This window comes from Cryobacterium breve (assembly GCF_004402375.1).
GTDB classification, from domain to species: Bacteria; Actinomycetota; Actinomycetes; order Actinomycetales; family Microbacteriaceae; genus Cryobacterium; species Cryobacterium breve.
This window is the reverse complement of the sequence record NZ_SOGJ01000023.1, coordinates 510,675-611,439: the sequence shown is the minus strand read 5'-3', so window position 1 is coordinate 611,439 and position 100,765 is coordinate 510,675. Positions and strand designations below refer to the sequence as shown.

97 protein-coding genes, 1 pseudogene and 1 riboswitch (1 of these 99 running past the window's edge) are annotated in these 100,765 nt (G+C 68.2%); of the genes and pseudogenes, 62 read left to right on the top strand and 36 right to left on the bottom strand.

The genetic code is table 11. The features are described 5' to 3' along the window. Positions 1-173 precede the first annotated feature (173 nt). Both E3O65_RS17480 and E3O65_RS16740 read right to left on the bottom strand, forming a co-directional pair. Positions 174-2,429, bottom strand: coding sequence for a 3-hydroxyisobutyryl-CoA hydrolase (locus E3O65_RS17480; protein WP_338419191.1), 2,256 nt, complete (start codon positions 2,427-2,429; stop codon positions 174-176). 55 nt (positions 2,430-2,484) lie between these two features. Continuing rightward, entirely contained in the window at positions 2,485-2,637 is a 153-nt protein-coding gene (locus E3O65_RS16740) for a hypothetical protein (protein ID WP_166785739.1), read from the bottom strand. A 58-nt stretch (positions 2,638-2,695) separates the two neighbouring features. On the opposite strand from E3O65_RS16740, the gene E3O65_RS12890 reads away from it, so the two are divergent. Then, positions 2,696-4,177 carry a sensor histidine kinase gene (locus tag E3O65_RS12890; RefSeq protein ID WP_166785738.1) on the top strand — a complete coding sequence of 494 codons (1,482 nt, stop codon included), beginning with the start codon at positions 2,696-2,698 and terminating at the stop codon, positions 4,175-4,177. Then, positions 4,174-4,830 carry a response regulator transcription factor gene (locus E3O65_RS12885; RefSeq protein ID WP_134364084.1) on the top strand — a complete coding sequence of 219 codons (657 nt, stop codon included), beginning with the start codon at positions 4,174-4,176 and terminating at the stop codon, positions 4,828-4,830. Before E3O65_RS12890 ends, E3O65_RS12885 begins: the two co-directional genes overlap by 4 nt. 39 nt (positions 4,831-4,869) lie before the next feature. On the opposite strand, the gene E3O65_RS12880 is transcribed toward E3O65_RS12885, so the two are convergent. Both E3O65_RS12880 and E3O65_RS12875 read right to left on the bottom strand, forming a co-directional pair. Further along, entirely contained in the window at positions 4,870-5,262 is a 393-nt protein-coding gene (locus tag E3O65_RS12880) for a hypothetical protein (RefSeq protein WP_134364083.1), read from the bottom strand. A gap of 145 nt (positions 5,263-5,407) precedes the next feature. Further along, positions 5,408-5,746: a hypothetical protein gene (locus E3O65_RS12875; RefSeq protein ID WP_134364082.1), complete on the bottom strand. Its 339-nt coding sequence runs from the start codon at positions 5,744-5,746 to the stop codon at positions 5,408-5,410. 94 nt (positions 5,747-5,840) lie between these two features. Between E3O65_RS12875 and E3O65_RS12870 the strand changes: the two genes are divergently transcribed. From E3O65_RS12870 to E3O65_RS12810, 13 genes are all read left to right on the top strand, one after another. Continuing rightward, positions 5,841-7,190 (top strand): serine hydrolase domain-containing protein, encoded by a 1,350-nt coding sequence (locus E3O65_RS12870; RefSeq protein WP_134364081.1) that lies wholly within the window; start codon positions 5,841-5,843, stop codon positions 7,188-7,190. Positions 7,191-7,234: 44 nt separating this feature from the next. After that, positions 7,235-7,672: a molybdenum cofactor biosynthesis protein MoaE gene (locus E3O65_RS12865; protein ID WP_134364080.1), complete on the top strand. Its 438-nt coding sequence runs from the start codon at positions 7,235-7,237 to the stop codon at positions 7,670-7,672. A gap of 88 nt (positions 7,673-7,760) precedes the next feature. Next, complete coding sequence (locus tag E3O65_RS12860; RefSeq protein ID WP_134364079.1) at positions 7,761-8,051, top strand: DUF2249 domain-containing protein; 291 nt, start codon at positions 7,761-7,763, stop codon at positions 8,049-8,051. A 168-nt stretch (positions 8,052-8,219) separates the two neighbouring features. After that, positions 8,220-8,900: a Crp/Fnr family transcriptional regulator gene (locus E3O65_RS12855; RefSeq protein WP_134364078.1), complete on the top strand. Its 681-nt coding sequence runs from the start codon at positions 8,220-8,222 to the stop codon at positions 8,898-8,900. Positions 8,901-8,945: 45 nt separating this feature from the next. Next, positions 8,946-9,197 (top strand): heavy-metal-associated domain-containing protein, encoded by a 252-nt coding sequence (locus tag E3O65_RS12850; RefSeq protein ID WP_134364077.1) that lies wholly within the window; start codon positions 8,946-8,948, stop codon positions 9,195-9,197. 22 nt (positions 9,198-9,219) lie between these two features. Next, a complete protein-coding gene (locus tag E3O65_RS12845) occupies positions 9,220-11,151 on the top strand; it encodes a heavy metal translocating P-type ATPase (RefSeq protein WP_134364076.1) in 1,932 nt (643 codons plus the stop codon). Next, positions 11,151-11,867: a helix-turn-helix transcriptional regulator gene (locus E3O65_RS17240; RefSeq protein ID WP_241985752.1), complete on the top strand. Its 717-nt coding sequence runs from the start codon at positions 11,151-11,153 to the stop codon at positions 11,865-11,867. Before E3O65_RS12845 ends, E3O65_RS17240 begins: the two co-directional genes overlap by 1 nt. Before the next feature lie 145 nt (positions 11,868-12,012). Beyond that, entirely contained in the window at positions 12,013-15,735 is a 3,723-nt protein-coding gene (locus tag E3O65_RS12835; protein WP_422386424.1) for a nitrate reductase subunit alpha, read from the top strand. Next, positions 15,736-17,403: a nitrate reductase subunit beta gene (narH, locus tag E3O65_RS12830; protein ID WP_134364073.1), complete on the top strand. Its 1,668-nt coding sequence runs from the start codon at positions 15,736-15,738 to the stop codon at positions 17,401-17,403. It begins immediately after the preceding gene. Further along, positions 17,400-18,089: a nitrate reductase molybdenum cofactor assembly chaperone gene (narJ, locus tag E3O65_RS12825; RefSeq protein WP_134364072.1), complete on the top strand. Its 690-nt coding sequence runs from the start codon at positions 17,400-17,402 to the stop codon at positions 18,087-18,089. Before narH ends, narJ begins: the two co-directional genes overlap by 4 nt. Continuing rightward, positions 18,086-18,850 (top strand): respiratory nitrate reductase subunit gamma, encoded by a 765-nt coding sequence (gene narI, locus E3O65_RS12820; RefSeq protein ID WP_134364071.1) that lies wholly within the window; start codon positions 18,086-18,088, stop codon positions 18,848-18,850. The genes narJ and narI overlap by 4 nt, the downstream gene beginning before the upstream one ends. A gap of 101 nt (positions 18,851-18,951) precedes the next feature. After that, a complete protein-coding gene (locus E3O65_RS12815) occupies positions 18,952-20,385 on the top strand; it encodes a DUF2252 domain-containing protein (protein WP_134364070.1) in 1,434 nt (477 codons plus the stop codon). A 219-nt stretch (positions 20,386-20,604) separates the two neighbouring features. Next, positions 20,605-21,111 carry a DUF2231 domain-containing protein gene (locus E3O65_RS12810; RefSeq protein WP_134364069.1) on the top strand — a complete coding sequence of 169 codons (507 nt, stop codon included), beginning with the start codon at positions 20,605-20,607 and terminating at the stop codon, positions 21,109-21,111. A 159-nt stretch (positions 21,112-21,270) separates the two neighbouring features. Here the strand turns inward: E3O65_RS12810 and E3O65_RS12805 are convergent, their stop codons facing one another. From E3O65_RS12805 to E3O65_RS12775, 7 genes are all read right to left on the bottom strand, one after another. Then, entirely contained in the window at positions 21,271-22,596 is a 1,326-nt protein-coding gene (locus E3O65_RS12805; protein WP_134364068.1) for an MFS transporter, read from the bottom strand. Between the two features lie 159 nt (positions 22,597-22,755). Then, positions 22,756-22,995, bottom strand: coding sequence for a MoaD/ThiS family protein (locus E3O65_RS12800; protein WP_134364067.1), 240 nt, complete (start codon positions 22,993-22,995; stop codon positions 22,756-22,758). Then, the gene (locus E3O65_RS12795; protein ID WP_174722310.1) at positions 22,995-23,282 is read right to left on the bottom strand and encodes a DUF6457 domain-containing protein; all 288 of its coding nucleotides are present in this window, start codon (positions 23,280-23,282) and stop codon (positions 22,995-22,997) included. Before E3O65_RS12795 ends, E3O65_RS12800 begins: the two co-directional genes overlap by 1 nt. Beyond that, positions 23,279-23,953 carry a molybdenum cofactor guanylyltransferase gene (mobA, locus tag E3O65_RS12790; RefSeq protein WP_134364066.1) on the bottom strand — a complete coding sequence of 225 codons (675 nt, stop codon included), beginning with the start codon at positions 23,951-23,953 and terminating at the stop codon, positions 23,279-23,281. Before mobA ends, E3O65_RS12795 begins: the two co-directional genes overlap by 4 nt. 2 nt (positions 23,954-23,955) lie before the next feature. Then, positions 23,956-24,453, bottom strand: a complete 498-nt coding sequence (gene moaC / locus E3O65_RS12785) for a cyclic pyranopterin monophosphate synthase MoaC (protein WP_241985745.1) — start codon at positions 24,451-24,453, stop codon at positions 23,956-23,958. After that, entirely contained in the window at positions 24,450-25,781 is a 1,332-nt protein-coding gene (locus tag E3O65_RS12780; protein ID WP_134364065.1) for a molybdopterin molybdotransferase MoeA, read from the bottom strand. The genes moaC and E3O65_RS12780 overlap by 4 nt, the downstream gene beginning before the upstream one ends. A gap of 2 nt (positions 25,782-25,783) precedes the next feature. Next, entirely contained in the window at positions 25,784-27,013 is a 1,230-nt protein-coding gene (locus tag E3O65_RS12775; protein WP_134364064.1) for a ThiF family adenylyltransferase, read from the bottom strand. 185 nt (positions 27,014-27,198) lie between these two features. Here E3O65_RS12775 and fdhA point away from each other — a divergent pair, with 185 nt between their 5' ends. The 3 genes from fdhA to fdhD all read left to right on the top strand — a co-directional run bounded on the left by fdhA (position 27,199) and on the right by fdhD (position 30,452). Next, complete coding sequence (fdhA, locus tag E3O65_RS12770) at positions 27,199-28,413, top strand: formaldehyde dehydrogenase, glutathione-independent (protein ID WP_134364063.1); 1,215 nt, start codon at positions 27,199-27,201, stop codon at positions 28,411-28,413. A gap of 143 nt (positions 28,414-28,556) precedes the next feature. Further along, positions 28,557-29,585 (top strand): GTP 3',8-cyclase MoaA, encoded by a 1,029-nt coding sequence (gene moaA, locus E3O65_RS12765; protein ID WP_134364062.1) that lies wholly within the window; start codon positions 28,557-28,559, stop codon positions 29,583-29,585. A 6-nt stretch (positions 29,586-29,591) separates the two neighbouring features. Then, the gene (fdhD, locus tag E3O65_RS12760; protein WP_134364061.1) at positions 29,592-30,452 is read left to right on the top strand and encodes a formate dehydrogenase accessory sulfurtransferase FdhD; all 861 of its coding nucleotides are present in this window, start codon (positions 29,592-29,594) and stop codon (positions 30,450-30,452) included. Here fdhD and E3O65_RS17235 read toward each other — a convergent pair. Further along, positions 30,449-31,819 carry a phosphatase PAP2 family protein gene (locus E3O65_RS17235; RefSeq protein ID WP_241985744.1) on the bottom strand — a complete coding sequence of 457 codons (1,371 nt, stop codon included), beginning with the start codon at positions 31,817-31,819 and terminating at the stop codon, positions 30,449-30,451. The two genes, fdhD and E3O65_RS17235, sit on opposite strands and share 4 nt — an antisense overlap. Before the next feature lie 16 nt (positions 31,820-31,835). Beyond that, positions 31,836-34,151: an FdhF/YdeP family oxidoreductase gene (locus E3O65_RS12750; protein WP_134364060.1), complete on the bottom strand. Its 2,316-nt coding sequence runs from the start codon at positions 34,149-34,151 to the stop codon at positions 31,836-31,838. A gap of 92 nt (positions 34,152-34,243) precedes the next feature. On the opposite strand from E3O65_RS12750, the gene E3O65_RS12745 reads away from it, so the two are divergent. Next, a complete protein-coding gene (locus tag E3O65_RS12745; protein ID WP_134364059.1) occupies positions 34,244-36,514 on the top strand; it encodes a glycosyltransferase in 2,271 nt (756 codons plus the stop codon). Continuing rightward, a complete protein-coding gene (locus tag E3O65_RS12740) occupies positions 36,514-37,830 on the top strand; it encodes a glycosyltransferase (protein WP_134364058.1) in 1,317 nt (438 codons plus the stop codon). Before E3O65_RS12745 ends, E3O65_RS12740 begins: the two co-directional genes overlap by 1 nt. A 9-nt stretch (positions 37,831-37,839) precedes the next feature. On the opposite strand, the gene E3O65_RS12735 is transcribed toward E3O65_RS12740, so the two are convergent. The 4 genes from E3O65_RS12735 to E3O65_RS12720 all read right to left on the bottom strand — a co-directional run bounded on the left by E3O65_RS12735 (position 37,840) and on the right by E3O65_RS12720 (position 40,186). Further along, entirely contained in the window at positions 37,840-38,412 is a 573-nt protein-coding gene (locus E3O65_RS12735) for a DUF2017 family protein (RefSeq protein ID WP_241985750.1), read from the bottom strand. Next, positions 38,412-38,696, bottom strand: a complete 285-nt coding sequence (gene clpS / locus E3O65_RS16975; RefSeq protein ID WP_241985743.1) for an ATP-dependent Clp protease adapter ClpS — start codon at positions 38,694-38,696, stop codon at positions 38,412-38,414. The genes E3O65_RS12735 and clpS overlap by 1 nt, the downstream gene beginning before the upstream one ends. Positions 38,697-38,746: 50 nt before the next feature. Further along, positions 38,747-39,436 carry a YoaK family protein gene (locus tag E3O65_RS12725; protein ID WP_338419190.1) on the bottom strand — a complete coding sequence of 230 codons (690 nt, stop codon included), beginning with the start codon at positions 39,434-39,436 and terminating at the stop codon, positions 38,747-38,749. Positions 39,437-39,562: 126 nt separating this feature from the next. Next, the gene (locus E3O65_RS12720; protein ID WP_134364055.1) at positions 39,563-40,186 is read right to left on the bottom strand and encodes a nucleotidyltransferase family protein; all 624 of its coding nucleotides are present in this window, start codon (positions 40,184-40,186) and stop codon (positions 39,563-39,565) included. An 18-nt stretch (positions 40,187-40,204) separates the two neighbouring features. On the opposite strand from E3O65_RS12720, the gene E3O65_RS17230 reads away from it, so the two are divergent. Then, positions 40,205-40,387 (top strand): hypothetical protein, encoded by a 183-nt coding sequence (locus tag E3O65_RS17230; RefSeq protein ID WP_241988664.1) that lies wholly within the window; start codon positions 40,205-40,207, stop codon positions 40,385-40,387. Between the two features lie 70 nt (positions 40,388-40,457). Here E3O65_RS17230 and E3O65_RS17440 read toward each other — a convergent pair. Together E3O65_RS17440 and E3O65_RS12710 are read right to left on the bottom strand one after the other, a co-directional pair. Next, a pseudogene (locus E3O65_RS17440) lies at positions 40,458-40,523 on the bottom strand (HNH endonuclease); the annotation flags it as partial. A 619-nt stretch (positions 40,524-41,142) separates the two neighbouring features. Then, positions 41,143-42,564 (bottom strand): amidohydrolase family protein, encoded by a 1,422-nt coding sequence (locus E3O65_RS12710; RefSeq protein ID WP_134364053.1) that lies wholly within the window; start codon positions 42,562-42,564, stop codon positions 41,143-41,145. Positions 42,565-42,768: 204 nt separating this feature from the next. On the opposite strand from E3O65_RS12710, the gene pulA reads away from it, so the two are divergent. Further along, positions 42,769-48,540, top strand: coding sequence for a pullulanase-type alpha-1,6-glucosidase (gene pulA / locus E3O65_RS12705; RefSeq protein ID WP_338419189.1), 5,772 nt, complete (start codon positions 42,769-42,771; stop codon positions 48,538-48,540). Between the two features lie 32 nt (positions 48,541-48,572). On the opposite strand, the gene E3O65_RS12700 is transcribed toward pulA, so the two are convergent. From E3O65_RS12700 to E3O65_RS12690, 3 genes are all read right to left on the bottom strand, one after another. Beyond that, positions 48,573-51,407 (bottom strand): molybdopterin-dependent oxidoreductase, encoded by a 2,835-nt coding sequence (locus E3O65_RS12700; RefSeq protein WP_134364052.1) that lies wholly within the window; start codon positions 51,405-51,407, stop codon positions 48,573-48,575. Next, entirely contained in the window at positions 51,404-52,288 is an 885-nt protein-coding gene (locus E3O65_RS12695; RefSeq protein ID WP_134364051.1) for an FAD binding domain-containing protein, read from the bottom strand. Before E3O65_RS12695 ends, E3O65_RS12700 begins: the two co-directional genes overlap by 4 nt. Positions 52,289-52,537: 249 nt before the next feature. After that, complete coding sequence (locus tag E3O65_RS12690; RefSeq protein ID WP_338419188.1) at positions 52,538-53,122, bottom strand: MogA/MoaB family molybdenum cofactor biosynthesis protein; 585 nt, start codon at positions 53,120-53,122, stop codon at positions 52,538-52,540. Positions 53,123-53,224: 102 nt separating this feature from the next. Here E3O65_RS12690 and E3O65_RS12685 point away from each other — a divergent pair, with 102 nt between their 5' ends. The 7 genes from E3O65_RS12685 (at position 53,225) to E3O65_RS12655 (ending at position 58,450) form a co-directional block, all read left to right on the top strand. After that, positions 53,225-53,647, top strand: a complete 423-nt coding sequence (locus E3O65_RS12685) for a TOBE domain-containing protein (RefSeq protein ID WP_134364049.1) — start codon at positions 53,225-53,227, stop codon at positions 53,645-53,647. A gap of 14 nt (positions 53,648-53,661) precedes the next feature. Beyond that, positions 53,662-54,435: a molybdate ABC transporter substrate-binding protein gene (gene modA, locus E3O65_RS12680; RefSeq protein ID WP_134364134.1), complete on the top strand. Its 774-nt coding sequence runs from the start codon at positions 53,662-53,664 to the stop codon at positions 54,433-54,435. An 88-nt stretch (positions 54,436-54,523) separates the two neighbouring features. Continuing rightward, a complete protein-coding gene (locus E3O65_RS12675) occupies positions 54,524-55,321 on the top strand; it encodes an ABC transporter permease (protein WP_241985746.1) in 798 nt (265 codons plus the stop codon). After that, a complete protein-coding gene (locus E3O65_RS12670) occupies positions 55,318-56,085 on the top strand; it encodes a sulfate/molybdate ABC transporter ATP-binding protein (protein WP_134364048.1) in 768 nt (255 codons plus the stop codon). Before E3O65_RS12675 ends, E3O65_RS12670 begins: the two co-directional genes overlap by 4 nt. A gap of 44 nt (positions 56,086-56,129) precedes the next feature. Next, positions 56,130-57,446 carry a cysteine desulfurase gene (locus E3O65_RS12665; RefSeq protein WP_134364047.1) on the top strand — a complete coding sequence of 439 codons (1,317 nt, stop codon included), beginning with the start codon at positions 56,130-56,132 and terminating at the stop codon, positions 57,444-57,446. Next, positions 57,443-58,009, top strand: a complete 567-nt coding sequence (locus E3O65_RS12660) for an iron-sulfur cluster assembly scaffold protein (protein WP_134364046.1) — start codon at positions 57,443-57,445, stop codon at positions 58,007-58,009. Before E3O65_RS12665 ends, E3O65_RS12660 begins: the two co-directional genes overlap by 4 nt. A 41-nt stretch (positions 58,010-58,050) precedes the next feature. Next, positions 58,051-58,114, top strand: a riboswitch (guanidine-III (ykkC-III) riboswitch). A gap of 12 nt (positions 58,115-58,126) precedes the next feature. After that, positions 58,127-58,450, top strand: coding sequence for a DMT family transporter (locus E3O65_RS12655; protein ID WP_134364045.1), 324 nt, complete (start codon positions 58,127-58,129; stop codon positions 58,448-58,450). Between the two features lie 32 nt (positions 58,451-58,482). Here E3O65_RS12655 and E3O65_RS16895 read toward each other — a convergent pair whose 3' ends face one another. Next, complete coding sequence (locus E3O65_RS16895; RefSeq protein WP_174844699.1) at positions 58,483-58,881, bottom strand: HNH endonuclease signature motif containing protein; 399 nt, start codon at positions 58,879-58,881, stop codon at positions 58,483-58,485. A 334-nt stretch (positions 58,882-59,215) separates the two neighbouring features. Between E3O65_RS16895 and E3O65_RS12645 the strand changes: the two genes are divergently transcribed. Continuing rightward, complete coding sequence (locus E3O65_RS12645; protein ID WP_134364044.1) at positions 59,216-59,587, top strand: VOC family protein; 372 nt, start codon at positions 59,216-59,218, stop codon at positions 59,585-59,587. A 530-nt stretch (positions 59,588-60,117) separates the two neighbouring features. Here E3O65_RS12645 and fliW read toward each other — a convergent pair. From fliW to E3O65_RS12625, 4 genes are read right to left on the bottom strand one after another with little or no spacing between them, the layout of a single operon-like run. Continuing rightward, positions 60,118-60,528, bottom strand: coding sequence for a flagellar assembly protein FliW (fliW, locus tag E3O65_RS12640; RefSeq protein WP_134364043.1), 411 nt, complete (start codon positions 60,526-60,528; stop codon positions 60,118-60,120). Next, positions 60,525-61,409 carry a flagellar hook-associated protein FlgL gene (gene flgL, locus E3O65_RS12635; RefSeq protein ID WP_338419187.1) on the bottom strand — a complete coding sequence of 295 codons (885 nt, stop codon included), beginning with the start codon at positions 61,407-61,409 and terminating at the stop codon, positions 60,525-60,527. The genes fliW and flgL overlap by 4 nt, the downstream gene beginning before the upstream one ends. Positions 61,410-61,414: 5 nt before the next feature. Then, positions 61,415-62,884, bottom strand: coding sequence for a flagellar hook-associated protein FlgK (gene flgK / locus E3O65_RS12630; RefSeq protein ID WP_134364041.1), 1,470 nt, complete (start codon positions 62,882-62,884; stop codon positions 61,415-61,417). A gap of 7 nt (positions 62,885-62,891) precedes the next feature. Beyond that, a complete protein-coding gene (locus E3O65_RS12625; RefSeq protein ID WP_134364040.1) occupies positions 62,892-63,377 on the bottom strand; it encodes a flagellar protein FlgN in 486 nt (161 codons plus the stop codon). 445 nt (positions 63,378-63,822) lie between these two features. Here E3O65_RS12625 and E3O65_RS12620 point away from each other — a divergent pair, with 445 nt between their 5' ends. The 14 genes from E3O65_RS12620 to E3O65_RS12555 all read left to right on the top strand — a co-directional run bounded on the left by E3O65_RS12620 (position 63,823) and on the right by E3O65_RS12555 (position 74,814). After that, positions 63,823-64,695 (top strand): sigma-70 family RNA polymerase sigma factor, encoded by an 873-nt coding sequence (locus E3O65_RS12620; RefSeq protein WP_134364039.1) that lies wholly within the window; start codon positions 63,823-63,825, stop codon positions 64,693-64,695. Between the two features lie 84 nt (positions 64,696-64,779). Further along, positions 64,780-65,643 carry a flagellin N-terminal helical domain-containing protein gene (locus E3O65_RS12615; protein WP_181446283.1) on the top strand — a complete coding sequence of 288 codons (864 nt, stop codon included), beginning with the start codon at positions 64,780-64,782 and terminating at the stop codon, positions 65,641-65,643. 154 nt (positions 65,644-65,797) lie between these two features. Continuing rightward, entirely contained in the window at positions 65,798-67,180 is a 1,383-nt protein-coding gene (fliD, locus tag E3O65_RS12610) for a flagellar filament capping protein FliD (RefSeq protein ID WP_134364038.1), read from the top strand. Positions 67,181-67,182: 2 nt separating this feature from the next. Then, a complete protein-coding gene (fliS, locus tag E3O65_RS12605) occupies positions 67,183-67,617 on the top strand; it encodes a flagellar export chaperone FliS (RefSeq protein WP_338419186.1) in 435 nt (144 codons plus the stop codon). Continuing rightward, complete coding sequence (locus tag E3O65_RS12600) at positions 67,610-67,954, top strand: hypothetical protein (protein ID WP_134364037.1); 345 nt, start codon at positions 67,610-67,612, stop codon at positions 67,952-67,954. Before fliS ends, E3O65_RS12600 begins: the two co-directional genes overlap by 8 nt. A gap of 143 nt (positions 67,955-68,097) precedes the next feature. Further along, positions 68,098-68,439, top strand: a complete 342-nt coding sequence (locus E3O65_RS12595; RefSeq protein ID WP_134364036.1) for a flagellar basal body rod protein FlgB — start codon at positions 68,098-68,100, stop codon at positions 68,437-68,439. Further along, positions 68,439-68,831, top strand: coding sequence for a flagellar basal body rod protein FlgC (locus E3O65_RS12590; RefSeq protein WP_134364035.1), 393 nt, complete (start codon positions 68,439-68,441; stop codon positions 68,829-68,831). The genes E3O65_RS12595 and E3O65_RS12590 overlap by 1 nt, the downstream gene beginning before the upstream one ends. After that, on the top strand, positions 68,831-69,154 hold the full coding sequence (gene fliE, locus E3O65_RS12585; RefSeq protein ID WP_134364034.1) for a flagellar hook-basal body complex protein FliE: 324 nt from the start codon (positions 68,831-68,833) through the stop codon (positions 69,152-69,154). The genes E3O65_RS12590 and fliE overlap by 1 nt, the downstream gene beginning before the upstream one ends. Further along, complete coding sequence (fliF, locus tag E3O65_RS12580; RefSeq protein WP_134364033.1) at positions 69,154-70,749, top strand: flagellar basal-body MS-ring/collar protein FliF; 1,596 nt, start codon at positions 69,154-69,156, stop codon at positions 70,747-70,749. Before fliE ends, fliF begins: the two co-directional genes overlap by 1 nt. Next, complete coding sequence (fliG, locus tag E3O65_RS12575) at positions 70,746-71,765, top strand: flagellar motor switch protein FliG (protein WP_134364032.1); 1,020 nt, start codon at positions 70,746-70,748, stop codon at positions 71,763-71,765. The genes fliF and fliG overlap by 4 nt, the downstream gene beginning before the upstream one ends. Beyond that, the gene (locus E3O65_RS12570) at positions 71,755-72,384 is read left to right on the top strand and encodes a FliH/SctL family protein (RefSeq protein ID WP_134364031.1); all 630 of its coding nucleotides are present in this window, start codon (positions 71,755-71,757) and stop codon (positions 72,382-72,384) included. Before fliG ends, E3O65_RS12570 begins: the two co-directional genes overlap by 11 nt. Beyond that, positions 72,381-73,742 carry a FliI/YscN family ATPase gene (locus E3O65_RS12565; RefSeq protein ID WP_134364030.1) on the top strand — a complete coding sequence of 454 codons (1,362 nt, stop codon included), beginning with the start codon at positions 72,381-72,383 and terminating at the stop codon, positions 73,740-73,742. Before E3O65_RS12570 ends, E3O65_RS12565 begins: the two co-directional genes overlap by 4 nt. Further along, positions 73,742-74,182: a hypothetical protein gene (locus E3O65_RS12560; protein ID WP_134364029.1), complete on the top strand. Its 441-nt coding sequence runs from the start codon at positions 73,742-73,744 to the stop codon at positions 74,180-74,182. The genes E3O65_RS12565 and E3O65_RS12560 overlap by 1 nt, the downstream gene beginning before the upstream one ends. A gap of 2 nt (positions 74,183-74,184) precedes the next feature. After that, a complete protein-coding gene (locus E3O65_RS12555) occupies positions 74,185-74,814 on the top strand; it encodes a C40 family peptidase (RefSeq protein ID WP_166785743.1) in 630 nt (209 codons plus the stop codon). Here the strand turns inward: E3O65_RS12555 and E3O65_RS17005 are convergent. Next, a complete protein-coding gene (locus E3O65_RS17005; protein WP_134364027.1) occupies positions 74,792-75,196 on the bottom strand; it encodes a hypothetical protein in 405 nt (134 codons plus the stop codon). The genes E3O65_RS12555 and E3O65_RS17005 overlap by 23 nt on opposite strands. A 10-nt stretch (positions 75,197-75,206) precedes the next feature. Here E3O65_RS17005 and E3O65_RS12545 point away from each other — a divergent pair, with 10 nt between their 5' ends. The 17 genes from E3O65_RS12545 to csrA all read left to right on the top strand — a co-directional run bounded on the left by E3O65_RS12545 (position 75,207) and on the right by csrA (position 90,580). Then, the gene (locus tag E3O65_RS12545; protein ID WP_134364026.1) at positions 75,207-76,154 is read left to right on the top strand and encodes a flagellar hook-length control protein FliK; all 948 of its coding nucleotides are present in this window, start codon (positions 75,207-75,209) and stop codon (positions 76,152-76,154) included. A gap of 41 nt (positions 76,155-76,195) precedes the next feature. Continuing rightward, positions 76,196-76,645 (top strand): flagellar hook assembly protein FlgD, encoded by a 450-nt coding sequence (locus E3O65_RS12540; RefSeq protein ID WP_422386423.1) that lies wholly within the window; start codon positions 76,196-76,198, stop codon positions 76,643-76,645. Between the two features lie 43 nt (positions 76,646-76,688). Further along, complete coding sequence (locus E3O65_RS12535) at positions 76,689-77,861, top strand: flagellar hook protein FlgE (protein WP_134364025.1); 1,173 nt, start codon at positions 76,689-76,691, stop codon at positions 77,859-77,861. An 86-nt stretch (positions 77,862-77,947) separates the two neighbouring features. Beyond that, a complete protein-coding gene (locus tag E3O65_RS12530) occupies positions 77,948-79,543 on the top strand; it encodes an ABC-F family ATP-binding cassette domain-containing protein (RefSeq protein ID WP_134364024.1) in 1,596 nt (531 codons plus the stop codon). Positions 79,544-79,752: 209 nt separating this feature from the next. After that, the gene (locus E3O65_RS12525) at positions 79,753-80,064 is read left to right on the top strand and encodes a flagellar FlbD family protein (RefSeq protein ID WP_134364129.1); all 312 of its coding nucleotides are present in this window, start codon (positions 79,753-79,755) and stop codon (positions 80,062-80,064) included. Beyond that, positions 80,064-80,885, top strand: a complete 822-nt coding sequence (locus tag E3O65_RS12520) for a motility protein A (RefSeq protein ID WP_134364023.1) — start codon at positions 80,064-80,066, stop codon at positions 80,883-80,885. Before E3O65_RS12525 ends, E3O65_RS12520 begins: the two co-directional genes overlap by 1 nt. Continuing rightward, the gene (locus tag E3O65_RS12515; RefSeq protein WP_134364022.1) at positions 80,882-81,781 is read left to right on the top strand and encodes an OmpA/MotB family protein; all 900 of its coding nucleotides are present in this window, start codon (positions 80,882-80,884) and stop codon (positions 81,779-81,781) included. The genes E3O65_RS12520 and E3O65_RS12515 overlap by 4 nt, the downstream gene beginning before the upstream one ends. A gap of 61 nt (positions 81,782-81,842) precedes the next feature. Continuing rightward, positions 81,843-82,730: a flagellar motor switch protein FliM gene (locus E3O65_RS12510; RefSeq protein ID WP_134364021.1), complete on the top strand. Its 888-nt coding sequence runs from the start codon at positions 81,843-81,845 to the stop codon at positions 82,728-82,730. Next, positions 82,727-83,431, top strand: a complete 705-nt coding sequence (gene fliN, locus E3O65_RS12505) for a flagellar motor switch protein FliN (RefSeq protein ID WP_134364020.1) — start codon at positions 82,727-82,729, stop codon at positions 83,429-83,431. Before E3O65_RS12510 ends, fliN begins: the two co-directional genes overlap by 4 nt. Next, positions 83,432-83,926, top strand: a complete 495-nt coding sequence (locus E3O65_RS12500) for a FliO/MopB family protein (RefSeq protein ID WP_134364019.1) — start codon at positions 83,432-83,434, stop codon at positions 83,924-83,926. It abuts the gene before it with no gap. Between the two features lie 53 nt (positions 83,927-83,979). Next, a complete protein-coding gene (gene fliP, locus E3O65_RS12495) occupies positions 83,980-84,771 on the top strand; it encodes a flagellar type III secretion system pore protein FliP (RefSeq protein ID WP_134364128.1) in 792 nt (263 codons plus the stop codon). Beyond that, positions 84,771-85,046, top strand: a complete 276-nt coding sequence (fliQ, locus tag E3O65_RS12490) for a flagellar biosynthesis protein FliQ (protein WP_134364018.1) — start codon at positions 84,771-84,773, stop codon at positions 85,044-85,046. The genes fliP and fliQ overlap by 1 nt, the downstream gene beginning before the upstream one ends. A 1-nt stretch (position 85,047) precedes the next feature. Next, positions 85,048-85,806 carry a flagellar biosynthetic protein FliR gene (locus E3O65_RS12485; RefSeq protein ID WP_134364017.1) on the top strand — a complete coding sequence of 253 codons (759 nt, stop codon included), beginning with the start codon at positions 85,048-85,050 and terminating at the stop codon, positions 85,804-85,806. Continuing rightward, positions 85,807-86,913, top strand: a complete 1,107-nt coding sequence (locus E3O65_RS12480) for an EscU/YscU/HrcU family type III secretion system export apparatus switch protein (RefSeq protein WP_134364016.1) — start codon at positions 85,807-85,809, stop codon at positions 86,911-86,913. Then, a complete protein-coding gene (locus E3O65_RS12475; RefSeq protein ID WP_134364015.1) occupies positions 86,910-88,961 on the top strand; it encodes a flagellar biosynthesis protein FlhA in 2,052 nt (683 codons plus the stop codon). The genes E3O65_RS12480 and E3O65_RS12475 overlap by 4 nt, the downstream gene beginning before the upstream one ends. Then, a complete protein-coding gene (locus E3O65_RS12470; RefSeq protein WP_134364014.1) occupies positions 88,936-90,303 on the top strand; it encodes a hypothetical protein in 1,368 nt (455 codons plus the stop codon). The genes E3O65_RS12475 and E3O65_RS12470 overlap by 26 nt, the downstream gene beginning before the upstream one ends. Before the next feature lie 4 nt (positions 90,304-90,307). Further along, the gene (gene csrA / locus E3O65_RS12465) at positions 90,308-90,580 is read left to right on the top strand and encodes a carbon storage regulator CsrA (protein ID WP_134364013.1); all 273 of its coding nucleotides are present in this window, start codon (positions 90,308-90,310) and stop codon (positions 90,578-90,580) included. Positions 90,581-90,677: 97 nt separating this feature from the next. Here the strand turns inward: csrA and E3O65_RS12460 are convergent, their stop codons facing one another. The 6 genes from E3O65_RS12460 to E3O65_RS12435 form a co-directional block, all read right to left on the bottom strand. Continuing rightward, complete coding sequence (locus tag E3O65_RS12460; RefSeq protein ID WP_134364012.1) at positions 90,678-91,994, bottom strand: DUF222 domain-containing protein; 1,317 nt, start codon at positions 91,992-91,994, stop codon at positions 90,678-90,680. A 189-nt stretch (positions 91,995-92,183) separates the two neighbouring features. Next, positions 92,184-93,254: a glycoside hydrolase family 130 protein gene (locus E3O65_RS12455; protein WP_198411636.1), complete on the bottom strand. Its 1,071-nt coding sequence runs from the start codon at positions 93,252-93,254 to the stop codon at positions 92,184-92,186. A gap of 2 nt (positions 93,255-93,256) precedes the next feature. Next, positions 93,257-94,090: a carbohydrate ABC transporter permease gene (locus E3O65_RS12450; RefSeq protein WP_134364011.1), complete on the bottom strand. Its 834-nt coding sequence runs from the start codon at positions 94,088-94,090 to the stop codon at positions 93,257-93,259. Then, a complete protein-coding gene (locus E3O65_RS12445; protein ID WP_134364010.1) occupies positions 94,087-95,043 on the bottom strand; it encodes a carbohydrate ABC transporter permease in 957 nt (318 codons plus the stop codon). The genes E3O65_RS12450 and E3O65_RS12445 overlap by 4 nt, the downstream gene beginning before the upstream one ends. A 3-nt stretch (positions 95,044-95,046) precedes the next feature. Further along, entirely contained in the window at positions 95,047-96,348 is a 1,302-nt protein-coding gene (locus E3O65_RS12440; protein ID WP_422386422.1) for an ABC transporter substrate-binding protein, read from the bottom strand. Positions 96,349-96,399: 51 nt separating this feature from the next. Continuing rightward, positions 96,400-97,467 (bottom strand): LacI family DNA-binding transcriptional regulator, encoded by a 1,068-nt coding sequence (locus E3O65_RS12435; RefSeq protein ID WP_241985571.1) that lies wholly within the window; start codon positions 97,465-97,467, stop codon positions 96,400-96,402. Between the two features lie 152 nt (positions 97,468-97,619). On the opposite strand from E3O65_RS12435, the gene E3O65_RS12430 reads away from it, so the two are divergent. Beyond that, entirely contained in the window at positions 97,620-99,059 is a 1,440-nt protein-coding gene (locus E3O65_RS12430) for a lipase maturation factor family protein (RefSeq protein WP_134364009.1), read from the top strand. Between the two features lie 485 nt (positions 99,060-99,544). Here the strand turns inward: E3O65_RS12430 and E3O65_RS12425 are convergent, their stop codons facing one another. After that, the gene (locus E3O65_RS12425; protein ID WP_134364008.1) at positions 99,545-99,946 is read right to left on the bottom strand and encodes an RNA-binding S4 domain-containing protein; all 402 of its coding nucleotides are present in this window, start codon (positions 99,944-99,946) and stop codon (positions 99,545-99,547) included. 74 nt (positions 99,947-100,020) lie between these two features. Then, on the bottom strand, positions 100,021-100,765 hold the 3' portion of the coding sequence (locus E3O65_RS12420) for a prenyltransferase (protein ID WP_134364007.1). Its footprint extends 158 nt past the window's final position; 745 of the gene's 903 nt are visible here — the last part of the coding sequence; its start codon lies off the right edge, out of view; the stop codon is at positions 100,021-100,023.

Here is a 100,765-nt window from a genome sequence, read left to right as displayed (position 1 = left end):
AACGATTCCGTGAACGACCAACAACACCCGCACCAGCCAGCCTCGTCGGGATCAATCACCTCGCCGACGAAACCGCCACAAACTAACCCAAGTGACTCCAGTCAGCTTGACATCGCCCGTTTGCGGGCGGTTCGGGCAAAATCTCCGTCGAATTGGTTGGGTGGGAGAGGGGATCAGCTGAAGGCGGAAATGCCGGTCACGGCCCGGCCGACCAGCAGGGCGTTGATCTCGTAACTGCCCTCGTAGGAGTAGATCGCCTCCGCGTCTGCGAAGATCTTGGCCATTTCGTACTCGGTGCTGATGCCGTTCCCGCCGAGCAGCCCGCGTCCCAGGGCGACCGTTTCGCGCATCCGAGTCGTGCAAGCGGCCTTCGCGAGGGCCGCCTGGTCCATCGTGAGCCGTCCGCTCTCCTGCAGTCGCGCCAGCTGAACCATCAGGGACAGCGACAGGGTGGCGTTGCCGATCATGCGGGAGAGTTGCTCCTGCACCAGTTGGAAGGATGCGATGGGCACACCGAACTGGCGTCGCTCCAGCGCGTAGGCGCTGGCCACGTCGAAGGCGGCGAACTGCTGGCCGACGGCCTGCCACGACACCCAGACCCGGGAGTTCCGCAGCAACACGTTCGTGTCCTGGAAGCTCCGGCTGCCCGGCAGCCAGTTCGTGAGCGGGATCCGGACATCCGTCAGCGTGATGTCGGCGTTCTGCACGATCCGCACCGCGATCTTGTTCTCGATCGGGGTGGCCGTGAACCCGGGCCGTTCCTTCTCGACGATAAATCCCTTGATTTGCCGGTCCGCGGTGTCCCGGGCCCAGACCAGCACGTAGTCGGCCATGGCACCGTTGCCGATCCAGCGTTTGGTGCCGTTGAGCACCCACTCGTCGCCGCTCCGGGTGGCCGTGGTCTCCATCATCCGGGAGATGTCGGAGCCGTGCTCCGGTTCCGTCAGGGCGAATGCCCCGATCTTTTCCAGTTTCAGGAGGCCCGGCAGCAGACGTTCGCGCTGCTCGGGCGAGCCGAGCTCGGCGATGGCCGCGGCGAACAGTTCGTGGTGAACGCCGTAGAACGTGGAGATCGAGGTGTCGGCCCGGGTCAGTTCCATTTGCAGCAGCCCGGTGAGTAGATGGCTGGCCGCGGGGCCGGTCGCGGCAAGGTTCTGAGCGGCGAGGCGGGGCAGCAGCTCGAACGGGAACGCGGCCCGGTTCCAATACTCCACGGCGAGAGGCCGCACCTCGGCCTGGTAGAACGACCGCGCGGCGGCCAGCCGCTCGCGCTCACCGGGCGTGAGCAGGTCGGTGACGAAGATCAGGTCGGCGTCGACGTAGGGCGCTTCGTCCTGCCCGAGCCCGAGTTCCTGCCCGAGCCCGAGTTCCTGCCGGCCGAGCGGTGCGAAGAACGCGTCGACGGATGCCGGTGTCACCTCGCCGAGGCTGGCCGGCGACCACCGGGGGTTCCGGTCCTTGTCGATGACCTGGGCCCGGATGCCCTCCTGAAGTTCGGCCCGCTGCAAAAACCGCAGCGTCACCCGGTATTCCTGGTCGAGTACGGCCTCGAGGCTGGGGAGCCGCCGGGCCCGGCGCAGCGAGGCCAGTGTGACCGCGAGGGCCGTCGGCGATCTGGTGAGGATGACGGCGGCGGCGTCGCGCGCGGCCTCCACGGGTGAGCTCTGCAGGGCCGCGACGATGTCGCGCACGTCGTCGAACGCGTAGCACGCGTCGATCCAGTGCCGCTGGGCGCGGAGGGCGGACGGCGGGGGAGTCTCGGCGAGTTTGCGTACCGCCTCGGCCGCGTCGGTCACGGCCAGGGCGCGGGACAGGGCCGGGAGCCGGTGACTCGGCACGAAGTGGTCGGCCAGGCCCAGGGCGATGGCATCGGCCCCGGAAGCCATGGCGGCGGTCAGGGCGAGGTGGGTGCCGAGCTCGCCCGGGGCTCGGGACAACAGCCAGGTTCCTCCAACGTCAGGCACGAAGCCGATCGCGGTCTCCGGCATCCCCAACCGGGTGCGCTCGGTGACGATCCGGGTGTTCGCATGGCCGGAGACACCGACCCCGCCTCCGAGCACAACCCCGTCCATCACTGCCACGTACGGTTTCGGATACCGCTGGACCAGTGCGTTCAGATGGTACTCGTCGGCGAAGAAGCGGGCGGCCCGGGCATCGGCGTCCGCGCGCGCGTCGCCGTCCACGTCAGCGGCGCCGCGGTAGATCGAGACGATGTCGCCCCCGGCGCAGAGCCCGCGGTCACCACTGCCGGTGAGCAGGACCGTGTCGACCTGGTCGTCGGCGGCCCAGTCGGCCAGCACCGCGGACATCCGTTTGATCATCGGGTGCGTCAGCGCGTTCATGGCCGCCGGGCGGTCCAGGATGATCTGACCGAGCCTCCCGTCACGGCGCAACAGCAGATCCGGCCGGTCATCCATGAGCTCGAGCATGGACCCCACGCTACCGGCACGGCCTCAGATCGCTCGGAAGCGACTCCGCGGCGCCTCAGAAGCGGGCGAGCAGGTCCTCCTCCGTCTCGCATCCGCCGATGATGACCATGATCAGCAGGTTGGCGGTCATGACGACGTCGATCAATCCGACGCTCTTCACCCAGCCGGACCGGCTGCGGGAGGGGATGCCGGTGGAGGTTTCAGTCACCGGCCGATCCGTCGGAGATGCCGGACGGGAGACCCTTGGATCCAGTAGCGTGGGGCGCGTGCGCGGGAAGCCAGCGAGGGCCAGGGCGACCGGGGGCTCCCGGCGGCGTCCCGTGCCCTCGGTGCGCGTGCGCATCCTCGCGACGATCCTGCTGGTGGCCGCGGCAGGCATGTTCGCCGCCGCCACGACCGCCCACGTCGTGCAGCGCGAGAGAACCCTGGCCGGTGTCGACGCGTCGCTGACGGATGCCGTCGCCGACGCCCGCTTCATTGCCGTCGATGCCGGGGAGACCTCGCTGACCGGCGTGCTCGGCCAGGTCGTGCAACGCATCCGCCCCGGAACCAATGAGACGACCCTGGCGATCATCGACGGTTCCGCTGCCCTCGCGCCCGGCGGAGACGTGGATTTCCGACTCGAGGACGACGCAGCCTTCGTCACCCGGGTCACCGCGGAGACTGGAGGCGGAGACGTCGTTCTGGGCACCGTCAGCAGCCCCGGGCAGACCGTGCGCTACGTGGCCGCCCCGGTCACCGTCGCGAACGATCCCGGTGAAGGGGTGTTCGTGGCAGCGTTCGACCTCGATGCCGAGCTGGGGCCGGTGACGGATGCCTGGTTCACCTCCCTACGGGTCACGCTCGTCGCCCTCGTGGTGCTGGGACTGGTGGGCTGGTTCGTCTCCGGCCGGCTGCTGCGGCCTATCCGCTCGCTGCGCGAGACCGCCGCCCGGATCACGGCCTCGGACGTGAGCGAGCGAATCCCGGTGGCGGGCCGTGACGACGTGTCCGAGCTCACCCGCACCGTCAACGACATGCTCGACCGGCTCGAGGGCGCACTGACCGGGCAGCGACGGCTGCTCGACGACGTGGGACACGAACTCAAGACCCCGATCACGATCGTGCGCGGGCACCTCGAGCTGATGGACGCCGATGACCCGGCCGACGTGCGGGCCACACGCAGCCTCGCGATCGACGAACTCGACCGGATGAACGGGCTCGTGCGGGACATCTCCGCCCTGGCCGAACTCCAGCGACCGATGCGCCTGACCCGCACCCCGGTCGACATAGCGGCTCTCACCGAGCAGGTGCGCACGAAGGCCGCAGCGCTGTCGGGTCAGCACTGGGTGAGCACGGCGACTGCGGATGTCGTGGTGGACGTCGACGTCGAGAAGCTCACGCAGGCCCTGCTGCAGCTCGCGTCGAACGCCGCCAGTCACGGAGCGGCCAGCGGCACGGTCGACGTCGGCAGCTCCGCAGACCAAGACGCCTCGGGTACCCCGCGGCTGCGCCTGTGGGTGCACGATGACGGACCCGGGATCGATACCTCGGCCCAGGAGCACCTCTTCGAGCGTTTCCATCGGGGCGGGGGTGGGCGCGGAATGGCCGGCTCCGGTCTCGGGCTGGCGATCGTGCTGGCCATCGCGCGTGCGCACGGCGGCACGGTCACGATCGACTCGGGACCGGGCGCCGGCGCCACCTTTACGATCGAGCTGCCGCTGGTGTCGGCCGAGACCAGCCCCGACATGACGGAGATCCCTCAATGAGTCGAATCCTCATCGCCGAAGACGAACTGCGCATTTCCTCCTTCATCGAGAAGGGCCTGGCTGCGGCCGGCTTCGCCACCGTCACGGTCTTCTCCGGGCTCGACGCGCTGAACCATGCGCTTACCGGCGGGTTCGATCTGCTCGTGCTCGACATCGGGCTGCCCGGCATCGACGGCTACGAGGTGCTGCGGCGGCTGCAGGCCGAGCGCTCGACGCTACCGGTGATCGTGCTCACGGCCCGGGACTCGGCCGAGGACACCCTCACCAGCCTGCAGGGCGGTGCGAACGACTACATGGCCAAGCCGTTCCGCTTCGACGAGTTGCTGGCGCGCATCCGGTTGCGGCTCGCGGATGCCGTGCGCGTGGCCCCGGCCCTGCTCGCCGTCGACGGGCTCGAGCTCGACCTGCGCACCCGACGTGCCACCGTGGGCGACAGGCAGGTCGACCTATCGGCTCGGGAATTCGCACTCGCCGAGGAATTCCTGCGCAATCCGGAGCAGGTGCTCAGCCGCGAACAGCTGCTCAGCCGCGTCTGGGGCTACGATTTCGACCCGGGCTCCAACATCGTCGACGTCTACGTGGGCTACCTGCGGGCGAAATTCGGTGCCGCGCGGATCGAAACGGTCAGAGGAATGGGCTACCGGCTGCGCTGAGGACGGAATGTGGTCGTGAGCCCAGTGGTGGGGCGCGGGTCAGTCGTCGCTGTCGTGGCCGGAGTCGCCGGAGTCGTCGGGCTCTTCGGAGTCGTCGGAGTCGTCCAGGTCGTCGGACTCGTCGGACTCGTCGGAGTCATCCGAGTCGTCCGAGTGATCGTCGGCGTCGGCGTGACCGGAGTTGTCGGGGCGTCCGTCGCTGTCGTCGGGCGCGTCGTTGACGTCGTCACTCATGTCGGGCGCATCAGGGAAAACGGGGGGAGCAGGGACGTCCGTGCCGGTGTCGTCGCTCGACACACTGGAGACCGGAGTTGTGGCGGGGGAGGGAACCACTCCGGAATCGGCCTGGGCAGCCAGGAGGCCGATCGACATGAGTCCGGCGATACCAACGGTGGTGATGGCGATGGTGTGCTTGGTGCGGATCGTGAGCATGGCCTGACCTTTCATCTGCGCCGGCGGGCGACGGGGGATTCGCGGTGGGATCCACCACACTCCTACATTCCGACCCGGAGATAAGGCCGAAGCCAGAGGCCCGTGAGAGGTTTCTTAGGCGGGGTCCTGGATGAGACGCGAGGCGTCAGTCGCTGCCGTCGTCGGGCCGGTTGCCGCCGTGATCGTCATCGCCGTCGTCGATCACCACCGGCGTCGGGGCCGGCACCAGCTCGGGTGACTCGGGTGACGGGGTGGCGGAGGCGACCGGAGCGGGCGTGGAGGAAGAAATCGGTGCGGCCGGGTGCGGCGAGGGACCCACCTCGACCACGAGGGCCGGCACGTCGAGGGAGTCTCCCGGTTGGTCGGCGATGGAGAGCCCGCTCACCAGGGCGACCGCGCCGGTCGCCGCCAGGAGCAGGCCGCCAGCGGCACCGATCAGCAACACGGTGCGACGTCGGGAGCGGGAAGGGATCAGAGTGCTCATGGTCTTCTCCAGTCGACAGGTCGGGTTCAGTCTGGCCCGCAGCGATGAGACTCGGGCCAGGGGCGGATGAGAACTCTCTTATCTCCGGCTGGCGGTGCTGACGCCGCATTTGGCGGCAGCCCTCCGATGGGGCAAGCTGGTCCTGAGCATTGGGGATGCCATCACGAAGCCGAACACGCGTCGATTCGCGCTGCTGTCGCTGGTTCTCGGAACCGTCGTTCTCCTCAGCGGGTGCACTTCGGCCTCGCCCGGCCCCGCAGCGAGCGGCGAACCCGTGTCGGCCGAGATCGCCGTGCAGTTGGACGAGGCCGTGGCCGAGGCGATGACGTTGTCCGGGTCATCGGGCGCCCTGGTCGGCGTCTGGGCGGCCAACGGAGAATGGACGGCGGCGTCCGGAACGACCGAAATCGGCGGTTCGGCGCCCATGAGCGCCGACATGCACTTCCGCATCGGCACGAACACCACGGCCATGACCTGCACGGTGCTGCTCCGGCTCGTCGACACAGGCACTGTTGCGCTCGAAGACGAGGTCTCCACCTATTTGCCGCGCATCGTCGGTGTGGCGGGTGTCACGCTCGGCCAGCTCTGCCAGGGCACCTCCGGCCTGGGGTCGTACAGTCCTGCCCTTGCCGCAGAGTTCGTGCACAACCCTGCGCGCTCCTGGCCGGCGATGGAAGTGGTCTCACAGGGTCTGGCAGCGCCTCGAAGCGGTGTGCCGGGCAGTCGCTGGAGTCAGTCGAACACCGGCATCGTGCTGCTCGGGATGGCGCTCGAGCAGGCCACCGGCACGAAGTGGTCGGCGCTGTACGACCAGTACATCTTCCATCCGCTCGGGCTGCACGACACCTCATATCCCCATGCCGGCGACCTGAACCTCCCCTCCCCGCACGCGCACGGCTACGCCGCGACGGTGGGTGCCGACGGCCCGATCTGCACGGCCATCACCGATAGCACCCTGCTCTCCAACTCCATGAGCGGCGTGGCCGGCGGCGTCGTCTCAACGCTGGCAGACATGAAGATCTGGTCAAGCGCGCTCGCCGCGGGCAGCCTGCTGTCCGAAACGGCGACGCAGGCCCAGTGGGACACCGTGCCCGAGGACGTGGCGGCTCCGTCGTGGAAGCGATACGGCCTCGGCGCGGAGCAGATCGGACCGCTCCGCGGGGGCAGTGGCTCGATCCCCGGCTTCATCTCGGCCACCCTGGCCGATCCGGACGAGGCCCTGACCGTCGTTGTGGCACTGAACAACTCGAGCGCCGGCGACCAGTTCGCCCTGGCGCTCGCCCGACGGCTGGCCGCCATCATGGCCCGGGCGCCCGCCGAGGACACAGGCACGCCGTTGTGGGCGGCCCTGCCCTGGTCTGACGATCAGGCTCGGAGCGACCTCGCCGCCAACGGGGCCTGCCCGACCGATCCGACGGCCGTCACCGACGCGAACATCGACTAGGCCTGGTAGCCGCGTTCCCGGACCGCCGGGCGTACTCTGAACGTGTGAATTCAGCAGGAACGACCGATATCAACCAGGTGACCACCGCGCCGCTCGACCTGGCCGCGCACGTCGCTTCCGTTTCCACCGGATCCTGCGGGGCCGTCGTCACCTTCATCGGCCAGGTGCGCGACCACGATCCCGACGCGGCCGGGACGGTGACCGGCCTCGACTACAGCGCGCATCCGGACGCCGGCCGTATCCTGGCCGAGATCGTCAGCCGTTGCTCCCTGGAATACCCTCAGGTGAATCTCGCGATCAGCCATCGGATCGGCCACCTGGACGTGGGCGACGTGGCTCTGGTCGCGGCTGCGGCGAGCGCCCATCGCGCCGTCGCCTTCGAGGCCTGCGAACGCCTGGTGGAGACCGTCAAGCTCGAGGTTCCGATCTGGAAGAAGCAGTACGAGGTCGACGGGTCCACCGCCTGGGTAGGTCTGACCTGACCAGCTTCGGCGGCTATTTTATTAAAATGGACGTGTATCCTTTTTACATCTGCACGGCTCGGTCGTGCCACTCTGGAGGAACCGTCCCATGACCGCCGAACCCATCACCCCGAGCAGCGCGCACACCTGCAACTGCTCCCATGACGACGCCGAGACCATCGTGCTCGACGGTCGCACCATCCCGCACGCGGTACGCCACTCGGCCATCTTCGGCGCCCTGGAGGCCATCCAGATCGGCTTCTCGCTTGACCTGATCGCCCCGCACGACCCGCTGCCCCTCCTGGCGCAGTTGGACAAGGCGCGCCCCGGCGCGTTCACCGTCTCGTATGCGGAACGCGGCCCGGAGGCCTGGCGCATCCGCTTCACCCGGGCCGCCTGAGCCTGGGGATTCGACACGACCGGCGCAGAGACGGGTGACTGGCGAATGGTCACGGCCCCGCGTGTGTCTCGCACACCAAACCAGCTCGGTGATGACATCGTGACCCGTGCCAGGCGCACCGTGCCTCTGCGCAGCACCTGTGCACAACCTCATCCGTGCGGTGCCGCCATGCGGCTCACCATTCTCCGGCAGATCCCGATTTTCCAGGACCTCCCACCCGGAGCGCTGGCCGACCTGGCCGAACGGATGCCGGCGCTCTCCTGGGGCCCCGGAGACACCCTGTTCTCCGCCGGCGAGCCGTCCGAGCATGTGTACGTGCTGGCGGCCGGCCAGGCGAAGGCATTCCGATCGACTTCGACCGGGCAGTTCACGAGCCTCGACTTCCTCGGACCGGGCGACCTGCTGGGCAGCCTGACCGCGCAGGATGAGGGTCGGTACCCCGAAACGGCCGTCGCGCTGGTCACCACCTGTGCCTTGCGCCTGGAATCGGTTGTATTCCGGGAGGTGTTGCTCTCGCACCCACCGGTGGCGCTGCGGGTGCTCGACGTCGTCGTCGACCGGCTTCATCAGGCCCGGTCGCTGGAGGCCGAGCAGGCCTCCGCCACCGTCACCAGGCGGGTGGCAGCGACGCTGCTGCGCCTCGCCGACACGTTCGGCGTGCCAGGGGAGCGCGCCGGGACGACCCTGATCCAACTACCCCTGACCCGCGCCGACCTGGCCGCCATGACCGGCACGAGCGCCGAGTCGGCGTCCCGGGCCATGAGCGTCCTGCGTCGGCACGGACTCATCGATTCCGGGCGGCGCTGGACCGCCGTGCTCGACCGTCCCGGCCTGGTTGCGGCAAAGTGACGACGGTCATGGTTACCGCGCCGGATCGTTCGTAATGTCGTGGCCATGACAACAATCACCTCCACCCCGACCCCCACCACCGCCCACACCATCCTGCGTGCCGACGGCTTCTCCTGCCCGTCCTGCGTGGCCAAGATCGAGAAGCAGATCGGCCGCCTCGCCGGAGTCACCGCCGTGACCGTGTTCTTCTCTTCGGCCCGGATCGAGGTCGACCATGACCCGGCCGTCGTGAGCACGGATGCCCTCATCGCCGCCGTCGGCAAGGCCGGCTACACAGCCCGCCTGGCCGCGTTCTGATCGGCGGACCGGGGAGGTTGACATGACCATCGTGCGCCGCTACCTGATTCCCCTGGCTTCCGGGGCGTTGATCGTCGCCGGGTGGCTGCTCGGCCTGCTGCCGGTCCCGGCCCTCGTCGCCGACGCGGCGATGGCTGCTGCCGCGGTCGTGGCAGGGGCGCCGATCATCCGAACGGCCGGGCGGGCGTTGTCCGCCCGGGTGGTCGGTATCGACCTGCTCGTCTCGGTCGCCTTCCTCGGCGCGATCGTGCTCGGCGAATACTGGGAGGCCGCGGCCGTGACTTTCCTGTTCGCGATCGGGCACGCCCTCGAATCAGCCACGCTCAACCGCACCCGGTCCGCGCTGACCGCGCTTGTGGCGCTTGCCCCTGACGTCGCCGTCGTGTTTCGGAACGGTGAGCAGTGCGAGGTTCCAGCCGGGTCCGTGCTGACGGGGGAGACCGTGCTGGTCAAGAACGGTGCGCGGGTGCCCGTCGACGGAACCGTGCAGCAGGGTGTCGGCACCCTCGACGAGGCCTCGATCACGGGGGAGTCGCTTCCGGTGGAGAAGACCGTCGGCGACCGCGTCTTCGCCGGCACCATCTCGACCGGCGGCTTCCTGCAGGTGCGGGCCACCGAGGTCGGCGCGGCCACCACCCTGGCCCATATCGTGCACCGGGTCGAGGAGGCGCAGGACGCCACGGCCCCGACCCAGGTCTTCATGGACCGGTTCTCAGCCTGGTACACCCCCGGCATCCTGGTGCTCGCCCTCGTGGTCGGGCTGGTCACCGGCGACGTGTTCCTGGCGCTGACCCTGCTCGTGATCGGCTGCCCCGGCGCCCTGGTCATCTCGATCCCGGTCGCCATAGTCGCCGGGATCGGCCGCGCCGCGCAGATGGGAATCCTGATCAAGGGCGGCGAGTTCCTTGAGACCGCCGCGAAGATCACGGTCGTCGCCGTCGACAAGACGGGCACCCTCACCCGAGGTCGCCCGACCCTGACGGACGTCGTGGTGCTCGACCCCACCCTGACCCGGGCCGAGGTGCTCGACTGGGCTTCCCGGGCCGAGGCCGGCTCCGAGCATCCGCTGGCCGGAGCAATCGTCCAGGCCGCCGCGCGGGAGGGATTGTCGGGGCTCGTCGCACTGCCCGAACACGTGACAAACCTTCCCGGGCAGGGCATCGTGGTTGGCGTGGCCGGCCGCACCGTCATGATCGGCAATCCGGCCCTGCTCCGCACCCACGGGGTCAAGGGCGCGGATGCCGCAACATCGGTGGCCGCCGGTCTCGCCGCCAGTGGGCGCACGCCGCTGATCGTCGTGCTCGACGGCGTCATCGCCGGTGTTCTGGCCGTGGCCGACGAGGTGCGCCCCGACGCCGCCGCCATGGTCATGCGGTTGCACGCGGCCGGGGTCGCCCGCGTCGTCATGCTCACCGGCGACGGGCCGCTGGTGGCGCAGGCCGTGGGCGCCGCCGTCGGGATCGAGGAACTGCGCTCGTCGCTGATGCCGGAGGACAAGCTCAACGTCGTCGCCGGACTTCGGCGCGCCGGCCATGTCGTGGCGATGGTGGGAGACGGCGTCAACGACGCCCCGGCCCTGGCCACGGCGCACATCGGCATCGCGATGGGCGCGGCCGGTTCGGCAGTGGCGACCGAGACCGCCGACATCGCGCTGATGGGTGACAACCTGCTGATGCTCCCCGCCGCCATCGATCTGGCCCGCAGCACGGTGCGCGTGATGCACCAGAACGTGGCTCTCGCACTGGTCACGGTTGTCCTGCTGCTGGCCGGGGTGCTGTTCGGCGGCGTGACGATGGCGGTCGGCATGCTCCTGCACGAGGCATCCGTGCTGATCGTGATCGTGAACGCGATGCGCCTGCTGCGCCGGTCCGGGCCTGGCGCGGAACGGCAATCACCGGAACTGCATCGTCAAGAAAAGTCAGAGAAATCAGATAAAAAGGAGATGATGGTGTGATGACATCGCCCTACCCCGCGTCGAGCTACCGTACGCTCGCCTCGTTCAGCAGGATCCAGCTGCTGTTCTTCCTGCAGCAGCGCGGCACGATGACGGTGGGTGACTTGGCCGAGGCTACCGGCCTGCACCACAACACGGCCCGTGAGCACCTGCAGCGCCTGATCGGTGACGGTTTCGTCACGTGCCAGCCGGAAAGCAAGGACTCCAAGGGTCGGCCCCGGATGCTCTACAGCGCGGCTACCGGGCCGGGCCACGCCGACGGCTCAATCCGGGCTGCGAAGGTCGACGCCGCCGAGCGCCATGGCGACCAGGTGCGACGGATGCTGCGAGTTGAGGCGGTCATCCACTCACCGCTGCAGCGGCAACTGGACGCCCTCGACGAACACCTCGACGGGTCCGGCTTCGACGCGCGGCTCGCGATGGACGGTGCCGAAGGCGACCATGTGCACCTGCACGAGTGCCCGTACATCGAGATGGTCACAGCGCATCCCGAGGTCTGCCGGGTGCACTTCGGACTGTTGAAAAGCCTGCTCGAAGGCACCGAGGGTCCCCTGAGCGCCGATGCGCTGCATCCGCTGGTCGAACCCAACACCTGCATCCTCGACCTGCACCGGGCGGAGGCCGTACCGGAGCCGGAAGCAAAGCGGGAGCCGGAGCCGGATACGGAAACGGATCCGGTGCCGGCGATCATTTGTCACGGCGTTTCCGGCTTGTAGCGTTTTTGCCTTCCCCGGAGACTGGAGTGCGAGGGTGGTTGCCGACCGTGGCGACCCCGGGCAGTGCAAGGGGCACGTTGTGAAAACACTCAAGAATTCGGCCTTCTCGAAGCCGGCCAAGCCGGTCAAGCCGGTCAAGCCTGGCATCGACGGCCCCATCGACGACACGATCCTGAAACTCGGGCGGTTCCTGCGCCGCGGCAAGGCCTCACCCGACCTGCGCTCCGTGTTCCTTGAGGGCGGCCGCGACGCCGACTCGTTCTACCGTGACCGCTGGACCCATGACAAAGAGGTGCGGTCCACCCACGGCGTGAACTGCACCGGCTCCTGCTCCTGGAAGGTGTATGTCAAAGACGGCATCATCACGTGGGAGACCCAGCAGACCGACTATCCGTCCGTCGGCCCCGACTCACCCGAATACGAGCCCCGCGGCTGCCCCCGCGGAGCCGCTTTCAGCTGGTACACCTACTCGCCGACCCGTGTGAAGTACCCCTACGTGCGCGGCGTGCTGCTCGACCTCTATCGTGCTGCGAAGGCCCGCACCGGCGACCCGGTGCTCGCCTGGGCCGAGGTCACCGGCAACCCCGAGAGCGCCCGCGCCTACAAGAGCGCCCGAGGCAAGGGTGGCCTGGTGCGTGCCAGCTGGGACGAGGCTGCCGAAATCGTGGCCGCCGCTCACGTGCACACCATTAAGAAGTACGGCCCCGACCGTATCGCCGGCTTCTCGCCGATCCCCGCCATGTCGATCGTCTCGCAGGGGGTGGGCAACCGGTTCATCTCCATTCTCGGCGGCACCATGCTCTCGTTCTACGACTGGTACGCCGACCTTCCCGTCGCGTCCCCGCAGGTGTTCGGCGACCAGACCGACGTGCCGGAATCGGCCGACTGGTGGAACTCGTCCTACCTGATCATGTGGGGCTCCAACGTGCCGGTCACCCGCACGCCCGACGCGCACTTCATGGTCGAGGCCCGCTACAAGGGCCAGAAGGTCATCACCGTCTCGCCCGACTACGCCGACAATTCCAAGTTCGCCGACGAGTGGCTGGCCGTGCACCCCGGCACCGACGGCGCGCTGGCGCTGGCCATGGGCCACGTCGTGCTCAAGGAATTCCTGGTCGACCGTCGCACGCCGCGCTTCGTCGACTACATGAAGCGTTACAGCGACTCCGCCTACCTGATCAGCCTCACCAAGCGCGGCGACGCGTACGTGCCCGGCAAGTTCGTGACCGCGGATGCCCTGCCCGGCCTCGACCCGACCGTCGCCAGCGCCGCGTTCAAGCCGGTGCTCCTGGACCAGAACGGCCAGGTCGTCGTGCCCAACGGTTCGATCGGGCACCGCTTCTCCGAAACCGACGTCGGCAAGTGGAACCTCGACCTCGAGGGAGTCGATCCGCTTCTGTCGATCGCGGACGCACCCGACTACGACCAGGCCTCCGTCGCCATCGACATGCCCCGGTTCGACGTCGCCCCGGAAAGCGACGAGATCGGCGAGCAGCACGCGGGCGGAGCCGGCGTCATCCGTCGCGGCGTGCCCGTGCGCATGGTGGCCGGTCAGCTGGTCACGACCGTGTTCGACCTGCTGCTCGCACAGTACGGCGTCGGCCGCCCGGGTCTGCCCGGCGTCTGGCCCACCGGCTACGACGACGCCACCTCGCCCGGCACTCCGGCCTGGCAGGAGGGAATCACCTCGGTGCCGATGCAGGCCGCCGAACGCATCGGCCGCGAGTTCGCGCAGAATGCGGAAGACTCGGGTGGGCGTTCGATGATCCTGATGGGGGCCGGAACCAACCACTGGTTCCACTCCGACACCATCTACCGAGCCTTCCTCGCCCTGACCACCATGACCGGCTGCCAGGGCGTCAACGGCGGCGGCTGGGCCCACTACGTCGGCCAGGAGAAGGTGCGCCCGCTCACCGGCTATGGCCAGTATGCGTTCGGCCTGGACTGGGTGCGCCCGCCACGCCAGATGATCGGCACGGGCTTCTTCTACCTCGCCACCGACCAGTGGCGCTACGACGGCCTCTCCGCCGACACCCTCTCCAGCCCGCTCGGCACCGGCACCTTCAAAGACCGCACCACCGCCGACTGCCTGGTCGAGTCGACCAAGCGCGGCTGGATGCCCGGTTACCCCACCTTCAACCGCAACTCGCTCGACCTCGTCGACGACGCGGTCGCCGCGGGCGTCGACCCGGCCCAGTACGTCGTCGAGTCACTCGGCGACGGCACCCTCGAGTACGCCATCGAGGACCCGGACGCGCCGGAGAACTTCCCGCGCATCCTCGACGTCTGGCGGGCCAATGTGATCGGCTCCTCCGGCAAGGGCAATGAATACTTCCTCAAGCACCTGCTCGGCACCAAGAACGCCGTGCGCGCCCCCGAATCGCCGCCCGAGAAGCGCCCGAAGTCGATGAAGTGGCACGAGACCGCGCCCGAGGGCAAGCTCGACCTGATGGTCACCAGCGACTTCCGCATGACGAGCACGACCATCTTCAGCGACGTGGTGCTGCCCCCGGCCACCTGGTACGAGAAGAACGACCTGTCGACCACCGACATGCACCCGTTCATCCACTCGTTCAACCCGGCGATCGCCCCGCCGTGGCAGGCGAAGACCGACTTCGACATCTTCCACATCCTCGCCGAGAAGATCTCGGAGATGAGCGTGGAGCACCTCGGGGTGCGCAAGGACCTCGTCGCGGTTCCGCTGCTGCACGACACCCCGGATGCGATGAGCGCCCCGCATGGCATCGTCGAGTACGACCAGGTTCTGGTGCCCGGCGTGACCATGCCCAAACTGGTCGTCGTCGAACGCGACTACCCGGCTTTCGCCGCCCGCCTCGGCGCCCTCGGGCCGCTGACCGAGAAGCTGGGCATGATGACCAAGGGCGTCAAGTTCAACCCCGACGTCGAGGTGGCCTACCTGGCCAAGAAGAACGGGCTGGTCGAGAGCGGCCCCGCCGCGGGCCGGCCGCAGCTGAAGACGGCCATTCAGGCCTGTGAAATGGTGCTGGCGCTGTCCGGCACGACCAACGGCCGGCTCGGCACGCAGGGCTTCCGCCAGATGGAGGAGCGCACCGGCATGAAGCTGGCGCACCTGGCCAGCGACAACGAGGGGCGCCGCTTCTCCTATCCGGATGTGCAGGGTGCGCCGGTCCCGGTGCTCACCTCCCCGGAGTGGTCCGGCAGCGAGCACGGTGGCCGGCGCTACAGCGCGTTCACGATTAACGTGGAGCACCTGAAGCCCTGGCACACCCTCACCGGGCGGCAACACTTCTACCTCGACCACGACTGGATGATCGAGCTGGGGGAGACCCTGCCGATCTTCCGGCCGCCGTTGGACATGCACCGCCTCTTCGACGATTCCATCGTCGGGTCCACTGTGGCGACCGGTGCGACCGGCTCGACAGGGCGCGCCGAGGTGGCCGTGCGCTACCTCACCCCGCACTCGAAATGGTCGATCCATTCCGAATACCAGGACAACCTGATGATGCTGTCCTTGTCCCGCGGGGGGCCGACCATCTGGATGTCGCCCCTCGACGCGGACAAGATCGGCGTTCGCGACAACGAGTGGATCGAGTCCTACAACCGCAACGGCGTCGTCGTGGCCCGTGCGATCGTGTCGCACCGGATGCCCGAGGGCACCGTGTACATGTACCACGCGAAGGATCGAACCATCAACGTGCCGATCGCCGAGACGAGCGGGATGCGCGGTGGCACGAACAACTCGCTCACCCGCATCCTGCTGAAGCCCAGCCACCTGATCGGTGGCTACGCCCAGCTGTCCTTCGCATTCAATTACCTCGGCCCGACCGGGAACCAACGCGACGAGGTCACCGTGATCCGTCGACGCAGCCAGGAGGTTGAGTACTAAATGCGCGTAATGGCTCAAATGTCGATGATCATGAATCTCGACAAGTGCATCGGGTGCCACACCTGCTCGGTCACCTGCAAGCAGGTCTGGACCAACCGCACCGGTGTCGAGTACGTCTGGTTCAACAACGTGGAGACCAAGCCCGGCGTCGGTTATCCGCGCCGCTACGAAGACCAGGAGAAATGGAAAGGCGGCTGGCAGCGCAATAAGCGCGGACGTCTGAAACTGCGCTCCGGCGGCCGGATCAAGCGCCTCGCCACCATCTTCAACAACCCGGACCTCCCCGTGATCGACGACTACTACGAGCCGTGGACCTACGACTACGACATGCTGACCAAGGCTCCGCTGAGCACGGAGAGCCCCGTCGCCCGGCCCAAGTCGCTGCTCACGGGCCAGAACATGGACATCAAGTGGTCCGGTAACTGGGACGACAACCTCGGCGGCTCGCAGGAGACCGCGGCCGACGACCCCATCCTCGCCACCATGAGCGAACACGTGAAGATGGAGTTCGAGAACACCTTCATGTTCTACCTGCCGCGCATCTGCGAGCACTGCCTGAACCCCGCCTGCGTCGCGGCCTGCCCCTCGGGCGCCATGTACAAACGCGAGGAAGACGGCATCGTCCTCGTTGACGAAGACGGCTGCCGCGGCTGGCGCATGTGCGTCTCCGCCTGCCCCTACAAGAAGGTCTACTTCAACCACAAGACGGGCAAGGCCGAGAAGTGCACCCTCTGCTACCCGTTGATCGAGCAGGGCAAGCCCACCATCTGCTCGGAGACCTGCGTCGGCCGGCTGCGCTACCTCGGCCTGATGCTCTACGACGCCGACGCGGTCCTCGCGCAGGCCTCGGTCGAGAACGAGCACGACCTGCTGGATGCCCAGCGCGCCTGTTTCCTCGACCCATTCGACCCTGAGATCATCGCCGCGGCGAAGGCCGAGGGCATGGAGGACGACTGGATTCTCGCAGCCCAGAACAGCCCGATCTACAAGCTCATCTCCGAGTACAAGGTGGCCCTGCCGCTGCACCCGGAGTACCGCACCATGCCCATGGTCTGGTACATCCCCCCGCTGTCCCCGGTGGTCGACGTCATCTCGACGACCAACAACGACGGTGAGGACGCCCGCACCCTCTTCGCCGCCATCGACAAGCTCCGCATCCCGGTGGAGTACCTGGCGGGTCTGTTCTCGGCCGGCGACGTCGTGCCCGTCGAGTCCTCTCTGCGCAAGCTCGCCGCCATGCGGTCCTACATGCGCGACATCAACCTGGGGCGCGACCGCGACGAGACGATTCCGGAGGCGGTCGGTATGACCGGTACCGAGATCGAGGCCATGTATCGTCTACTGGCCATCGCCAAGTACGAGGACCGGTACGTCATCCCCAAGGCGCACGTGGAGACGGCTCGTGAGCTGGAGGAACTCGCCTGCTCGCTCGACACCGACGGCGGCCCCGGCATGGGCGGCCCGACCGCCGCCACGGCGGCGGGCCCGTACGGGAAGACCCCCGGGATGCCGCTGAACGCGACCGTCGACAACTACAACGAGATGGTCGGCAAGGGTGGGGAACGCACCAAGCCGACCACGCCGGGCCGGGTGAACCTGCTCAACTGGACCGGCACTGGTGTGCCCGACGGCATGTTCCCGCCGAAGGCCAGCGGGAGTCCCGCATGAGACTGAAGCTCCCGACCCGCAAGGTCACTGCGCTGCCCCTGTCGGCGGAGGACGGCCGCCTGGCGCATATGGCGGCATCGATACTGCTCGACTACCCCACCGAGGAGCGCCGGGCGCGCTTTGCTGCTGTCGCCGCGTCGGTGGCGTCGCTGCCGGATCCGCTTCGCAACGCCTTCGAGGCGTTCCTGACGCAGGCGGATGCGATGACGCAGCAGGAGCTGGAGATCCACTTCACGGCCACGTTCGACCTCAAGCGCAAGTGCTGCCCGTACCTGAGCTACTACGCTGCGGGGGACACCCGCCGCCGCGGCATGGCACTCGTGCGCTTCGTCGAGGCCTACCGCGCAGCCGGCTGGGAGGTCGCGGCGGAGGAACTGCCCGACTACCTGCCGATGGTGCTCGAATTCTCCGCGCTGAGCGACTCGCCCATCGCTCAAGAACTGCTCGCCGCGCACCGGGACGGGATCGAGGTGCTCCGCACGGCACTCGAGGCGGTGCCGAGTCCCTACGCCCATGTCGTGGAGGCGGTGTCCCTGTCTCTGCCTAAAATCGACGAGGAAACGCGTCAGCGCTACCTCAACTTGGTGAACGAGGGTCCGCCGACCGAGACGGTCGGCATGACCTTCCTCGGCAATCTCAAACCGTTCTCGCCCTCCGGCGCGAACAGCGAGGACGTACGAGTATGAATCCGCTCGATATTCTGCTCTGGGTGGCGTTCCCCTACGCCGCCGCCGGGGTCTTCATCGTCGGTCACCTGCTGCGCTACCGGTTCGACCAGTTCGGCTGGACCTCAAGGTCGAGCCAGACCTACGAGAACAAGTGGCTGCGCTGGGGTTCGCCCATGTTCCACTACGGCATCCTGATGGTCTTCGGCGGTCACATCGTCGGACTCTTCATCCCCAAGCCCTGGCTCGAGTTCTTCGGTGTCACCGAGCACATCTACCACCTCGGTGCGACCTGGCTGGGCAGTGTCGCAGCGGTGCTGACCATCGCCGGCCTGGTCATCCTGCTGATCCGTCGCCGCCTGGTCGCCCGGGTCAAGCTGGTCACCACCGTGATGGACAAGGTCATGTACCTGTTCCTCGCCGGCACGATCGCATTCGGCACGACCGCGACGGTGCTGTACCAGGTGCTCGGAGCCGGCTACGACTACCGCGGGTCGATCTCGCCGTGGATCCGCAGTCTCTACGGCTTCCAGCCTGACCCGTCGCTGATGAGCGATGTGCCGTTCTTCTTCCAACTGCACGTGCTCTGTGCGACGAGCCTGTTCCTGCTGTGGCCGTTCACCCGGCTGGTGCACGTCTTCTCGGCGCCGCTCGGGTACTTCGTGCGGCCCTACATCGTCTACCGCTCGCGGGACGGCCACCGCGGTGCGGGTGCCGTGAAAGCCCGCCGCGGCTGGGAGAAGAGCGAACTGCCGCGCGAGAAGGCGGGCAGCCGCCGCTAGGCGTTGACTCCGGCCGGCGGCCGGGCAATCGTAGATGTCTGAGGGCTCGTTCCCATATCTCGATCTGCCCGATCTGCCTGCCGCCCGAAAGGTCGCCGTTCATGGCCGCACCCGCCGTCCACCACCTCAGCGTCGACGAGCGGAAGGCGCGTGGCAAGGGCGCCCGTGAGCGCGCTCCGCTCACCAGCCACCGGGGCTGGGTTCCCGCCGCAGACCGCCCCGACCCCGTCGCCATGCTCGAGGCGCAGAACGTCACCCGGGAACAGGACCTGGTGCCGGTCCGGCATGGCCGGATGCTGGTTTCCCCCTTCACCTTCTACCGCGGCGCGGCCAAGATCATGGCCGAGGATCTGAAGGACACGCCGCGGGCCGGTCTGGTATCCCAGCTGTGCGGTGACGCCCACCTCTCCAACTTCGGCATGTTCGCCTCGCCCGAGCGTCAGCTCCTGTTCGACCTGAACGACTTCGACGAGACCCTCCCCGGACCGTTCGAATACGACGTGCTGCGGATGTCCGCGAGCTTCACGATCGCGGCCCGGAACAACGGCTTCAGCGCGAGCGACACCCGGGATGTGACGCTCGCGGCGGTGCGGTCCTACCGTGAGGCTATGGGCAGGTTCGCCACCATGGGCACCATGGACGTGTGGTACGCCCGACTGTCCGAAGACGAGGTGACCGCCGTCATGCAGGGGGTCATCGGCAGCCGGAAGGGCAAGCAGCGCAACGCCGCCGAGGCCATCGGCAAGAACGTACGGCGCAACGCCGCGAAGGCCCGTACCCGCGACAGCCTGCAGGCGCTGTCCAAGCTCGCCGAGTTCGTGGACGGGCAGTACCGGATCGTCAGTCGACCTCCCATCGTCATTCCCGCCCGGGAGCTGATGGACTACTTCAGCATGTCTCCCGATGAGACCCGGCACGCTGTGCAGGGGCAACTCCGCGCCTACCGAACCACACTGGAGCATGACCGTCGTCACCTGCTCGAGCAGTACCGGATCGTCGACGTGGCCCGCAAGGTCGTCGGCGTCGGTAGCGTCGGCACCCGGTCATTCATCGCCCTGCTCCAGGGCCGCGACGAGCAGGACCCGCTCTTCCTGCAGCTCAAGGAGGCGACGGCATCCGTGCTGGAGGACCACCTGCCGAAAAGCCGTTACACGCAGCCGGGAGAGCGCGTCGTGCAGGGGCAGCGGATGATGCAGGCCGCCAGCGACATCTACCTGGGCTGGACGAAGGGCGTGCAGGAGAACCGCTACCTCTACTGGCGTCAGCTGCGTGACATGAAGGGGTCGGCCGTGATCGAAATCATGGAACCGCTCGCCATGTCGTTCTACGCCCGGATCTGTGGCTGGACGCTCGCCCGAGCGCACGCCCGCTCTGGCCATCCGATCGCAATCACGGCGTACCTCGGCACGAGCGACAAGTTCGACGTGTCGGTCGCCGACTTCTCGGCCCGCTACGCGGACCAGAACGACCGGGACTATGCACGGTTCGCCGAAGCCGTTCGTTCCGGTCGCATCCAGGCCCTCGACGGCGTCTAGGCGAGCCGGTAACGAAGGCACATCACGCGGTGAGCGCGTCGGCGCACGGCGAGGAGCATTCAGCGGCAGGTGCACGCCAGAATGCGTCGGAGCGGCGCGTCACCAAGCGCAGCCTGCCCTTCGTGGCAGGGAAACCTCAACCTCCCTAGCATTGCAAACGAGCCACGAACGTGCGTGCGCACCGTACGTCCGGTTTGGCCAGAATCCTCAAGGAGTCCCATGTTCGATACGATCTTCGGCCTTCCTCTGCATCCCCTCATCGTGCACGCCACCGAGGTCGTCGTGCCGGCAGCAGCCCTCGTCGTGCTGCTCGCTGCCCTCTGGCCCCGGTTCCGCCGCTGGTCCGGATTCCTGCCGCTCGGCCTGGCCCTGGCCGCCCTCGTGCTGGTGCCGCTGGCCCGTGAGACCGGTGAGAAACTCAAGGACCGAGTGGTGGAGACCGCGCTGGTCGAAACTCATTCCGAGATGGCCGAGGGCCTGCTGCCGTGGGTTGCCGGCTTGGTCGTCGTCGCCGCCATGCTGCTCTGGTGGAACTACCGAGCGACCGTCGGCCGGACCATCGTTGCCCGCGCACCGAAGTGGGTGGCCATCGTGCTGGCCGTGGCCGCGCTGATCGCCGCCACCGGGACCACCGTGCAGGCCGTCCGTATCGGACACAGCGGGGCCGCCGCCGTTTGGTCGGAGGTCGGGGGAGTGCCGGCGCCCCCGAACTCCGACGACGACTGAAACGACGACGACTGATCAGCCGGTCACTGAGCTACGGCAACCTCGCGGGCCATTCAGGCGTGCGCTCGAGCACGCCGTCCGCCAGCGGGACGCCCAGCCGTGCACGGGAGCGTCGACCTGGATCGCGAAGTGCAGCGTGTCCCTGCCGTGATCGTATGACTAGCTGGGGAAGGGTGCACCCTTGCGGGCGTAGTAGAACCAGGCGAGCCACGTGCAGAAGACGCAGAACACGGCGCAACTGGTGAAGAACGCGGTCGGGCTGATGACCGTGAGCGAGATTCCCACCACGAACGGTCCGAAGGCGGCGATGGCGGATGTCCACGCGATGGCCCCGCCGGCCTGGCGCTTCGGGAAGATCATCGGCATCTGCTTGAACGTGCCCGCGTTGGCCAACCCGGCGAAGAAGAAGATGATCAGCATGCCGGTGAGGAAGCCCCAGAACTCGTCCACGCTGGTCGGGGTGAGGAAGAACGCCGTGAGGGCCGTGCCGGCCACCATGCCGAGACCGCCGATGAAGGTGAAGATCGCGCCGCCCCATTTGTCGCAGAACGGGCCGCTGGCGGCTCGCACCAGGGCGCCGAGGACCGGGCCGATGAAGGCGAAGGCCAACGGGTTCGGGGCATTCGGGAAGTCACCGTAGACGTTGAGGATGATCAGGCCCATCTGGGCCGCGAGGCCGCTGTAGGCGCCGAAGCTCATCAGGTAGATGGCCGTCATGATCCAGGTGTGCTTGACCCCGAAGATGTCCATCTGCTGACGGAAGTTGGCCGTGATGGGAACTCGGCGCAGGTACACGACGGCCAGGACGACGGCTAGCAGGGCCCAGGGGATGAGCACGAGTCCACCGTTGTGCAGCCAGACGAGGTCACCCTCGGCGCTACTCTGCGGGGTGAGGGCGGCTGTGCCGAGCAGACCGAATCCGACCACCCAGGGCAGGATCAGCTGCATGAGGCCGATGCCGAAGTTTCCGAGGCCTGCCTGCAGGCCCAGGGCTGTTCCGGCGAGGCGCTTGGGGAAGAAGTAGCTGGTCGAGGCCATGAAACCGGAGAACGTGCCGCCGCCGATACCGGCCGCGAATGCCAAAGCGAGCAGCACCCAGTAGGGCGTGGACGTGTCCCGGGCGGCGAGGGTCCAGCCGAGCATGGGGATGACGAGGAGGGCCGATGACATGGCGACGAGCGAGCGGGTGCCCATGATCGGCGGCAGGAACATGAAGACCAGGCGCAGCAGGCCGCCCGCGAGGCCGGGGAGGGCGACGAGCCAGTACAACTGGCTGGGCTCGAGGGAATAGCCGATGTCGTTCAGACGCGGCGCGATCGCGCTGACAAGGTACCAGGCGGCGAAGCTGAGGGTCAGGCTGAAGGTGGTGATCCACAGGGTGCGCCAGGCGAGCTTCGGATCCCACGTCTCGTCGTTCTCCGGATCCCAGTTGGATAGATCCGGTTTGAGCTTCGAGGCGAACTGCGTTGTCGTTTCGACTGACATGTGCTTCCTTGGCCTGGGTGGGCTGTCGGGCACACGGCCCGCGTAGCTTCCACCCTCGCGGTGCGGCCGGAATGCGACAACGCGCGAACGCCGTGAAAAATGAATCGGCCTGATTCGATCGGGGACCGCCGGTCTCAGCCGATGTTCAGCCGGAGGGGATCAGCCGCCGGCGAAGGGCGGCAGCACGTCGACGGTGTCGCTGCCGGAGAGCGGCACGGCGTCATCCGTCGCCCGCGTTCCGTTCACGAGCAGGGAGCAGCGACCCAGGATGCGCTCGAACTCGGCGCCGTAGCGGGCGGAGAGCTGGCCGCGCAGGTCGCCGATCGTGGCCGCGTCGAACGTGGCTGTCTCGAGGGCGGCGGCTTCGGCCGCCCCGGCGAAGAATCGGATGGCGGCCATCAGCGGTCCGCTTCCGAGTGCTCCGTGGGCCAGGCGAGGGCCAGCCGGGTGGCGAGAGCGCTCGCGGCCTCGATGTCGGCGGTCGTGCCGCCGTTGCGGGCCGCGGCAAGCCCGACCAGGAAGGTGCTCAGCGGCGCAGCGGGCCGGGCCACATTGTGGGCCACGTCGCGGGCCACGTCGAGCAGGGTGCTGACAGGCACGTCGGCGGGATCGAGGCCGAGACCGTCGGCCAATGCCACCAGCCAGTCGTCGAGTGCCTCGGGCGGAAGCGGGGCTGAGGTGCTCATTCGGTATCACTCCTCGGGGGATAGCTCCGCGGTGGGGTGCTGGTCAGCAGTGCGGAACTCCTCTCCACATCCTGCCATGTGTCCACGTCTGTGCCGGCGCCTTCGGCGTCGTTGACGCCGCGCAGCGCGAGTGGTGCGAGCAGCGCGCGCATGCTCGCGCCGTGCGAGTCGGCACCGAGACGCTGGGCGGCCGAACGCAGGGGCTCCGGCCGATAGATCCCAGCGAGCCACTGCGCGCGGCCGCCCTCATCGACCAGGTGCAGGCCGTCAACGGATGCCGGCAGCCCCGGGTCGGTCGCCGCCGGCACCAGCAGACGGGCGGCATCCGCTGCCCACGGAAGGTCGCAGGCAAGCACGAGAACCCAGCCGGCCGGTGCGTCGTCGGCGGAGGCGCGCGCGAGCGCCGCGAGGCCCGCCACGATTCCGGCGACCGGACCGCCGAACGGCGGGTCCTCGAGCGTCCAGATCGGCTTGCCCGAGTCACCGTGCGGAACGGCCGCCTTGGCTTCCTCCGGCCCGACCACGACGACGTGCCTGGTGAGGCTCCGGGCGTCCAGCACTCGAGACAGCAGGGTGCGGCCGGCCACCTCGACCGCGGGTTTGACCGCCCCGTCCAGCCGCCGGGCTCGGCCGCCGGCCACGACGATCAGATCGATCGGGTCGACGGTCATGGCTACGCGTCTGGGCGGTGCCAGTCGCCGGACTTGCCGCCCGTCTTGGTGATCAGGCGCACGTTCTCAATCCAAACGGACTTATCGAGGCCCTTCACCATGTCGACGACGGCCAGGGCTGCCACCGACACGGCGGTCAGCGCTTCCATCTCGACACCCGTGCGGTCGGCCGTGCGCACGGTGGCCGTGACGCGCACGCCGGTGTCTTCGATCACGAGATCGACGGCGGCGCCGTGCACGCCGATCACATGCGCGAGGGGGAGCAGATCGGCGCATTTCTTGGCCCCCTGGATCCCGGCGATCCGCGCCACGGCCAGCACATCGCCCTTGGGGGTGCTGCCGTCACGGAGGGCGGCGATGACCGTCGGGCCGCAGGCCACGAACCCGGCGGCTGTGGCGCTGCGCACTGTGGGCAGCTTCTCGGTGACGTCGACCATACGGGCCTGGCCGGCGGAATCGAGGTGCGTGAAGGGGTGTGCGGTCATGTCGCGTGCGCTCATGTCAACAGCATGACAGTGACCCGGTCGCCCTCGGCAATCCGGGTCACGTTCTCCGGCACGACGGCCAGCCCGACGGCCTGAGCAAGCCCGGCCACGAGGTGGGATCCCGACCCGCCCGCGGCGGCCCGGCGCACGACGGTGCGCGTGCCTTCACCGTGGAGGATCACGGGCATGTACTGGGCGCGACCGGGAGGGGAGTTCCAGCTCTCCGCGGAGGTCGCCGAGATCGTGGTGCGGAGAAGTTCCGTGTGGCCGCCGAGCCGGCGCAGGGCGGGCCGCACGAACACCTCGAACGACACGAAGGCGCTGACCGGGTTGCCCGGAAGGGCGAAAATGAGCGGCCCGTCGGCTGCCGGTGCATCAGCGGCAGCCGGCCACCGGCCGAAGCCCTGGGGTTTGCCCGGTTGCATCTTCACTGGCCCGAACCGAACGGTTCCGAGCGGGGCGAGCACAGCCTTGACCACGTCGTAGGCCCCGACGCTCACCCCACCGGAGAGCACGATGGCGTCGACCGTTCCGGCCAGGCCGGCCAGGAGGCTGCGGAGCGTGTTCTCATCGTCGGCAACCGCGCCGAGCCGGATGGGAACACCGCCCGCGGCGGCGACGGCCGATGCGAGGAGATATGAGTTCGAGTCGGGGATCTGGCCGCGCCGAGTGGGCTCGCCGGGGGTCACGAGCTCACTTCCGGTGGAGATCACGGCCACTCGCGGCGCTGGATGCGCCAATAGCGACGACGTGCCGGCGCTGGCCGCGGCCGCCACCCGGGTCGGCCAGAGCACCGAGCCGCGGGCGAGCACGGTGTCGCCCGCATGGGCATCCTCGCCGGAGCGACGGATGTGCGCGGCCGGCACCGGCGCCCGCACGATGGTGACCGTGCTGGTGCCCTGATCGGTGTCCTCGATCGGCACCACGGCATCCGCCCCGTCGGGGATCGGCGCCCCCGTCATGATCCGGGCCACCTGCCCGGACGCCAGGTGCGGGTTCTGACTGGTGCCGGCCGCAAGGTCTGCGATCACCGGCAGCGTGACCGGATGATCCGGAGCGGCTCCCAGCAGGTCGGCGCGCAACACGGCGTAGCCGTCCATGGCGGAGTTGTCGAAGGGGGGAGTGTCCGTTTTGCTCCGCACGTCGTCGGCGAGCACGAGGCCGAGGGCGGCGTCGAGCGAAACCAGGACTGGCGGCAGCGGGTCGACCGCGGCGAGCACGAAGGCGAGCTGGTCGGCCACGCTGCGGGCGTAGACGGGAACGAAGCAGCCGGCCGCGTCGCCCCCGGCCGCCCCGCGTTGGTCCGTGTGCTCGTGCTCCTGCTCGTGCGCGCTCCCCGTCATGGTCACATCCTCGCTGCGGTCGTCGACGCGCCGGTGACGGCGTCACCGTGCCATTTGCGACCCACTCCGGGAGCGGTGCCGGCTACGACGGCGGCGTCCCAGGCCACCATGCCGCCGTCGAGCAGGGTGAGCCCGGTGAAACCGGCGGCGGTGAGAGCCCGTGCGGCGTGCTCGGCCCGCGGGCCCACGTGGCAGTGCAGCACCAGCGGCACGTCCCGCGGCAGCGTGGCCATCCCGGCCTCGGTGAGCAGGTCGCCCAGGGGCAGCAGGACGGCATCCGGGATGGCGCTCTCGGTATGCTCGTCGGGCTCGCGCACGTCGACGACCACGAACGGATCTGTGCCGTCTGCGCGGGCGGCGAGGCGCGCCACGAGGTCCACCGGGGTGAGCGACTGCCATGCCTGTGTCGGCGGTGCGGCCAGGGTCGCGGCCGGGTTCGGGTCCGTGGCGGCGATGCCGGTGCCGATCAGGGGCACCTCGGTGAACCGCCCCGAGAGGGCGTCGATCACGAGGATGCGCCCGATCAGCGGGGTGCCGATTCCGGCGATGAGCTTGATCGCTTCGGTGGCCATCAGCGAACCGACCTGGCCGCAAAGCGCGCCGAGCACGCCGGCTTCGGCGCAGTTGGGCACCTCGCCCTCGGCGGGCGGGGTCGGGAACAGATCACGCAGGTGAACCCCCCGCACGCCGCTCCCGGCGGGAGGGGTGGCCCAGAACACCGACAGCTGCGCGTCGAAACGCAGAACGGATGCCCACACCAGCGGCAGGCCGAGGGCCGCGCACGTGTCGTTGACCAGAAACCGGGTGGGGAAGTTGTCCGTGCCGTCGATGACCACGTCGTAGCCGCCGAGGATCGCGGCGGCATTGCCGGCATCGAGGCGTTCGGCGTGCTGCACGACCACGGCTTCGGGTGCGATCGCGGCGATCGACTCAGCGGCGCTGACCACCTTGGGCCGACCGACATCCGCCTGCCCGTGCACGATCTGGCGCTGCAGGTTGCTTGGCTCCACGTCGTCGCTGTCGACGATGCCGATCGTTCCGACGCCTGCCGCGGCCAGGTAGACCAGGGCGGGGGAGCCCAGACCGCCGGCGCCGAGCACGAGCACCCGGGCATTGGCGAGGCGGCGCTGACCGAGCTCGTTGAGTTGGGGCAGGCGGCGTTGGCGTGCGGTGCGAACGGATTCTGCGCCGCTGAGGCGGTCGACGGGCTCGACGAGAGGGGGAATGGCCATGGCTACCACGCTAGGCGCTGATGGGGTCCGGCGGGTACCCATCCCGGTCTACCCCTTGAATTCCCAGCCGGAATGTAGTCCAGTGGGAGGGCATCACGGAACCAACTAGAGAAAATCCATGCAGTCTCGCGCGACCTGCTCGGCCGCGCTTTGAGGAACGCAATCAGGAACTAGGAAGGTATTTCATGACAGGGAACAGGGCAGTTGCCTACAAGAGCCCGGGCGTCGTCGAGGTCATCGACATCGACTACCCGACATTCGAACTGAAGGACGGCCCGGGGGTGAACCCGGCGAACGTGGGCCGCAAGGTGCCGCACGGGGTCATCCTCAAAACCGTGACGACCAATATCTGCGGCTCGGACCAGCACATGGTCCGCGGGCGCACGACCGCGCCGATGGACTTGGTGCTGGGCCATGAGATCACCGGCGAGGTGGTCGAATGCGGGCCCGACGTCGAGTTCATCAAGGTCGGCGACATCGTCTCCGTGCCGTTCAACATCTCCTGCGGCCGGTGTCGCAACTGCAAGGAGCGCAAGACCGGGATCTGCCTCAACGTCAACCCCGACCGGCCGGGCAGCGCCTACGGCTACGTCGACATGGGCGGATGGGTGGGCGGCCAGGCGGAGTACGTGCTGGTGCCGTACGCGGACTGGAACCTACTGAAGTTCCCGGACCGCGATCAGGCGCTGGAGAAGATCATGGACCTCACCATGCTCTCCGACATCTTCCCGACCGGCTTCCACGGAGCGGTCAGCGCGGGCGTCGGGGTGGGGTCGACGGTGTACGTCGCCGGAGCCGGCCCGGTGGGGCTGGCCGCAGCGGCATCCGCCCAGCTGCTCGGGGCGGCCGTCGTCATCGTCGCCGATCTGAACGAGGAGCGGCTGGCCCAGGCCCGCAGCTTCGGCTGCGAGACGATCGACCTGAGGCAGGGCGAACCGCAAGACCAGATCGAGCAAATCCTGGGGGTACCCACGGTCGACTGCGGTGTCGACGCGGTCGGCTTCGAGGCCAGGGGCCACGGTAAGGACGCCGGTCAGGAGCGCCCGGCCACGGTGCTGAACTCCCTGATGACGGTCACGGCCGCCGGTGGTGGCCTGGGCATCCCGGGGCTCTACGTCACGGGTGACCCGGGAGGGGTGGACGAAGCGGCCAAGGTCGGATCGCTGTCCATCCGGCTGGGTCTCGGCTGGGCCAAATCCCTCTCCTTCACCACAGGTCAGTGCCCGGTGATGAAGTACAACCGTGAGCTGATGATGGCGATCCTGCACGACAAGGTGCAGATCGCCCAGGCCGTCAACGCCCAGGCGATCAGCCTGGAGGATGCCCCGCGCGGGTACGCCGAGTTCGACGCCGGCAAGTCGGTCAAGTACGTGCTGAACCCGAACGATTTCGTCAAGTAGCCACGTTTCACGAGCACTGTGACCATCATCAGCGCACCCGGCCGGCGGTTTGCCCCGGCCGGGTGCGCTGTTCTCTCGGGGACCGGCATTTGTCACCGTCCCCTGGGACCTTTGCCGCACAGGGCGGCGGTTAGTGTGGAGAGATGATTGATCAGTTCCAACGCCCGCTGCACGATCTGCGCATCTCGGTCACCGACCGCTGCAACTTTCGTTGTGTCTACTGCATGCCCAAAGAGGTGTTCGGCAAGGACTTCGCGTTCATGGAACGCGATGAGCTGCTCTCGTTCGAGGAGATCACCCGTTTGGCGCGGATCAGCGTGGCTCACGGGGTGGAGAAGATCCGCCTCACCGGCGGCGAGCCGCTGCTGCGTAAAGGCATCGAGGAACTCGTGGCGATGCTCGCCGCGCTCCATACCCCCGACGGCCGCCCGATCGACATCGCGATGACCACGAACGGTTCGGTGCTGGCGCTCAAGGCGCAGGCGCTGAAGGATGCGGGGCTCAAACGCGTCACGGTGTCGTTGGACTCGCTCGACGACGCCACGTTCCAGGCCATGAACGACGTGAAGTTCCCGGTCGCGAAAGTGCTGACCAGCCTCGACGTGGCCCACTCCGTGGGGCTCGGTCCGATCAAGATCAACATGGTGCTCAAGCGCGGGCAGAACGACAAGGATGTGGTGGCCATGGCGCGCCACTTCAAGGGCACCCCGTACATCCTCCGGTTCATCGAATACATGGATGTGGGCTCGAGCAACGGCTGGGAGATGGCGGACGTGGTGCCCTCGAATGAGGTTGTGGCCCGCATCAACGCCGAACTGCCGCTGGTCGAGGTGACCCCCAATTACAACGGCGAGACCAGCCGACGATGGCGCTACCGCGACGGCGGCGGCGAGATCGGCGTCATTTCCAGCGTCACGCAGTCGTTCTGCCACTCCTGTTCACGGGCGAGGGTCTCCACCGACGGCAAATTGTTCACGTGCCTGTTCGCGACCGAGGGGCACGACCTGCGCGCCCTGATGCGCGGCGGCTGCACCGATGAGCAGCTGGCTGCGGTGATGAAGCAGATCTGGCGTGAGCGCACGGACCGCTACTCGGAGTTGCGCAGCGCTGAGACCGGCCGGCTGCGGGCATCCGGTAAGAAAAGAATCGAAATGTCGTACATCGGTGGGTGAATCCAGATGAGCAGAATCACGGCCAGTCGCAAGGTCGTGCGCCTGACGGTGGGCAGCCAGCCCACCACGCGCGAAGACGTGCTGGCGGTCGAAGAGCCGCTCGAGATCCGTGTAAACGGCCGCTCCCTCGCCGTCACGATGCGCACCCCCGGGAACGACTACGACCTGGCCGCCGGGTTCCTGGTGTCGGAGGGCGTCATCACCCGGGGCGAGCACTTCTTCACGGCCCGATATTGCGCCGGAGCCACGGTCGACGGGGAGAACACCTACAACGTGCTCGACGTGTCGCTCGCACCCGGCGTCACACCGCCCGACCCGAGTCTGGAACGGTCGTTCCTGACGACCAGTTCCTGCGGGCTCTGCGGCAAGGCGAGCATCGACGCCGTGCGCACAAAGTCGGCGTTCCCGGTGCTGGACGACCCCTTGCGGGTCGACGCGGCACTCTTGACGACCTTCCCCGAGGCCCTGCGCGCCGCCCAGGCCGTGTTCGAGAAGACCGGCGGCATCCATGCGGCCGCCCTCTTCGACGGCGCCACCGGGCGGATGCTGGTGCTACGCGAAGACGTCGGCCGCCACAACGCGGTCGACAAGGTCATCGGCTGGGCGCTGAAGGAAGACCTGCTGCCCCTCACCGGGACGGTGCTGATGGTGTCGAGCCGGGCGAGTTTCGAGCTGGCGCAGAAGGCGCTGATGGCCGGGATCCCCGTGCTCGCCGCCGTGTCGGCGCCGTCATCACTGGCCGCCGATTTCGCCGACGAGGTGGGCATGACGGTGGTTGGATTCCTGCGCGGCGACTCCATGGTGATCTACGCCGGGGCTGAACGCATCGAGAGCGACGTGCGGACGCAGCAGAGCGTCTCCGGCTAGTCGCGCACCGCGGGTTCGACCACCCGCACGGTGCGCCAGGTGTCGACGGCGATCACGCAGCCCAGGACCACGAGGGAGATCGAAACGGAGGCGAGGGCATCCGTGGTCCAGTGGTAGCCGAGGTACAGGCGGCTGAGGGCCGCCAGCACGATACCGACCACGGCGATGCCGAGGCCGAGTGCGGTGGCCCGCCCACGGAGACGACGTGAGAGCACGAGGTAGGCGGTCACCAGCAGGAAGTCGGACGCGCCCAGCACGTGGCCGGACGGGAAGGAGTGTGTGAGGTCCGTGCCGTAGAGCATCAGGTCGGTCGGCGGTCGCTCGCGGTCGATCGCGCGGCCGATGATCTGAGCCAGCAGCACGCCGGTCGCCATGGCCCCGGCTAGCAGCAGCGGGCGCCAGGCCTGCCGGGTGATCAGTCCCCAGCCCACGCACACGACCAGCACGATCAGGGGGAGCGCGATCGGCCCGAACACGACCGCCAGCACGATCATCACAGTTGTCAGAACGGGGGAGCGGCTCTCCAGCAGCCACTCCTGCACGGGGACGTCGATCGCGGTGATGCCGCGCTCGCCGAGCACGCTCAGCAGGGTGACCGTGAAGAAGACGGCACCGGAACCCACGCAGGCGATCGCGGTGTCGCGAAGGATGCGGTGGGAACCGGCATCCAGTCCCCGCGTCTCCACGACGTACCGGTGGTAGAACGTGCGCCACGGATGCGACGCGCGGCTCCGTCGGCGTTCGGCGTCGAGTCGTGCGGCCAGGGGAACCCAGAGCACCACCGCGATGCCGACCACCAGCAGCGCCGCACCGATGGAGTCGGTCAGCCAGTGCGCGCCCAGATAGGTGCGGCTTTGCATCATCGTGACCGTGTACAGCGCCCCGGCCAGCCAGACCCACCAGAACGGGAAGAGCACCCCCAGGATCATCGCCAGCGTCGTCGCATTGGCGACGTGCCCGGAGGGGAACGACCCGAAATCAACGTTGACCAACAGGTCTTCGAGGCCTGTTGGGCGGGCCCGGCCGAAGAGCCCCTTGAGCAGGCGCACGGAGACATCGGAGACCACGGTCACCAGAAATGCGTACCCCGCGGCCCAGGGACGTTTAATGAACAGGAGCAGGCCGACGAGCAGGACCGGCACGACGACGGAGGCGAAGAGGCCGCCGCCCAGGGTGTTCATCACGAGGGCGAGGGAGTCCCACGCCGGTGCCCGGTTGGCGGACACCAGTATCATCCACTCCGTGTCCAGGACGAACGGCCTGCCGTTGCGGGCGATGATCACGCCCAGCCCCACCGCGAGCGCCACGGCCGCCAGGCCGCTGAACAGCGGCCACCGGCGGGTGACGCGCTTTGCCCCCTCACCCATGATCAGCTCGGCGTGCTCAGCTCGGCGACGCAGCGTGCGCTGCCTCGTGGGCGATGAATCGCACCGACATGGCCTTGTAGCCGGGGGTGTTCGACTCCCGGGCCACCAGCTCGCGGTGCATCAAGGCGTTCGCCTCCGGGAAGTACGCCGCGGCGCAGCCCCGCGGGGTGGGGTAGACCACCAGGCGGAACTCGTTGGCGCGGCGTTCCTCGCCCTGGAAGGTGCTGATCACGTCCACCATGTCGCGGTCCGAGAAGCCCAGCTCGGTGGCATCGTCCTGGTGGATCAGGATGACCCGGCGTCCGCCGGAGATGCCGCGGTAGCGGTCGTCCAGCCCGTAGAACGTGGTGTTGTACTGGTCGTGGCTGCGCATAGTCTGCAGGATCAGGTGACCGGCCGGCGGGGTGAGGTACTCCAGCGGGCTGACCGTGAACCGGGCTCGGCCGATGTCGGTGGCGAAGCTGCGGGTGTCCCGCGGCGGGTTGGGCAGCACGAAACCGTTCTTGGTCTTGAGTCGGGTGTTGAAGTCGGAGAACCCCGGGAGCACGCGCGAGATCCGGTCACGGATGACGTCGTAGTCGTCGGCCATGGCCTTCCAGTCGATCACGTGGTCGTCGCCGAGCGTGGCGCTCGCCATGCGGGCGACGATGACCGGCTCGGCGAGCAGATGTTCGGAGACCGGCTCCAGGCGCCCCTGCGTGGTGCGCACGACCGACATGGAATCCTCGACCGAGAGAACCTGGCGGCCGCCCGAATGCTTGTCGTCCGTGTCGGTGCGCCCGAGCGTGGGCAGGATCAGCGAGATCTTGCCGTGCATCACGTGTGAGCGGTTGGGCTTGGTCGACACGTGCACCGTCAGGCCGACGCGTTGCATCGCGGCCTCGAGGGCCTCAGTGTCGGAGCAGGCCAGAGCGAAGTTGCCGCCCATCGAGACGAACACGTCGACGTCGTCGTTCTCGAACGCTTCCACGGTGTCGACGGAGTCGAGGCCGTGCTTGCGGGGGGACTCGATGCCGAATTCCGTGTCGAGGGCGGCGAGCAGCGGCTCTTTGGGTTTCTCCCACACGCCCATCGTGCGGTCACCCTGCACATTGGAGTGGCCGCGCACCGGGCAGGCACCCGCGCCCGGCTTGCCGAAGTTCCCCTGCAGCAGGAGCAGATTGATGATCTCCTTGAGCGTGTTGACCGAGTGCGGCTGTTGGGTGAGGCCGAGGGCCCAGCAGATGATGGTGGCTTTGGAATCGATCATCATCTGCGCCACGGTGGAGATCTCCAGCGGGGTGAGCCCCGTGGCCTTCTCGGTCTCGGCCCAGTCGATGCTCTTGCGGGCTGCCCGGTACTCGTCGAGTCCCTGCGTGTTCGCGGCGACGAACTCGGCATCGACGACGGAGCCGGGAACGCGCTCCTCCTCTTCGAGCAGCAGGTGGCCGAGCGCCTGGAACAGGGCCAGGTCGCCGCCGACCTTGATCTGCAGATACTCGTTCGCGAGTGCAGTACCGTCGCCGATCACGCCGGAGACGGACTGCGGGTCCTTGAAATTGAACAGCCCGGCCTCGGGCAGTGGGTTGACGGCGACGATCCTGCCCCCGTTGTCCTTACACTCCTTGAGGGCCGAGAGCATCCGCGGGTGGTTGGTGCCCGGGTTCTGGCCGACGACCAGGATCAGCTCGGCCTGGTGGATGTCCTCGAGCGAGACGGTGCCCTTGCCGATCCCGATCGTGGCGTTCATCGCGGAGCCCGAGGATTCGTGGCACATGTTCGAACAGTCCGGAAGGTTGTTCGTGCCGATCGATCGGGCGAACAGCTGGTAGAGGAAGGCCGATTCGTTGGCCGTGCGGCCCGAGGTGTAGAACACGGTGCGGTCGGGAACGGTGGCCCTGATCTGCTCGCCGATGAGCTCGAACGCGTCGTTCCAGGAAATCTGGGAGTAGTGCGTGTCGCCGGGGCGGATGACCACCGGATGCGTGATGCGGCCCTGGTTGCCGAGCCAGTACTCGGTCTTGGTGGCCAGCTCCTCGATCGAGTGTTCGGCCCAGAACGCCGGGGTCACCGTGCGCGTGGTGCTTTCCTCGGCGACGGCCTTGGCGCCGTTCTCGCAGAACTCCGCCGTCTTGCGGTGTCCTTGCGACTCCGGCCACGCGCACCCGGGGCAGTCGGTGCCGTCGCGCTGGTTGAGGCGCAGCAGTGCCTTCGCTGTGCGGGGGACCCCGGCCTGCGCGAAGCCGCGATCAAGCGCCACCAGAACGGCCTCCAGCCCGGCCGCAGACTTCTTCGGCTTCTTGACGACCAGATTGTCTTCGTTGATGTCCTCGATCGGAGCGCGTCGTGTCATACCTCCATCCTGCTCCCTTCAGCCGGGCGTTCCGACATCGGCGCCGTGTATGTTCGGATCGAATTGCTTGAACCACAGACAAAGGGAGCACCGTGGGAACTCACACGACGCTGGACACGATGCGGCAGACCCGTTCGATCCTGGACGGCATCCGCTGCGCCGATGACCTGACGATCGCAGCGAGCCGGGACGGCGGCGTGCGCGCCGTGCGCCTGCTCGCCCAGGCGGCAACCGACCCCGGTGACCAGTTGACCGCGATCGCGGCCATCCACTCTCTGGGCCAGGTGTTCGACGAGTCCGCCGACGACGTGCTCGTGTTGCTACTCACTCACGACTCGCGCTTCATCCGTGAGCACGCGGCCTGGGCCTTCGGGGCTCGGCTGCCCCGGTTCGAGGCGCTCTCCGGGCTGCTCAGCATGGTCGCAGATGGCGGCTTCTCCGGGATGATCGCCCAGCGCACCCTCGAGCAGTGGAGCTCGTCGGTGCCGGATCACGTTGCCCTGGCCATCGAGGGTGCCCTGATCGGCGTGCGGGAGTGCGGCGCCCGCGCCCGGCTGGTGGAGACGATGGGAATCATTCCCGGTCGCATCCCCGAACGGCTGCTGCGCCGGGTGGCCGTCGACGAGGCCGAGGCGGTGGAGGTGCGGGCGGCCGCGATCGCGGCCCTCGGCGACCTCGGGCCGAACGAAGCCAGCATCCGAATCGTGGGCGACCTGGCGCAGGAGACCGGCGTGCTCGCCGATGTGGCCCACCTGGCCCTGATCGACCTGACCGTGCCTACCTACCCGCGCCCGCCGTGGAGCCAGGGGCTCACGGTGGCCCAGCTCTTCCTGCACGCCGATATCGACCGTGAGCTCAGCCAGGTGGGGGCCGGGGACAACGGTGGCATCGCCACGCTGCTGGTGCGGCTCGGCGACGCGCTCGTTGCCGGCGCTGCCGGTGGCGCTGCCAGTTCCGGTGCCGGTGCCGGTGCCAATTTCGGTGCTGGTGCCGGTGCCGGTGCCGGTGGTAGCGGCGCGGTCGAGCGCGTGCTGACCCTCTCCCGGGGCAGCTTCGCCGGCGCGCTGACCTGCCTGCCCGAGGTCGGATCCACCCTCGCGGGGCACGCCTTCGCGACCGTGCCCTTCCTCGGTGATCCGGTGGCGTCGGTCGACGCCTGGCCGCGGCGCATTGCGACGCAGCGGGGCATCCGTCGCATTCTCCGTGCCGCCGGAACGGTCGACGCGATCCACCTGCGGATGGCCGACATCGGCACTCTCGCCGCCTCCACGGTCGCCCGCGATCTCGACATCCCGATCGTGTTCACGGTGGCGCCCGACCCGCACAGCGTCATCCACTCCCTGGACAACTCGGGGGCGCTCACCCGGCAGAACTTCGGCACGGTCGACGAGACCGAACACTTCTGGTTCCGGGCCCGGCTCGTGCAGCGGCTGGCCGCGGATGCCGCGCACACTGTGCTCTTCCCCCGCCCCGACCTGCAGCGCGACATGCGCGACCTCGTGGGAATCGACATCGAGCAGCACCCGGAACGCCACTCTGTGATTGCGGAGGGCATCGACCTGGCCGTGATCGAGCGGTCGCTGGCGGATGCGCGCGCGTCGGCCGACGCCGTGTCGCCCGAGTCGCCGGTGTCTGCGACGGAAATCAGTGCGACGGGCGCTGTGGCGCTGGCCGAACTCGACGCCCTGCTCGCCACACTTCCGCCGAGCCGGCGCGGTCTGCCGCTCGCCATCACGGTGGGCCGCCTGCACCGCGTTAAGGGCATGGCGGCTCTGGTTCACGCCTGGGCCGCGGATGCCGGCCTGCGCGCCCGTTGCAACTTGGTCATCCTCGGCGGCGACCTGTTGACCCCCTCCCTCGACGAGAAGAGCCAGCTCGACCAGATGGCGGCGGCCGTCGACCTCAACGACGCCGCGGGCGAGGGGCTGCTGCTCGCGGGGCACCGCACCAATGACACCGTGGCGCACTGGCTCGCCGCGGCCCGCTTCGGGCGGCCCGGTCTGGCGGCCCCTTTCGGCGCATATGTCTGCGCGAGCATGAAGGAAGAATTCGGCATCGCCTTGCTTGAGGCTATGGCGACCGGTCTCACGGTCGTCGCGCCGAATTCAGGGGGACCGGCCACCTACGTGGAGCACGGAGTGACGGGCTTCCTCGTCAACACGGGCAATCGGGCGGCCCTCGCCGAGGGGATCAGCGCCGCCCTCGAACTGGCCTCAGGGCCCCGCGGGCCCGAATATGCCGATCGTTCCGGGGAGATGGTGGCACGCTCCTTCACCATCCAGGCCATGGCGAACACCCTGACCCGGGTCTACCGTGATGTCGCCAACGCAAACGAGACCAGCGCGTGGAAGGTGAGCGTCTGATGACCCTGTTGATCATCAGCCCGGACTATGCGTCGCACCTGTTCCCGCTGGCCACCCTCGGCACCGCCTGGCTGGAAGCGGGGGAGCGCGTCGTCGTGGCCAGCGGCCCTGCCACGGCAGACATCGTCGCCGCATTCGGATTCGAGCGGGTCAACCTGCAGCTGGGCCGGGGTTCCAACCCCGGCACGATCCGGGCGGAGGACCAGCCTTCGGGTGAGGACGACGCCCTCCGTGGCTTCTTCGACGCCACCCGGCTCGGAATGGTCGAGACCCTCACCTTCCAGGCCGAGGCCCGCAGCAGCGATCTGCTCTGGAACCCGGTGGAGGTAGCCCGCGCGGTGCAGCAGGTCGTGGCCGAGGTCCAACCCGATTTCGTGATCGTCGATCACCTTGCCTTCAGTGCGCGGCTCGCCCTGATCAGTGCCGGCGTCCGCCACGCCGATGTGGTGCTCGGCCACCCGTCGGCGCTGCCGGTGGGCGACGAGGTCTACGGCTACCCGCCCGAGTGGCCGATTGCGTTCGCGCCCGCTGAGGAGGACCTGGCCGCCCTGATGAGTATCTGCCAGAACGTGCGCGATTCCTTCACCGCCCAGTGGAACGCCGCCCTGCGGGTTCTGGACCCGGCCGCCCCGCCGAGCACGGATGCCTTCATGGAGTCCGGGGACATCCTGCTGCTCAATTACCCGGCGGAACTGCACGACGCCGCTCGCGGGGAATTGCTGCCGCGGCACGCCTTCCTCGGCTCGGCGGTGCGCGACGAGGCCGCCGACGCCGACGTCGACCGATGGCTGGCCGTGAACAGCGACCGTCCCGTCGTCTACGTCAGCTTCGGCAGCTTCCTGTCGGTGCGCGGGGACGTTCTGGGCCGGGTCGCCGAGGCTCTGCGCGGACTCGACGTGCGGGTCGCCATCGCCACCGGGGCCACCGATCCGGCCGAACTGGGCCCGATCCCGGACTCCTGGCTGGTGCGCGGGTTCTTGCCGCAGGTGACCGTGCTGCAGGGTTCCGCGCTGGCGGTCTCGCACGGCGGCAACAACAGCGTCACCGAGGCGATGACCCACGGGGTACCGCTGCTGCTGCTGCCATTCTCCACAGACCAGTTCGCGGGGGCGGCCGCGGTCGAGTCGGCCGGCTTCGGTCTGTCGCTCGCGCCGAACACGGCTACGGTCGACGAACTGCGCGAGGCTATGGCCGGCCTGCTCGCCCTCGACGGGGAAGTCCGGCGGAGCCTGGACCTGCTGGGCGCATCACTGCAGGGCGGAGCCGGGCCGAAGCGAGCCTATGCGGCGCTTCTGGCGGAGCCGGTCGAGTTGTAGGGTGCCGGATCAGACGTCGATCGCGTAGACCAGGGACTCCTGCACCATGCCGAACCAGTCGTAGACGTCGTGCAGGAACGGCGCCTCGTCGTCGCTCAGTTGGGGCACCCCGTCGGGCCCGATCTCGAGGCGCTCGGCGAGCGTGAGGCGCAGGTCGGTGAGCGTGCGCAGCCAGGACTGAACGTCGGTTGGGTCGAGCGCGATGGTCACGGGCTGCGCGGCGGCAGCGGACGCGGCGGCGCTCAGTTCGGCGTCTCCGGGCTCTTCGGCGATCTCGTCGAGCGGTTCCTCGCCGAGGGTGGCGAGCACGCACCGAGCGTTCCGCACCTTGCGCCCGAGCAGGTCGTCGGACGTGAACCGGCGGAACTCCGCGGCAGCTTCCGGGTCGTCGGTGTAGGCATCCGGAAGCAGCCGGCGCAGGGTCTGGTTGTCGGCTGTGCCGAGCGCGTTGGTTCCCGCGGCTTCGAGCAGGTCGATCAGCTGACTTGCGGCCAGGCGCATCAGGCCGATCTCCACCGGTTCGAACTGGGCGGTCACGCTGCCGGCGCTCTCGCCGCCCGCGGTCGAATACTCGAACTGCATCACGCGTCGGCCTTGGCAAGGGTGGCCCACAGCCCGTAGCCGTGCATGGCTTCGACGTGGCGTTCCATGGACTCCCGGTTGCCGGTGGCGACGACGGCCTTGCCGTTGTTGTGCACCTGCAGCATGAGGCGTTCGGCCTGCTCGGCGGAGACACCGAAGTAGCTGCGGAACACGTAGGAGACGTAGGACATCAGGTTGACCGGGTCGTCCCAGACGATGGTGATCCAGGGACGATCGAGGGACACGGCGTTCCGCAGATCGAGTCGTTCGTCAGTCTTCGGCACGGGATAAGCCTCACACGGAGCCGGGACAAATCCAACCGGGGTGTGCCGGATCAGGGCGCGTGGTGCGGTCGCCCGGCCGCGTGGCCGATGGCGGTGACCATGAGGGTGATCACGGCCGACAGGGCCACACCCCAAGCGATGTTCAGCGTCAGCAGCAAGGCTCCCACACCGGCACCCACCAGGATGAGCACGATCGCGGCCAGCCTGCGTAACCAGGGCTGGCCCGTGCCTCCGCCGAGCCGGGAGTCCGCCGCGAAGCCCGTGATGGTCGAGGTCACGACGACCGTCGTGACATCTTTCACACCGATATGACGGGCCACGGATGCCTGCAGCCCCATCACGGCTGCCAGCGAACCGGTGATCGCGAGGTCGAACGGCTCGGGCGGCACGCCGCCGCCCGTGAAGAGCGCGAGCGCCAGCGCCAGCATGATCAGGCCCTGGGCGCCGAACAGGACGGTGGTGTGGGTGGTCCAGCCGATGGCGACCGGGCGCAGCACGCGTCCGCCCACGGCGGCACCGAGCATGAAGGTGAACAGGGCGAGAAGGGGGCCGGCCACGGGGAGTCCGGGGGCGCCGGCGATGGCCATGCCGAGGATGACGACGTTGCCGGTCATGTTGCCGGTGAAGACCTTGTCGAGGCCGAGGTAACCCACGGCATCCGCCACGCCCGTGGAAAAGGTGAGCGCCAGCATCAGACCCAGGTGCAGGTTTGCGGGGTGGCGGCGGAGGATCTCGAGCACGGGGGTCCTAACGGAGAGCGCGACTGCGGGCTGCCGACCCGGTTGCCGGGCACGTGGGTCCATGATTCCACGATCACCGGTCGCTTCAGCGCAGGACTGGGCTTTCTCCTCGGGTTTCAGCGCCGCTCAGTCCCGCGTATCGACGTCGAGCCCGGTCTCGAGGTCGGTGCAATCGACTAGCCGAGGTTCGTGACTACGCAGGTATGGTCGTGCGCCGGTGTCGCCGGTGGCGGAGCCGATGAGCTCGGCCCAGTGCGCTCGCCCGATCACCACGGGATGGCCAGGGCGTGCGTCGAACTCTGCCTGCCGAAGTGTGTGCGGGCCGACCTCCCACGTGCCGGTGCCCGTCCCATCTGGCAATGTGCCGATCAGACGTGCGACCGTGCTCCTCCGCAGTCCCGGGACGTCGACGGGCACTATAGCCACGGCGATCGGAGCCGAAGGGAGGGCGGTGGCCTGCCGGAGGCCCGCCCGCAGCGATGCGGAGAGTCCCTCGGCCCAGTCGTCGGCCTGCGCCACGACGACCGATGGGATGAGGCCGAAATCGTCGAGCAGAGCTCGGGCTTCCGCGGCCTGGGCGCCGAGCACGACGATCACGGGTGAACAGCCGGCATCCGTGAGGGTGCCGATCGTGCGCACCAGCCAGAGGGTGCCGTCGTCGCCCTGGGCGAGCGCCTTGGGCATCCCGTAGCGGGATCCGGCGCCGGCCGCGAGCACGAGGCCGGCGATCGGCGCGAGAAAGGTGGGCATGCCTGCCATAGTAGGGCGGTGCGGGTCACCGGTGACCGACTTCGGGGACTCATGCTGACGGTGGTCGAGCCGGTCGAGCCGGTCGAGCAGGTCGAGCAGGTCGTGATCCAGGTCGAGATGCAGGCCCTGCGGGAGCTCCGGCCCGGTGTTCGCCCGCGGGCTGCCAGGTTTGAGTGGGGTCGTAGCAGGAAGGTGCCTTGATTCGGGGTTTGCCCCGGATCATGCGGATCTCCCACCCTGAGGTGTCGATGCTGTGGTGGTGGTGGTGCAGGCAGAGCAGGACTCCGTTGCCGGTGTCGGTCTTTCCGCCGCGGTGCCAGGGGATGACGTGGTGCACGTCGCATCAGGCCGCTGGCACGGTGCAGCCGGGGATGGCGCAGCCGGCGTAGCGGGCGGCGATGGCGCAGCGCTGGGCCCGGAGGACGGCCACTGAACGGCTCAACCACCGAACGGCTCAACCACCGAACGGCTCAACCACCGAACGGCTCAACCACCGAACGGCGCAACCACCGGACGGAGCAACCACCGGGAGATCGCGCGGTCGGCTCGGAGCATCCGGGGCACGTTACTGAGGAGAAATTCGGGACATGCCGGGATCACTGGCACAAATGACGGCGTGTCGCGAAAAACTCCGCAGTTAGCGACGGTCACGGATGCCGCGGCTCGGGTTCAGTCGATGGCTCAACCGCCGGACGGCTCAACCACCGGATGGCTCAACCACCGAACGGCTCAACCCCCGGAAGATCGCGCGGTCGGCTCGGAGCATCCGGGGCACGTTACTGAGGAGAAATTCGGGACACGCCGGGATGACTGACACAAGAGACGGCGTGTCGCGAAAAACTCCGCAGTTAGCGACGGTCACGGATGCCGCGGCTCGGGTTCAGTCGATGGCTCAACCCCCGGATGGCTCAACCCCCGGATGGCTCAACCCCCGGATGGCTCAACCCCCGGATGGCTCAACCACCGGTGGGGGCGAGCACCCGGCGGCCGCGCACGAAGACCCCGGCGATCGCCGGCTGACGAAGGGCGAGAAGCAGCGCGAAGAGGGTCTGGTCGGTGGCCATCTCCTCGTTGTCGGCGCGGATGCCGCGCTCGAGCACAGTGGCAAGAGGTTCCCAGCGGTCCGGATCGATCAGCAGGAAGTCGGCATCCTTGCCCACGTCGAAGTTGCCGTACCGGTCCTCCATGTCGAGGGCGCGCGCCCCGGCCAGGGTTCCGGTGAACAGCAGGGCGGCCGGGTCCAGCGACAGGCCGGCTGCTCCGGGCTCGGAGAGGTGCACCTTGAAACAGTCGTTGAGCACCCGGGAGACGAGCCACTCGTCGCCCGCGCCCACATCGGACCCGATCGCCACAGTCACTCCGAACGATGTCGTGCGCAACCACGGCATGGTGCCCGACCCAAGGAACTGCTGCGACGTGGGGCAGTGCGCCACACTCGTGCCCGTTTCGGCCAGGCGGGCCAGCTCGCTGTCTTCGCAGTGCACGGCGTGGGCCAGGATGCTGCGCCGCCCCAGCAGGGTCGACCCGCCCCGCGCCGACCCCGGCAGGAACCGGCCGTCGTAGGTGTCGAGGTAGGTATCGACCTGGTAGACCGACTTGACTGCGTCGATCTCGCCCGTGCCGGGCCGGTTGTTCTCGTTCAGGTGGCTGTGGAAGTAGACCCCCTGGCCGCGCACCGAGTCGTACAGCTCGCCGAGTCCGGCCAGGGTCGTGGGGGTGACCGACAGGCTGAACCGCGGGACCACCGCCACCTGGAGCAGCGCGGTGGCCGGGTCGCCGGTGTCCACCGCGTGCCAGCGGGCGATCTCATCCGTCACCAGCTCGAGAGCCGCGGCCTCGCTGGTGAGCAGCGCCTGCGAGGGCTCGGAACCGACGGTCTGGATGCCGCGCCCGCTGACCAGGCGCAGCCCGGCCCGCTGCGATTCCTCGAAGAGGGCGTCCTGCGCGTGCGGGAACGCGGAGCCGAAGACCAAGGCGCTGGTCGTGCCGGCGGCCACGCGGCGGCGGGTGAAGTCCCGGGCGATCTGCTCGCCGAACTCGGGGTTGGACAGGCGCGCCTCGGCCGGGAAGACGCAGTTGTCCAACCACTCGAGCAGCTGGCCGCCGCCGTAGGCGTCCGTGGAATAGGTCTGCGGGAAATGCAGGTGCGTGTCGACGAAGCCGGGCAGGATGAAGCCTCCCCGGTTGTCGGTGACCGGCAGGGCCGCGTAGGCGGCAGGGAGGTCGACGAACGTCCCGACCCACGCGATCCGGCCGGTGTCGGTGGTCACGAGAGCGCCGTCGGGCAGTGAGACGAGGTGACGGTGCGCGGCGGCCACGGTGGGGGAGCCGGCAATGTGGAAGATGTGGCCGCGGTAGACCCGGCTGGACGGTGTCACGTGAGGGCCCGTTCTCTGTTCGTCGTTCTCATCCACTGGACTCGTTTCCACCGGACTCGTTCAGTGTATTGGGGGTCGTAACGCTCAATCACCGCGCGATCGAGCAAACGCTTGCAGCAAACGCTTGCATATGCGGTATGCGGCGGAGTAGCGTCACACCTGTTGTTCTCAGCGCCACCGGGCGCGAGACAGGGGGAGTCACTGTTGACGAAACGCACCGCTACACGCCGCCCGGCAATCCGCCGCATGGTGGCCATGATCGGAGCCGGTGCGATCGTTCTCTCCGGTCTCGCCTTCTCCGAGGTCGCCGCGGCCGCCGCCACCCCGACGGTCGCGCTGGTCGGCAGTCTGCAGGGTGAGCTGGGCTGCACGGAGGACTGGCAACCGACGTGCGAGTCCACCGAGCTGGCGCCCACCGGCGTCGACGGGGTCTGGTCCGCCGAGTTCACGGTGCCGGCCGGCAGCTACGACTACAAGGTCGCCCTCAACGACACGTGGGACGAGACCTACGGCCTCGACGGCGGCGCCGACAACATCCCGCTGACCGTCGCCGGCGAGAGCCGATTGAGCTTCACCTTCGACCTCAGCCGGAAGCGCGTCGGCCTCGAGGTACTCTCCCTGGCCGGTGCCTACTCCGCGGAGGATGAGGCCGTGGCGGCCGCGCCCATCCGCCAGCCCGGCAGCGACGAGCAGTTCTACTTCGTGATGACCGACCGGTTCAAAGACGCCGACCCGGCCAACAACACAGCCGGCCTCGGAGTCGACCCGCAGGTGTCCGGCTACGATCCCGCGAACAAGGGCTTCTACAACGGCGGCGACCTCGCCGGGCTCCGCTCGCAGCTCGACTACATCGAGGGGCTGGGCACGAGCGCCCTCTGGCTGACTCCTTCGTTCAAGAACCGGGCAGTGCAGGGCGAGGGCGAGAGCGCGTCTGCGGGCTACCACGGCTACTGGATCACCGACTTCACGCAGATCGACCCGCACCTCGGCACCAACGCCGAGCTCGAGGCGCTCATCGACGACGCGCACGCCCGTGGCATCAAGGTGTACTTCGACATCATCACCAACCACACCGCCGACGTCATCGACAACGAGGAGAAGCGATACTCCTACATCGACAAGGCCACGGCGCCCTACACGACCGCGTCCGGTGAGCCCTTCGACCCCGCCGACTACGCGGGGACCGACGAATTCCCGGCCCTCGACGCGACATCCTTCCCCTACACGCCGTACCTCTCTGCCGCCGACGTGGCAGCCAAAGTGCCGGCCTGGCTGAATGACCCGACGCTGTACCACAACCGGGGCGACTCGACCTTCGAGGGCGAGAGCAACCTCGACGGCGACTTCTCCGGCCTCGACGACCTGATGACGGAGAACCCGGCCGTCGTGAACGGCTTCGTCGACGTGTACACGGATTGGGTCGACCTTGGGATCGACGGCTTCCGCATCGACACGGTCAAACACGTCAACTTGGAATTCTGGGAGTCCTGGTCCACGCAGGTGCTCGACTACGCGCACGCCGCCGGCAAGCCCGACTTCTTCATGTTCGGCGAGGTCTACGACGCGGATGCCGCGAAGACGTCCCCTTATGTCCGCAAGACCGACCTCAACTCGGTGCTCGACTTCGGATTCCAGTCGCAGGCGTCTAGCTTCGCCGCGGGCAACTCCGCGAAGGGGCTCAGCCAGTTGTTCGCCTCCGACGACCTCTACACGACGCCCGACTCCAACGCCTCCGCGCTGCCGACCTTCCTCGGCAACCACGACATGGGGCGCATCGGCTATTTCCTCAAGGGCACCGACGACCCGCTGGCCCGCGACGTGCTCGCCCACGAACTCATGTTCCTGACCCGCGGCCAGCCCGTGGTCTACTACGGCGACGAGCAGGGCTTCATGGGCTCGGGCGGCGACCAGGACGCCCGCCAGTCCCTGTTCGCCAGCCAGGTGTCCGAATACGCGAACCAGCCGCTGATCACCGGTGAGACCGCCGGTTCGGTCGACCGTTTTGCCACGGATGCGCCGCTCTACACCCGCATCGCTGAGCTGTCCGCCCTGCGGCGAGATCACGCGGCCCTCGCCACGGGCGCGCAGATCGAGCGTTACGCCGACACCGGGGCCGGCGTCTACGCCTTCAGCCGGGTCGACCGCACCGAGAAGATCGAGCACCTCGTCGCCGTGAACAACTCGGCCGAGGCGAAAACCGTGACGATCCCCACCCTCACCACGGATGCGTCTTGGTCGGTGCTCTTCGGCGACACCGCCGCCGCGGTATCCGGCGACAGCGGCGAGCTGGCCGTGACCGTGCCGTCGCGCGGCTCGGTCGTACTCGTGGCCGACCGCACCGTCAGCGTTCCGGCCGCGGCCGCGGCGATCACGGTCGCCGCCCCCGCAGCGGGCAGCGGGGTCACCGGCGTCTCACCGGTCGGGGCCACCGTCGACACCGGAACCTGGCAGGAGACCGGCTTCGCCTGGCGGGTGGTGGGCGACAGTACCTGGACCGGCCTCGGCACCGCCGAAGACACCACCCCGCGAGTTTTCCACGACACCGCCGGCCTGGCCGCCGGCACCCTCGTCGAGTACCGCGCAGTCTCCACGGATGCCGCCGGCCAGCGGGCCGCGGCCTCCAGCTTCGTCTCCGTGGGCAACACCGTTTCGCTGGCCGACACCGACACCCCCGACGCCGGGATCGACCTGGTCACGGTCGCCGGCAGTCACAACTCCGAGATGGGCTGTGCCGGGGACTGGCAGCCCGGCTGCGAGGCCGCGAAACTGACGCTCCGGGCCGACGGCATCTACGCCGGCACCTTCGACCTCCCGGCCGGCGACTACGACTACAAAGTCGCCGTCAACGGTTCCTGGGACCTCAACTACGGTTCCGGCGGCGTTCCCGGCGGAGAGAACGTGAGCTACACCACCACAGGGGGTGCCGTCACGTTCTACTTCGACCCGCGCAGCAACTTCTTCCAGGGCACCGCCGAGGGCGACATCGTCGTCGCGGCCGGTTCCTTCCAGGAGGAGGCCGGATGCTCCGGCGACTGGCAGCCGGACTGCCTCGCAACCTGGCTGCAGGACGTGGACGGCGACGGCACCCTCACCCTGAGCTCGAACACCCTGCCGACCGGCTCGTACGAGGCGAAGGTCGCGCACAACCTCGGCTGGGACGAGAACTACGGCGCCGACGGCGTGCCGAACGGCGCGAACCTGTCCTTCACCGCCACCGAGGGCAAGGAGAGCCTGTTCAGCTACAACCTCGCCAGTCACGTGCTCACGATCCAGGTGACCGACCCGCCGTTGGCGGGCACCGGGCAGGCGCGGGCACACTGGGTGAGCGAGGAGACCATCGCCTGGCCCCGGGACCTCCTGCCTGTGAACGCCGACCCGGCCGCGCTCGGCTTCGCGTTGCACTCCTCGGCGGCCGCCGGCCTGGCCGTCGCCGACGGTGCAGTCACCGGCGGTGACCCGGTCGAGCTCGACTACGACCCGGCCGGGCTCTCCGATGCGGAGAAGGCGCGTTTCCCGGCCCTTGCCGAATCCGTGGCATTGCGGCCGGTCGGCGTGGATCGGTCCGAGGTGGAACGCCTGCTCACCACCCAGCTGGCGGTGGCCCAGTCCGGCACCGACGACACCACAGTCACCCTCACCGCGTTCACGGGCGTGCAACTGCCCGGCGTGCTCGACGACCTCTACGCGGATGCCGCCGCGGACCGGACACTCGGCGTCACCTGGTCGAAGAAGCGGCCCACCCTCGCGGTCTGGGCTCCCACGGCGCAGAACGTCGACGCGCTCGTCTGGACGGCGGGCGACACGGCCGACCCGGAGCGCATCGCGTTGACGCGCCAGAACGACGGAACGTGGACCACGACCGGCACCAAGAACTGGACCGGCGCATCCTTCGTCTTCGAGGTCACCGTGTTCGCGCCGACGACGGGGAAGATCGAGGTCAACCAGGTCACCGACCCGTACTCGGTGGCCCTGACGCCGAACTCCACCCGGTCGGTGCTGATCAACCTGGCCGACAAGGACTACCGCCCGAAGGCGTGGGAGAAGGCGAAGTCGCCGGTCATCCGGAAGGCCGTCGACCGGTCGATCTATGAACTGCACGTGCGCGACTTCTCGATCTCCGACGACACCGTGCCGGAAGAGCTTCGCGGCACCTATGGGGCGTTCGGGGTGGACAGCGCCGGCACCCGGCACCTGGCCGAGCTGGCGGCTGCCGGGCTCAACACCGTGCACCTGCTGCCGACCTTCGACATCGCCACAATCGAGGAGGACCGTGCCCTCCAGGCCGTGCCCGCCTGCGACCTGGCCTCCTTCGGGCCGGCGTCGCCGGAACAGCAGGCGTGCATCCAGGCGATCAGGGACCAGGATGGCTTCAACTGGGGCTACGACCCGTTCCACTTCTCGGTGCCAGAGGGCTCCTACGCGGTGGACGCGGACGGCGGCTCCCGAGTAGCCGAGTTCCGCTCCATGGTGGGCGCCCTGCACGAGGACGGCCTGCAGGTCGTGCTCGACGAGGTGTTCAACCACACCGCGCAGAGCGGTCAGGGTGAGAAATCGGTGCTCGACCAGGTCGTGCCCGGTTACTACCACCGCCTTAACCCGCAAGGCGCCGTCGAGACCTCCACCTGCTGCCAGAACATCGCCACCGAGCACGAACTGGCCGAGAAGCTGATGGTCGACTCCGTCGTGCTCTGGGCCAGGGAGTACCGAGTCGACGGGTTCCGCTTCGACCTGATGGGCCACCACTCGAAGGACAACCTGCTGGCCGTGCGGGACGCCCTGGACACACTGACCCTGAAGAAGGACGGCGTGAACGGCCAGGCGATTTACCTCTACGGTGAGGGCTGGAACTTCGGCGAGGTGGCGAACAACGCCCTGTTCGAGCAGGCGACGCAGGGCCAGCTCGGCGGAACGGGCATCGGCACGTTCAACGACCGGCTGCGCGACGCGGTGCACGGCGGCAGCCCGGTCGACGGCAGCACCGTGCAGCAGCAGGGCTTCGGCACCGGGCTCGGCACCGATCCCAACGGCGTGGCGATCAACGGCACCCCGGAGGAGGCGCTCGGCAGGCTCGGCGTTGCCAGCGACCTGGTGCGGCTCGGCCTGGCCGCGAACCTGCGCGGCTTCAGCTTCGTCACCAGCGACGGCACGGTGAAGCGCGGCGACGAAATCGACTACAACGGGTCGCCGGCCGGGTACGCGGACCAGCCGGACGAGGTGATCAACTACGTCGACGCGCACGACAACGAGACGCTCTACGACCTGCTCGCCCTCAAGCTACCGGCCGACACCGGGATGAATGACCGGGTGCGCATGAACACCCTCTCGCTCGCCACCGCGACGCTCTCGCAGTCACCATCGCTCTGGCACGCTGGAACCGACCTACTGCGCTCGAAGTCGCTCGACCGCGACAGCTACAACTCGGGCGACTGGTTCAACCGCATCGACTGGACCGGCCAGACCAGCAACTTCGGCGTCGGCCTGCCATCGGCGGCCGCGAACGAGGACAAGTGGGGCATCATGCGCCCGCTGCTTGAGGACCCGGCCCTCAAGCCGACGCCGGAGGACATCACGTTCGCGTCGGCCCAGGCCCAGGACCTGCTGCGCCTCAAGCAGTCGACCGAGCTGTTCCGGCTCGGCGACGCGAAGCTGATCACCCAGAAGCTGACCTTCCCGGCCAGCGGACCGGACGCCACCCCCGGCGTCATCGCGATGAGCGTCGACGACACCGTGGGAACCGACGTCGACAAGAAACTGGACGGGCTGCTGGTGCTCTTCAACGCCGGCCCCGAACCCCAGACGATCCGGCTCGACGAGCTGGCCGGGCGCGGCTACGCCCTCAGCGGCATCCAGGCCGACGGAGCAGATGCGCTCGTCAAGACAACGACGTGGGATGCGGCGACGGGCACGGTCACCGTTCCCGCCCGCACGGTCGCCGTGCTCGTCGACGCGCAGGAGCGAGGGGCGAAAAAGCGGTAGCCCGCGGATCGCACCCCGTCGCTGCACCCCGTTCAGGAGCGAGCGGGGTGCAGCAGCCGCCAGATCCGGTCGCGCGACATCGGCAGCTCGGTGGGACGGATGCCGATGGCGTCGCGCACCGCGTTCGCCAGCGCCGGCGCCACCGGGTTGTAGGGCGACTCGCTCATCGACTTCGCCCCGAACGGGCCGAGCACGTCGTGAGTCTCCGCGAAGTACACCTCAGTCACGGGCAGGTCGGCCAGCTGCGGGATGTGGTAGTTCCGTAGCACGCTCGTGGTCACGGTGCCCGCGCCGTCGAGGACGACCTCCTCGTAGAGCGCGGTGCCGATCGCCTGCGCGACGCCACCCTCGATCTGGCCGCGGCACTGTTCCGGGTTCATCACGACGCCGGCATCCGCGGCCTGCACCGATTGCAGGATGCGTACCTCGCCGGTCTGCGTGTCCACGGCCACCCGGAAGGCGTGCACGTTGAACGCCACCGAGCGGCGGGCACCGTCTTCAGCGCCGACACCGCGGAGAGCGGCTGCCCCGGCTCGTTCGGCCAGATCCGCCAGCGTGATGAACGTCTCCCCGCTGCGGAGACCGTCGGGTTCCAGGGTCCAGGAGGCGGTGGGGATCTCCCCGTGCTCACGTGCGGCGGCCTGCCGCAGTATGTCGGCGAGGTCGTTCGCCGCCGCGAGCACGGCCTTGCCTGCGATGACGACGCCCGCCGAGCCGAACGCGCCCGTGTCGTAGCCGATCGCATCCGTGTCGGATTGCAGGATCCGGATGCGGTCCGGAGTCGTGTTCAAGGCGGTGGCGGCCAGTTGCGCGTGCACCGTGGTGGTGCCGTTGCCGAACTCGGCCGTGCCGACGCGCACGGTGTAGCGCTCACCCAAAGGACCGAGGGCCGCTGTGTTCAGGGTGACGGAGGCCTGCGCGTAGTGCCCGCGCGGCGGGGTGGTGGCGATCATCGCGGTAGCCATGCCCTCGCCCACCTTCCAGTGCTCTCCCGGGGGCGTAGGGGTGCCGTTGCCGCGGGCCAGGGCAGCCTGGGCCAGGTCGAGGCACTGGTCGAGGCCGTAGCTGCCGAAGATGAGGTCCGGGCCCTCGACGTGGGTGACCACGAGTGGGTCGTTCGGGCCGACCGAGTTGAGCCGGCGCAGATCGAACGGGTTGATCCCGACGGTGCGGGCCAGCTCGTCGAGCGCGGATTCGATGCCGAAGATCACTTGGCCGAGACCGTAGCCGCGGAAGGCGCCCGACGGGAGATTGTTCGTGTAGACGCTCTGGGCATCCACCCGCTTGTTGGGCACCCGGTAGAGGCTGACCGACTCGGAGCTGCCGTGGAACATCACACCGGGCGCGTGGTTGCCGTAGGCGCCGGTGTCGGCGAGCACGCCGAGCTTCAGCGCGGTGAGACGCCCGGTGTCGTCGGCGCCGAGGGTGACCTGGATCTGCATGGGGTGCCGGGCCGGGGAGAGCGTGAACTCGTCGGAGCGGCTGAACTCGTACTGCACGGGCCGTCCGGTCTTCAGCACGGCGAGGGCGACGACGTCCTCGGTCAGGATCTCCTGTTTGCCGCCGAAGCCGCCGCCGACCCGGGCCGTGAACACGCGCAGCCGCTCGGGGGCAAGGTCGAACAGGCGGCAGATCTCGCGGTGCACCAGGAACGGCACCTGGGAGCTGGTACGCAGGATGAGTCGGTCGCCGTCTGTTGAGGCGTCGGCTGTGGCGGGCTCCAGCCAGCCGATGGTCGCGTGCGTCTCCAGGTGGGTGTGCGCCACCCGCTGGGTCTGCCAGCTGCCGCTCACGATGTGGGTTGCCTCAGCCAGGCCCGCCGCGATGTCACCGTATTCGCCGTGCAGCTCGGCCACCAAGTTGCGGGCCGGGTCGGCCAGCCGGCTCTCGGCGGCATCCTTGTCCCCGTGCACCAGGGGAGCGCCGGGCCGCAGAGCGGCGTGCGGGTCGAAGACGGCGGGGAGCGGCTCGTAGTCGATCTCGAGCAGGCGGCAGGCTGCCTCGGCGATGGCCAGGGTGTCCGCGACCACGGCCGCGACCCGCTGGCCGCGGAACCGCACGACCGAATCGAGTACGAGGGTGTCGTCGGGGTCGTCAAGGCGGTCCTCGTGCCGGGCGGTGGAGAACAGGGTGGCGGGAGAGTCGGCGTGGGTGAGCACGGCGTGCACCCCGGGGAGGGCTGCAGCCGCGTCGGTCCTGATCGAAAGGATGCGTGCGTGCGCCTGCGTGCTCTGCAGCACGCTGAGGTGCAGGAGGCCGGGCACCGTGACGTCGAGAGTGTACGGCTCCTGCCCGCTCACCACGCGTTCACTGGCCGGAGCGGCCAGCGACGTGCCCACCGTGCCGGGGCGTGGTCCGGTTTTGATGACCGGGCCGAGGCCGCGCTCAGGACCTGCTGTGGCGTCAGCGCCTGCTGTGACGTCTGAGCCGTTCACCGGTGTGTGGGTGCCGCGGATGGCGTCCTCGATGGCGCGGTAGCCGGTGCAGCGGCACAGGTTGCCCTTCAGCAGCCGCGGGAGATCGTCAAGTTCGCTCTCGGTCAGGGTCGACGCAGTCACGATCATGCCGGCCGTGCAGAACCCGCACTGGAACCCGGCGGCGTCGACGAAGCGCTGCTGGATCTTGGCCAGGTCGCCGGGCAGGCCGAGCCCGGCCACGGTCGTGACCTGCTTTCCCTCGGCGCGGAACGCCGGGTAGATACAGGAGTGCACCGGAGTGCCGTCGACCAGCACGGAGCAGGCACCGCAGTCGCCCGTGTCGCAGCCCTTCTTGACCTCGAAGTGCTCCTGGTCGCGGATGAGAGAGCGCAGGCACTGCCCGGGGGCCGGGGACGCGTCGACGGGTTCGCCGTTGATCTGCAGTCTCATGGGCGGACTCCGTCTTCCAGGGGAGCGTCTTCCAATTCGGCGGTTGCGAGTTCGGCCCGGATCTCCTCGCCCAGCACACCGCTCACGGCGCGGCGCCAGTCGGCGGCGCCGTGGGCATCCGTGAACCAGCAGTCGATCGCGACGATATCGCGGGCGAGTGCGGCCGCACCGGGCAGGGAATCGTAGCGCAGCTGCACCGGGCGCACGGTGCCGGCGGTGACGGTGAGCACGAAACTCGAATCCAGGTCGAGCCGGCCGATCAGCACGACGCCGGAGCGGCCGAGCGGGGAGAGGGCGATCTTGCGGTAGGCGGTGCGGGCCGCCAGCGAGGAGGCCGGCACGTGGATCGACCGCAGCACGTCGCCGGTGCCGAGCACGTTGGTGGTGTCGCCGGTGACGAAGGCGGCCGCGGGCATCCGTTCGTCGCTGCCGTCGCGGCGCCAGATCAGCACCTCGGCGTCGAGGGCGGCGGCCAGGCTGGTCATCGGGCCGGCCGGCAGGGAGGCGCAGAGGTTGCCGCCGACGGTGGCGACGTTCCAGATCTTGAACGAGCCGTAGAGGGCTGTGCAGCACTGGTGGAGCAGCGGATGCGCGGTCCAGCCGGGCGCGCACTCCAGCCGGGAGAGTTCGGCGATGGTGCAGGTGGCGGCGATGGTGAGGCCGGGGGTGGTGCCGGATTCCGTGACCGGACCGTCCGCATCCGTCATCAGGGTCAGGGCAGGCCAGCCCAGGGTCTGCAAGTCGACCAGGCCGGTGAGGTGCGTCTGCGGGTCGGCGAACAGGTCGGAGCCGCCGGCGAGCGGGGCCACCTGGGTGCCGAGGTGCGCCAGGTCGTCACGGTGACGCGCGGAGGTGATCGTGAGCACGGTGTTGAGGTCCATCGTTTCCCTCACTCGACCGCTCGGTGCGGGTCGACACCCTGAATTATCCGCCTGCCCCGGATCGCCCCGCGAGTCGACGCGCTCGCTCGCGGCATCCTCACGGCAAGCCGCCGTCGGTTCGTGGAGGGCGCGGGGCCGGGGGAGTGAGGTGGCGAACCAATTCGACGGAGATTTTGCCCAATATCCGGGTTTGTGCAGGGTTTTGCGTCGATGTGGCCGAAATCTCCGTCGAATTCGTTCGGGCGGGGGCTAGTGGTCCACGCCGTGGAGCTGGTCGAGGATGTGGTCGAGCACCTCGGTGAGGAGACCCAGGCCATCCTTCACGCCGCTGGGGGACCCGGGGAGGTTGATCACCAGGGTGCGCCCGCGGGCGATCCCGGCGTGGCCGCGTGAGATCACGGCCAGAGGGGTGGATGCGGCGCCGCGGCGGCGAAATTCCTCCATCAGGCCGGGGAGCAGCCGGTCGAGCTGCGGGAGGGTCTGCTCGGGCGTGAGGTCGTGTGGGCTGACACCCGTGCCGCCCGTGGTGATCACCAGGTCGACGCCCGCGTCGAGGGCCTCGATCAGCGCAGTGCCGACCGGATCGCCGTCGGGCACCACGCGGCGCACGCCGAGGGCGAAGCCGCGCTCCGTCAGCCAGGCGTCGATGACGGGGCCGGTGCGGTCAGCATAGGCGCCGGCCGCGGCGCGGGTGGAGGCGACGATCACCTGCGCGGTGCGGGGCCCGCGCGGTTCGGCCGGCACGGATGGTCGGGTCGGCTGGTCAGGTTCGGTCGACTGGGTCGGCACGGCGGGCTGGGACGGAGTCGACGGATGGTTCGCTGCGGCGGTCACGCGCTCCATCCTGCCTCACTGCGCGTGCCGGCCCCACTGCGCGTGCTGCGTTTCCGTCCCGCACACTGCCCATTCCGCAGATGCGGTAATAAGATGCTCCACATGTCGCAAATACGGATCAAGGAAGCCGCCGGGTACCTCGGCGTCAGCGACGACACCCTGCGGCGCTGGATCGACAACGGCGCGCTCGCCGCGAGCACCGACGACGCCGGCCGCATGGTCGTCGACGGGTCCGACCTGGCCCACCTGGCCCGCGAGACGGCGCTGGCCCGGGAGAACGCGTCATCGCCCGCCGATCCGTCCACCACCGCGAGTTCGGCCCGCAACCGCTTCGTCGGCCTGGTCACCCGGGTGCTGAGCGACCCGGTGATGAGCCAGGTCGAGCTGCAGTGCGGCCCCCACCGGGTGGTGTCCCTGATGAGCACCGAGGCCGTGCGCGACCTCGGCCTGGTGCCGGGGTCGGTGGCCGTGGCCGTGGTCAAGGCCACCACCGTGATCGTCGAAACCCCGAAGGGTCTGTCGTGACCGGCGCCCGGAGCATGCGGCTCGCGCTCGGGCTGGCGGCGGCGTCCGTCGTGCTGGCCGGCTGTGTGGGAACCGCCGGGGCAACGCTCGGCACCGACAACGCCGCGGGGCAGGGCGAGACGCTCACCGTGTTCGCGGCGGCATCCCTCACCGAGACCTTCACCGAGCTGGCCGACCGGTTCGAGGAGGCCAATCCCGGCGTGACGGTCGCGCTCAACTTCGCCGGCTCGGCCGATCTGGTGACCCAGATCCGGGAGGGAGCCCCGGCGGACGTGTTCGCGGCGGCGGACACCACGAACATGGCCAAGCTCAGCCGTGACGGGCTCGTGGACGGCAGCCCTGCTGTCTTCGCCACCAACACCCTGATGATCGCCGTGCCCGCCGACAACCCGGCCGGCATCGCCACGTTCGCCGACCTCGCCGCGCCGGGCGTCGACGTCGTGGTCTGCGCGCCGCAGGTGCCCTGCGGAGCCGCACTGCAGGCCCTCGAGGCCGCCGCGGGCGTCACGCTCGCCCCGGTGAGCGAGGAGAACGCCGTCACCGATGTGCTCGGCAAGGTCACCAACGGCCAGGCGGATGCCGGGCTCGTCTACGTGACCGACGTCGCCTCCGCCGGCGACGCGGTTCTCGGCATCCCCGTGCCCGAGGCCGATCAGGCCGTGAACGAATACCCGATCGCGGTCGTGGCAGGCAGTGAGCAGGCGCGGCTCGGGGCATCTTTCGCCCGGTTCGTGACCGGGGCGACCGGTCGGGGCGTGCTCAGGGCGGCGGGTTTTGGCGCGCCGTGAGTCGGCGGAGCGCCGGGCCGGGACGCCGCGCCGCGAGGTGACGGCCGGTCGCGACGGCTCCCGCTACGGCTCCCGCTACGGCTCCCGTTTGGACTCCTCCGACGGCCGGGTGACGCTCGGCGTGCCCCGCTGGACGCTCATCCTGGCTGCCGTCGGCGCCCTGTTCATCGTGCTGCCGATCGCGGGCATGACCCTGCGCGTGGACTGGTCGCAGTTCGGAGCCCTCGTGACCTCCGAGGCGGCGGTCGCGGCGCTGATGCTCAGCCTGCGCACCGCCGCGATGAGCACCGTGCTCTGCGTCGTGTTCGGCGTGCCGATGGCTCTCGCCCTGGCCCGCAGCCGGTTCCCCGGACAGCGTCTGGTGCGCGCGGTCGTGCTGCTGCCGCTCGTGCTGCCGCCGGTCGTGGGCGGCATCGCCCTGCTGTCGACCTTCGGGCGGCGCGGACTGCTCGGCGAGACCTTCGAGGTGCTCGGCATCCAGATCGCCTTCTCGACAACGGCCGTCGTGCTGGCGCAGACCTTCGTGGCGCTGCCGTTCCTGGTGCTGAGCGTCGAGGCCACCCTGCGGGCTTCCGGCGCGCGTTTCGAGGCGGTCGCCGCCACGCTCGGCGCCACCCCCGGCACGGTCTTCCGGCGGGTGACGCTGCCGCTGGTGCTGCCCGGCCTGGTGGCCGGCGCGGTGCTCGCGTTCGCGCGCGCGCTCGGCGAGTTCGGCGCGACCCTCACTTTCGCCGGCAGCCTGCAGGGAGTCACCCGCACACTGCCGCTCGAGATCTACCTGCAACGGGAGACGGATGCCGACGCGGCCGTCGCCCTCGCCCTTCTGCTCGTGGCCGTGGCCCTGATCGTGATGGTGGCCACCCACCGGCCGCGAGGACTGTCATGACCCTCGAACTGGCCGCGGTGATGCGCCGGCGTGGGCTGGATGTCTCCTTCACCGTGTCGCCGGGTGAGACGGTGGCACTGCTCGGCTCCAACGGCGCCGGCAAGTCCACCGTCGTCGAGCTGTGCGCGGGTCTGCTGCGGCCCGATTCCGGTCGGGCCACCCTCGACGGGCAGGTTCTGTTCGACCTGCCGGGCACGTTTCTGCCGCCGCACGCCCGCCGCACGGTGCTGCTGGCCCAGGAGCCGCTGCTCTTCCCGCACCTGAGCGTGCGCGACAACGTGGCGTTCGGTCCGCGCAGCGCGGGGGAATCCCGGGCCGCGTCGCGGTTGCTCGCCGACGAGTGGCTCGCCGCCGCCGAGGTCTCCGAGCTTGCCGACCGGCGACCCGCGATGCTGTCCGGCGGCCAGGCCCAGCGGGTCGCCGTGGCCCGGGCCCTCGCGGCCAGCCCCCGGCTGCTGCTGCTCGACGAGCCGATGACCGCCCTCGACGTGGCCGCCGTGCCCGCGCAGCGCCGGTTGCTGCACCGGGTGCTCCTCAATCGGTCCGTCATCCTGGTCACCCACGACCCGCTCGACGCCCTCGCTCTGGCCGACCGGGTGATCGTGCTGCAGGGCGGGCGCATCATCGAGGAGGGGCCGACCCGCGCGGTGTTCGCGCATCCGCAGACGGAGTTCACCCGGGCCCTGACGTTCGGGCTTGACCTGTCCGCGGGGCCGGCAGTGCCGGGCGGCGGGCCGGGTTCCGCACCGATCATCGGTGTGTGACGCGGTCGGTGCGCATAGCAGGGAGGAGGGAATACTCTGGACAGATGACGTCTTCCGTTTCACCGTCCACCCGTGCGAACGCTCGCCCGCTGACGGACGAGGAAGTCGACCGCATCCGCAACGATTTCCCGATCCTCGACCAGTTGGTCAATGGGCATCCGCTCAACTACCTCGACTCGGGTGCGACCTCGCAGAACCCGCTCAGCGTGATGGAGGCCGAGCAGGAGTTCTACGAGCAGCGCAACGCCGCCGTGCACCGTGGGGCGCACACCCTCGCGTTCGGCGCCACCGAGACGTTCGAGGCGGCCCGCGCGACCGTGGCCGCGTTCATCGGTGCGCAGGCCGATGAGGTCGTCTGGACGTCGAACGCGACCGAGGGGATCAACCTCGTCGCCTACTCGTTCTCCAATGCTTCCCTCGGGCTCGGCGGCCCGGCCGCGAAGCGGTTCGCGCTCGGCGCCGGCGACGAGATCGTCGTCACCGAGATGGAGCACCACGCCAACCTGATCCCGTGGCAGCAGCTCGCGTTGCGCACCGGCGCGACCCTGCGGTTCATCCCGGTTCGAGACGATGGCACACTCGACCTGGCGGCGGCGGCGGGCATCATCGGAGCGCGCACCCGCCTGCTCGCGGTCACCCACGCCTCCAATGTGGTGGGCACGATCAACCCGGTCGCCGAGCTCGTGGCCCTGGCCCGCGCGGTGGGCGCGCTCGTGCTGCTCGACGCCTGCCAGTCGGTGCCGCACCTGCCCGTGGACGTGGCCGCCCTCGACGTGGACTTCGCCGTCTTCTCCGGCCACAAGATGCTCGGTCCCACCGGAATCGGCGTGCTCTACGGCAAGGCCGAGCTGCTTGCCGACATGCCGCCGTTCCTCACCGGCGGATCCATGATCACCACGGTGGACATGCACACCGCCGAGTTTCTCGCGCCGCCGCAGCGTTTCGAGGCCGGCACCCAGCGCATTTCGCAGGCGATCGCCCTCGCCGCCGCGGTCGACTACCTGACCGAGACCGGTATGGACCGCATCATGGCGCGCGAGGCCGAACTGGGGCAACGCCTTGTGGAAGGTCTCGCCGAGATTCCCGGGGTGCGTCTGCTCGGACCGCCCGCCGGAGTTGAACGCATCGGCCTGGCCAGCTTCGACCTGGCCGGGGTGCACGCCCACGACGTGGGCCAGTACCTCGACGAGGCCGGCATCGCGGTTCGCGTCGGGCATCACTGCGCCCAGCCGCTGCACCGCCGGCTCGGCGTGACCGCGTCGACTCGCGCGAGCACCTACCTGTACACCACAACCGATGAGGTCGACCGGTTCCTGGCGACCCTGGCCGAGGTGGCCCCGTTCTTCGGAGTGAAGTCATGACCAACAGTGCCATGCAGCAGCTCTACCAGCAGATCATCCTCGACCACGCCAAGTCCCGGAACGGCGCCCCGGCGGGCGGGCTGCCACCGCTCGGCGAGGTCGGAACCGTTCCCGGTGCGTCTCCTACCGGTGCGGGTTCCGGGTTACGCGTGACCGAGTCGCACCAGGTGAACACGACCTGCGGCGACGAGGTGACCTTGCGCATCGGCGTGCGCGGCGGGGAAGCTGGCGGCCCGCCTGCGTCCGGCGGTGTGCCTGCGTCGGGCGCTGAGCCTACTGGCGACGCCGTGATCGAGGAGTTCGCCTGGGCCGGCGACGGATGCTCGATCTCGATGGCGTCGGCATCCGTGCTGCACGACACCGTGTGGGGCGAGGACGTCGCCACCGCGCGGGCCGTGCTGAACACCTTCCGGGAGATGCTGCGCTCGCGTGGCACGATCGAACCCGACGAGGAAGTGCTCGGCGACGCTGCCGCGTTCGCCGGCGTCTCCCGTTACCCGGCCCGCGTCAAGTGCGCCATGCTGCCCTGGGTGGCGTTCGAGGCGGCCCTGCTCGCGGAATAGGTCTGCGGAGGCCCTGCTCAGGCTCGGCGGCTATTCTTGATGGAGGCCGCGCGACGCGGCTCCGGACGACGGTTCAGTACCCGGCATGCGACAAGACTGGCCACGGGAGCTGTTGTCATGTCGTGGATCATTCTCATTCTGTCTGGGGTTCTGGAGGCCGTCTGGGCCACGGCGCTCGGTAAGTCGGCGGGGTTCACGCGACTGTGGCCATCCGTCGTGTTCGCGGTGGCCCTCGTGCTCAGCATGGGCGGGCTTGCCTTCGCAATGCGGGACATCTCGACCGGGACCGCGTATGCCGTCTGGGTCGGGATCGGCGCGGCGCTCACCGTGCTCTACGCCATGGTCTTCGGAGCCGAACCGGCCTCCCTGCTGAAGATTCTGCTCATCCTCGGCCTGGTGGGGTGCGTCGTCGGGTTGAAATTCGTCGACGCTACACACTGATTGGGCGTTACGCGGGTGCGACGCAGAGAACTTCAGAACGGCGGCGGGTCCGCTTCGGACGCCCGCGACCTCGCGTGAGATGTAGGCTCCGGCAGCGGCAGCGGCAGCGGCAGCGGCAGCGGCAGCGGCAGCGGCAGCGGCAGCGGCAGCGGCAGCGGCTCCGGTTTCGGGCGGCGCTCTGGCGGGCGGATGAGCGTGGCCGGCTCACTGATGAACGTGCGCCCGGTCGGTGAGGTCCACTTCAGCGTTCCGTCCGTCAGGTGCACATAGCTCCACCGGGTCTCTGACTCCAGCGCATGGTCGGCCGGACACAGATGCGCGAGATTCTCGTGCTCCGTCAGCCCCTCGAACTGCCAGTCGAGGGTGTGGTCGATATCGCACTGTGTCGCCGACCGGCGACAGCCCGGCCAGCGGCAGGTTTCGTCTCGCACCCGGAGGTACCGTCGCAGTTCCTTCGGCACCGTGTACCGGGTGCGCCCGACCGAGAGCAACCGGAAAACGGCCCTTCACTCGGGCGGACCTGCGGCGTATGTTTGAGGTGGATAAAGCGATAAGTCAACGCCCGCCGGGGTGGCCAACCTGCCTCTGCTGGGCGAGGAGTTTCGGCCACGATTCGCGCTCACCGATCCACCGCCAGCCGGTACTCCGCCTCAGAAGCCCTCCCTGATCGGCATCCGGTGGGCAGGATGCCCGATACTCGGTGGCTTCAACGTCACCCCCCACACGCGCCACGAATCACCTGCACCACCAAGGAGGCGTTTCACAATGCTGAAAGAACTGCACACCGTGTTACCGGCGGCGGACCTCAAACGGGCTCAGTCGTTCTACCACGACGCGCTCGGCCTCGACCCCGACGAAACCCACGAGGGAGTCCTGGTGTACCACGTCGGGTCGGGATCGGTCTTCGAGATCTACGAGACCAGCAATGCCGGCACGGCCAGGAACACCCAGATGGGCTGGATCACGGATGACCTCGACGCCGAGATGGGCACGCTCGGCGAACGCGGGGTCGTCTTCGAGGAGTTCGACATCCCCGGCATGAAAACCATGAACGGGGTCGTCACGGCCGACGACATGAAATCGGCCTGGTTCCGCGACACCGAGGGCAACTTCATCTGCATCTCGCAGACGACCTAGCCACCGCATCACTCCACTCACCGATCCCGGGCGGCGCGGAGGCGCCGTCCGGTCCCTCGTTCGGCCGGCGCACTGTGCACGCACTGGATACGAACAAGGCGCGCCCGACCTGGGTGCGGTGTGTGCCCAGCGCGTGCCGTGCTGATGCGCCAGCTCGCGATGCACCCCAGCGACGTGGTTGCCGACACCCTTCGGGACCTGCTGCGGCAGGGCATCCGTCTGCCTCCACGCGACGTCCTTGCTCTCGTGGCTCGTCACGGGCATCGCTTCGCCCGCACGAAGTCGACCCACTCGCTTCGCAATCGGTCCTGGGCCCGGGCGACCGGAAACCAGCCCGTCAGAGAGTCTCAACGTCAAGCGCTGCGCCGATGCGCTGTGCATTTCGAATGCAGCTCGATGCCCGGGGTCGTCTCCGACGGATATTCGCCGAGGGCCGCGCAGGCGCGCAGGCGCACAGCCACACAGCCACACAGCCACACAGCCACACAGCCACACAGCCACATAGCCACGCAGCCGGCAGGCCGGCCAGGTCATTCGGAGCGGGCGCCCAACGCAGCACGGAGTGGCCAATCCTGGCCGTCGAGGATGATCTGCGCGCAGCGACCGGTGCCGGAGTTGACCACGATCGGGGCCATCAGGTTCACCGTGGTGCCGTCTTCGCCCGGGTTCGTCACCACGAGCAGCAAGGCGTCCTCCGGACCGGTCAGGTCGAGCGCCGCCGCATGATCATCGCTGATCACGGGGGAGTAGTCAGGCAGATAGACGGATGCATCGAGCACGAACAAGCGCGTGCGCCGGCTGTCGGCCGACTCCAGTGTGAACAGCCCGTCAGCACCAGGGACCTCGGTCAAGGCGAACTCGGTCAGCGGGGCCAGGCCGGGCGGCGGGGACACGAAGCTCAGGTCGACGGTCACCGGACCGGTCAACACGTCGGACGTCATCGGAGGAAGTCCATCAGCGTCGGCTGTAGCACCCGAGCGGTGACCGAGAGGGCCGCTTGGTAGGTTACCTCCTGCACTTTCAGGTCCAGGATGGCCTGGGCGAGGTCGACGTCCTCGATTCCGGCCCGCTGAGCCTCGAGGTTTCCTTTGTGCTGCACGAGAGTGTCCCCGGCTTTCTGGATCTGGGCCTGGCGCACGCCGACATCGGTACGCGCCGTGAGCACGGTCTTCATTCGCAAGTCTAGGGCGGCGAGGTGGGCATTGACGTTCGGGCCGCCCGACCGGAGGTCGGCGGCGATGGTCGCTATCAGGGCGAACACCGAATCGGTACCCTCGCCGAAGACGGCGGCCCCGTCGGCGTCGACCTTCACGGTGGTGTCGGCGCCGATGCGGCGGTCCACGCTCGCGGTCGGGGTTCCGGTGAACGTGAATCCGGGGGTGAAGGCGACCCCGGCGTCCGAATTTCCGGCGAAGACGCTGCGACCGAGATGCCGGGCGTTCGCCTGGGCGAGCAGGCTTTCGTTGAGACCGTCGAGGCTGGCCGCCAGGCCTTCTCTCGCGGTGGGGGTGAGGGCTCCCTCGTTGGCGCCCTGCACCGTCACATCGCGCACCTGGTTGAGCAGGTTGGTGACCTCGGACAGGGCCGTGTCGGCCGTGGTCAGCCAGCCGTTGGCGTTGTCGGCGTTGGACATGTACTGCGTGAGCGCCCGTTGTTCCGCACGCACCGCGAGGGAGTCGGCCGTGCGTGCCGGGTCGTCGGAGGGCCGGTCGATCGCCTTCAGCGACGTGGCCCGTTCCTGCAACTCGGCCATCCGGGCCAGGTTGGCCTGCAGATTGGCCTGTGCGGTGCGCACCTGGGTGTGGGTGGTGACTCGGTTCATCATGGCTACCTTCCGACCAGTCCGGTGCGGTTGATCAGGGTGTCGAGCATCTCGTCCACGGCCGTCAGCACCCGGGCGGCGCCTTGGTAGGCGTGCTGGAACATGAGCAGGTTCACGTTCTCCTCATCGAGGTCGACCGAGGAGTTCGCCAGCTGCGCGTTCACCGCCGTGGTCGCGGTGACATCGGCCAGGGAAGCCTGGCGCAGCTCGCCTTTGGTTTTCACGGCCAGCGAGGTGACGAAGTCCGACCAGTCGGCGCTGGGAGACCGCACCGGGTTGCCGGCACCGTCAACGGCCTTGCCGGCGCCGAGCTGGGCGATCTGGTCGGCGATGGACCCGTCGAGGGCACCGTTCAGCGCCAGCCCGGTCGTGAGCTCGGCGGCCGTCGTCGGCGTAACGGACAAGCCCAGTGCGGCCGGCCCCAGGGCCGACGTGGCGAAGAAGGCACCACCCGGCAAGGTCGAATTGTTGCCCGTGGAATAGACGGCGTTGACCTTCGCCGCCAGGTTCGTGGCGAAGGTGTTGTAGGTCGCCGCGGCTTCGGCAAGGGAGCCGCCGGTGCCACCGGCATCCGCTTCGGCCAGAAGGGAGAGCGACCCGGCCAACTCGCCGCCGTCGATGCCGATCGAGCCGGCACGGTCTACCCATTCCACACGTACCGGGCCGGTGGTGCCCGCCGGGTCGGTGAGCCCGTTCGGGCCGTCGAGGGTGCGGGCGCCGCGGGCGATCAGGGCGCGGGCAGAGTCTCCGGAGACCAGGGCGTTGCCGCCCACGAGCACGTCGACCGTGCCATCGGTGCGGTCGACGACGCTGCCGCCGGTGAGGGCAGCCAGGCTCGTGGTCAGCAAGTTGCGCTGGTCGATGAGTTCGTTGGCGGTGCCGCCTCCGGCGACCGTCTGACGGATGCGGTAATTCAGCTCGGCCACCTGGCCGGCGGTTCCGTTGATTTCGGCCACCATGCTGTCCACGCTGGCGCGCTCGGTAGACCACTGGGCTGCGACAGCCTGGTAACCCGCGCTGATCTGGCCGGTGAGGACCTCGGCCCGGCTGAGCAGCACCCCGGCCGGGGCGGTGTCGCCGGCGGAGTTCGCCACACCGTGCCAGCCGGCCCAGAATTCCTGCAGCTGGGCGGAAAGGCCGCTCTCGCCGGGCTCGTTCATTGAGACCTCGACCGCGCTCAGCGCGTTCGCACGCACCGCGGAGTAGCCGGCGACGGCGGCGCTCGAGCGCACCTGGGCGTCCAGCGACGCGCTGCCCAAGCGGGCGATGCCGTCGACGGAGACACCCTGGCCGGGTCCCACGGTCGCGCTCATCAGTCCGATCCGGGCCGCGGCATCCACGGCGGACGTCGTCACGCGCTGGCGCGTGTAGCCGTCGGTGTTGGCGTTGGCGATGTTCTGGCCGACGACCTCAAGCCCTTGGCGCGCGGCCACCAAGCCGGTGTACGCGGTGTTGAGTCCTCCGAAAGTGCTCACCGAACGCCTACAGAATCTGGTCGAACAGTCGGGACCCGGTGGCGCGCGCGTCAGCGGTGCCGTGCGCATCGTACGTGTGGGTGTTCGAACGCACGTCGGCCAGGGTCTCCTGGCTGGATCGTGCGGCGGAACGCAGCAGCTGCTCGTTGGCGTCGCGCAGTTCTTTGATCTGGGTGGTGAGCTCGCCCATGGCCTTGAGATGCGCGGCCATGATCTCCGACCACGGGCCGGCTGGGGCGTGGGCCACGAGCTCGCGCAGGGTGGCGTCTTCAGAGGAGCCCCAGGTCAGTGCGACGGCAGCCACTTCAACCGAACGGGCCAGGCCGGCCTCACGCACATGGCCGAGCACCTGCTCCACCTCGCGGGTTCCCTGCTGCAGCCATCGGGTCTTGCCGTTGGTCAGGAGCAGCTGTTCCTCGTCGAGTTTGAAGACGAGCAGTTCGAGAAGCTCTCGTTCGCGCCACAGCAACGCTGATAGTTCATTGGCGCCCACGTATCCTCCAACTGCCCATGTCTGATGCGGCGGTCTCTCGCGCGGATTTCGCGCATACCACCGGCTTCACAGCAGGACTATCGGCCGGTGATCGCGCCCGGTAAGGGACCGTACCGGTTCAGACTGCCAGTCGGGCCTGCGCGTGTCCACTGAAAAGGGGACAGCATCGGCCCGAATTGGAGGGCGACGGTAGTGAATCAGAGCCGGATCCCCGTTCTGGGGGTGCCCTCGCCCCGTTATGGGGGCGCAGTTGCGCTTACCGCTCCCCGAGGGGCCCTTACTTTTAATACAGGGCGAGTAAGTCAGTTCTTTTGCCCGGGGCCCCGAAACCCCGCCACACCCCGTCTTTTGTATAAGAGTTCTCGTGCTTACCCGGCAAATCCGATCGATATGGCCCCCGGCCTGTTTCGGAACACAGTAGGTACTGAGCATCCAGGGAGTCGCAGTGAATCGGGCGGAACGCAATCAGCTGGTGATCGATAATCTGCCACTCGTGGGCTACCTCGTCTCCGAGACCTGGGCCAAGGCCCGTCACCTCTCCCGTGACGACCTGGCCTCGGCGGGAGCACTCGCCCTGATCACCTCTGCGGATGCCTTCAACGTAGACCTCGGTGTTCCCTTCGGCGCGTTCGCACGGCGCCGCATCATCGGCGCGTTCGCCGATGAAATGCGCTCGAACGACTGGGCCACCCGGATGGCACGCCGCCGCATCAGGGAGACCCGCGCCGTGCAGCAGACGCTGGCCGGGGCCCTCGGCCGGGCGGCTTCCATCGACGAGGTGGCTGCCGCTCTCGGCGTGGACCGGGAGACCGCCATCGCCGGCCTCACCGACTCCGAGCGCACCGTGTCGACCCTCGACGACGCCACCGCCGAGTTCCTGGTCTCCGACACCGACCTCCCCGGCGATTCGCTGCTTTCCGCCGAGCGCCTGGCTTATCTGCACGCCGCCATCGCAGCGTTGCCGGAGAAGATGCGCGTGATCGTGCAGCAGGTCTACTTCGACGACCGCTCGGTCAAGGAGATCGCTGCGGAGCTGGGGATCACCCACTCTGCGGTGTCTCAGCAACGAGCGGAGGCCATCCGTCTGCTCCGCGACGGCCTCGGCACGCACTACGCCGACGATGCCGAGGTGGAGTACGTGCCCGAATCGCGCATCGCCCCGGCCCGCCGCAGCGCCTACCTGGCCCGCCTCGCCGACCAGGCCATGCTCGGGCTCGCGACCGCGAGCGGGGTGGCGTACGCCGCCGACTCCGACTCTGCGGATACCTCGGGTTTCTCCGGTTCGGAAGCCCGGGAAGTTTTTTCGGTCAACGGCTAACGCGGTCCCGACAGAGGCCGATAGCTCTCAACGTCAGGCCATGGATGGCCAGACGCTCACCACCCAATCACGGAGGATTTCATCATGGGTATGCAGATCAACACCAACCTCGCGGCCAACAACACGTACCGCAACCTGGCCGCAACGCAGAACGACATGTCCAAGTCCCTGGAGAAGCTGTCCAGCGGCCTCCGCATCAACCGCGCAGCGGATGACGCGGCCGGCCTGGCCATCTCCGAGGGCCTCAAGTCGCAGGTCGGTGGCCTCACGGTCGCCAGCCGCAACGCCCAGGACGGCGTCTCGGTCATTCAGACCGCAGAAGGTTCCCTGAACGAGGTGCAGTCGATCCTGCAGCGCGTTCGTGACCTCGCCGTTCAGGCCGGTAACGACTCGAACAACAAGGACTCGCGTGCTGCGATTTCCACCGAAGTCAAGGCACTCGGAGCGGAACTCACTCGCATCGGAGCGTCGACTAACTTCAACGGCACCAAACTGCTGGACACTGCTGCCGCCACGACCCCCCTCACCTTCCAGGTTGGCGCCGGTAGTACCGCGGTCGACCAGATCTCGGTGAAGTTTGCGGATGTGACTGCAATTGGAGCCGCTGTGACGGCGCTGACCGTTGAAGCCACTCCCTCGGCGGGCGACGATGGTTTTTCCTCCAGCGCTTTGGCGCTCACCACCATCGCCACACTGGACACCAACATTAAGTCGGTATCCACTGCTCGCGCCTCTCTCGGTGCCGACCAGAACCGGTTCGAGTCCGTCATCAAGAACCTGTCCGTCTCCAAGGAGAACCTCACCGCTGCCGGCTCGCGAATCCGCGACACCGACATGGCCGAGGAAATGGTCAAGTACACCCGTTCCAGCATCCTCTCGCAGGCCGGTACCGCCATGCTCGCGCAGGCCAACCAGTCCGCTCAGGGCGTGCTGTCGCTCCTCCGCTAACCCGGTAGCAGCAGCCTTTCGGGAAACCGCACGGTGAACTATGGCTGGTGGTGACCGAGAGATGAACTGGACCTCATCCCTCGGGCTCCACCAGCCATTCACGTTTACACCCGCACCATCCAGCTTCAGAGCAGAAACGTAAGGAGAGCAAGACATGACGAACGCCATCGACGGCCTCGTCTCCGGGCTCGACACGACCTCCCTGATCAACTCCCTGATGCAGGTCGAAGCCGTTCCGCAGACGTTGCTGAAGGCCAAGGTCTCCTCGTCGCAGAACCTGATCTCGGCACTGCAGGGCCTCAACACCCAGATCGCCGGCCTGGCCGACCTTGCCGGCAAGGCCGCGAAGCCGGCCGCACTCAACCTCTACTCGGCTACCAGCACCTCTCCCAGCGTCACAACGGCGATCTCGGCCAACGCCAGCGCCGGGCAGCTCGACGTCGTCGTCGGAGCCCTCGCCCGAAGCCAGGTGGGCGTCTCCGCGGCCATGACGGCCTGGCCCGCCGATCCGGCCGTGCTGACCATCGTCTCCGGTGGTGTCACCACCGAGATCTCCGCCGCATCGGCCTCGCTTGACGCCGTCGCCACGGCCATCAACGCCGCCAACACCGGCGTTACCGCCACGAAGGTCGCGTCCGGGGTGGATGTCGGCGGCGTCGCCCAGTACCGTCTCCAGTTCACCGGGAATGACTCCGGTGCGGCCAAGGCCTTCACGGTCTATCAGGGCACCGCTGCCGAGGTCACGGCGAACACAGCCCCCGATCTGCTGGCCGCCACCGGTGCCGCCGTCATCCGCACCGCCCAGGACGCCAGCGTCACCCTGTGGGCCGGCACCGCGGCGGCCCAGACGATCACCTCGGCCACCAACACGTTCTCCAACCTGCTGCCCGGCGTCTCGATCAGCGTTTCCGCGGCATCCGTGGACCCTGTCACCATCAAGGTGGTGCGCGACGACGCGCAAATCGGCTCCCTTGCGTCGGGGCTGGTCAGCTCGCTCAACGGCGTCTTCGCCCTCATCTCCACCAAGTCCGCGGTCGTGAACAGCACCAATGCGTCGGGCGCCGCCGTGTTGTCGGCCGGGGTCTTCTCCGGCGACAGCTCCGTGCGCGATGTGAAGCAGCGTATCCTCACGGCCGCTTCGGCACCGATCAACGGCCACTCGCCCTCGGAGTACGGCATCAGCATCACGAAGTCCGGCACGATGGAGTTCGACGCTGCCAAGTTTGCTGCGGCCCTCGCAAAGGATCCGGTCACCGTCACGGCTGCCGTACAGGAGATCGCCACCCGCGTCGCTGCGGCGGCGGCCTCGGCGTCCGACAAATACGACGGCCAGATCACCGCGAAGATCACCGGTCAGCAGTCGTCGGTCAAGAACCTCGGCGACCGCATTGCCGACTGGGACCGCAGCCTGGCCACGCGCCGGGCGACTCTGCAGAGCACGTATACCGCACTGGAAACCCAGCTCAGCGCCCTGAAGGCACAGTCCTCGTGGCTGACCGCGCAGGTTGCCGGGCTCCCGACCTCGAGCACAGGATGATGATGGCAGTTATGAGCATGATGGGTGGAGCACAGGCCCGACGCGCACAGTTGAACCGCGAAGCGGTGCTCTCGGCCACGCCGGTGCGACTGCTGACGATGCTGTACGACCGGCTGCTGCTCGACCTCGGCCGCGCCGAGATCGCACAGAACATAGAGGACTGGCCAGTCGCTTCGGAGAACCTCCTGCACGCCCAGGCGATCGTCGCCGAACTGTCGACCTCGCTCAACGTGGAGGCGTGGGAGGGCGGCGAAGGCCTTTTCGCCCTGTACACCTACGTGTCGAACGCCTTGATGAGCGCCAACATCCACCGGGATGTCGCCCGCACCCGGGAGGGGATCGCCCTGCTCGAGCCGCTGCGCCAGACCTGGCACGAAGCGGCCGATCTGCTGCCGGCCCCGCCGATGGCCGCGGGCGGGGTCTACGGCAATGCCTAGAGTGCTGCAAACCCACGACACGACCAGCACTCGCGACGAGTGGCTGCAGGTTCTCGACCAGCTCGAGACCAGCCTCGGCTCCGGCGCACGCGACGCCGTGCTGGCGGGCCCGGGGGAGCGCTTCTCCACCGGGGTGCAGTGGCGCGCCCCCGAGCACCTGGGCCAGATCCCGGTCGACCTCGAGAAGCGCGCCCGGCGCCTGATCGCCGGCCAACTCGAACTGATTGGCGAGATCGAGGATGCCCGCCGCTCGGCAGGCATGCACCTCGCCGCCGTGCACACCATCATCTCGGCGCAGCATACCGACCAGGCCGTCTACCTCGACATAGCAGGGTAGCCGGAAAACACAGGTCACGGAAAGTTTTCGGCACTACTCCTAACGCGGCCCGGCCACCGGCCGATAGCTAGGAACGAGCAAGGATTGTTCGACCACAGGCCACGGATCGGCCGACCTCGTTTTTGACGACGAATCGGGTATCCGTGCTTGAATCCGTGACCGCCACGGCGCTCACCAGCGCTCTGGACGGCTTGGCGCTGCGCCAACGCACGATCGCGAACAACATTGCGAACGTCAACACTCCCAATTACCACGCCAAGCGCGTGGCCTTCGAGGATGCCCTCGCCAAGTCGGTCGAAGCCGGCAGCGGCAGCACCGTGGCAACCACGGCGAGTTCCCTCGAACCCACGCGCCTCGACGGCAACAACGTGAATCTCGATACCGAGACCCTCTCCAACATCGACACCGTGTTGCGGTACCAGTTCGCGGCCCAGGCCGTCAACGGGCCGTTCACGGCGATGCGCTCCGCGATGCGGACCAGCTGATGACCCTCGACGCGATCGGCATTGCCGGCTCCGGCCTCACCCTGCACCGCAAATGGCTCGACGCGGTGGCAGACAACATCGCCAACGTCAACACGGTCGCCTCCGCCGACGGTGACGCCTTCCAGGCGCGGTACATCGTGGCTCAGGCCGGTCAGGGCACCACCGGCGCCTACGTCGCCGGGACGGCACTCGGGGACGCCGAGGGGATCCTGACCTTCGACCCGAGCAACCCGCTCGCCGACGAGGCCGGCTACGTGCGGCGCCCGGACATCGACCTGGCCGAGCAGATGGGTGCCCTGATCATGGCGCAGCGCGGCTACCAGGCCAACGCCGCCGTCGTCGACCGGGCCAAGACCTCTTACGAAGCCGCACTCCAGATTGGACGCTCCTGATGACGATCGGATCGATCAGCCCGCTCCAGGCCGTCAGCGGCACAGGGTACCTCGCCGGCGTGCAGGGCGTTCAGGGAACCCAATCCGTTCCTGGCACCGACGGCTCCGGCTTCGGCAGCGCGCTCGTCGGCGCGGTCGACAACCTTCAGCAGCTGCAGGCCACGTCCAACACCCTCGCGGTGCAGGCCGTCACCGGCAACCTGACGGACATCCACTCCGCCACCCTGGCGTCCACCCGAGCCCAGGTCACCCTCGAACTGGTGGCCGCCGTGCGCAATAAGGGTGTAGACGCGTTCAACGAGATCATGAGGATGCAGGCCTGATGCCCCGTCCGATCACGTCTGCGTTCGAACGCCTCGGCCGCACCATCAGCTCCTTCTCCGTCGCTCAGCGCACCGTCGCCATCATCGGCGTCGCCGTGCTCGCCCTGGGTATCGCCGCCCTGAGCTTGTGGGCCACCAAACCGGCCTACACGCCCCTGTTCTCCGGTCTCAGCGGCTCCGACGCGAACACCATTGTCGAACAGCTGCGCACCGACGGTGTCGCCTACGAACTCAGCGACGGCGGTGCGACCATCCTCGTTCCCCAGGAGAGCGTCTACGACGAGCGACTCAAAGCCGCCGCGGCCGGACTGCCCTCCTCCAGCACGGGCGGCTACGGGCTGCTCGACACCATGGGTGTCACCTCCAGTGAGTTCCAGCAGTCGGTCACCTACAAACGGGCACTCGAGGGTGAACTCGCCAACACCGTCATGGCAATGAAGGGCGTCAAGAACGCCTCGGTTCGCCTGGCGATCCCCGAAGAGACCGTGTTCGCGTCGGAGCAGAGCGACCCGACGGCATCCGTGTTCGTGGAAACGGCCAGCGGCAGCACGCTCAACGCCGATCAGGTTCAGGCCATCGTGCACCTCACCTCCGCCTCGATCGAGGGGATGGCCCCCACCGACGTGGCCGTCATCGACTCCGCGGGTGTCGTGCTCTCCGCTGTCGGGGTTGGAGCCACCGGGTCCGCCGACCAGCAGGCTGGCGCCTACGAAGACCGGGTGCGCGGAGCCGTGCAGGCCATGCTGGACAAGGTCGTCGGCCCCGGCAACGCGACCGTCGCCGTCGCCGCCGACATGAGCTATCAGTCGGCCCAGCGGGTCGAGGAATCGTTCACCACCCCGACGGATGCCCCGGCCCTCAACGAGGCCGTCAAGACCGAGTCGTACACCGGGTCAGGCGGTTCGGCGGCCGGGGTCCTCGGCCCCGACAACATCGCCGTTCCGGCCGGCACCGAAGGTGACGGAACCTTCACCTCCGAGGACACGACCAAGAACAATGCGGTCAACAAAGTCACTGAGACGCGCACCATCCCGGCAGGGGAGATCAACAGGCAGACGGTTTCCGTGGCAGTGAACGCCGACGTCGTCGGGCAGCTCAACGTCGCCGACGTCACCTCGCTGGTAGCCTCCGCCGCGGGCATCGACGCACAACGGGGTGACGCGGTCACCGTCGAGGTTGTCAGCTTCAATGGCGGGGCGGCAGCGGATGCCGCGGCCGCCCTCGCCGCAGGGGAGGCTGCCGCCGCCGCCGACCGGTTCGCCGAGATAATGCGTATCGGCATCATCACGGCGGGGATCGTAATCACCTTCGTGCTGGGCCTGATCCTCTACGCGCGCCGTTCGCGCCGCCAGAGCCGCGAGTCGATCGAGCTGGACGAGTTGATGGAGGTGCGGCCTGCCCTGGGCGCGCCGGAGGTGCCGTTCACGCTGAGCGCTCCGATCGCGCCGATCATGATCGATCCCACCCCGACCGTTGGCTACCTGCCGCCGACCGCCGACCGGATGCAGGTCGAGATCGACGCCCTCGCCCAGCGGGACCCCGTGAAGACCGCGGAGTACCTCCGCGGTCTGATGGATGACCGGCAGCCGGCATGATCGACGACAAGCCAGCCCTGACCGGCACCCAGAAGGTCGCCGTGGTGTTGATGAGCATGGAGCACCAGCGGGCCACCGAGGTGATGAAGCAGTTCACCGAAACGGAGGCGGCCGACATCGCCGCGGAAATGGTGCAGCTCCGCCGGGTCGACCCCGACGTGACCGAGACCACCGTGCTCGAGTTCCATGAACTGACCGTCAAGGGTGCCCGAAGCCGGCGTGGCGGCCACGCCTACGCGATCGGGCTGCTGGAGGCATCCTTCGGAGCGGAGAAGGCTGCCGGGGTCATGGTGAAGGTGGCCTCTTCGATGGCCGGAAAGGCCTTCGAGTTCCTCGACACGGCCGAACCGCTGCAGATCCTGACCCTGCTCGACGGTGAGCTGCCGCAGACGATCGCCCTGGTGCTGGCGCATTTGCGCCCCGGGCACGCCTCCGCCGTCCTCGGCGGACTCGACGTCGATCTGCGCGCCGAGGTGGCCCAACGCATCGCCGGTATGGGCACCACCACCCCCGAAGCCGTTCGCGTGGTCACCGAGACGCTGAAGGCGCGTGTCGGGGCCGTCGCGTCCTCTCGCGACTCCGTCGAAACGGTCGGCGGCATCCAGCCACTGGTCGAGATCATCAACCGCTCAGACGTGGCGACCGAACGTGCCCTCCTTGAGGCCCTCGACGCGCGCGATCCCGCGCTGGCCGAGGACGTCCGGTCCCGGATGCTGACTTTCTCCGACATCGTCAAGCTCGAGAACCGCGACGTGCAACAGGTTCTCCGCGGCATTGACGCAGCCGTCTTGGCCATCGCCCTCAAAGGCTCGACCGACGGTGTGGTCACGACCATCCGCACCAATCTTTCCGAACGCAACCGGGAAATCCTCGACGACGAGGTGCAGGCCATGGCCCCCGTGCGGGTGTCGCAGGTCGAGGAGGCACGGGCAACGATCGTGCGCGCCATCCGCGACCTCGAGGCGCAGGGCAGTATCACCGTGCAGCGCGCCGAGGAGGACGACTATGTCGTTTAGCGCGCAGTCAACGCCCTTCTCCGCCGTGACGTTCCCCAGCCTCCGCGACGATCGGAGCACGGGCGACGAGTCTTCGCGAGCTCGAGGTCATGCCGCCGGTTACACCGCGGGCCTGCGAGCCGCAGCCGCCGACGTCGACGCCCGAATCGAACGACACGACGCCGAGCACGCCGCCGCAGCGCTCCACCAGCAGGCGCGAGTGGACCGGGCGGTCACCCTCCTCGGTGCGGCTGCCGCAGCATTGCACCAACGCACCGCACCCGTGCTCCGAGAAGCGGAGGACACCCTCGTCGCGACCGCCGTGGAACTGGCCGAAGCCATCCTCGGACACGAACTCGCCGACACCGATACTTCCGCCCGGGCCGCACTGAACCGAGCCCTGATTCCCGGCGCCGACGCAGTGGGCGGCACCGGTCGCCCGCAGGCGGTGCGGATGAACCCTGCTGACCTGGCCCTGATCGACCTGGTCACCCGGACGGATGCCGGCGTCGATTTCATCGCCGACGCGGATCTGGCCCGCGGCGACGCGATCGCCGAGTTCCCGGACGGGTTCCTCGACGCCCGGATCGGCACGGCGCTGGCCCGCGCGAAGGCAGCGCTCCGGGGCGCTGCCTCATGACTCTGCTGCAGACCCCGACCGATACGGCCACCCGCGCTACGGGCTGGCGCCCGCAGGCTGGAAGAATCCGTTCCGCGGTCGCTGCGGCGCGTCCCGAACGCGTCGGCGTGGTGTCCTCGATCGTCGGACTCGGCCTCGAGGTGCGCGGGCTGAACTCCGCGATCGGTGACCTCATCACGGTCGGCGACGACGGAGACGTCGACGCCGAGGTCGTCGCCACGACGCGCGACGGTATCCGGTGCATGCCTCTCGGACGGATGACCGGCATCCGTGTCGGCGCACCGGTGCGATCCGACGGAACCCCGCATCTTGTTCCCACGGGAACGGGCCTGTTCGGACGCGTCATCGACGGCCTGGGCCGTCCCATCGACGGAAAAGGACCCCTCGACGTCGACCGGTTCGTGGCCATCGACCACGACAGCCCGTCGGCCATGGCCCGTTCACGAATCGCGACTCCGTTGCAGCTGGGCGTCCGGGTGCTCGACACCCTCACCACCGTCGGAAAGGGACAGCGGCTGGGCCTGTTCGCCGGCTCCGGCGTGGGCAAGTCGTCGTTGCTGTCGATGATTGCCCGCGGCACCGATGCTGAGGTGTCCGTCATCGCTTTGGTAGGGGAGCGCGGTCGTGAAGTGCGCGAATTCCTCGAGGACGACCTCGGACCCGAGGGGCTCGCCCGCTCGATAGTGGTCGTGTCCACCTCCGACGAGCCGGCCATGATGCGCTTGCGGGCTGCCTTCCTGGCCACCCGGATTGCCGAGTCCTTCCGAGACGACGGCGCCGACGTCATGCTCATGATGGATTCACTGACCCGGGTGGCAATGGCGCAGCGCGAGATTGGACTGTCGGTCGGCGAACCCCCGGCCACGCGCGGCTATCCGCCGTCGACCTTCTCCCTGCTGGCCCGCCTGCTCGAGCGAGCCGGCACTGACGAAACCGGTTCGATCACGGGCATCTACACGGTGCTCGTCGACGGGGACGACCACAACGAGCCCATTGCGGATGCCGCCCGCTCGATTCTCGATGGTCACGTCGTGCTCGACCGAAAGTTGGCAGTCCTCGGCCATTTCCCCTCCGTCGACGCGCTCGCGTCGATTTCCCGCGTGGCGTCCCGGGTCAACAGCCCAGAGCAGAACCAGATCGCTGGACTGCTGCGCCGGGTGCTCGCCGCGCGCCGCAACGCGCAGGACCTGCTCGACGTGGGGGCCTACCGCCGAGGCACGAATCCGCTGGTCGATGCCGCGGTGGACAACGAGGGCGCCATCAACGCGTTCCTCCAGCAGCGCATGGACGACCAGACATCCTCCCGGCACGCCTGGGACCACCTCACCACACTCACCCGAACGCTGGGGGCCCTCTGATGCCACGCACTTTCGCTCTCGCCGGCCTGTTGCGCCTGCGCCACCTGCAGCAAGACCAGGCGGCTGGGGACCTCGCCCAGGCGAATGCCGTCGCGCAGGCGAATGCGGCGCGGCGCGCGGGTGCGAGGGCCACCCTGCACCAGATGCCCAGTGCAGCGAACGGAGCCGACATGCTTTCCACCATCGCCGCCGCCCGAGCCTCGGCCCGCAGCATGCTCGCCGATATGGAGGCTCTCGGCCGCAACTACCAGGTCGCAGTGGGTGAGGCGCAGGTCGCCTTCGACGCAACGCGAGCCGATTCGGTGCGACTCGAGAAGCTGGAGGACCGCCACGGAGCCCTGGTCGCTGCCGAGGATCTGCACCGGGAACAGACCGTCCTCGACGAGATCGCCGGTGCTGGCTGGCTTCGCAACCGCCCGGCGGACGGTGGCCCCCGGTGACGATGATCGCGGCGATGGGCCGGGTCAGCGAGATCCAGGCGACGCTGGTGCAGCTCTCGGCCGGTGCAAGCGCCCAGAAGACGGCCGCGACGACGACTGCCGTGGCCTCGGCAAGCACCTTCGCCGAAGCCCTCGCAAGCGCCTCGGGTGCCGCCACGGTGACCCCTTCGGCAGTGTCGACGGGCGCGGCAACCGGCGCCGACGTGGTTGCCGGGGCGGAGAAGTACCTCGGCGTGCCCTATGTCTTCGGTGGCGAGGACGCCAGCGGCATGGATTGTTCCGGGCTCGTGCAGACGGTGTATGCCGAACTCGGCATAGACGTGCCGCGCCTCGTCTCCGGACAGATGAAGATCGGCACCGAGGTCGGCTCTCTTGCCGAGGCCAGGCCCGGCGACCTCATCGTCACCGGCGGGGGAGACCACATCCTGATCTACGCCGGCAACAACAAGGTCATCCACGCACCCTACGAGGGCCGTACGGTCTCCCTGGTCGAGGCCTACATGGACGACTCCGAGATCACCACCATCCGCCGCGTGATCCCGGATGCCCCGGCAGCCACTGCAGGAATGGGCGCCGCCGGCGGCCAGCTCAGCGCAGCACTGGCATCCTTCATGAACGGAGCAGCCCGATGAACGCCCAGCTCGGCCGGATGGCCGCCACGATGCCGACGGGGCCGGCCCACACCGTTGCGCCGGCAGCCCGCGCCAGCCGCTCCGACGCGCCCGGCGCCGGGTCGTTCGCCTCCGTGTTGCAGGGAACGCTCGCCGCCGCGCCGGCCGAGAAGCCTCCGGTGTCGGTCGATCCGAGTTCCGAGCCGACGGCGGATGTTGGGACCGACCCTGGTCTCGTCGCGGTTGCCGGCCCGGGAACGCCAGGACCGAGTACGATGCCGGACGCGGAGCCGAGCGCGATGCCGACCACGGAGCCGAGAACGGTGCAGAACCCTGCGGCACACCCGCTGAACGCCTTTCTCGTGCCGGCCGAGACCACAGCTTCGGCGATGCTGTCGGCCACCGGCGCGGTCGTGTCGGATCCTGTCGCGAAGGCGACCGAGACCGCGACGGCGACCTCGACCGTGATCGCGACCGCGACGGTGACGGCGATGGCGACCGCTGTCGTCGGAGATACCGAGGCCGACGCTGAGGCCGACGCCGAGGCGGATCAAGAGCCCGCGGCCGAGGCGTCTAGCCTCGCTGCCGCTGCTCCGGGCGCCGAAATTCCGGGAGCCGTCCCAAGGACAGCCCCGGGAATCCCCGCGCCGCTCGCCGCCGGAGTGCCGACGGACGTGCCGGCCGCCCCGCCGGCCCCCGCCGAGCAGCTCGGGGCCGCGCCGGTCGTTCCCGCCCCGCCAACCGCCGCATTCCCGGCCCCGGTCGGCGGTGCCGCCGGAGCCGTGCGACCCGGGTCCGATGATCCGGTCGCCCTCCGGCCCGCAGGCTCCGCCGACGTGACGGCCCCCGTCGCCCCGCTCGTGCCGGTCGGCACCCCGGCGCCGACCGCGGCGTCTTCCGTCGCCGGCGTTCCGACACCCGCCGCGGCCGTGCCCGCCCTTCCTGTTCCGCTCACCAGCCAGGTTTCACGCACCCTGTTCACTCTGGGGGCAGCAGCCAACGGCGACCATGTGATGACTATCCGCGTCAGCCCCGACAATCTGGGACCAATCACCGTGCGCGCCCAGGTGAGCGTGGACGGCATCCGGGTCGAGCTGATCGCCCCCACCGACCTGGCCCGGGACGCGCTCCGCACCATCCTGCCCGACCTGCGCCGGGATCTGACCGCCGGAGGGATGAGCGCCCAGCTCAGCTTGTCGGCCGACGACCAGGCCTCCGACTCCGCGGCGGACTGGCACGACCGTACCAGCGCGAGGCGTGATCGGGAGGCCGGAGACGGCACTGCCGACGCATCCGTGGCCGGCTCCCGGCCCGCCGCGCTGCGGGCCGCCGGCTCGCACACCATCGACGTATTCGCCTGAACCGCACCATCTGACCCGCCACCACCAGAAGAGAGAACCTTGTGACCATCGATGCAGTGGCAGCAGCCGCCCCGGCCGGGATGTACTCGACCACGCCCGTGCGCACCCCGAAACAGTCCCTGGATTCCGAGGCGTTCATGTCGTTACTGGTGACCCAGCTGCGCAACCAGGACCCCAGCTCTCCCATGGACACCAACCAGATGATCTCCCAGACCACGCAGCTGGCCATGATGGAGAAAATGGCGGCGCTGTCGACCACAGCCGACGAGAACTTCTCGCTGCAGATGCGCGTCGCCGCCGCGGCTCTGGTCGGACAGGACGTCACCTACACGAAGGCCGATGGCACGACCGGCACCGGTACCGCGTCCAGCGTTTCCTACGCCGGTCCCGTGCCGCAGGTCACCGTCGGCGGAACGCCCGTCGCACTCGACCTGGTGACCGGCGTCACCTCCGGCAGCACCCCCGGCACCACCCCCGGCCTGTCCGCGTAAACCCCTTCTTCTCTCGTCTCGCATCTACCGAAAGGCAGCACCCATGCTTCGCTCTCTGTACTCCGGAATCTCCGGCCTCCGCTCGCACCAGACCATGCTCGACGTCACCGGCAACAACATCGCCAACGTCAACACCACCGCGTTCAAGGCTTCGGCGGTGCAGTTCCAAGACACCCTGTCGCAGCTCAAGCAGGGTGCCGGCGGACCGCAGGCAGAGGTCGGTGGCACCAACCCGGCCCAGATCGGACTCGGAGTACAGGTGGCCGGCATCTCGACCAATTTCTCGCAGGGTTCCGCGCAATCGACGGGACGGGCCACTGACATCGCCATCTCCGGCGACGGGTTCTTCGTCACCCAACTGGGCGGGGAGACGCTCTACAGCCGTGCGGGCGCCTTCGACTTCGATGCCGAGGGTCGACTGGTCTCCCCGGACGGCGCGATAGTCCAGGGCTGGAACGGCGTCAACGGCCAGATCAACGAGGGCGGTCCGGTCGGCAACATCACGCTGCCGCTGCAGGCCATGATTCCCGCAGCTGCGACGGACAAGGCCACCATGGTCGGCAATCTGCCGGCCGACGCCGCGGCAGGTAAGACTCTCGTGCGCGACATCAAGATCTACGACGCTCTCGGCGCCGCGCGCACCCTGTCCCTGACGTTCACCCGCTCGGGGTCCGGCTGGGACGTGGCAGGCGCCGACGGAGTCGGCGCCGGTTCCACGGCTCTGACGCTCGACCTGGCGGGAAATCTCACGGCAACCGGACCGCTGACGGTGAACGGGGTCTTGGTCGATCTGACCGGGCTGTCCGGGCAGGCCGGCATCACCACGGCGACCGCCAGCAGCCAGAACGGCTCCGCCGCCGGAACGCTGCAGTCGTTCACGCTCGGCAAGGACGGTACCCTGGTGGGCCTGTTCAGCAACGGAAGCCAGGCATCCATCGCGCGTATCGCCCTCGCTACCTTCACCAACCCGGGCGGCCTGGAGAAGGCCGGTTCGTCGGCGTACCGTGCCACGTTCAACTCGGGTAACGCGGCCCTCGGCGCCCCCGGTGACGGCGGCTTCGGCTCGCTCAGCGGTGGAACCCTGGAAATGTCCAACGTGGACCTGTCGCAGGAGTTCACCAACCTGATCGTCGCCCAGCGTGGCTTCCAGGCGAACGCACGCATCATCACTACCTCCGACGAGGTGCTGCAGGAGCTCACCAACCTGAAGCGCTAGCGGTGCACCGGGGCCGGAGGCGGAGACGGTAAAGTTGGCCGCTGCCTCGCCCGGGGCTCCTGGAACCACCCGAGAGGACGGCCGCAATGAGCCTGATCAGGCTAAATGACGTCAGCATCCGTTTCGAGAACACGCAGATCCTGCGCGAGGCCTTCTTCCGGCTCGAACCGGGCGACCGGGTGGGCCTGATCGGGCGTAACGGGTCAGGCAAGTCGACGATCCTGAAACTGGCCCTCGGCCAGGTGACCGCGGATGCCGGTACCGTCACCCTGGATCCTGGAATTCGGGTGGGCTACTTCTCCCAGTTCTCCGAACTCAATGGGGAATCCACCATCACCGAGGTTCTCGACGGACTGTTCGCTCCGATCAAGGCCATCGAAGCGGAGCTGGCGTCGATCGATGCCCAGATCGCGGCGGATTCTTCGCAGAGTGCAGAACTGGACCGGCTGATTCATCGCCAGGCAGAGCTGTTCGAGGACATGGACCGCCTGGACGGGTGGGACTATCCCCGGCGCATCGACACCGCGTTGACCACCCTGGGATTCGACGAGGCCCATCGAGTCTGTGCCATCAACGACCTGTCCGGAGGCTGGCGCAACCGGGCGGCGCTGGCGAAGATCCTGTTGGAGCAACCTGACGTGCTGCTGCTCGACGAGCCCACCAACTACCTCGACGTGGCTGGCGTCGAGTGGCTCGAAGCGTGGTTCCGGAGTTTCCGCGGCGCGGCCGTCATCGTCTCGCACGACCGACAGTTCCTCGACGGGGTCGTCACCCGCATCATCGAGGTCGAGAACTACCATCTGCACGAATACCCTGGCAACTTCGGCGAATACGTTGTGCAGAAGCAGTTCCGCCTGAAGTCCCTGGAGCAGCAGTTCCTTCACGAGTCGGAGCTGCTCGCGTTCGAGTCGGAGGGCATCAGCGACCGCCGCGAAGCCGCGAAGGCCGCCAGTCGCACCCTCGACAACCAGCTCGCCCACATCAAGAAGACCCGCAGCCCGCGGCCTGTCGACATGATCATCACCGAGATCTACCGCGGACTGCACGTGAAGGATTCGCTCTGCCGGATCGAGTCGCTCAGCAAGTCCTACGGCGACAAGGCACTGTTCACCGACCTCACCTTCGAGATCCGCCGTGGCAACCGCATTGTCGTGCTGGGTTCCAATGGCAGTGGCAAGACCACGCTGCTGCGGGTGTTGGCCGGAGAGGAGACGGCCGATTTCGGCACCGTGGCGTGGGCATCCGGTGCCGCCGTGGTCTCCTACAACCAGGTGCTCGACGGCCTTGACGACGACGACACCGTCAGCCACTCCGTCAATGCGATGCCGGGCAGCCTCGCTTTCACCGCGACCCGCAAATCGGTCAACCGGTTCCTGGCGATGTTCCAATTCTCCGAGGCCGACCTCAAGCAGAAGATCGGCAACCTCTCCGGTGGGCAGCGCGCGCGCGTCGCCATGGCGCAGTGCCTGCTCTCCGGGGCCGCGGTGCTGCTGCTGGACGAACCGACCAACCACCTGGACATGGCCAGCACCCAGGTGATGGAGCGCGCACTGATTCACTTCCCGGGGGCCGTGGTCGTGGTCAGCCACGACCGGTTCTTCACGGACAAGATCGCCACCCGCCACCTGGTCTTCGGCAGTGACGCGGCAGAGCCGGGGGAGATCGTGGTGCGCGCGGCCTAACCAATTCGACGGAGACTCTCTCGTAAAAGCTTGTTCCTCGGTTTTTTGTGGGCATTTCGGGCAGCATCACCGTCGAATTCGTTCGGGGCAGCGACGCGGCGACCCGCCGATGCGGCCTCGTTCCGGTCGGCAGCTAACGCACCCGGCCCGTCGGCCGACAGTGGGGCGTGACGGTTGCTCGAATCGTTCTGAACCCAGGGGTGGACGCCATGATCGTTGTGACGAGGCTGAACGACAGCCAGTTCGCGATCAATCCGGACCTGATCGAGCGGATTCATGCGAGCCCAGACACCACGCTGGTCATGGTCGACGGCGCCAAGTTCATCGTGACGGAAAGTCTCAGCGAGATCATCGAGAAAATCGCCCGTTTCCGGGCCCATGTCATCTCACTGGCGTACCTGACTCAGGATGCCGACTATCGGCCCGGGATCCGCTCGCTTGAAATCGTCGATGGGCCGCATTCGATCGACGAGATCATCGAGCCCGGCAGCACGGTCCCGACCCGCCCGCGGAGAATCTGATGGATCCGGCAACCCTGGTCGGGATCGCCATCGCCTTCGGTTCCCTCTTCGCCATGATCACCATCGAGGGCGGCCATATTCAGTCGATCCTCCTGCCGGCACCGATGATCCTCGTCTTCGGCGCCACCATCGCGGTCGGGATCGCCGGCGGCACCATCAGGGATGCGATCTCCGCGTTCAAGGCCGTACCCGGAGCCTTCATCGGCAAGACCGTTCCGCCGCAGCAGGTCATCGACCAGGTCGTCGGACTCGCCGAGAAGGCCCGCAGCTCGGGTCTGCTGGCTCTCGAGCAGGAGGCTGACAACGTCGCCGACCCGTTCCTGCGCGGCGCACTTCAGAACATCGCCGACGGCACCGACGGCGACGAATTGCGAATCCTGCTGGAAGACGAGCTCGCGACCGCCACCAAGGAGAGCCGCAACGCCGCCAAGTTCTTCACCACCCTCGGCGGCTACGCACCGACGGTGGGCATCATCGGAACGGTCGTCTCGCTGACGCACGTGCTGGAAAACCTCGACACGCCGTCCACCCTCGGTCCGATGATCGCCGCCGCCTTTGTGGCCACCCTGTGGGGACTGCTCACGGCCAACTTCCTCTGGCTGCCGATCGGCAACCGGCTGAAGCGGCTGAGCGACCTCGAGGTCGACCGGATGACGCTGCTCCTGGAAGGGGCGCTCGCAGTGCAGGCCGGCAGTCAGCCCCGGCTGCTCGGAGAGAGATTGCGCGCCATGGTGCCTGCGCCGGCGACGGCCAGGGCCGGTAAGGCAGGCAAGCCGGGAAAAGCCAGTAAGGCGGACAAGTCCCTGCTCGAGGCGGCATGAGCGGGCACGGCCGAGGCCGCACGCGGGGGCGGGGGCTGGAGGAGGAGCACGTCGAACACGTCGACGAGCGGTGGATGGCGTCCTATATGGATATGGTCACCGTGTTGATGTGCATGTTCATTGTCCTGTTCGCGATGTCCTCTGTCGACCAGGAGAAGTTCCTGCAACTGAAGAACTCCCTCGCGACGGGTTTCGGCGTCACCGACGTCGGCAAGGTCGACACGGCAAAGGGCGTCGTCGTCACCGATGACAAGGTTGCCCAGTCCGAGATGACCGGGTTCACCGACATCCAGGTCGCCGCGGCGGAGGTCAAGGACCTCACCGCGGTGAAAGATGCCCTGCAGGCCGCGGTGGATGCCAAGGGTGTCGCCCAGCAGGTGCAGTTCACGATCGACGAGCGAGGACTGATCATCGGGCTGATCGGATCCGAGGCCTTCTTCGAGCCCAACCTCGCCAATCTGAGCGGCCAGGCCGTGCAGGTTTTGGACGCGGTCGCCCCGATCCTGTCCGGCAACACCCGGGAGATCAAGGTGGAGGGCCACGCCGACCGGCACGGAGTGACCAGAAATTTCCCCACCGACTGGGAGCTGTCCTCGGGCCGGGCAACGGCGGTGCTCCGCCGGCTGGTCGAGTCCGGCGGCGTGGGACAGGAACGCGTCTCGGCGGTCGGCTACGGCTCGGCCCGCCCCGTGGCCGAGGGGGCCGATCTGGCGGCGCAGGCGCAGAACCGACGGGTCGACGTCGTGCTCCTCTCCAGCCAGCCGGAAGCGGTGCGCCAGCTGATCCCCGACATCGTCGCGGGGGTGACGCCCGTCAGCCCGGATCCGGTAGTGAAGGCCCAGACCGCGGAGTCTCCCGTGACCGCCGTGGTCAAAGAGGAAAAGAAAGGTCACTGAGCTGCTAACCATCGGCTCGCTCTGACCGATAGTCCTCACCGTGACGGTCCAGGAACAAGCAGTGATTGGTGTGCCCGCTTCGGCGGAGCGCACGGTCGAGGTGTACGATTTTCGTCGCCCGACAACGCTCGCCCGCGAGCACTCTCGGGTGCTCGAGCTCGCCTTCGAGACCTTCGCCCGCCAGTGGGGCACTCAGCTCACCGCCAAGGTGCGTGTCATGTCGCAGGTGAAATGCGATCACGTGATCATGCGTACGTACGACGAGTACGCATCGTCTCTGCCTGCCACGACCGCAATGGTTCTGTGCCCCGTGGGCGGCATCGCGGCGAAGGCGGTCGTGCAGTTCCCGACCTCCGCAGCCCTGTCCTGGGTGAGTCATATGCTGGGCGGAACCGCCAGCACAGCGCTGCCGGAACGGGCATTCACTCAGATTGAACTGGCTCTCGTGCGCCGGCTGATGGACGACGCCCTCGAAGACCTGCGCTACTCGCTCGGCTCACTCCTCGTGCACACGATCAGCGTCGGCGCGATCCAGTACAACTCGCAGTTCGCCCAGGCTGCGGCCACGGCCGACCTGATGATCGTGGCCAGCTTCACCATGCGCATCGGCGACGGTACAGCCTCCGCCACCGTCGCCCTCCCGGCGGAGGCCCTCCTGCCGCAGTTGGTCGAGGCGGTACCTCAGGCGGGGAGTGCCGATCCGGTCGACCTGCTGCGCGCTCAACTGTCCCAGGTGCCGGTGGACGTCTCCGTTCGGCTCACACCCGCATTTGTTCTGCCCAGCGTCGTGTTGGGCCTTGCGGTCGGCGACCTGCTGCCGCTGCCGCACCCCCAGCACCGGCCTCTTGACGTGGTTGTCGACGGGCACACTCTCGCACGGGCCGCCGTCGGTTCCAACGGTTCCCGCCTGGCCTGCATCGTCATCGACACCGAGGAGTCCTCCCCATGACCGTCGCCCCCACCGCATTGCAGACGGATGCCGTCGAGGCCCTGCTAGACCTTCTCCCGACCACGACCCGGCTGCGCGCGAAGGTCTGCTCCGGCGCCGCACTGGTCGGTCGGCTCGGCCCCGCCGCGGTGGCCTCCTTCGTGGGTGTCACCTCCGCGGACCTTGCCATCGTGCTCGCGGATCCGGCATCGCTGGATTCCGCGTCCGGCCCGGAATCGGGCCTGGTCTCCCGGCAGGACGTGCTGCGACCTGCCCTGGAGAGCGCCGCCGGCGTATTCGGGATCGGTGTCTTGGGGGATACCCGGCCCGGCGACGCCACGGCCCTGTTCGCGGATGACGCCACCAGCGTTTTCGAGTTGACCGGCGACGATCAGGTGACTGGCTGGTTCGCCGTGCGGTTGCGCGACAACGGGGGGTCCGGCGAGGCGGCGCGGGCCGCGCAGTCCGTGGCCGGCAAACTCGGCCGGATCAACAGTGTGCAGATGGCGTTGACGGTGGAGATCGGGCACACCCGCATGTCGGTTCGCGACGTGCTCTCCCTCGAGCCCGGCGCCGTCATAGAGCTTGACCGGTCCGCCGGAACTCCTGCCGACGTGATGCTCAACGGACGACTGATCGCCCACGGCGAGATCGTCGTCGTCGACCAGGACTACGCGGTGCGGATCACCCAGATCCTTGATGTGGCCGAGAGCCTGACCTAAGTGGACACCGTCCTCGTCGCGCTCCGGGTGGCCCTGTCCCTGGCTGCCGTGCTGGGCCTGCTCTGGGTGCTCCAGCGCAAGCTGACGAAGGGCTCCCTCGGCGCGCGCACCCCGAACCTGGTCACCGTGGTGGGCCGTCAGGGTCTCGGGCAGAAGGCATCCGTCGTCGTCGTCGACATCGAGGGTCGACGTTTCGTTCTCGGCGTGACCGAGCAGTCGGTCAACGTTCTGCACGGCGGCGAGGAGCCCATGGATGCCGCGGCGACCCACCCCGTACACCGCTCGGCGCACGCCGCGCACGACTTCGCGCGGGAACTCGACGACGCCACGCACGGCGCCGCCCGAGCCGATGCCGAACGGGACGAGGCCGCCCTGACGCCTCCGCTCATCCTCCGTCCGCGCCGGGACCGGGTCAGCCCGAGTCGGCTCGGCGGGTCGATTCTCTCGCCCGCCACCTGGCAGCAGACCGCCGCCGCCCTCCGGCAGGGCCGGTGACCAGCCCGGCCGTGCACCCTGACCGGCGCCGGGAGCTGGCCCGGTACCTGATCATGGCGGCCCTCGTGCTCGTGATCGTCGTCGCCATCATCATGCTGATGGCCCCGGCCGGCCACGCCGCACCGACCGACCCGATCGCTCCGACCGACCCGGCCACCCCCGCGGATCCGGGCGACGGCGGCCTGAACGTGCAGATCAACGGCCCGAACGGTGAACCTTCCTCCGCGATCGTGACCCTGATCGGAATCACCCTGCTCTCGGTGGCACCGGCTCTCCTGCTGATGATGACGAGCTTCACGAAGATCTTCGTCGTGCTCGCGATGACCCGCAACGCGCTCGCGCTGCCGTCGATCCCGCCCAACCAGGTGCTGGCCGGACTAGCTCTGTTCCTCTCACTGTTCATCATGGCGCCCATCCTGACCGAGATCAACGATGGCGCCCTGCAGCCGTACCTGAACGGCACGATGAACTTCGACGACGCGGTCACACTCGGTTCCGCGCCGCTGCGCACCTTCATGCTTGCGCACACCCGCGAAGAGGACCTGGCCCTGATGACCCGGGCTGCCGACCAGGCGAACCCGGAGACGCGCGAGGCCGTATCGCTGCTCACGCTCATCCCCGCTTTCATGATCTCTGAGCTGCGCGCCGCCTTTATCATCGGCTTCGTGATCTTCGTGCCGTTCCTGGTGATCGACCTCGTCGTGTCCGCGGCGCTGATGTCGATGGGAATGATGATGCTTCCCCCGGTGATGATCTCGTTGCCGTTCAAGATCCTCCTCTTCGTTCTCGTCGACGGCTGGGGTCTGATCATCACGACCCTCGTCTCCAGTTACCGGGGTGGCTGATGGATACCAATGCCGTCCTCGACATCGGCCTGCAGGGCATCCTGATTGCCGGCAAGCTTTCTGCACCGATCCTGATCACGGCCCTGGTCGTCGGTTTCGCAATCTCGCTGCTGCAGTCGATCACCCAGATCCAGGAGGTCACGCTGTCGTTCGTTCCCAAGGCGATCGCTGTGGCCGTGGCCATGATCATCTCCGGGCACTGGATGATCTCCGAGATGGTTTCGTTCACGCATATGTTGTTTGACAAGATCCCCGGCCTCATCGGCGGGGGCTGACGTGAATATCACACTTGATTTCGCTTGGATCGAAGCCACCATGCTGGCCGCCGTGCGGATGGTGGCGTTCCTCGTCGTGGCACCGCCGTTCTCCTACAACGCGTTCCCGCTTCGGATCAAGGGCATGCTCGCCCTCGGACTGGCCCTCGCTGTCTCGCCGCGGGTCACGCCCGGCTACCTCTCGCCCGACACGGGTGGCTTCATCACGGCCCTGATCCTCGAGATCGTGGTCGGCGGTGTGCTGGGCTTCCTCGTTCTGGTGGTGTTCTCCGCCATCCAGTCCGCCGGCAACCTGATCGACATGTTCGGCGGTTTCCAGCTCGCCCAGGGTTTCGACCCGCAGGCCATGGTCAACGGGGCCCAATTCACCCGGCTTTACCAGATGACCGCTCTGGCACTCCTGTTCGCCTCCGGCGGATACCAGCTGATCATCGGCGGCGTGACGCGCACCTTCTCGGCCCTGCCGATCGGCGGCGGGATCGACCTTGCCCTACCAATGCAGACCGTCACTGCGGCGGTCGGCCAGATGCTGCTCGCGGCCGTGCAGATCGCCGGGCCCCTGATCGTCGTCCTGTTCCTCGCCGACGCCGGCCTCGGCCTACTCACCCGGGTGGCCCCGGCCCTGAACGCGTTCGCGCTCGGCTTCCCGCTCAAGATCCTGATCACCTTCACGCTCGGCGCGGCCGGCTTCGTGGCCCTGCCGAGGATCGTCGCGTCACTGACCGACGACGCCGTCGCCACCATGCTGGGGGTGAAGTAGATGTCCGACTCCGGTGAGAAGACCGAGCAGGCCACAGACAAACGGATGCGCGAGGTGCGGTCCAAGGGCCAGCTCTCCAAGTCCCAGGACCTCACGGCGTGGATCGGAATCGGCGCCGCCGCCGCGATGACCCCGGTCACGATCGGCCTGGCCGCGGACGCCGGAACCGACCAGATGATCAGCATCCGTTCACTGGTCGCCGACCCGCAGCCGGACCTGGCCGTGCAGATGCTGGTGGACTCGCTCGCCTCGATGGGCACCATCCTCACCCCCATGCTCGCGACGGTCTTCGTCGTGGTACTGGTCGGTGCGGTGGCGCAGGGTGGGGTGCACTTCAAGAAGGTGGCCGGAAAATACGAGCAGTTCAACCTCGTGACCGGTCTCGGGCGCACCTTCGGTGGCCAAGCCGTATGGCAGGGCGTCAAGGCCCTGCTCAAGACCATCGCCGTGGGTCTCGTGCTGGTGATGGTGGTTCAGGGGCTGACGCCCCTGTTGATGACGGCCGGGGGACTGCCCGTCTCCGCGCTGATCGCTGCGGCCACCGACGGTGCGACCGCCCTGGTGCAGTCGGCGGTGATCGCCGGGCTGGTGCTCGCCGCGGCGGACGTGTTCGTCGTGATGCGGCGCAACCGCAAGCGCACTCGCATGACGAAGAAGGAAGTCACCGACGAGAACAAGAGTTCCGAGGGAGACCCGATGGTGAAGCAGCAGCGCCGGGCCCGGCAGCTCGCGATGAGCCGCAACCGGATGATCGCCGCCGTCACCACCGCCGACGTCGTGTTGGTCAACCCCACCCACTTCGCCGTCGCGTTGCGTTACGAGCCAGGCAAGTCCGCTCCGCGGGTGGTGGCCACGGGGGCCGGCGTGATCGCGTCCCGGATCCGAGAACAGGCCGAGACCGACCGGGTGCCGATCGTGCGCGACATCCCGCTCACCCGTGCCCTGCACAGCGCGTGCAAGCTGGGCGACGAGATCCCGGTCGAGCTCTACAACGCCGTCGCGCAGGTGCTCGCCTTCGTGCTCGCCCTGAAGACACGCGGCTCCGGTGCCGGCTCGGGTGTGCACACCATGAACAATCGCCTTGTGACGGCCGGAGGCCACCGATGAACAGCAATCTCGCCAAACTCGCTGTGCCGGTCGGAGTGGTCGGCATCATCCTGCTGCTCGTCGTGCCCGTGCCTGCCGTATTCCTCGACGTGCTGATCATCGTGAACATCCTCCTCGCCCTGGTCACGCTGCTGACGACAATGTTCGTCAAGAAGCCCCTCGATTTCTCGGTCTTCCCTTCGCTGCTGCTCGTGGCCACCCTGTTCCGGCTGGGCCTGAATGTCGCGTCGACCCGACTTGTGCTCGGCGACGGCTACGCCGGGCAGGTCATCGCGGCGTTCGGCGACGTTGCCGTGGGTGGGTCGCTGATCATCGGTGCCGTCATCTTCCTGATCCTCGTCGTGATCCAGTTCGTGGTGGTCACCAAGGGCGCCGAGCGCGTGGCCGAGGTGGGCGCGCGGTTCACCCTCGACGCCATGCCCGGCAAGCAGATGGCGATCGACGCCGACCTGAATGCGGGTCTGATCACCGACGTGCAGGCCCGGGAGCGTCGTGCCGAGGTGTCCGCCGAGGCCGACTTCTACGGTGCCATGGACGGTGCGTCGAAGTTCGTCAAGGGTGACGCGATCGCCGGCATCGTGATCATCATCATCAACTTGGTCGGCGGGATCGCTATCGGCATGATCCAGCGCGGTCTGACGGTCAACGAGGCGATGAGCACCTACTCGCTGTTGACCATCGGCGACGGCCTCGTTACTCAGATCCCGGCCCTGCTGATGGCAGTCTCGACCGGCATGATCGTGACCCGCTCCAACGCGGAGTCCGACATCGGTGCGGCGGCGTCCGGTCAGCTCACCCAGTCCCGCATGGCCCTGACGATCGCCGGTTGTGCCGCTCTCCTCATGGCGCTGATCCCAGGCATGCCGATCCTGCCGTTCGTGGTGATCGGGCTGGGCCTGATCCTGTTCGCCCGCCGCATCAAGGCGGGGGAGACCAGGGACCAGGCCGGTCGGGATGCCGGTGTCGCCGCCGAGGCGATGGCGCCCCGCTCCGACACCCCGGAAGACCTGATCGAGACCATGCGGGTGCACGCTCTGGAGATCCTCCTCGCCCCCGACCTCGTGGACCTCGTCTCCGGGGCTCAGGACGATCTCCTGGCCCGCGTGCGCGCTCTGCGCCGCAAGGTCGCCGTGGACCTCGGAGTGGTGGTTCCACCCGTGCGCACCCGGGACAGCGTCGACCTGCCCTCCTCGACGTACTCGATCCGAATCGCCGGGGTGGAGGCGGGCCGCGGGCTGGCTCCGGCCGGCAAGGTGCTCGCCCTCGGCGACGCGCTCGATTCACTGCCGGGCCAGGCCACGGTGGAGCCCGTGTTCGGCCTCGTCGGCAAGTGGGTCCCGAGCGAAATGCGGCACAGCGCCGAAATGACCGGGGCCACGGTCATCGACCGGGTTTCCGTGCTGGTCACCCATCTGTCCTCGATCATCACCGGCAACGCGGCCCGGTTGCTCACCCGCGAGGACGTGCGGGTGCTCACCGACGGGGTGCGGCTGGTCAACCCGTCGGCGGTCGAAGACCTCATCCCCGGACTGCTGTCCCTGGCAGAGGTCCAGCGTGTGCTGCAGGGGCTCCTCGTGGAGCTGATCCCGATCAACGACCTGCCCCGCATCTACGAGTCGCTCTCACTGCGGGCCAAGGTGTCCAACGATCCGGAGGGACTAATCGAGGCGGCCCGCCAGGCGCTGGGCCCGGCCCTCACCGTGCAGTACCTCGATGACGGTCTGCTCCGGGTCATCATGATCGAGCCCACCCTCGAGCAATCCATGCTCGAGGGGATGCGTCCTTCCGACCAGGGCACCCAGATCATGCTCGATCCGAATCGGGTCGAGGTCATCCTGGGATCGCTCAAGGAGGCCGTGGCGAACGTCGAGGCGGCCGGGCTGAGCGCGGTGCTGGTCTGCGCGCCGGCGCTTCGCCCTGCCATCCGTCGCCTGGTCTCGGCGCAGACCGGCGGCATCGCCGTGTTGTCCTATCAGGAGGTCACGGGCGCGAACGTGTCCATCGAGACGGTGGGAGTGGTGCGTGGAGCCGAATCGATTTCTGCTTGAGGGTTCGTCGCTGGAGGAGCTGAAGGCGCGCATCCTGGCCGAGTACGGCGCCGACGCCCGCATCGTCGCCGCCGAGCAGGTGACCGTCGGCGGCATCAGAGGCTTCTTCGCACGCCGGCACATCGAGGTCACCGTGGAGGTCCCCGCCCGGCAGCGGCGCGCGTCGCACTCTCGGAGCGATGTACAGGCGCGGCTCGGCATCGCTGCGCTTCTCGACGACGCCGATGCGGCGGAGGCACGCCTGTACACCGCGGCCGAGCCACGCATCTCGACCGTGTCCGAGGGGTTCGCCGACCTGATGGACGAACTGACCTTCGCGACCCGCGAGACGCCCGACCCGGTGCTGCTCACTCCCGCCGCACCCGCCGCCCCGAGGTCCGTGGACACCCACATGACGGCTCCGCTGGGGCTCGACCAACCGGGTCTGACCCGGTCCGGTTCCGATCAAACGCCCGCCGAAGTGTGGGCCGCTGAGTGGCGCGCCGTCGACCGTGCCGCCGATCTGGCGGATGCGCGGGCTGCCGCTCGTGCCGCCCACCGCGCTGCCGCTCGTGCCGCCGACCGCGCTGCCGACCGCGCTGCCTACCCTGCTGCGGACCCTGCCGCCGACCGCGCTGCCGACCCTGCCGGGACTGTGTACGAAGCCCTTTCCTCTCCTCTTTCCGCTTCTGCTTCCCCTGCTCGTACCGGTCCGACATTCGCTGAGCGGGCCGCCGATCTGCTGTTCGACGGCGTCGATGCCCCGCGGGCGCATTCGCGCCGGGATGCCCGTACGAGAGAAACCGCCCGCACGGTCGCGGCAGCTGCCGTTCCGCGTGCGCTCACCGGTGCGGGGGACCTTGTGATCGTCGTCGGTTGGCAGGATGCCGCGCTGCCGGTGACCAGGGAACTGGCACCGGATGACGGCTCGGCTGCGGTGTTCGTCGCCGGTGCTATCGACGCCGGAACCGCCGTCGAGGCCGGCCTTGACCGCATCCTGGATCGGCGCACCGCGCTCGAGGCCAGGGCCAGGGGAGTGGAGCTCGGCAAGACCAGTTTTGTCGCCTTCGGTCTTGGCTCGGACGCGTCGACGGCGGGCATACATGCATCCCTGCTGGTTTTGGTTCGTCCCGACCAGGTTTGGGTCGTCGTGGATGCCGGACGCAAGCCCGCGGACACCGCCCGCTGGGTCGCCGAGGTCGCACGGAGCCTGGACATCGATGCGGTCGCCGTCACCGGGTATACCACGACCGGTTCGCCGGAGAGCGTCGATGAGCTGGGCATCCCGGTGGGTTGGGTGGACGGTGTCCCGGCAACGTCCAGCACGGTGGCCGGAATGCGACAGAGCCTCAAGCTAGGCTGATCACGTGCTGGTTCTAACGCGTAAGCAGGGGGAGAAGATCCTCATTGGTGACGACATCGTCATCACCGTCCTCGACGTGCGCGGTGACAGCATCCGGATCGGTGTCGATGCTCCGCGCGGAGTGCGCATCCAGCGGGATGAGGTGCTTCGCGCCGTGACCGAGGCAAACATCGCAGCGAGTCAGTCCGGTCAGCCCGGCCAGGGCAACAACGATGCCGAGGCCCGACTCAAGGCCACTCTCGGGCTCCTGCCCGTTCCGTCGGCTCCCGCCCAGTAGGTCGAGTCCGCCAAGGGCCAAGAGCCAACAGCCAAAGCAAAGTGCAGCAAAGATTGCAAGCACTGCGAGCGGGGCAGATTCAAGATTGGCCGCCGGTTTACAGGGTTGCCCGCTTGCTTGGGAGTGTGATCAGAGTGTGGTCCGGGTCGACTTCGACCGGTGACCGGAGCCAGTATTCGGTTCCGGTGGGGATTATGGTCCAGTACTGGTTGTGCAGGTGCAGGTGCAGGTGCAGGTGCAGGTGGTGGGGGTGGCAGAGCAGTACCCCGTCGGCGAGGTCGGTGTACCCGTTGTCTGTGAGCCATTCGTTGATGTGGTGCGCTTCAGCCCAGGCAGGTGGTCGGTCGCAGTCGACCCACCGGCATCCGCCGTCGCGCACTCCCATTGCGGCGCGCTGTGCTTCGGTGAAGAAGCGTTCTTCACGGCCGACGTTGATGATCTGTCCGGTGTCGTTAAACTGCATGCCTCGGGTTCCGGCGTCGCAGAGGAGGCGGTTGATGGTTTCCTGCGAGATCGGCACCGGGTTGCCCTCGATCTGCCAGTGAGCGGCCGGTCCAGTGGGAACCGGGGCATCAGCCTTCATGGATTTCTCGTTCACGATCACCCGCACCGCGGGCCGGCGGCCACCAGAGACCGTGCCCTGGTCGGCTTCACCGGCGATCTTGAGTAACTGAACGAGGGCGTCCGCGGCGATCTGGTCGGTGCTGCGGGGGTCGTCCTGCGGGCGTTTGGCCCAGGCGGTCTTGTCTTTTTCGACGAAGCGCACCCCACCTCGGCGAGGTGCCGTGATCGAGTCGAAGGTGGAGAGCACGAACTCACCGTCTTCGGGAGCGAAGAGCCCGTTCAGGCGAACCTTGCCGTTGCCCAGCCGGTAGACCCGCAGGAACCGGTCGTCGTGGGCCTTCTTCTCCCTGGCGGCAATGCCGGCCTCATCGAGCTGGTCGCGTAGGCGCCATGCCCGTTTGAAGACCTCGTCCGCGTTCAGCGACGCGACCTCCGTCAGGATCGACTCGAGAGCGGCGCCGAGCTTCTCGGCGGTGACCGCGGCATCGATCTGGCCCAGCCCGGCGCGGATCGACTCGGCCGCATCCACGGACAGGGTTCCCGCAGTCACGGCCCGGGCGATCGGCGTCAGCCACGGCACCTTCGCGACGAACTCCGCAACGAGATCGGAATCCGCTCCGGGCGACTCCAGGGCCGATTCGACGAGCTTCTCCGCCACCTCGGCATCGGCCATCATCGTGCCGACCGCGACGAGCCTATAGGCCTCATTCTTCGTTGAGCCGGTCGAGTTCTGGATCAGGGCCTCGGGCGAAAGGAAGCCCTGCTGCGCGGCCAGGCCCGAGTGCCCGAGCTCCGGCCGCGACCTGCGGGCGATAGTCGCCGCCATCCAAGCCGAACGGGTATCGAGCACATCTGTGTCTAACTCTTCTCGAAGTCATGTTCTATCAGCTGGAGGACCGTCTCGCGGCGCAGGTTATGGATCGCGGCGCACGTTAGAGCGTGCGCCTGCTTCCACAACGTGCGCCCCGAACGCAAAGGGCGGCCCCGCCGGGATTCATCCCGATGAGACCGCCACCAATCAACGAGCGGGCGAGAGCGCCTAAGCGCCTACGCGATCCAGGCGCGCCACACCGATCTTCGAATCGGCCATACCGTAGAACACGAACAGCTGCCCGTCGATCTCCTCGATTGCGGTCGGGAACACCACGTTCGGCACGATACCGCTGATCTCGTCGGGCGTCTCCGCCTTCAGCAGCGGCTCAGACGTGCGCTGCAGCACGATGGTCGGGTCGATCGCGTCCAGGATCATCGCCCCGGCCGAGTAGTTCACCTTCTGCTGCTGCGAGAACGCGCCGTCGATGGTTCCGGTGACGCCGTGGTGCATCAGGAGCCAGCCCTCGGGCACCCGCAGTGGGGCAGGGCCGCCGCCGATCTTGAGTGCCTCGAACGCGAACTCCGGCCCGGCGAGGAAGCGGTGGCCGCTCCAGAGTACGAGCTTGGTAATGTCGGCCAGCACATCCGCGACCGGCACGTAGCTGATCCAGATGCTCTGGCGAGTGTCGGTGACGCCGGCGGGCACACGGATGCCCTCGCCGGGCTTGACCTCGCCCAGATCCCACATCGGCCGGTGAAGCACGGCGAAGCTCTCGATGCCGTCGGGACCGGCGACCGGCTCGGGGAAGAACACGGTGTCCTTGTTGTGGAAAAGGTTCAGGTCCATGTCCAGCGCGTCGTCGAAAGCGAACAACGCCGGGCCGAGACGGCGCCACTCGCGCAGGTCCGAAGACACGGCAACGGCGGTGCGGGGCCCGAGGGGGCCGTACGCGACGTAGGTCATCACGTGCAGGTCGAGGCGAGGGATGAAAGTGACCCGGGGGTCTTCGACTCCGGCATTGTTCGCGCCGCGCTCCCAGCCGCGGTCCGGCTCGAGCACCACGCCCTCGCGGTCGACGCCCGTGGGCACGCCGTCGGTGATGATGATCCTCGCGATGCCGACCCGGGAGACGTTGCCGGTGGCGACCAGACGGGGGAGGAGATACAGCGTTCCGTCTGCGGAGTGCCCGGTGCCAGGGTTCAGCACGCCTTCGGCCTCGAGGTCGTTGCCCGGTTCGGGCACCATGATGACGCCCATTCGGGTCAGGGTGTACGGGAATTCACTGGGGTTGGGCATTTCTAACCTTTCACGCCGGAGCCGATATTGTTCGACACGAAGTGCCGTTGGAAGAGGATGAACAGGACCACAGCAGGACCGGCCAGGACGCAGGCCCCGGCGAGGACCGCCCCGAACGGGTTGGCCGCGGTCGCCGCGACGTTGCTGAGATAGTTGGCGAGTGATACGGCTAGCGGCTGGAGGGACGCCTCCTTGGTGATCAGGAACGGCCAGAGGAACTCGTTCCACGGACCGATGAAGGTCAGCAGTACGACGGTCAGCAGGGCCGGCCGCACGAGAGGTAAGGCGATTCGCCGCAGGATTCGCAGTTCGCCTGCGCCGTCGATGCGGGCGGCGTCGAACAGTTCCTTCGGAATCTGAAGGAAGTACTGCCGGAAGATGATCACGGCCGTCGAGTTGATGGCGAACGGCAGGATCATGCCCAGGTAGTTGTCGGCCAGCCCATAGTCCCGGGCGATCATCACGTAGAGCGGGATCATCAGCAGCTGGAACGGCACCACCTGCACCAGCAGGGCGAGAGCGAAGGTGACCCCACGTCCGCGCCACTGCAGCTGGGCGAGGGCGTAGCCCACCAGGACACCGAAAATCACGGTGCAGAGGATGACGCCACCGGTGAAGATCCCCGAGTTGAGCAACCCCTGAAGAAGGTTGATCCGGCTGTTGATGTCACCATAGTTGTCGAGCGTCAGATTCGCGGGGTTCGGGAACGCGCCGGCGACGGTCGGGTCCGGTGTCGCCTGCAGCGAGCCGATGACCATGTAATAGAACGGGAACAGGAACACGAGAGCCCCGACCGTGAGCACCACGCCCCGCAGGATGTTCTGACCGCGACTCATGTTTCGTCACCGCCCGCAAGTTTCCGCTGGATGAACGCGAGGATGAGAACTCCGATCACGAGGATGACGCCGATCGCAGCCGCCGTGTCGGGCGATCCCTGTTCGATCCCGCGCTGATACATCATCAGCACGGGCGACGAGGACGCCCCGTTCGGACCGCCGCCGCCGGTGAGCAGGTACGGCTCAGTGAAAAGGTTGGCGCCGGTGACCGTCGAGAGCAGCAGCACGAGCACGGTCGCCGGGCGCACACCCGGCACGGTGACGGAGAAGAAGCTGCGGATCTTGCCTGCACCGTCCGTCGAAGCGGCCTCATAGAGCTCCTCCGAGACATTCTGCAGGGCGGCCAGGTAGAGCAGGATGAAGAATCCGAGTCCCTTCCAGGTGACAAAGATCGCGATGGTGGGCATGGCCCAGTCCTCGTTGATCAACCAGGCCGGATCGGGGGCGAGCGGCCCGAGGATCTGGTTCACAAGGCCGTTGCCGCTGAACAGGAAGATCCAGACGCCGACGACCGCGACGCTCGCGGTCACATACGGCACGTAGTACGCCACGCGCAGGAAGGTGCGGAACCGGACGGCCTTGTTCAGGGCGGTGGCGAGCACGAGCGAGAGGATCACCGTGAGCGGCACGTTGATCAGCAGGAAGATCCCCACGTTGCCGAACGAACGGATGATGGCCGGGTCGGCCAGCACTTCCCGAAAATTGTCCAGACCGACGAAGGGCCGGTCGACGTCTGCGCCGGGGGCGGCGAAGAAGTAGTCGTGGAAGGACATCCAGAAGGCGAAGACCAGCGGATAGGCGAAGACCGCCAGTACGAAGACCAGGTACGGAGCGCTGAGCAGGAGGCCGAACGGATTCTTACCCAGGAGGGGGCGTTTGCTCCGGCGGGGGCCCCCGCCGGGAGGAGTGGTGCTCCTCCCGGCGGCAGTCCGACTCGCGGTTGACTGAGACATCCGTTACGGCTTGGCGATCAGCGTGTTGATCTTCTCGGCGGCGGCATCAAGAGCGGCGAGCACGTCGCCCTCGCCGGTGATGACCGATTTCGTGTACGCGTCGCGGAAGGTCTGCCACATGGCAACCGAACTGGGGACGTTGGGAACCTCGACCATACGGGATGCCTGGTCGCCGAACTGCTCGTAGGCCGGGTTGGCCGCGAAGTACTCCGGGTACACCGTGGGGAGGTCCTCGCGGAGCGGCATCTGGCCGGTCAGCTCGAGGAGCTGTCCGTCCTGATCCTCGCTGGTGGCGAACTTCAGCACGTCCCAGGCGGTGGCCTGGTTCTCGCAGGCCGTGAACATTCCGACGTTCTTCGCGTCGCTGAACGTGTAGGTTTCCTCGGCCGGCGTGCCCTCGCTGGTGGGAACGGGGACCGCGCCCCAGTTCACGGCGTCCTTGTAAACCGACACGGCCCACGGGCCGACGATGGACATCGCGGCCTGACCGTCGGCGAACGAGTCACCCTGGTACTGCTCCTTGCCGGCGAGACCCTCGGCGTACAGGGTCTTCCAGAACTCCGCGACCTTCGCGCCGTCCTCGGTGTTGAAGGTGGCCGCGCTGTCTTCGACCAGCTGCGCTCCGCCGGTCTCGGCGGCGTACAGCGGGTAGAAGTCGAACCAGCTCTGGAAGAACTGGCTGGTCGGGGCAGGGTAAATCGCATTCGGCGCTGCGCCGCTCTCGACGAGGGTGCGCGAGGTGGCGAGGAACTCGTCGTAGGTCGCGAGTTGCGGGTTCTCGGCGTCGAGTCCGGCGGCGGTGAACATGTCCTTGTTGTAGAAGATCATGACGGGGTTGGACTTCCACGGCATCTGGAAGTACTTGCCGTCTGCACTCTGGTATTGCTCGGCCGTGTCGCCGCTGCGCTTTTCGATGTAGGCGGCACCGTCATCGAAGCCGGAGAGGTCGACGAGACCGCCCTGCTTCTCGAACTGCGGCACGGCGACGGGCGCCGTGTTGAAGACAAGGCACGGGGCATTGCCGGCGGTGATGGCGGCCCCGATGACTTCCTCGCTGCTCTTGCCGGCGGGGATCTCCTGGGCCTTGACCTTTTCATCCGGGTTCTCGGAATTCCAGGCTTCCACCATCTGCTTGCCCCAGGCGATCTCGGTCTCGTTGTTCGAATACCAGATCGTGATCGGCCCGCGATCGGTGCTGGCGTCTCCCGTGGTCCCGCCAGACGCGCAGGCGCTGAGGGCCAGTACGACGGTGGCGGATGCCGCCGTGACGGCGAGAAGGCGCCCCGCCATTCCATTGCTGTGCATGTAGTGCTCCATTTCCTTGAATCCCGCAGCAACTTTGCTGCGGTGAGACTGCTACTTCCCGCTCGGCGGGGCGGTCGAGCCGCGTACCACGAGTCGCGCGGCGGGGAGGTCGACGTCGTCCGCCGAGCCGCTCTCCATCAGGGCGAGCAGAGTGCTCGCCGCCGAGCGGCCCCACACCATGGGCGCGGCGCTGACGGTCGTCAACGGCGGGTAGACGTAGCGGCAGAAGTCGATGTCGTCGTAGCCCGTGATTGAGAGCTCGTCGGGAACCCGAACGCCCAGCTCGTGCGCCATGCCGAGGCCGGCGATGGCCATCGGGTCGTTGGCGTAGACGATCGCTGTCGGAGGCCGGTCCTGCGTGAGGAGGCGGCGGGTGGCGTCCGATCCGGCGGCCACGGAAAAGTCAGTCTCTACGGTCTGGCCCTCCGGTAGACCGGCCTCGCGCAGGGCGGCAGTAAAGGCTTCACGGCGACGTAGGCCGTGCAGGAGGGTCGAGCTGCCTGCGACATGCGCGATGCGCCGGTGCCCGAGAGTGGCGAGGTGGGCGACGGATGCCATCACACCCGGGGTGTCGTCCACGGTCACCGCGGGGAAGGGGCTGGGGCCGTCAGGGCGGCCGAGCGTGACCGCCGGCAGGCCCAGTTCAGCGAGGAGCGGGATGCGGGCGTCATTCAGGCGGAGGTCGGTGACGAAGACCCCGTCGACCCGGCCGTCGGCCACCAGTGAGCGGTAAGTGCGAAGCTCGGTCTCCTCGTCGGGCACGACGCTGAGCACGAGGGCGCGGCCCTCCGGGGCGAGGATGCTCTCGACGCCCGCGATGAAGGACGGGAAGAAGGGGTCGGACGCCAGGACATCCGGGTTGCGGGCGATGACGAGACCCAGCGCGTAGGAACGCTGAGTGCTCAGGGAGCGGGCGCGAAGGGACGGCTTCCAGCCGAGATCCTTGGCGACCTGGAGGATGCGCACCCTGGTTTCCGGGGAGACGCCCGGGCGGTTGTTCAGCGCAAAAGAGACGAGGCCCTTGCTGACGCCGGCTTGCCTGGCGACCACCTCGATGGTGACCTTGGGGGAAGTGGACTTCATGGCGGTGCTGGCAGGAAGATTCGCGGGAATGTTCACTGGGCCTCCTCGTTGACAGCCGACCCAAACTGAACCGGTTTAGAGAGGCTATACCGGTTTAGTCGCTGCCGTCAAGCACACGCCGAATTCCGGGGCATGGTGTGTGGGCACTCTGATTGAAGGCGAGCCGGAGGAGGCCTAGATTGAGCGGAATGGAATGGTTCGGGGCCGCAGACTACGAGCTCGCGCGACAGGTGCTGCAGCGCGGGGTTGCGGCGTGCTACCTGATCGCCTTCGTCTCGGCGATCAACCAGTTCCCGGTCCTGCTTGGTGACCACGGGCTGCTTCCGGTTCCCCGATTCACCGCGCACGTACGGTTCCGACAGTCGCCGAGCATCTTCCACTGGCACTACTCAGACCGGATGCTCCGTGTTCTCGCCTGGTCCGGCACCGCCGTCGCGGCCACCCTTGTGGCCGGCCTGCCGCAGCAGGGTCCACCCTGGCTGCCGATGGCCGCCTTCCTTCTCCTCTTCGCGGGCTACCTCTCCATCGTCAACGTCGGCCAGGCCTTCTACTCGTTCGGCTGGGAGAGCCTACTGCTCGAAGCGGGGTTCGTGGTCGCCCTCCTCGGGTCCGACCAGGTGGCCCCGCCGTTGGTCGTGATCCTGTTCTGCCGCTGGCTGCTCTTCCGGCTTGAATTCGGTGCCGGCCTGATCAAGATCCGCGGCGGCCGGGAGTGGCGCGACCTGACCGCCCTCTACTACCACCACGAGACCCAGCCGATGCCGAACCCCCTCAGCTGGTTCGCGCACCACCTGCCACGATGGTTCCACCGCGGCGAGGTCGTGGGCACCCACTTCGCGCAGCTGGTCGTGCCGTTTTTCCTCTTCGCGCCTCAACCTGTCGCATCCGTCGCCGCACTGATCGTGATCCTGAGCCAGTTCTGGCTGGTGCTCACCGGCAACTTCGCCTGGTTGAACTGGATCACGATCGCGCTGGCCTTCTCAGCCGTCGACGACGTCACGCTCCGCGCTCTGCTGCCCTGGCTGCCGGTCGGCCAGACGGCACCGGATGCCCCGCTCTGGTTCGTGATCGTGGTCACTCTGGCAACGGGGCTGCTGGTGGTGCTCAGCTATTGGCCGCTGCGCAACATGCTTGCCCGCCAACAGCTGATGAACGTGAGCTTCAATCGGTACCACCTAGTGAACGCCTACGGCGCCTTCGGCACGGTCACCCGGCAGCGTCACGAGGTGATCGTCGAGGGCAGTGACGCCGCCGACCCGGCGGACGAGGCCGGATGGCGGGCCTATGAGTTCCGCGGCAAGCCGGGCCATCCCGAGCACCGGCCTCGCCAGTTCGCGCCCTACCATCTGCGTCTCGACTGGCTACTGTGGTTCCTGGCGCTCGGCGCGCGCGACACCCGGTGGTTCGAAATGCTTCTGGTCCGCCTCCTCGAGGGCGATCGACCCACTCTCCGGATGTTGCGGGCCAACCCGTTCCCGCAGGCGCCGCCCCGCTACGTGCGCGCCCGTCTCTACCGCTACCGTTTCTCCACCCCCGCTGAGCGCCGGGGGACCCGCGAGTGGTGGGTGCGCTCTGACGTGGGCCTGCTCGTGCCCCCGATCACCCTGGCCTGGAGGTCCCGTACCTGAGTGCACGTGGTCGGAGGCGGCCCGAACGGTCTCCCGGCGGCGGTCATGCACCAGATCGAAACGCGTTGCGCCGGGACTCCGCCGACCGGGCTGACCTACTCGGCGCGGAGTGAGCCGGAATGGCCGGGCTCGATCCGAATCTCGGCGCTGGCGACTTCCCGGCGTCGACGCCACGCTCGCCTGACCGTACCCGGCCCGCTACTCACCAATTCGACGGAGATTTCACCGGCATGCGGGACTGTTGGACGTTTTAGGTGCGATTCCGCCAGAATGACCGTCGAATTCGTTCGGCAGGCCCACGGTTCGATTGGTTCGTCGCGTGGCCAACTCAGGAGATCCGTCCGGGTGGTTCGGACATCCGTGCCGGGTCCCGCACTGGTCCGCGGCTGCCGCGCGACCCGGGCGACGGATGTCCTGAGTTGGCCACCCGCGCACGCGCGCGCACGCGCACGTGCACCCGCGCGCAGGCACGCACAGCTTGCCGCCTACTCGTCGTCGGGGTCCCGCGGCAACGTCTCTGGCGCGCGCAGCTTGTCGATCTCGCGACGCTCGCGCTTGGTGGGGCGGCCGGCGCCCCGGTCCCGCATCGGAAGTAGCGCTACCTCTTCACGCGGGGGCGGTGGGGGTGTCCTGTCAACGAAGCACTCCGCCGCGACCGGCGCGCTGACCCGTTTGACCATGATCTTCGACACGACCAGGATCCGATCGAAACCGCTGATCCGCACCCTCACCTCGTCGCCGACGCGCACGGTCTGCGCGGACTTGGCGCGCTCCCCATTGACCTTCACATGTCCCGCCCGGCAGGCGGCCGTCGCCTGGGAGCGGGTCTTGAACATGCGCACGGCCCAGGTCCAGCTGTCAACGCGGGCGGTGGTCAATGGTTCCATCCTTCGACTCTACGTCCCGCCGGCCCGCCTGCCAGAACGACCAGAACGACCAGAACGACCAGAACTGCCCGCCGCTAGAACGGTCCGAGCATCACCCAGGCGATCAGCAACATGGTCACGAGGAAGCCGGTCAGGAAGTTGAGCCAGAGAAACCGCTTCCAGCCCGCATTCGCCGTCTCGGCTCGCTCGTCGGTCACCGACCTGAATGGCCAGGCCGCCAGGATGTATGGCACCGCGAGCACAGAGGCCAACAGCCCGGGCCAGCCGGTGAAGAGCATGAGCACGCCGGCCAGAGCCCAGAACGTGATCGCTAGGCGCACGGTGCGTGCGGCGCCGAGCGCGGTTGCGATCGAGGCGATGCCGCCCTCCCGGTCGGGCACGACATCCTGCACCGCGCCGAAGGCGTGGCTGGCCATGCCCCAAAGGAAGAATGCGGCGAGCAGGGCCAGCAGGCCGGGCGTCACGACGGCCCCGGCCACCGCAAGCCCGTAGACGGCGGGGCTGACGAAGTGCGTGCTCGACGTGATCGAGTCGACGATCGGGCGTTCCTTGAACCGAAGGCCCGGAACGGAATACGCGGCCACGGCGAACAGGCTCACGGCCAGGACGAACCACGACGACGGATGCTCCGCCCCGGCGAACACGAGCATCGCCACGAGCAGGGGCAGCGCCGTCACGATCCCGGAGACGAGCACCGTGCGGTGCAGACCCGGGTCGAGCATGGCCCCCTCCACGCCGCCCTTGCGCGGGTTCCGCAGGTCGGACTCGTAGTCGAATACGTCGTTGATGCCGTACATCAGCAGGTTGTAGGGGATCAGG

What these genes read in the sequence shown, in the direction of transcription:
- E3O65_RS17480 (WP_338419191.1), bottom strand. Translation starts at nt 2,429, where the DNA reads ATGCTCGAGCTCATGGATGACCGGCCGGATCTGCTGTTGCGCCGTGAC.
- E3O65_RS12885 (WP_134364084.1), top strand. Translation starts at nt 4,174, where the DNA reads ATGAGTCGAATCCTCATCGCCGAAGACGAACTGCGCATTTCCTCCTTC.
- E3O65_RS12880 (WP_134364083.1), bottom strand. Translation starts at nt 5,262, where the DNA reads ATGCTCACGATCCGCACCAAGCACACCATCGCCATCACCACCGTTGGT.
- E3O65_RS12875 (WP_134364082.1), bottom strand. Translation starts at nt 5,746, where the DNA reads ATGAGCACTCTGATCCCTTCCCGCTCCCGACGTCGCACCGTGTTGCTG.
- E3O65_RS12860 (WP_134364079.1), top strand. Translation starts at nt 7,761, where the DNA reads ATGACCGCCGAACCCATCACCCCGAGCAGCGCGCACACCTGCAACTGC.
- E3O65_RS12855 (WP_134364078.1), top strand. Translation starts at nt 8,220, where the DNA reads ATGCGGCTCACCATTCTCCGGCAGATCCCGATTTTCCAGGACCTCCCA.
- E3O65_RS12850 (WP_134364077.1), top strand. Translation starts at nt 8,946, where the DNA reads ATGACAACAATCACCTCCACCCCGACCCCCACCACCGCCCACACCATC.
- E3O65_RS12845 (WP_134364076.1), top strand. Translation starts at nt 9,220, where the DNA reads ATGACCATCGTGCGCCGCTACCTGATTCCCCTGGCTTCCGGGGCGTTG.
- E3O65_RS17240 (WP_241985752.1), top strand. Translation starts at nt 11,151, where the DNA reads ATGACATCGCCCTACCCCGCGTCGAGCTACCGTACGCTCGCCTCGTTC.
- narH (WP_134364073.1), top strand. Translation starts at nt 15,736, where the DNA reads ATGCGCGTAATGGCTCAAATGTCGATGATCATGAATCTCGACAAGTGC.
- narJ (WP_134364072.1), top strand. Translation starts at nt 17,400, where the DNA reads ATGAGACTGAAGCTCCCGACCCGCAAGGTCACTGCGCTGCCCCTGTCG.
- narI (WP_134364071.1), top strand. Translation starts at nt 18,086, where the DNA reads ATGAATCCGCTCGATATTCTGCTCTGGGTGGCGTTCCCCTACGCCGCC.
- E3O65_RS12815 (WP_134364070.1), top strand. Translation starts at nt 18,952, where the DNA reads ATGGCCGCACCCGCCGTCCACCACCTCAGCGTCGACGAGCGGAAGGCG.
- E3O65_RS12810 (WP_134364069.1), top strand. Translation starts at nt 20,605, where the DNA reads ATGTTCGATACGATCTTCGGCCTTCCTCTGCATCCCCTCATCGTGCAC.
- E3O65_RS12805 (WP_134364068.1), bottom strand. Translation starts at nt 22,596, where the DNA reads ATGTCAGTCGAAACGACAACGCAGTTCGCCTCGAAGCTCAAACCGGAT.
- E3O65_RS12800 (WP_134364067.1), bottom strand. Translation starts at nt 22,995, where the DNA reads ATGGCCGCCATCCGATTCTTCGCCGGGGCGGCCGAAGCCGCCGCCCTC.
- E3O65_RS12795 (WP_174722310.1), bottom strand. Translation starts at nt 23,282, where the DNA reads ATGAGCACCTCAGCCCCGCTTCCGCCCGAGGCACTCGACGACTGGCTG.
- mobA (WP_134364066.1), bottom strand. Translation starts at nt 23,953, where the DNA reads ATGACCGTCGACCCGATCGATCTGATCGTCGTGGCCGGCGGCCGAGCC.
- moaC (WP_241985745.1), bottom strand. Translation starts at nt 24,453, where the DNA reads ATGAGCGCACGCGACATGACCGCACACCCCTTCACGCACCTCGATTCC.
- E3O65_RS12780 (WP_134364065.1), bottom strand. Translation starts at nt 25,781, where the DNA reads ATGACGGGGAGCGCGCACGAGCAGGAGCACGAGCACACGGACCAACGC.
- E3O65_RS12775 (WP_134364064.1), bottom strand. Translation starts at nt 27,013, where the DNA reads ATGGCCATTCCCCCTCTCGTCGAGCCCGTCGACCGCCTCAGCGGCGCA.
- fdhA (WP_134364063.1), top strand. Translation starts at nt 27,199, where the DNA reads ATGACAGGGAACAGGGCAGTTGCCTACAAGAGCCCGGGCGTCGTCGAG.
- moaA (WP_134364062.1), top strand. Translation starts at nt 28,557, where the DNA reads ATGATTGATCAGTTCCAACGCCCGCTGCACGATCTGCGCATCTCGGTC.
- fdhD (WP_134364061.1), top strand. Translation starts at nt 29,592, where the DNA reads ATGAGCAGAATCACGGCCAGTCGCAAGGTCGTGCGCCTGACGGTGGGC.
- E3O65_RS17235 (WP_241985744.1), bottom strand. Translation starts at nt 31,819, where the DNA reads ATGGGTGAGGGGGCAAAGCGCGTCACCCGCCGGTGGCCGCTGTTCAGC.
- E3O65_RS12750 (WP_134364060.1), bottom strand. Translation starts at nt 34,151, where the DNA reads ATGACACGACGCGCTCCGATCGAGGACATCAACGAAGACAATCTGGTC.
- E3O65_RS12740 (WP_134364058.1), top strand. Translation starts at nt 36,514, where the DNA reads ATGACCCTGTTGATCATCAGCCCGGACTATGCGTCGCACCTGTTCCCG.
- E3O65_RS12735 (WP_241985750.1), bottom strand. Translation starts at nt 38,412, where the DNA reads ATGCAGTTCGAGTATTCGACCGCGGGCGGCGAGAGCGCCGGCAGCGTG.
- E3O65_RS12720 (WP_134364055.1), bottom strand. Translation starts at nt 40,186, where the DNA reads ATGCCCACCTTTCTCGCGCCGATCGCCGGCCTCGTGCTCGCGGCCGGC.
- E3O65_RS12700 (WP_134364052.1), bottom strand. Translation starts at nt 51,407, where the DNA reads ATGAGACTGCAGATCAACGGCGAACCCGTCGACGCGTCCCCGGCCCCC.
- E3O65_RS12695 (WP_134364051.1), bottom strand. Translation starts at nt 52,288, where the DNA reads ATGGACCTCAACACCGTGCTCACGATCACCTCCGCGCGTCACCGTGAC.
- E3O65_RS12685 (WP_134364049.1), top strand. Translation starts at nt 53,225, where the DNA reads ATGTCGCAAATACGGATCAAGGAAGCCGCCGGGTACCTCGGCGTCAGC.
- modA (WP_134364134.1), top strand. Translation starts at nt 53,662, where the DNA reads ATGCGGCTCGCGCTCGGGCTGGCGGCGGCGTCCGTCGTGCTGGCCGGC.
- E3O65_RS12670 (WP_134364048.1), top strand. Translation starts at nt 55,318, where the DNA reads ATGACCCTCGAACTGGCCGCGGTGATGCGCCGGCGTGGGCTGGATGTC.
- E3O65_RS12665 (WP_134364047.1), top strand. Translation starts at nt 56,130, where the DNA reads ATGACGTCTTCCGTTTCACCGTCCACCCGTGCGAACGCTCGCCCGCTG.
- E3O65_RS12660 (WP_134364046.1), top strand. Translation starts at nt 57,443, where the DNA reads ATGACCAACAGTGCCATGCAGCAGCTCTACCAGCAGATCATCCTCGAC.
- E3O65_RS12655 (WP_134364045.1), top strand. Translation starts at nt 58,127, where the DNA reads ATGTCGTGGATCATTCTCATTCTGTCTGGGGTTCTGGAGGCCGTCTGG.
- E3O65_RS12645 (WP_134364044.1), top strand. Translation starts at nt 59,216, where the DNA reads ATGCTGAAAGAACTGCACACCGTGTTACCGGCGGCGGACCTCAAACGG.
- fliW (WP_134364043.1), bottom strand. Translation starts at nt 60,528, where the DNA reads ATGACGTCCGACGTGTTGACCGGTCCGGTGACCGTCGACCTGAGCTTC.
- flgL (WP_338419187.1), bottom strand. Translation starts at nt 61,409, where the DNA reads ATGAACCGAGTCACCACCCACACCCAGGTGCGCACCGCACAGGCCAAT.
- E3O65_RS12615 (WP_181446283.1), top strand. Translation starts at nt 64,780, where the DNA reads ATGGGTATGCAGATCAACACCAACCTCGCGGCCAACAACACGTACCGC.
- fliD (WP_134364038.1), top strand. Translation starts at nt 65,798, where the DNA reads ATGACGAACGCCATCGACGGCCTCGTCTCCGGGCTCGACACGACCTCC.
- fliS (WP_338419186.1), top strand. Translation starts at nt 67,183, where the DNA reads ATGGCAGTTATGAGCATGATGGGTGGAGCACAGGCCCGACGCGCACAG.
- E3O65_RS12600 (WP_134364037.1), top strand. Translation starts at nt 67,610, where the DNA reads ATGCCTAGAGTGCTGCAAACCCACGACACGACCAGCACTCGCGACGAG.
- E3O65_RS12590 (WP_134364035.1), top strand. Translation starts at nt 68,439, where the DNA reads ATGACCCTCGACGCGATCGGCATTGCCGGCTCCGGCCTCACCCTGCAC.
- fliE (WP_134364034.1), top strand. Translation starts at nt 68,831, where the DNA reads ATGACGATCGGATCGATCAGCCCGCTCCAGGCCGTCAGCGGCACAGGG.
- fliF (WP_134364033.1), top strand. Translation starts at nt 69,154, where the DNA reads ATGCCCCGTCCGATCACGTCTGCGTTCGAACGCCTCGGCCGCACCATC.
- fliG (WP_134364032.1), top strand. Translation starts at nt 70,746, where the DNA reads ATGATCGACGACAAGCCAGCCCTGACCGGCACCCAGAAGGTCGCCGTG.
- E3O65_RS12570 (WP_134364031.1), top strand. Translation starts at nt 71,755, where the DNA reads ATGTCGTTTAGCGCGCAGTCAACGCCCTTCTCCGCCGTGACGTTCCCC.
- E3O65_RS12565 (WP_134364030.1), top strand. Translation starts at nt 72,381, where the DNA reads ATGACTCTGCTGCAGACCCCGACCGATACGGCCACCCGCGCTACGGGC.
- E3O65_RS12560 (WP_134364029.1), top strand. Translation starts at nt 73,742, where the DNA reads ATGCCACGCACTTTCGCTCTCGCCGGCCTGTTGCGCCTGCGCCACCTG.
- E3O65_RS12555 (WP_166785743.1), top strand. Translation starts at nt 74,185, where the DNA reads ATGATCGCGGCGATGGGCCGGGTCAGCGAGATCCAGGCGACGCTGGTG.
- E3O65_RS12535 (WP_134364025.1), top strand. Translation starts at nt 76,689, where the DNA reads ATGCTTCGCTCTCTGTACTCCGGAATCTCCGGCCTCCGCTCGCACCAG.
- E3O65_RS12530 (WP_134364024.1), top strand. Translation starts at nt 77,948, where the DNA reads ATGAGCCTGATCAGGCTAAATGACGTCAGCATCCGTTTCGAGAACACG.
- E3O65_RS12525 (WP_134364129.1), top strand. Translation starts at nt 79,753, where the DNA reads ATGATCGTTGTGACGAGGCTGAACGACAGCCAGTTCGCGATCAATCCG.
- E3O65_RS12520 (WP_134364023.1), top strand. Translation starts at nt 80,064, where the DNA reads ATGGATCCGGCAACCCTGGTCGGGATCGCCATCGCCTTCGGTTCCCTC.
- E3O65_RS12515 (WP_134364022.1), top strand. Translation starts at nt 80,882, where the DNA reads ATGAGCGGGCACGGCCGAGGCCGCACGCGGGGGCGGGGGCTGGAGGAG.
- fliN (WP_134364020.1), top strand. Translation starts at nt 82,727, where the DNA reads ATGACCGTCGCCCCCACCGCATTGCAGACGGATGCCGTCGAGGCCCTG.
- fliP (WP_134364128.1), top strand. Translation starts at nt 83,980, where the DNA reads ATGGCGGCCCTCGTGCTCGTGATCGTCGTCGCCATCATCATGCTGATG.
- fliQ (WP_134364018.1), top strand. Translation starts at nt 84,771, where the DNA reads ATGGATACCAATGCCGTCCTCGACATCGGCCTGCAGGGCATCCTGATT.
- E3O65_RS12480 (WP_134364016.1), top strand. Translation starts at nt 85,807, where the DNA reads ATGTCCGACTCCGGTGAGAAGACCGAGCAGGCCACAGACAAACGGATG.
- E3O65_RS12475 (WP_134364015.1), top strand. Translation starts at nt 86,910, where the DNA reads ATGAACAGCAATCTCGCCAAACTCGCTGTGCCGGTCGGAGTGGTCGGC.
- E3O65_RS12455 (WP_198411636.1), bottom strand. Translation starts at nt 93,254, where the DNA reads ATGCCCAACCCCAGTGAATTCCCGTACACCCTGACCCGAATGGGCGTC.
- E3O65_RS12450 (WP_134364011.1), bottom strand. Translation starts at nt 94,090, where the DNA reads ATGAGTCGCGGTCAGAACATCCTGCGGGGCGTGGTGCTCACGGTCGGG.
- E3O65_RS12445 (WP_134364010.1), bottom strand. Translation starts at nt 95,043, where the DNA reads ATGTCTCAGTCAACCGCGAGTCGGACTGCCGCCGGGAGGAGCACCACT.
- E3O65_RS12440 (WP_422386422.1), bottom strand. Translation starts at nt 96,348, where the DNA reads ATGCACAGCAATGGAATGGCGGGGCGCCTTCTCGCCGTCACGGCGGCA.
- E3O65_RS12430 (WP_134364009.1), top strand. Translation starts at nt 97,620, where the DNA reads ATGGAATGGTTCGGGGCCGCAGACTACGAGCTCGCGCGACAGGTGCTG.
- E3O65_RS12425 (WP_134364008.1), bottom strand. Translation starts at nt 99,946, where the DNA reads ATGGAACCATTGACCACCGCCCGCGTTGACAGCTGGACCTGGGCCGTG.